This window comes from Paenibacillus sp. FSL K6-1122, assembly GCF_037977015.1.
GTDB lineage: Bacteria > Bacillota > Bacilli > Paenibacillales > Paenibacillaceae > Paenibacillus > Paenibacillus amylolyticus.
The window spans coordinates 3,913,022-4,028,364 of sequence record NZ_CP150272.1; the positions used below are offsets into that span (position 1 = coordinate 3,913,022).

At 43.3% G+C, this 115,343-nt stretch carries 97 protein-coding genes and 1 pseudogene (1 of these 98 cut by a window edge); 64 read left to right on the forward strand and 34 right to left on the reverse strand.

Annotated elements, in window-relative coordinates; translation table 11 throughout:
- Positions 1 to 505: 505 nt before the first annotated feature.
- The 4 genes from NSQ20_RS17675 (at position 506) to NSQ20_RS17690 (ending at position 3,621) form a co-directional block, all read left to right on the forward strand.
- Entirely contained in the window at positions 506 to 751 is a 246-nt protein-coding gene (locus tag NSQ20_RS17675) for a hypothetical protein (protein WP_340030439.1), read from the forward strand.
- Between the two features lie 384 nt (positions 752 to 1,135).
- Positions 1,136 to 1,699 carry a GNAT family N-acetyltransferase gene (locus NSQ20_RS17680; RefSeq protein WP_101313857.1) on the forward strand — a complete coding sequence of 188 codons (564 nt, stop codon included), beginning with the start codon at positions 1,136 to 1,138 and terminating at the stop codon, positions 1,697 to 1,699.
- 96 nt (positions 1,700 to 1,795) lie between these two features.
- On the forward strand, positions 1,796 to 2,371 hold the full coding sequence (locus NSQ20_RS17685; RefSeq protein WP_036673614.1) for a TetR/AcrR family transcriptional regulator: 576 nt from the start codon (positions 1,796 to 1,798) through the stop codon (positions 2,369 to 2,371).
- A gap of 209 nt (positions 2,372 to 2,580) precedes the next feature.
- Positions 2,581 to 3,621: an NADH:flavin oxidoreductase gene (locus NSQ20_RS17690; protein ID WP_340030440.1), complete on the forward strand. Its 1,041-nt coding sequence runs from the start codon at positions 2,581 to 2,583 to the stop codon at positions 3,619 to 3,621.
- Positions 3,622 to 3,942: 321 nt separating this feature from the next.
- Here NSQ20_RS17690 and NSQ20_RS17695 read toward each other — a convergent pair whose 3' ends face one another.
- Positions 3,943 to 4,962 carry an alpha/beta fold hydrolase gene (locus tag NSQ20_RS17695; RefSeq protein ID WP_340030441.1) on the reverse strand — a complete coding sequence of 340 codons (1,020 nt, stop codon included), beginning with the start codon at positions 4,960 to 4,962 and terminating at the stop codon, positions 3,943 to 3,945.
- 145 nt (positions 4,963 to 5,107) lie between these two features.
- On the opposite strand from NSQ20_RS17695, the gene NSQ20_RS17700 reads away from it, so the two are divergent.
- The 12 genes from NSQ20_RS17700 to NSQ20_RS17755 all read left to right on the forward strand — a co-directional run bounded on the left by NSQ20_RS17700 (position 5,108) and on the right by NSQ20_RS17755 (position 18,366).
- On the forward strand, positions 5,108 to 6,016 hold the full coding sequence (locus NSQ20_RS17700; RefSeq protein ID WP_340030442.1) for a LysR family transcriptional regulator: 909 nt from the start codon (positions 5,108 to 5,110) through the stop codon (positions 6,014 to 6,016).
- A 66-nt stretch (positions 6,017 to 6,082) separates the two neighbouring features.
- Positions 6,083 to 6,799, forward strand: coding sequence for a class I SAM-dependent methyltransferase (locus NSQ20_RS17705; RefSeq protein ID WP_047843204.1), 717 nt, complete (start codon positions 6,083 to 6,085; stop codon positions 6,797 to 6,799).
- A 255-nt stretch (positions 6,800 to 7,054) separates the two neighbouring features.
- A complete protein-coding gene (locus NSQ20_RS17710; protein ID WP_340030443.1) occupies positions 7,055 to 8,986 on the forward strand; it encodes a fructose-1,6-bisphosphatase in 1,932 nt (643 codons plus the stop codon).
- 191 nt (positions 8,987 to 9,177) lie between these two features.
- On the forward strand, positions 9,178 to 10,065 hold the full coding sequence (locus NSQ20_RS17715; RefSeq protein WP_340030444.1) for a chromosome condensation regulator: 888 nt from the start codon (positions 9,178 to 9,180) through the stop codon (positions 10,063 to 10,065).
- Positions 10,066 to 10,368: 303 nt separating this feature from the next.
- Positions 10,369 to 11,208: a PRD domain-containing protein gene (locus NSQ20_RS17720; RefSeq protein WP_340030445.1), complete on the forward strand. Its 840-nt coding sequence runs from the start codon at positions 10,369 to 10,371 to the stop codon at positions 11,206 to 11,208.
- Between the two features lie 146 nt (positions 11,209 to 11,354).
- A complete protein-coding gene (locus NSQ20_RS17725) occupies positions 11,355 to 13,220 on the forward strand; it encodes a beta-glucoside-specific PTS transporter subunit IIABC (RefSeq protein ID WP_340030446.1) in 1,866 nt (621 codons plus the stop codon).
- A gap of 13 nt (positions 13,221 to 13,233) precedes the next feature.
- A complete protein-coding gene (locus tag NSQ20_RS17730; RefSeq protein WP_340030447.1) occupies positions 13,234 to 14,694 on the forward strand; it encodes a glycoside hydrolase family 1 protein in 1,461 nt (486 codons plus the stop codon).
- 286 nt (positions 14,695 to 14,980) lie between these two features.
- Positions 14,981 to 16,219 carry a DNA polymerase IV gene (locus tag NSQ20_RS17735; RefSeq protein ID WP_340030448.1) on the forward strand — a complete coding sequence of 413 codons (1,239 nt, stop codon included), beginning with the start codon at positions 14,981 to 14,983 and terminating at the stop codon, positions 16,217 to 16,219.
- A complete protein-coding gene (locus NSQ20_RS17740; protein ID WP_036673624.1) occupies positions 16,216 to 16,563 on the forward strand; it encodes a YolD-like family protein in 348 nt (115 codons plus the stop codon). The genes NSQ20_RS17735 and NSQ20_RS17740 overlap by 4 nt, the downstream gene beginning before the upstream one ends.
- A 1-nt stretch (position 16,564) precedes the next feature.
- The gene (locus NSQ20_RS17745) at positions 16,565 to 16,933 is read left to right on the forward strand and encodes a hypothetical protein (protein ID WP_340017548.1); all 369 of its coding nucleotides are present in this window, start codon (positions 16,565 to 16,567) and stop codon (positions 16,931 to 16,933) included.
- Between the two features lie 110 nt (positions 16,934 to 17,043).
- Positions 17,044 to 17,436: a hypothetical protein gene (locus NSQ20_RS17750; protein ID WP_340017549.1), complete on the forward strand. Its 393-nt coding sequence runs from the start codon at positions 17,044 to 17,046 to the stop codon at positions 17,434 to 17,436.
- Positions 17,437 to 17,532: 96 nt separating this feature from the next.
- Complete coding sequence (locus NSQ20_RS17755) at positions 17,533 to 18,366, forward strand: radical SAM protein (protein WP_340030450.1); 834 nt, start codon at positions 17,533 to 17,535, stop codon at positions 18,364 to 18,366.
- Positions 18,367 to 18,562: 196 nt separating this feature from the next.
- On the opposite strand, the gene NSQ20_RS17760 is transcribed toward NSQ20_RS17755, so the two are convergent.
- Positions 18,563 to 18,919 carry a helix-turn-helix domain-containing protein gene (locus NSQ20_RS17760; protein ID WP_036673628.1) on the reverse strand — a complete coding sequence of 119 codons (357 nt, stop codon included), beginning with the start codon at positions 18,917 to 18,919 and terminating at the stop codon, positions 18,563 to 18,565.
- A 137-nt stretch (positions 18,920 to 19,056) separates the two neighbouring features.
- On the opposite strand from NSQ20_RS17760, the gene NSQ20_RS17765 reads away from it, so the two are divergent.
- The 6 genes from NSQ20_RS17765 to NSQ20_RS17790 all read left to right on the forward strand — a co-directional run bounded on the left by NSQ20_RS17765 (position 19,057) and on the right by NSQ20_RS17790 (position 23,583).
- On the forward strand, positions 19,057 to 19,713 hold the full coding sequence (locus NSQ20_RS17765) for an ABC transporter permease (RefSeq protein WP_340030451.1): 657 nt from the start codon (positions 19,057 to 19,059) through the stop codon (positions 19,711 to 19,713).
- A gap of 11 nt (positions 19,714 to 19,724) precedes the next feature.
- Positions 19,725 to 20,630: a glycine betaine ABC transporter substrate-binding protein gene (locus NSQ20_RS17770; RefSeq protein ID WP_340030453.1), complete on the forward strand. Its 906-nt coding sequence runs from the start codon at positions 19,725 to 19,727 to the stop codon at positions 20,628 to 20,630.
- 13 nt (positions 20,631 to 20,643) lie between these two features.
- Positions 20,644 to 21,414 carry an ABC transporter ATP-binding protein gene (locus tag NSQ20_RS17775; RefSeq protein WP_340030454.1) on the forward strand — a complete coding sequence of 257 codons (771 nt, stop codon included), beginning with the start codon at positions 20,644 to 20,646 and terminating at the stop codon, positions 21,412 to 21,414.
- Positions 21,411 to 22,037, forward strand: a complete 627-nt coding sequence (locus NSQ20_RS17780; RefSeq protein ID WP_036673634.1) for an ABC transporter permease — start codon at positions 21,411 to 21,413, stop codon at positions 22,035 to 22,037. Before NSQ20_RS17775 ends, NSQ20_RS17780 begins: the two co-directional genes overlap by 4 nt.
- 3 nt (positions 22,038 to 22,040) lie before the next feature.
- Positions 22,041 to 23,039: a zinc-binding alcohol dehydrogenase family protein gene (locus NSQ20_RS17785; protein ID WP_340030455.1), complete on the forward strand. Its 999-nt coding sequence runs from the start codon at positions 22,041 to 22,043 to the stop codon at positions 23,037 to 23,039.
- Positions 23,040 to 23,163: 124 nt separating this feature from the next.
- Positions 23,164 to 23,583, forward strand: a complete 420-nt coding sequence (locus NSQ20_RS17790; protein ID WP_338587014.1) for an ester cyclase — start codon at positions 23,164 to 23,166, stop codon at positions 23,581 to 23,583.
- 82 nt (positions 23,584 to 23,665) lie between these two features.
- Here NSQ20_RS17790 and NSQ20_RS17795 read toward each other — a convergent pair whose 3' ends face one another.
- Entirely contained in the window at positions 23,666 to 24,976 is a 1,311-nt protein-coding gene (locus tag NSQ20_RS17795) for an amidohydrolase family protein (RefSeq protein WP_340033038.1), read from the reverse strand.
- A gap of 166 nt (positions 24,977 to 25,142) precedes the next feature.
- Between NSQ20_RS17795 and NSQ20_RS17800 the strand changes: the two genes are divergently transcribed.
- The 3 genes from NSQ20_RS17800 (at position 25,143) to NSQ20_RS17810 (ending at position 27,394) form a co-directional block, all read left to right on the forward strand.
- Positions 25,143 to 25,571, forward strand: a complete 429-nt coding sequence (locus NSQ20_RS17800; protein ID WP_340030456.1) for a MarR family transcriptional regulator — start codon at positions 25,143 to 25,145, stop codon at positions 25,569 to 25,571.
- Positions 25,572 to 25,734: 163 nt separating this feature from the next.
- The gene (locus NSQ20_RS17805) at positions 25,735 to 26,181 is read left to right on the forward strand and encodes a GNAT family N-acetyltransferase (RefSeq protein ID WP_127549270.1); all 447 of its coding nucleotides are present in this window, start codon (positions 25,735 to 25,737) and stop codon (positions 26,179 to 26,181) included.
- 421 nt (positions 26,182 to 26,602) lie between these two features.
- Entirely contained in the window at positions 26,603 to 27,394 is a 792-nt protein-coding gene (locus tag NSQ20_RS17810; RefSeq protein WP_338706165.1) for an SDR family oxidoreductase, read from the forward strand.
- Positions 27,395 to 27,554: 160 nt separating this feature from the next.
- Here NSQ20_RS17810 and NSQ20_RS17815 read toward each other — a convergent pair whose 3' ends face one another.
- Entirely contained in the window at positions 27,555 to 27,812 is a 258-nt protein-coding gene (locus NSQ20_RS17815; RefSeq protein WP_036613911.1) for a GlsB/YeaQ/YmgE family stress response membrane protein, read from the reverse strand.
- 199 nt (positions 27,813 to 28,011) lie between these two features.
- Here NSQ20_RS17815 and NSQ20_RS17820 point away from each other — a divergent pair, with 199 nt between their 5' ends.
- The 9 genes from NSQ20_RS17820 (at position 28,012) to NSQ20_RS17860 (ending at position 38,286) form a co-directional block, all read left to right on the forward strand.
- Positions 28,012 to 29,667, forward strand: coding sequence for an extracellular solute-binding protein (locus NSQ20_RS17820; RefSeq protein WP_340033039.1), 1,656 nt, complete (start codon positions 28,012 to 28,014; stop codon positions 29,665 to 29,667).
- A 73-nt stretch (positions 29,668 to 29,740) separates the two neighbouring features.
- The gene (locus tag NSQ20_RS17825; protein WP_340030458.1) at positions 29,741 to 31,579 is read left to right on the forward strand and encodes a histidine kinase; all 1,839 of its coding nucleotides are present in this window, start codon (positions 29,741 to 29,743) and stop codon (positions 31,577 to 31,579) included.
- A 3-nt stretch (positions 31,580 to 31,582) separates the two neighbouring features.
- The gene (locus tag NSQ20_RS17830) at positions 31,583 to 33,124 is read left to right on the forward strand and encodes a response regulator (protein WP_340030459.1); all 1,542 of its coding nucleotides are present in this window, start codon (positions 31,583 to 31,585) and stop codon (positions 33,122 to 33,124) included.
- 153 nt (positions 33,125 to 33,277) lie between these two features.
- Complete coding sequence (locus NSQ20_RS17835) at positions 33,278 to 35,326, forward strand: glycoside hydrolase family 16 protein (RefSeq protein WP_340030460.1); 2,049 nt, start codon at positions 33,278 to 33,280, stop codon at positions 35,324 to 35,326.
- A gap of 202 nt (positions 35,327 to 35,528) precedes the next feature.
- On the forward strand, positions 35,529 to 35,903 hold the full coding sequence (locus tag NSQ20_RS17840; protein ID WP_076250519.1) for a DUF2750 domain-containing protein: 375 nt from the start codon (positions 35,529 to 35,531) through the stop codon (positions 35,901 to 35,903).
- Between the two features lie 32 nt (positions 35,904 to 35,935).
- Complete coding sequence (locus NSQ20_RS17845) at positions 35,936 to 36,373, forward strand: Imm26 family immunity protein (protein WP_340030461.1); 438 nt, start codon at positions 35,936 to 35,938, stop codon at positions 36,371 to 36,373.
- 323 nt (positions 36,374 to 36,696) lie between these two features.
- The gene (locus NSQ20_RS17850; RefSeq protein WP_036613900.1) at positions 36,697 to 36,903 is read left to right on the forward strand and encodes a helix-turn-helix transcriptional regulator; all 207 of its coding nucleotides are present in this window, start codon (positions 36,697 to 36,699) and stop codon (positions 36,901 to 36,903) included.
- Positions 36,904 to 37,344, forward strand: a complete 441-nt coding sequence (locus NSQ20_RS17855; RefSeq protein WP_340030462.1) for a hypothetical protein — start codon at positions 36,904 to 36,906, stop codon at positions 37,342 to 37,344.
- Positions 37,345 to 37,527: 183 nt separating this feature from the next.
- On the forward strand, positions 37,528 to 38,286 hold the full coding sequence (locus NSQ20_RS17860; RefSeq protein ID WP_340033040.1) for an AAA family ATPase: 759 nt from the start codon (positions 37,528 to 37,530) through the stop codon (positions 38,284 to 38,286).
- A gap of 673 nt (positions 38,287 to 38,959) precedes the next feature.
- On the opposite strand, the gene NSQ20_RS17865 is transcribed toward NSQ20_RS17860, so the two are convergent.
- Entirely contained in the window at positions 38,960 to 39,160 is a 201-nt protein-coding gene (locus tag NSQ20_RS17865) for a hypothetical protein (RefSeq protein WP_340030463.1), read from the reverse strand.
- Between the two features lie 302 nt (positions 39,161 to 39,462).
- Between NSQ20_RS17865 and NSQ20_RS17870 the strand changes: the two genes are divergently transcribed.
- Together NSQ20_RS17870 and NSQ20_RS17875 are read left to right on the forward strand one after the other, a co-directional pair.
- Positions 39,463 to 40,653 (forward strand): glycine C-acetyltransferase, encoded by a 1,191-nt coding sequence (locus NSQ20_RS17870; RefSeq protein WP_340030465.1) that lies wholly within the window; start codon positions 39,463 to 39,465, stop codon positions 40,651 to 40,653.
- A gap of 36 nt (positions 40,654 to 40,689) precedes the next feature.
- Positions 40,690 to 41,649: an L-threonine 3-dehydrogenase gene (locus tag NSQ20_RS17875; RefSeq protein WP_076250511.1), complete on the forward strand. Its 960-nt coding sequence runs from the start codon at positions 40,690 to 40,692 to the stop codon at positions 41,647 to 41,649.
- A 668-nt stretch (positions 41,650 to 42,317) separates the two neighbouring features.
- Here NSQ20_RS17875 and NSQ20_RS17880 read toward each other — a convergent pair.
- Entirely contained in the window at positions 42,318 to 42,902 is a 585-nt protein-coding gene (locus NSQ20_RS17880; protein ID WP_051447337.1) for a TetR/AcrR family transcriptional regulator, read from the reverse strand.
- 157 nt (positions 42,903 to 43,059) lie between these two features.
- Between NSQ20_RS17880 and NSQ20_RS17885 the strand changes: the two genes are divergently transcribed.
- From NSQ20_RS17885 to NSQ20_RS17905, 5 genes are all read left to right on the forward strand, one after another.
- Entirely contained in the window at positions 43,060 to 43,749 is a 690-nt protein-coding gene (locus tag NSQ20_RS17885) for an SDR family NAD(P)-dependent oxidoreductase (protein ID WP_036673652.1), read from the forward strand.
- A 275-nt stretch (positions 43,750 to 44,024) separates the two neighbouring features.
- Positions 44,025 to 44,498 carry an IS200/IS605 family transposase gene (gene tnpA, locus NSQ20_RS17890; RefSeq protein ID WP_100529447.1) on the forward strand — a complete coding sequence of 158 codons (474 nt, stop codon included), beginning with the start codon at positions 44,025 to 44,027 and terminating at the stop codon, positions 44,496 to 44,498.
- Positions 44,499 to 44,931: 433 nt separating this feature from the next.
- Entirely contained in the window at positions 44,932 to 45,927 is a 996-nt protein-coding gene (locus tag NSQ20_RS17895; protein WP_076250504.1) for a glycoside hydrolase family 43 protein, read from the forward strand.
- Between the two features lie 629 nt (positions 45,928 to 46,556).
- Positions 46,557 to 46,664: a paeninodin family lasso peptide gene (locus tag NSQ20_RS17900; RefSeq protein WP_340033041.1), complete on the forward strand. Its 108-nt coding sequence runs from the start codon at positions 46,557 to 46,559 to the stop codon at positions 46,662 to 46,664.
- 462 nt (positions 46,665 to 47,126) lie between these two features.
- Positions 47,127 to 47,963, forward strand: a complete 837-nt coding sequence (locus NSQ20_RS17905) for a class I SAM-dependent methyltransferase (RefSeq protein ID WP_340030466.1) — start codon at positions 47,127 to 47,129, stop codon at positions 47,961 to 47,963.
- 187 nt (positions 47,964 to 48,150) lie between these two features.
- On the opposite strand, the gene NSQ20_RS17910 is transcribed toward NSQ20_RS17905, so the two are convergent.
- Positions 48,151 to 49,215, reverse strand: a complete 1,065-nt coding sequence (locus NSQ20_RS17910; RefSeq protein WP_017688249.1) for a GntR family transcriptional regulator — start codon at positions 49,213 to 49,215, stop codon at positions 48,151 to 48,153.
- Positions 49,216 to 49,476: 261 nt separating this feature from the next.
- Between NSQ20_RS17910 and NSQ20_RS17915 the strand changes: the two genes are divergently transcribed.
- From NSQ20_RS17915 to ilvD, 11 genes are all read left to right on the forward strand, one after another.
- Positions 49,477 to 50,814 carry an extracellular solute-binding protein gene (locus NSQ20_RS17915; RefSeq protein ID WP_340030467.1) on the forward strand — a complete coding sequence of 446 codons (1,338 nt, stop codon included), beginning with the start codon at positions 49,477 to 49,479 and terminating at the stop codon, positions 50,812 to 50,814.
- Positions 50,815 to 50,898: 84 nt separating this feature from the next.
- Complete coding sequence (locus NSQ20_RS17920; protein ID WP_105408707.1) at positions 50,899 to 51,795, forward strand: sugar ABC transporter permease; 897 nt, start codon at positions 50,899 to 50,901, stop codon at positions 51,793 to 51,795.
- A gap of 1 nt (position 51,796) precedes the next feature.
- Positions 51,797 to 52,645 carry a carbohydrate ABC transporter permease gene (locus NSQ20_RS17925; protein WP_036613886.1) on the forward strand — a complete coding sequence of 283 codons (849 nt, stop codon included), beginning with the start codon at positions 51,797 to 51,799 and terminating at the stop codon, positions 52,643 to 52,645.
- A gap of 28 nt (positions 52,646 to 52,673) precedes the next feature.
- Positions 52,674 to 53,657 carry a family 43 glycosylhydrolase gene (locus NSQ20_RS17930; RefSeq protein ID WP_340030468.1) on the forward strand — a complete coding sequence of 328 codons (984 nt, stop codon included), beginning with the start codon at positions 52,674 to 52,676 and terminating at the stop codon, positions 53,655 to 53,657.
- 936 nt (positions 53,658 to 54,593) lie between these two features.
- Positions 54,594 to 54,794 carry a hypothetical protein gene (locus tag NSQ20_RS17935; RefSeq protein WP_105408717.1) on the forward strand — a complete coding sequence of 67 codons (201 nt, stop codon included), beginning with the start codon at positions 54,594 to 54,596 and terminating at the stop codon, positions 54,792 to 54,794.
- Positions 54,795 to 55,446: 652 nt separating this feature from the next.
- Positions 55,447 to 55,743: an AbrB/MazE/SpoVT family DNA-binding domain-containing protein gene (locus NSQ20_RS17940; RefSeq protein WP_340030469.1), complete on the forward strand. Its 297-nt coding sequence runs from the start codon at positions 55,447 to 55,449 to the stop codon at positions 55,741 to 55,743.
- Positions 55,744 to 56,038: 295 nt separating this feature from the next.
- Positions 56,039 to 56,653 (forward strand): DUF2239 family protein, encoded by a 615-nt coding sequence (locus NSQ20_RS17945; RefSeq protein ID WP_340030470.1) that lies wholly within the window; start codon positions 56,039 to 56,041, stop codon positions 56,651 to 56,653.
- 141 nt (positions 56,654 to 56,794) lie between these two features.
- On the forward strand, positions 56,795 to 57,688 hold the full coding sequence (locus NSQ20_RS17950; protein WP_340030471.1) for an alpha/beta hydrolase: 894 nt from the start codon (positions 56,795 to 56,797) through the stop codon (positions 57,686 to 57,688).
- A 244-nt stretch (positions 57,689 to 57,932) separates the two neighbouring features.
- The gene (locus NSQ20_RS17955) at positions 57,933 to 59,909 is read left to right on the forward strand and encodes a sigma-70 family RNA polymerase sigma factor (protein WP_340030472.1); all 1,977 of its coding nucleotides are present in this window, start codon (positions 57,933 to 57,935) and stop codon (positions 59,907 to 59,909) included.
- A 636-nt stretch (positions 59,910 to 60,545) separates the two neighbouring features.
- Complete coding sequence (locus NSQ20_RS17960) at positions 60,546 to 61,211, forward strand: GntR family transcriptional regulator (RefSeq protein WP_100527506.1); 666 nt, start codon at positions 60,546 to 60,548, stop codon at positions 61,209 to 61,211.
- A 15-nt stretch (positions 61,212 to 61,226) separates the two neighbouring features.
- A complete protein-coding gene (gene ilvD / locus NSQ20_RS17965; protein ID WP_340030473.1) occupies positions 61,227 to 62,918 on the forward strand; it encodes a dihydroxy-acid dehydratase in 1,692 nt (563 codons plus the stop codon).
- A 1,543-nt stretch (positions 62,919 to 64,461) separates the two neighbouring features.
- Here ilvD and NSQ20_RS17970 read toward each other — a convergent pair.
- A complete protein-coding gene (locus tag NSQ20_RS17970; RefSeq protein ID WP_340030474.1) occupies positions 64,462 to 65,370 on the reverse strand; it encodes a DMT family transporter in 909 nt (302 codons plus the stop codon).
- 668 nt (positions 65,371 to 66,038) lie between these two features.
- Between NSQ20_RS17970 and NSQ20_RS17975 the strand changes: the two genes are divergently transcribed.
- The 4 genes and pseudogenes from NSQ20_RS17975 to NSQ20_RS17990 all read left to right on the forward strand — a co-directional run bounded on the left by NSQ20_RS17975 (position 66,039) and on the right by NSQ20_RS17990 (position 71,351).
- The gene (locus NSQ20_RS17975) at positions 66,039 to 67,979 is read left to right on the forward strand and encodes a beta-glucoside-specific PTS transporter subunit IIABC (RefSeq protein ID WP_340030475.1); all 1,941 of its coding nucleotides are present in this window, start codon (positions 66,039 to 66,041) and stop codon (positions 67,977 to 67,979) included.
- Positions 67,980 to 67,993: 14 nt separating this feature from the next.
- Complete coding sequence (locus tag NSQ20_RS17980) at positions 67,994 to 69,442, forward strand: 6-phospho-beta-glucosidase (RefSeq protein ID WP_340030476.1); 1,449 nt, start codon at positions 67,994 to 67,996, stop codon at positions 69,440 to 69,442.
- 877 nt (positions 69,443 to 70,319) lie between these two features.
- A pseudogene (locus tag NSQ20_RS17985) lies at positions 70,320 to 70,896 on the forward strand (helix-turn-helix transcriptional regulator); the annotation flags it as partial.
- A gap of 185 nt (positions 70,897 to 71,081) precedes the next feature.
- Complete coding sequence (locus NSQ20_RS17990; RefSeq protein ID WP_340030477.1) at positions 71,082 to 71,351, forward strand: hypothetical protein; 270 nt, start codon at positions 71,082 to 71,084, stop codon at positions 71,349 to 71,351.
- 93 nt (positions 71,352 to 71,444) lie between these two features.
- Here the strand turns inward: NSQ20_RS17990 and NSQ20_RS17995 are convergent, their stop codons facing one another.
- Positions 71,445 to 71,738: a hypothetical protein gene (locus NSQ20_RS17995; RefSeq protein ID WP_162158985.1), complete on the reverse strand. Its 294-nt coding sequence runs from the start codon at positions 71,736 to 71,738 to the stop codon at positions 71,445 to 71,447.
- A gap of 94 nt (positions 71,739 to 71,832) precedes the next feature.
- Here NSQ20_RS17995 and NSQ20_RS18000 point away from each other — a divergent pair, with 94 nt between their 5' ends.
- Positions 71,833 to 73,041, forward strand: coding sequence for a hypothetical protein (locus tag NSQ20_RS18000; protein ID WP_340017583.1), 1,209 nt, complete (start codon positions 71,833 to 71,835; stop codon positions 73,039 to 73,041).
- 352 nt (positions 73,042 to 73,393) lie between these two features.
- Here NSQ20_RS18000 and NSQ20_RS18005 read toward each other — a convergent pair whose 3' ends face one another.
- The 4 genes from NSQ20_RS18005 to NSQ20_RS18020 all read right to left on the reverse strand — a co-directional run bounded on the left by NSQ20_RS18005 (position 73,394) and on the right by NSQ20_RS18020 (position 79,298).
- On the reverse strand, positions 73,394 to 73,792 hold the full coding sequence (locus NSQ20_RS18005; RefSeq protein ID WP_081746009.1) for an RDD family protein: 399 nt from the start codon (positions 73,790 to 73,792) through the stop codon (positions 73,394 to 73,396).
- Between the two features lie 916 nt (positions 73,793 to 74,708).
- Positions 74,709 to 75,671, reverse strand: a complete 963-nt coding sequence (locus NSQ20_RS18010) for an ABC transporter substrate-binding protein (RefSeq protein ID WP_340030479.1) — start codon at positions 75,669 to 75,671, stop codon at positions 74,709 to 74,711.
- A gap of 82 nt (positions 75,672 to 75,753) precedes the next feature.
- Positions 75,754 to 77,502, reverse strand: a complete 1,749-nt coding sequence (locus tag NSQ20_RS18015; protein ID WP_340030480.1) for an ABC transporter ATP-binding protein — start codon at positions 77,500 to 77,502, stop codon at positions 75,754 to 75,756.
- Positions 77,499 to 79,298, reverse strand: a complete 1,800-nt coding sequence (locus tag NSQ20_RS18020; protein WP_340030481.1) for an ABC transporter ATP-binding protein — start codon at positions 79,296 to 79,298, stop codon at positions 77,499 to 77,501. Before NSQ20_RS18020 ends, NSQ20_RS18015 begins: the two co-directional genes overlap by 4 nt.
- Before the next feature lie 431 nt (positions 79,299 to 79,729).
- Here NSQ20_RS18020 and NSQ20_RS18025 point away from each other — a divergent pair, with 431 nt between their 5' ends.
- A complete protein-coding gene (locus NSQ20_RS18025) occupies positions 79,730 to 80,287 on the forward strand; it encodes an XRE family transcriptional regulator (protein WP_036673696.1) in 558 nt (185 codons plus the stop codon).
- Positions 80,288 to 80,341: 54 nt separating this feature from the next.
- Positions 80,342 to 80,815 carry a YbaK/EbsC family protein gene (locus NSQ20_RS18030; RefSeq protein ID WP_036673697.1) on the forward strand — a complete coding sequence of 158 codons (474 nt, stop codon included), beginning with the start codon at positions 80,342 to 80,344 and terminating at the stop codon, positions 80,813 to 80,815.
- Between the two features lie 154 nt (positions 80,816 to 80,969).
- Here NSQ20_RS18030 and NSQ20_RS18035 read toward each other — a convergent pair whose 3' ends face one another.
- From NSQ20_RS18035 to NSQ20_RS18080, 10 genes are all read right to left on the reverse strand, one after another.
- Entirely contained in the window at positions 80,970 to 83,477 is a 2,508-nt protein-coding gene (locus NSQ20_RS18035; RefSeq protein ID WP_340030482.1) for a WG repeat-containing protein, read from the reverse strand.
- 174 nt (positions 83,478 to 83,651) lie between these two features.
- Complete coding sequence (locus NSQ20_RS18040) at positions 83,652 to 85,067, reverse strand: hypothetical protein (protein WP_340030483.1); 1,416 nt, start codon at positions 85,065 to 85,067, stop codon at positions 83,652 to 83,654.
- 13 nt (positions 85,068 to 85,080) lie between these two features.
- Complete coding sequence (locus NSQ20_RS18045; RefSeq protein WP_211083611.1) at positions 85,081 to 85,623, reverse strand: sigma-70 family RNA polymerase sigma factor; 543 nt, start codon at positions 85,621 to 85,623, stop codon at positions 85,081 to 85,083.
- A gap of 236 nt (positions 85,624 to 85,859) precedes the next feature.
- Entirely contained in the window at positions 85,860 to 86,138 is a 279-nt protein-coding gene (locus NSQ20_RS18050; protein ID WP_100527492.1) for a hypothetical protein, read from the reverse strand.
- Positions 86,125 to 87,957, reverse strand: coding sequence for a hypothetical protein (locus tag NSQ20_RS18055; RefSeq protein ID WP_340030484.1), 1,833 nt, complete (start codon positions 87,955 to 87,957; stop codon positions 86,125 to 86,127). The genes NSQ20_RS18050 and NSQ20_RS18055 overlap by 14 nt, the downstream gene beginning before the upstream one ends.
- A gap of 4 nt (positions 87,958 to 87,961) precedes the next feature.
- Positions 87,962 to 91,519: a DUF4132 domain-containing protein gene (locus tag NSQ20_RS18060; protein WP_340030485.1), complete on the reverse strand. Its 3,558-nt coding sequence runs from the start codon at positions 91,517 to 91,519 to the stop codon at positions 87,962 to 87,964.
- 19 nt (positions 91,520 to 91,538) lie between these two features.
- Positions 91,539 to 92,762 carry a VWA domain-containing protein gene (locus NSQ20_RS18065; protein ID WP_340030486.1) on the reverse strand — a complete coding sequence of 408 codons (1,224 nt, stop codon included), beginning with the start codon at positions 92,760 to 92,762 and terminating at the stop codon, positions 91,539 to 91,541.
- Positions 92,747 to 95,215, reverse strand: a complete 2,469-nt coding sequence (locus tag NSQ20_RS18070) for a DUF5682 family protein (protein WP_340030487.1) — start codon at positions 95,213 to 95,215, stop codon at positions 92,747 to 92,749. The genes NSQ20_RS18065 and NSQ20_RS18070 overlap by 16 nt, the downstream gene beginning before the upstream one ends.
- Positions 95,203 to 96,303 (reverse strand): AAA family ATPase, encoded by a 1,101-nt coding sequence (locus tag NSQ20_RS18075; RefSeq protein ID WP_340030489.1) that lies wholly within the window; start codon positions 96,301 to 96,303, stop codon positions 95,203 to 95,205. Before NSQ20_RS18075 ends, NSQ20_RS18070 begins: the two co-directional genes overlap by 13 nt.
- Before the next feature lie 421 nt (positions 96,304 to 96,724).
- Complete coding sequence (locus NSQ20_RS18080) at positions 96,725 to 97,702, reverse strand: aldo/keto reductase (RefSeq protein WP_340030490.1); 978 nt, start codon at positions 97,700 to 97,702, stop codon at positions 96,725 to 96,727.
- 189 nt (positions 97,703 to 97,891) lie between these two features.
- Between NSQ20_RS18080 and NSQ20_RS18085 the strand changes: the two genes are divergently transcribed.
- The 4 genes from NSQ20_RS18085 (at position 97,892) to NSQ20_RS18100 (ending at position 101,342) form a co-directional block, all read left to right on the forward strand.
- Positions 97,892 to 99,091 carry a cytochrome P450 gene (locus tag NSQ20_RS18085; RefSeq protein ID WP_340030491.1) on the forward strand — a complete coding sequence of 400 codons (1,200 nt, stop codon included), beginning with the start codon at positions 97,892 to 97,894 and terminating at the stop codon, positions 99,089 to 99,091.
- Positions 99,092 to 99,131: 40 nt separating this feature from the next.
- Entirely contained in the window at positions 99,132 to 99,473 is a 342-nt protein-coding gene (locus NSQ20_RS18090; RefSeq protein ID WP_036673706.1) for a ribosomal protein L7/L12, read from the forward strand.
- A gap of 170 nt (positions 99,474 to 99,643) precedes the next feature.
- On the forward strand, positions 99,644 to 99,928 hold the full coding sequence (locus NSQ20_RS18095; RefSeq protein WP_340030492.1) for a metalloregulator ArsR/SmtB family transcription factor: 285 nt from the start codon (positions 99,644 to 99,646) through the stop codon (positions 99,926 to 99,928).
- 229 nt (positions 99,929 to 100,157) lie between these two features.
- Entirely contained in the window at positions 100,158 to 101,342 is a 1,185-nt protein-coding gene (locus NSQ20_RS18100; protein WP_340030494.1) for an MFS transporter, read from the forward strand.
- A 109-nt stretch (positions 101,343 to 101,451) separates the two neighbouring features.
- Here the strand turns inward: NSQ20_RS18100 and NSQ20_RS18105 are convergent, their stop codons facing one another.
- The 9 genes from NSQ20_RS18105 to NSQ20_RS18145 all read right to left on the reverse strand — a co-directional run bounded on the left by NSQ20_RS18105 (position 101,452) and on the right by NSQ20_RS18145 (position 112,484).
- The gene (locus NSQ20_RS18105) at positions 101,452 to 102,207 is read right to left on the reverse strand and encodes a glucose 1-dehydrogenase (RefSeq protein WP_076250445.1); all 756 of its coding nucleotides are present in this window, start codon (positions 102,205 to 102,207) and stop codon (positions 101,452 to 101,454) included.
- Positions 102,208 to 102,530: 323 nt separating this feature from the next.
- Positions 102,531 to 104,258: a ubiquinone-dependent pyruvate dehydrogenase gene (gene poxB / locus NSQ20_RS18110; RefSeq protein ID WP_036673710.1), complete on the reverse strand. Its 1,728-nt coding sequence runs from the start codon at positions 104,256 to 104,258 to the stop codon at positions 102,531 to 102,533.
- A gap of 257 nt (positions 104,259 to 104,515) precedes the next feature.
- Positions 104,516 to 105,277, reverse strand: a complete 762-nt coding sequence (locus NSQ20_RS18115; RefSeq protein WP_076328612.1) for an SDR family oxidoreductase — start codon at positions 105,275 to 105,277, stop codon at positions 104,516 to 104,518.
- A 152-nt stretch (positions 105,278 to 105,429) separates the two neighbouring features.
- Positions 105,430 to 105,735 carry a Dabb family protein gene (locus NSQ20_RS18120; RefSeq protein ID WP_076317704.1) on the reverse strand — a complete coding sequence of 102 codons (306 nt, stop codon included), beginning with the start codon at positions 105,733 to 105,735 and terminating at the stop codon, positions 105,430 to 105,432.
- Positions 105,736 to 106,174: 439 nt separating this feature from the next.
- On the reverse strand, positions 106,175 to 106,426 hold the full coding sequence (locus NSQ20_RS18125; protein ID WP_036613829.1) for a type B 50S ribosomal protein L31: 252 nt from the start codon (positions 106,424 to 106,426) through the stop codon (positions 106,175 to 106,177).
- Between the two features lie 144 nt (positions 106,427 to 106,570).
- Positions 106,571 to 106,837, reverse strand: a complete 267-nt coding sequence (locus NSQ20_RS18130) for an HPr family phosphocarrier protein (RefSeq protein WP_026081056.1) — start codon at positions 106,835 to 106,837, stop codon at positions 106,571 to 106,573.
- Between the two features lie 164 nt (positions 106,838 to 107,001).
- Positions 107,002 to 108,069: an NAD(P)-dependent alcohol dehydrogenase gene (locus tag NSQ20_RS18135; RefSeq protein ID WP_340030495.1), complete on the reverse strand. Its 1,068-nt coding sequence runs from the start codon at positions 108,067 to 108,069 to the stop codon at positions 107,002 to 107,004.
- Between the two features lie 81 nt (positions 108,070 to 108,150).
- A complete protein-coding gene (locus tag NSQ20_RS18140; protein WP_340030496.1) occupies positions 108,151 to 110,298 on the reverse strand; it encodes an alpha-glucuronidase family glycosyl hydrolase in 2,148 nt (715 codons plus the stop codon).
- Positions 110,295 to 112,484, reverse strand: coding sequence for a glycoside hydrolase family 52 protein (locus NSQ20_RS18145; protein WP_339193593.1), 2,190 nt, complete (start codon positions 112,482 to 112,484; stop codon positions 110,295 to 110,297). Before NSQ20_RS18145 ends, NSQ20_RS18140 begins: the two co-directional genes overlap by 4 nt.
- A gap of 219 nt (positions 112,485 to 112,703) precedes the next feature.
- On the opposite strand from NSQ20_RS18145, the gene NSQ20_RS18150 reads away from it, so the two are divergent.
- Positions 112,704 to 113,615, forward strand: a complete 912-nt coding sequence (locus NSQ20_RS18150) for an AraC family transcriptional regulator (protein ID WP_339193594.1) — start codon at positions 112,704 to 112,706, stop codon at positions 113,613 to 113,615.
- A 34-nt stretch (positions 113,616 to 113,649) separates the two neighbouring features.
- Here the strand turns inward: NSQ20_RS18150 and NSQ20_RS18155 are convergent, their stop codons facing one another.
- Both NSQ20_RS18155 and NSQ20_RS18160 read right to left on the reverse strand, forming a co-directional pair.
- Positions 113,650 to 115,053, reverse strand: coding sequence for an aldehyde dehydrogenase (locus tag NSQ20_RS18155; RefSeq protein ID WP_340030497.1), 1,404 nt, complete (start codon positions 115,051 to 115,053; stop codon positions 113,650 to 113,652).
- 90 nt (positions 115,054 to 115,143) lie between these two features.
- Positions 115,144 to 115,343, reverse strand: the 3' portion of a protein-coding gene (locus tag NSQ20_RS18160; protein ID WP_017688208.1) for a metalloregulator ArsR/SmtB family transcription factor. It continues 103 nt past the right edge of the window; only the last 200 of its 303 coding nucleotides appear in the window; its start codon lies beyond the right edge, outside the window; its stop codon occupies positions 115,144 to 115,146.

Here is a 115,343-nt window from a genome sequence, read left to right on the forward strand (position 1 = left end):
CTGACCCAAGTGATCAGCTGCTTTCTTTGTTTTATAATTCATAACTCATTAACCCAATAATAGTAGGTCCAACTGCACCAAAGCTTGATGTGATGGGATTAAGTTCACAGCGAATGAAGTCAAGCTTATCGACGGTTTCCGCATACATTTATATACCGGTTGAGACGAGTACTAACCTCCAAGCCTTGTTACACCACAACTAACAATTCTCAAATTTGCATCTTTCATCTGATAATAGGAAAGTATTTATTTCATCGTATAGCAAAGTAAATCAACTGGAAGAGAATTATGTCGAGTTATTAGAAGAATTTTTTATTTGGTCGATATGAACAACAATCCTTAGCGGCAAATTTTCCATCAGTTATTGAAAACTATTTTAGGAAATATCTTAAAGGAGAAAAATTTTTGTTAAACTAAGGAGTAGGTTAGTGTAATTTCCCGTTTTAGATAACGTTATAATATAAACAGAGTTCAAGACATGAATACAATAAATGGAGGGGTAGGATTGAACAAGTATGTGTTACATATAGTTGCAAGTGTAATTTGCATATTGTTACCTGCTATTGGTCTCTTATATGTTTTGTGGGATAGCCACCAACCCAAAATAGGACCTGTAGGAGACGGAAAACCGAATTATCCTTCAATATCTCAATGGATATCTATTGGCTCTTCTTTTATTCTTGGAGTAGTTAATTTACCTCTTTCCATAATTCGATATAGACAAACGGCTAAAGAAGATATAAAAACTTAATGCTTTATTGCGCTAACGTAGAAATTATAATTGAATATACAACGAAAATGAAGCTGCCTGTGTTAGCCGGTGCAGCCTTCATTACGTTAACGGGCAGGATAGATGAATTTTGCGAATGTACGCCAGGTATGCGAACGATAAAAACATAAGTTTAACTTTTAAGATTAAAGTAATGCTACAGTCTTCAGAATTCGCAGAATTCGTCAAAGGAAGTACGATCGAAGAATAAAGAGGTCGAACCCGTCCGAATTTTATGGCTATCAGCCCTTCGATGGTGAAGTGCCTTCATGCACAAGATACGATCATAATCCATTAAACCGGAAGGAATATCTCTTACATGTCTTGAATCACGATAAATCTGAATTAAAGCTGGAGGCGAATGAGATGTTGGAATTAGAGTTTACGACTATAGAGGAGTGGGATGAAGCATTGTGGGCGCGGATGGAGCGAATCTATCATGAGGCTTTTCAAAGCGGCGCTAAGACAAAAGCGATTCTGCGCAGTATGCTGGACCGGAAGATTGGTTATTTACACACGGGCGTGCATCATGGAGAAGTGGTTGCGATGGCTGTTACTGGACTGGAGGGGAAGGTTGCGGACCGCATCCTGATCATCGATTACCTCGCGGTTGAACAGAAGTTGCGTGGGTGGGGCATAGGGACCTGGATGCTAGAGCAACTCAGAGCCTGGGCCTTAAGGGAACACCGGATCAAAGGTATGATTATCGAGGCGGAGTTCGGGACAACGGAGGCTCATCAGGAACGCATTCAGTTCTGGCAACGCAACGGGTTCATCCTAACCTCCTATGTCCATCAATATAGAATGGTGCCAGAGCCATATCAGGCAATGATGCTGCCACTGGATACAAGTACGCATGTGCCTGATGATGGTGAAGCACTGTTTCGTTATATCAATGCTTTTCACAAGGTTGCTTACCGGAAGAGTTAGACCGCATTCAATGGACCTGCAGGAAAATACCGTAGAGATTAGGATGTAAAATGATCGGTTCTTGACTGCGTGGTCAATAACTGATACATTAATCCCATGAGCAGACCAAGAGAATTTGATGTCGATCGTGTATTACACCAGTCTATGGAAGTGTTCTGGAATCAAGGCTTCAAAGCAACTTCTTATGAGGACCTTACGCGTACTACAGGAGTCAAAAAGCAAAGTTTGTACTGTGTTTTTAAAGACAAGCGATCGTTGTTTCTGAAGGCGCTGGCAATTTACCGTGAACAGGTTATAGCGAAACTGAAAGAGATTGAAGCCCTGGATTCGTCTCCCGTTGATAAACTGGATACCTTACGATATTCCCTTTTAGACGATGAAACTAGCTGCCAAGGGTGTCTAATTGTGAATGCATCACTCGAATTCGGAACAGATGACGAGCAGGTCACACGCGAAGCTGAGCTCATGGCAGAAGAGATTCAACTGGTATTAGAGAAGATCATAAGTAGTGGCCAGAAACAACAGTTAATTTCCAACCGGTATACGAGTATAGAGCTTGCATCTTATCTAAATAACACCATTCTTGGTGTGAGAGTTATGGAGAAATCAGGTTCATCCCGTGAACAGATCGAGACGGTTCTGCGTACTTCATTTGGCATGATCATGTCTTGATCTTTTTTTTGTGAAATTCTTGACTACGAAGTCAAAAATAATTGAAGGCGGATTAATACACCACGAAAGCTTGAAGGAGGTGGGGCTTTTCGAGAAAAATCGTGTATTGATTCATTTGGAAATAACGTCTAGCTGTTAACCAGGCTGATTGCTGTTTAACATCTCCTAGGTCAATCTATATAAAAAAAATGAAATATGTGGAGGTTATTATGAATTATTCTCAATCCGTAGAAGCATTGTTCCAACCTATAGAGTTAGGTCACTTGAAGTTATCCAATCGGATCGTGATGGCGCCGATGACGCGTCAATTTTCTCCGGACGGTATCCCGGGTTCGAATGTTGCGGGCTATTATCGCCGCAGAGCAGAGAACGCAGTGGGGCTTATTGTGACGGAAGGGACAATAATTAATCATCCGGATGCATCCAATCAAGCCAATGTGCCGCACTTTTATGGCGAAGCTGCAATGAATGGTTGGGCACATGTTGTATCCGAAGTACATGAAGCTGGCGGTCGTATTATTCCACAGATCTGGCATATGGGAGCCAAAGGTCATGTTAATGATTATTCGGAAGCTGAGATTGCTACAATCGTTCAGGAATTCGCACAAGCAGCTGCAGAAGCGAAACGCGTTGGGTTCGATGGTGTTGAAATCCATGGAGCACACGGCTATCTGATCGACCAATTCCTGTATGAGAAAACCAACTCTCGTACGGATCGTTACGGTGGAGATATGATGGCTCGCACACGTTTTGCAGTTGAAGTGATAGAGGCTTGCCGTGAAGTAGTGGGACCGGAATTCACGATTGTACTGCGTTTATCTCAGTGGAAGACAGATGATTATCAGGCTAAATTGGCTGAAACACCGGAATTACTGGAGCAGCTTCTCGCACCGTTGGTTCAAGCTGGAGTCGATATCTTCCACTGTTCCACACGCCGTTTCTGGGAGCCGGAATTCGAAGGGTCTGATCTGAATTTTGCTGGTTGGACCAAAAAACTGACTGGTAAACCGACAATCACTGTTGGATCGATTGGTCTTGATGGTGACTTTACAAGTCTGTTCACAGAAGGTAAAGGCGCAGGTAACGTCGGTATCGAGGGATTGGTACAACGACTTCAGAATGATGAGTTTGATCTGGTTGCTGTAGGCCGTGCTCTTCTAGTCGACCCTGAATGGGTTAAGAAAATTCAAGAAGGACGTACTGATGATCTGGTTCCATTCACAAGAGAGGCGATGACTGTACTTACTTAATTGTAGTTATAATCATTAGGAATATGTAGTAATCAAACACACCTTCAAGAGAATGAAACCTTGTCGTAAGATAGGGAGATCATCTTGGAGGTGTGTTTGTAATGCCAACCAGAGTGAGTTATCCGGTGGAATTAAAGATGAAAGACATAGAGATGAGACTGGCAGAGGATGCAAAAGAAACATCGGAATAAGGTTCTCAACTTCATTATTGCTGGTTCCTTAATTTCTACATCATCACTCAACAACACCACTGCTTGGGGGGAGCTCTCCCTCCGAAAGATCAACGCTTCTCTTCACTGAATTCCCAATGCAAGTGACGATCTATTCATTAGTGCTAAGTGACAACAAGTGTTTTAAATTCTCATCAATAAATTGATTATCGGCACTGTTGATTCCACGACCGGCAAAATGGCCCCAGATCGATTGGATCGGTTTCAAGACAGCATTAGGTATACGCTTAGCTTCGTATTCATTATCTTCCGCTGTGCAGAAGAGATCCGTGCTTCCCGGCATGATACAGGCATAAGCTTTTATGCTCTGAAGTGCTTTATCAAAGTCTCCGTTATAGGAGGGGTTTGCACTGATATCTGCATGTTGACCTGTCCATAACATGGCCAGAACATTATGCGGATCCATATTCATAAAGCTATTTTCCCAGACACCAGCTACAAAATCCTCCAATGTGTCAAATCCCATCTCACGGTATAGCTCTTCTCTATAAAACGCATGTGATAGTCCCCATCCCGCATACACCCGACCAACGGCACGCATGTCTGTAGAACTTAGTTGGTTTAATTTACTTGAGTCGAAGCCGACTGCGGATAGCAGTGAAGCTTTCACGCCTTCCAGGACCACAAATGTGTGAGGCCAAGGTTTGGCGATGCCTCCGAAAGGTGCGATTCGTTCAACCATCTCCGGGTAACTTGCCCCCCATTGAAATGCCTGAATGCCGCCCATCGACCACCCGACGACGAGAGCAATCTTTTGAATACCGAATTTTTCGGTCAGCAGTTGGTGCTGGAAACGTACGTTATCATAGATGGTTACCTGTGGAAAGTTAGCCCGATCGAATGGAGGAGGCGTGTTACTGGGAGAGGAAGAGAGTCCATTGCCCATCAAATTCGGAACGATAATAAAATATTTCTCTGGATCCAGTGCCATCCCGCTGCCAATGAGCCATTCATTCTGAATATGCTGATCACCAAAAGCCGTTGGATAGACAATAACATTATCTTTCTGTTCATTTAATTTTCCGTAAGTTTGATAAGCGAGATAAGCGTTTGGTAACGTCACTCCTGATTGTAAGAGTACATCACCCAAATTAAAAATTTCATAATCCATCGTATAATTGCTCCCTTCAAAATGAAAAACCACATGTTCACTGTGATCTCTTGTACTCAGTATAGAGCTGTGATACTCTCAATAAAAGTGAATAGAATTCAAGATAGTATTCAATAAAATTGAAAGATGAAGGAGGGATCATCGGATGGAATTGCGTCAACTGAATACGTTTTGTACGGTTGCAAAAACATTGAATTTCACGCGGGCAGCAGAAGTGCTGAGCTACGTTCCTTCCAACGTCACGATGCAAATTAAAGCATTGGAAGATGAGCTAGGTGTTCGCCTCTTTGATCGGTTGGGCAAGCAACTCGCGCTCACAACTACGGGTAAACGCTTTTTAACACACGCCCAAGGCGTTCTCGAAAAAATGGACGAAGCTCGTAGTGCTGTCCATGATAATGAAAAACTAAGTGGAACCTTAACGATAAGTGCGAATGAGGTTATTTGCTCCTATCGGCTTCCACCTGTCTTCCAACGGTTTCGTTCGCAGCATCCGGGAGTTCGCTTAATTTTCCGCTCAGTTCCGAATCAAGAGCTCAAGCAAACGCTCTTTGAGGGGACCACGGATATTGTTTATATGTTGGATGAACCTATTCGCTCGAGTGGACTTTCCGTGGAACCTTTGCTGGAAGAACATTTCCGATTGTTAGCTGCTCCAGATCACCCACTCGCCAAACGAACTGTGCTGCAATTGGAAGATTTTCATGATGAAGTGTTCCTGACAAATGAGAAGGGTTGTCCCTATCGGACGATGTTTGATCGGTCATTTGAGAAAGAGGGCATTGATAGCATTACATATTTAGAGTTTCAAAGTGCTGAAGCCATTAAACAATGTGCAATTTCAGGAATCGGTATTGCCTTTCTTCCTGAGATCGTCGCGGAATCTGAAGTTGAACGCGGAGAACTTGTTGTCCTCCCATGGCAAATTCCGGACTTGCAGGTATATACACAGATGTTGTGGCATAAAGACAAGTGGCTTTCACCAATCATGTTATCTTTTATAGAAGCAACTAGGGTAGTTTTTGGTTCACAGAGTGAAAATAAAACCGTATAGCTTATGTACGAGACATCAAACTCTTGAGCACAGTAAAATGCTGTTGAAAGTGGGGAGACATTATTTATGATTCCATTAGTATATGACCAGATTAACCATTGGGGAAAAGACGATGAATTTTTCCTTTCATTGTTAAAGAGATTACAAGTAGAATCTATAGCTGATCTGGGCTGTGGAACAGGAAGATGGACTACTCATCTTGTTCAGTGCGGTTATAAAATTACCGCTATAGATCCCAATGAAGAAGCGATTGAAATAGCGCGAAGTAAAGATAATTCTGAAAGTGTGGAATGGATTATAGGTGATAGTGCGGATTTACAAACCAATACCTATGATGCGGTAATTATGACAGCGAATGTTGCACAGGTATTTCTTACAGATGACAGCTGGAAACGAGTAATCTCAGACGTATTCCGATCCCTAAAAATCGGGGGTCACTTTATTTTTGATACAAGAAACCCTTTGGTAAAAGTATGGGAAGAATGGGAGAAGGACAAAACTCCTGACTTAGCTAAAGATAGACTAAGCGGAGATCCTTTAGAAATTTATACAGAATATGAAGGGTTTGAGGGAGATATTTACACTTTCTATGAAATAGTAAAAAATACTAAAACAGACAAAGTGTTAGTTCATGAAAAAATGCAGCTGAGGTTTCGAAATCAAGAAGAATTCAATGAGTCGCTGAAACAAATCGGTTTTTCAAAAATTAAAACATATGGTGATTGGGAATTCAAACAAGCAAATTCTGAGAATAGATCGTTTATTTTTCATTGTGTAAAATAGCAGTTAGTAAAAAAATGTCGAGGGACCAGAACAGATTGAACACAGTTCTTATTCCTAAATAACTACAAACATTGTTTCATTCAAATCCATTCAATGAAATTTGTTCATATATGATGAACTGGAGTATGATTGGGGAAGGCGTTGCTGATAACTATCATATAATCAATGCCATGTACAGAGTGTAATTTGATATCGGTCTAAAGCTTTTGGACCCGGCTATACAACACCATACTTCCTTGAAGGGGGACATCTGTTTTGGATGAGCAGTTTCTAGATTTATTGGCCGAGAAATATGATACGGAAGAAAAAATCATAACAGAGATCATCAACCTTGAAGCGATCTCCAATCTCCCGAAGGGAACCGAGCATTTTGTCAGTGATTTGCATGGGGAGTTTCAGGCTTTTCAGCATGTACTACGAAACGGTTCGGGTACCGTCAAAGAGAAAATCAAAGAATTATTCAGGGAGGTTTGGACGGATCAAGAAATCAATGATTTTGCGGCGTTGGTTTATTACCCGGAAGAAAAAATACAGCTGGTTATAGGGGAACTGAGCAATAAACAGGCTTTGAACCAGTGGTATAGACTAACCATTGAACACATGCTTAAGCTTATTTCTTATGCCTCTTCCAAGTATACACGCTCAAAATTACGTAAAGCTCTGCCAGAGCAATATGTATATATTGTAGAAGAGCTTTTATACAAGACGGATTCGACCAACAATAAGGATCCTTATTACGAGGAAATATATCGGCAAATTATTTCTTTGGGCCAGGCGGACAATCTCATTATCGGCCTTGCTTATACGACACAGCGCCTGGTGGTTGACCATCTTCATGTGGTTGGAGATATCTATGACCGGGGGCCGTACCCCGATAAAATCATGGATACGCTGATCAACTACCATTCTGTAGACATACAGTGGGGGAACCATGATGTCCTCTGGATCGGAGCCTACGCAGGTTCTCTGGTCTGCCTTGCGAATATTATTCGGATCTGCGCCAGATACGATAATCTGGACATCATTGAAGATGTATACGGAATCAATCTGCGCCCACTGCTAAACCTGGCGGAGAAATATTACGAAGACAATCCGTCCTTCAGACCTAAGTTACAGGCTGGACATAATGTATCGGAGCAGGAAATTCTGCAGATCACCAAAATTCACCAAGCCATTGCCATGATTCAGTTTAAACTTGAAAGCCCGATTATCAAGAGACGCCCATACTTTAATATGTCTGAAAGACTTTTGCTGGAGCAGATTGATTACGACAACAATGAAATCAACATCTGCGGTAAAACGTACCACCTGGAAAACACCTGTTTCGCAACCGTAAATCCGCAGAAGCCCGAACAATTGCTTGAGGAAGAACGCCAGGTGATGGAAAAGCTGTTGTTTTCCGTTCAGCATTCCGAAAAGATGGCCAGACATATGAATTTTCTCATGAAAAAGGGCAGCCTTTATTTGAAATACAACGGGAATTTGTTAATCCACGGCTGTATTCCTTTGGATGAAGAAGGAAATATGGAGGAAATGCAGATTGAAGACAAGACATATGCGGGCCGTCAATTGCTTGATGTTTTTGAAGACTATTTACGTTACGCCTTTGCGCATCCGGAAGAGACAGAAGATCTGGCGACGGATATGGTATGGTACATCTGGACAGGAGAATGTTCCTCGCTCTTTGGAAAGAGAGAAATGACCACTTTTGAGCGGTATTTCATCCAAGATAAAGAAGCACATAAGGAGAGAAAGAATCCGTACTACCATTTACGTGAAAATGAAGAGATCTGTCGAATAATCTTGCAGGAGTTTGATTTGAATCCAGATCATGGACATGTCATTAACGGGCACACGCCAGTCAAAGAAATTAGTGGAGAGAGCCCTGTTAAAGCAAACGGAAAAATGATCGTGATTGACGGCGGTTTTTCCAAAGCCTATCAATCCACAACGGGCATTGCCGGATATACCTTGTTGTACAATTCCTTTGGCATGCAGCTCGTCGCCCACAAGAAATTTAATTCAAAAGAAGATGTGTTATGTAACGGAACGGACGTGTTATCTCTAAAAAGATTGGTGGACAAAGAACTGGCGCGGAAGCTGGTGAGGGAAACCAATGTCGGAGAAAAGCTGTTGCAGAAAATTTCAAATTTGAAGGATCTATTAGACTATCGCCACATGAAATGAAACGATTGCTAAAAGTACACATTCGGATCAACCGTTTGAGTGCAATATGACATAGACGCTCGTATTGGGCAGGGAAGTAATAATACCCTGCCTGTGCGAGCCTTTCTTTTGTAACATGCGATTTAACAACAAACTTTATGACTTACAGTTGAACTAAACGAGGATTTTCAATTGGTGGAGAGGAGGAAGATATGGACTACAATTCACGGAAGGAAGCGGTTTTTGAGACGAAACGGTTCCGTAACTGTACCATAGCGGCAGGTCGCCGTCATACCGTTGCTCTTAAATCTGACGGAACAGTAATAGCTGTGGGTGATAATAAATATGGTCAATGTAAGGTAAGCGATTGGTGCCATATCGTCGCAGTTGCAGCGGGTAATGTTCATATGGCTACGAACACCGGTAATGCACATACCGTTGGTCTTAAATCTGATGGTACGGTAACTGCTATAGGTTGGAATAAGCATGACCAATGCAATGTAAGCGAATGGCGCGATATTGTAACCGTTTCGGCAGGTTGGTGCCGTACGGTTGGGGTTAAATCAGATGGCACCGTGGTTGCAGTGGGGCGAAATAATGAAGGCGAATGCAACGTGAGCAGCTGGCGCGATATTGTATCGGTCACGACGGGTGACTGGCATACAGTTGGTCTAAAATCAGACGGAACGGCAACAGCAGTTGGTAACAATAAATATAACCAATGTAGCGTAAACGACTGGGGCGACATATTGGCTGTTTCGGCGGGGTATCTTCATACAGTTGGGCTCAAATCGGATGGTACGGTACTGGCTGTGGGAAGAAATAATGAAGGTGAATGCGACGTAAGCGGATGGCGCGATATTGTAGCAGTTGCAGCGGGGAGTTATCATACTGTTGGTCTTAAGTCCGACGCTACAATGGTTGCTGTGGGTTCGAATAAACATAACCAATGTGATGTACGTGGCTGGCACGGAATTAGAGCTGTTTCGGCGGGGTGTGCCCATACGATTGGACTGAAATCGGATGATACGATGGTTGCTGTGGGTAATAATGATTATGGACAATGTGATGTAAGCGGATGGAGTAACATCCAACAATAAAATGTCGAGGGATAAGGACATATTCCTATGGAAGTCGCTATTTTAGCGGCACGCTTAACGTATAATTTTAATTGATCGTTTTAAGTTATAGAAAGTACTCCAAATGACTATATTGACAAATTTAACGCCTTCCACTAAGATAATCGTACAAGTAAATAATGAATATAATCAGGATTGTTACTGATCAGCAGGCAAGACCGATTAATATGCAAACATGTAGAGTATAATTACCATGTGTGCACTATTAATGGTCTTTTTTATTTGCTAAATTCTGTTAACGTTTCATTTTAAAAGGAGATTCGTATGAAAATCACGCGAATTATTAATAATAATGTCGTCTGCGCTGTAAATGAAAGACGCCAGGAGATGATGCTTCTAGGAAGTGGCATTGGTTTTCAGAAGAAAAAGGGCGACGATGTGGACACAGAGAAGATTGAGAAAGAATTTTTCCTGAAGTCCAAAAATGTAACTGGCAAATTATATGCCCTGCTCGCGCAGATTCCGATGGAGTACATCCGTGTGTCCGATAGTATTATTCAATATGCCAAGGAGTCCTTGGATAAAGAGCTGAATGAAAATATATATTTGACGCTAACAGACCATATTAACTTCGCCGTATCACGCTATAAACAGGGAATGAATTTCAACAATGCGTTATTGTCTGAAATTAAAGCATTCTACGCCAATGAGTATCGAGTGGCTTTGAAGGCTTTGGATATGATTAATCAAGAATTCAACATTACGTTGCCTGAAGATGAGGCCGGATTTATTGCGCTTCATATTGTCAATGCAGAGCTCGGATCTGAAATGGAAGATACCATGAAGATGACACAATTGATTCAAAAGGTTTTAAATATTATTCGTTATCAGTTCAAAATTCACTTTAACGAAAGCTCCCTTCACTACTCCAGACTGATCACGCATCTAAAGTTTTTTGCCTATCGTCTGTTTAACAATACGGTGATGAAAAGTAATGATAACGATTTCCTCAATATTATTAAAGAAAAATATAAGCTAGAGTACCAATGTAGTCTAAGAATTGCGCAGTTGATTCGGGTAGACTATGGGAAAGAATTAACCGAAGACGAATTGGTGTATTTAACTGTTCATATCAAAAGGGTGACTGATGAAGAAAGGGATTGACCCATCATCGCTCCATAATGACTATACTAGGATTGTTACTGGTGATGCAGGCAAGACCTAGAGTTCCATCGTGTATAGAGCATATCTATATTCGATAGAACTCTAGGTCTTTTTTTGTAAAATAATACATTGAAGGGGGAACAAAAATGAAACATGAACAAACGGCTACCGACATTCTAAAACTTGTTGGTGGTGAAAAAAACATTGAAAGTGTTACACACTGTGCTACCAGGCTTCGCTTTAACTTAAAAGACGAGTCGATTGCAAACAACGAAGCACTGAAAAACGTACAAGGAGTTGTGGGCGTTGCCAGCAGTGGAGGTCAGTATCAAGTCATTATCGGTAATGAGGTCAACAACGTCTATAAAGCCCTTGCGCAGCTAGGGAACTTTACAAGCAAGAATGATGCTCCAACTGTGAAAAAAGGAAAAGTCTCTACGGTTCTGGACACGATTGCCGGAATCTTCACACCAATTCTACCCGCAATGATCGGTTGCGCCATGATTAAGGCAGTTCTTCTCATTTTGAAAACCTTTAATCTGGTTGACCTTGACGGTCAATTTAATACGATTATGACTTTCGTCGGGGATGCGGCTTATTACTTCTTGCCAATGCTACTCGCCTGGAGTGCTGCTGTTAAACTTAAAGCTAATGTAGGCTTTGCGTTAACCATTGCGGGTATCTTGTTACATCCTAGCTTTTCGGCGTTGATGTCTGCGGGTGAGCCTGTTACGTTCTTTGGTCTGCCTGTCACACAAGCAACGTATTCTTCTTCCGTTATTCCAATTATTCTAGCTGTATGGATCCTGTCATATGTGGAGCGATTTGCTGAAAAGTATTCTCCTTCCGTGATCAAATCCATTTTGAAACCGTTAGTTGTAATCCTTGTTATGGCACCTCTAACATTAATTGTTCTAGGCCCATTGGGTGCAATTGCCGGTAACTACCTTGCTTCTGCTGTATCCTATGTCAATACACACGCAGGATGGTTAGTGTCTGGTATTATCGGCGGGGCATTCCCATTCCTGATTCTGACGGGAATGCACTATAGTTTGGGACCCGTTGTCCTCACAGCTTATGCACAAACAAAAACCGATGGCATTGTTGGCCCAGGTATGCTCGTACACAATATTGCTCAAGGTGCAGCTGCGCTCGCGGTCGCATTAAGAACCAAAAATAAGGCATTTAAACAAGTTGCATACTCTACAAGTGTAACTGCGCTGTTAGGAATTAGCGAACCTGCATTGTTTGGTGTAAATCTCCGGTTGAAAAAACCACTGATCGCTGTTGTCATTGGTGGTATTGTAGGCGGAATATACGTTGGCTTGTTCGGAGTAGCTCGATCTGCTCTAGGCATTGCCGGCTTGGCTACGTTGCCAGCATTTATCACTGATAATCCATGGAACCTAATCCATGCAGCAATTGGTCTGGTCATTGGCTTTGTTGTTACCTTCTTGATGACGCTTATTTTAGGATTTGAAGATGTGCCTGAGGATGGAGAGGATCAACAAACACCAGCCAATTCATCTTCAACAAACCGTGTGCCTGTTGTTAGTGTTTCTGAACATGTGCTCATAGCACCAATGACTGGTCGAGTTCTAGAGTTATCAACAATAAAGGACGAAGCTTTTGCAACTGGAGCTATGGGAAAAGGGATCGCCATTGAACCTACAATTGGAAAGCTTGTTTCACCAGCCGATGGTGTCATATCCGCGGTATTCCCTACCTTCCACGCAATCGGTATTAGCTCGAATAATGGCGCTGAACTCCTCGTTCATATCGGCATGAACACGGTGAAGCTGAAAGGTGAACATTTCAAGGTGCATGTACAAGAAGGTGATGAAGTAAAAGCTGGGGATTTACTTATCGAATTCGATACAGATGCAATAGCCGCCAAAGGTTATGATCTGACTACACCTATTATTGTTACGAATTCAGATGACTTTACAGATGTAATTGGTATAGACAAACCATCGATTACGATCGGGGAAAAACTAATTAAGATCATATAAGGAGGAATTTCCAATGAAGAACACAACCGTATTCCCAGACTCTTTTATGTGGGGCGGCGCAACAGCGGCGAATCAATACGAGGGTGCCTGGAACATTGATGGTAAAAAGGCAAGTACAGCAGATATGATGACGGGTGGAACGCATACTACTCCAAGACGGATCACTAAACACATTGAGGAGGGCGTAAACTATCCTTCCCATGAGGCAGTAGACTTTTATCATCATTACAAAGAAGATATCCGTCTGTTTGCAGAGATGGGCTTTCGAAGCTTCAGAATGTCCATTGCTTGGTCCAGAATATTCCCCAACGGGGACGATGTAACGCCAAATGAAGCAGGACTTCAATTTTACGACAAGGTGTTCAGTGAACTGAAAAAGTATAATATTGAACCTATCGTTACGATCTCACATTACGAAGCTCCGTTTGCGCTAACTGAGAAATTCAATGCTTGGGCTTCCAGAGAGATGATCGACTGCTACGTACGGTATTGTGAGACCATTTTCACCCGTTACACGGATGTCGTGAAGTACTGGATTACATTTAATGAGATCAATAGTTTAATTGTTCCAGCAGGTGCATATATAGCAGGGGCATTATTAGTTGATGATAGTGGTGTATTTAACAATACGGTTGTGGATAGTACGCAATTAAGATTCCAGGCTTTACATCATCAATTTATAGCAAGTGCAAAAGCGGTCAAACTTGCTCATGAGATTAATCCGGCGTTCCAAATCGGTTGTATGATTAATTATAGTCATGGTTACGGAAGTACATGTAAACCGGAAGATATGTTGAAGGCTCTGAGAATGGATCAGATTAACAATATGCTGAGCAGCGACGTGCAAGTTAGAGGGGAATACCCTGACTTTGCCAAGAGATATTTTAATGAGAACAATATTCAGATTGAGATGGCAGAAGAGGACGTAGAAGTGCTAAAACAAGGCTGTGTTGATTTCTATAGCTTCAGCTACTACAAGTCTCATGTAGTGGGTACCCGCCCAGAAGGTGATGAGACCCAGGGGAATGTCTTTGGTGGATTCAAAAATCCTTATTTGAAGGCAAATGATTGGGGATGGCAAATCGATCCAGTTGGACTTCGTTACGTACTCAATCATGTGTACGATCGGTATAGAATCCCTGTAATGATCGTTGAAAATGGTCTGGGAGCGGTTGATGTCATCGAAGAGGATGGCTCTATCCATGATACGTACAGGATCAATTTCCTGCGAGATCATATCGAACAAATGAGAGAAGCTATCCTCGATGGCGTTAATCTTATCGGCTACACGGCTTGGGGTTGCATCGACATCGTTAGTGCCTCAACTGGCGAAATGGAGAAACGCTACGGATTCATTTATGTAGATAAGGATAACAAGGGCAGAGGTACCCTGAAAAGAAGTAAAAAGGACAGTTTCCACTGGTATAAAAAGGTGATTGAATCCAACGGGGAAAGATTGGATTTGGAAATATAATTTGCAATCGAACGAAAGATGATTCAATCTTTAAATTCCATCAAATAGACCAAGTACTTATCACTTTGTGAGACAAGTACTTGGTTTTTTGTGCATCAATAATAAAACTAAAAATTAATTATTTTGATGGCTAAAGTGGCTGACAATATCCAGTCTACAGTTCATTATGGTGTCCAAGGGTTTTCAAAAGCTAATTATAAATATTTACCTCTTGCATAAAGAACGTGTGTTCGGTCTATAATATATACAAACATACGTTCTCAAAAGTACAGGAGTGATTACAGTGTTGACTAAGCAACGAACCATTATGCTCATTGATATGCAGAGCTTTTATGCTTCAGTCGAAAAGGCAAAAATGCCTCAATACAAAAATAGACCATTAGCTGTTGCGGGAGACCCCGCAAGACGCTCTGGAATTATCCTTGCCGCTTGTCCACTAGCCAAAGCGAAGGGTGTGTCTACCGCGGAACCACTCTGGCAGTCTCTTCAGAAGTGCCCTGAACTGATCATTGTGAGACCACACATGCAAGAATACATCGAAGTATCCACTCAAATCATGTCCATTATTGAGGAGTTTACCGATCTGGTCGAACCGTACAGTATAGACGAATTATTCGCTGATTTTACAGGGTCTATGCATCTATTCGGTAATGATCCAATCGATTTGGCCAAGCAAATTCAAGACAAAATCTATAATGAAACAGGCGTTTACGCGAGAGCTGGCATTGGTGAAAACAAAATCATCAGTAAATTATGCTGCGATATGATCGCTAAAAAAGCAGAGGGGGGCATTTTCCACTTAAAAAAAGAGGAGTTACACCTCCATATTGGAGATAAGCCCATCCGCGATATGTGGGGGATAGGCTCCAGAATGGAAAAACATCTGTGGAAGATGGGCATCCGAACCATTAGAGACCTGGCAAATACACCTCTTTCTAAACTAAGAAATAAGTGGGGGGTTAATGGAGAAGTCATCTGGCGAGTCGCAAATGGACTCGACAATTCGCCGGTAACCGTCAACACGCACAGTACACAAAAAGATATTGGAAACGGAATGACCCTGCCTAGAGATTTCACAGAGGCTTGGGAGATCGAAGTGGTTATTCTCGATATCTGCACTGAAGTATGCAGAAGAGCCCGCAAAAAGGGACTGATGAGTAGTGTCGTATCTGTGAGTGTGTCTGGAGCGGATTTTGACCACCCCACTGGTTTTCACAGGCAGGTTAAACTGTCTGATCCTACAAACATAACCGTTGATGTATGCAAGATAGCCAAACGCATATTCCATCAACACTGGGATGGGCAACCTGTGCGCCGTGTAGGCGTATCCCTATCTCAATTATCCAACGCGGATACATATCAACTATCTTTTTTTGATGATCAAGAGCAGAAACGGGCCATTGATCAGGTGATGGACGACATTAAGGATCGATTTGGCGACATTGCCATTCTACGAGCGAGCTCCATTACGGCTGCGGGTCAAGCGATCGATCGAGCATCTAAAATTGGGGGGCATTATAAATGAGCAAAAAACTGGAGGCCAATGGATTATGGGAATCGAGCCGCATGATGCTTCCTCAACATAAAGAACGAATTATACAGCATCGTACTCAAGTTCATTATCTAACGAAACCGCTGATCCATGAAGATGAGTGGGAGATTATTACACAAAATATAGATATGTCGCTCAATTATACATTGCAAGCCACCTTTGCAATATTTACTGAGTCAGGCAATCGGTATATACACGGGATCGTCACTTCAGTCAGTACCTTTGGAAAGAAAATCAAAATTGAAATGGAGAATGGATTTGAATGGGTCGATTTTGATCAATTGGTCGCTGTGAAACTTGAAGAAGGAGGCGTATAAAGTGCGACAGACTTGCGAGGAACTTTCACTCGTGAAGAGGGTGGTAGAGCTCCCTTATCTTTTAGGTGCTCTGGAGGTAGATAAGCATAAAATATACGCTTCAAACTTCAAAATGAAATCTGTGTATGTTGACTACTTGGACGGTACCCAAAAGAAAATTGCTTTAGAAATGTACAAATCAAAACAAAGGCTAAAGGAACATCATATTAAAATCATAGATGAAGTGAGATCTGAGCTGAGTTTAACGGTAGATTATTCGGTGAGAGGTTACATTCATAAAATGACATTATTATGGAGCAAAGTGAAAGTGGATGTAACCTTAATGCTTACCGAACATATGAACGTTGATATTACTGATTTGCTCAAATGAACATAGAAAATAAGAATCTAACTCATGGATGCAACAAGTACGAGCAGATCTTTTGGCAAACCGGGAATCACAAAAAAGATAAATAAAAAGGCAGAGTAAACTATGTTTGGATGTCAAAGATAAAAAAACTCCATTATTATAAATCTGCCCCTGTATTCAGTAAGGACATTCAAAAGAAAAGCCGCGAAGGGGGAGGAATAGCAGAAGGTTTAAGACAGTCTAAAAATCAGCAGGATGCCCAATTTCCGGGTTCGCTTGCGGGACGTAATTATCAAGTCATCATTGTAGGGAAACAATTGCTTCAATGTAAGGATTGGTTTAAAGTACTTGATGTCATGTTCCGCGATCCTCGCAATACGATTACCGACCGCATCATTGCTTTTGACGGTCCTATTGCGGATATTTTCAATTTTCAAGCCAAAGATAAGCCGCCGTTACCTTTATTTATAAAAACGGTTGTTTTGTTGTTAACACCCAATAGTTACATTCTGGTTCCTATCTAATAAAAATGTGCCTACTTTTCAAGTAGCATGAGAAATTTTAAGATAAAACGCAAGAGGAGAAGTGGGCATAAAAGTAATTGAGGGGATGGTAACGTCATGCCAATTGAAATCAAAGACATTGTGTCTAAGAAAATATTAAGTGAAGTAAAAGGTTATCTAGATATTGGTTTTACTCATTCACTAAATCCCTATACGGGTTGTGCATTTGCTTGCGAATACTGTTACGTCAGAGAAATGCCAATTCAAAAGTTTAAGGATATTCCTTGGGGATCGTGGGTGGATGTCAAGAAAAATGCAGCAGAAAACTATCTAAAGGAAGTCTCTCTTCTAAAACGTAAAAATAAACCCATAAGTATATTCATGTCATCAGCCACAGATCCTTATCAACCTGTAGAGCAGAAGGCAAACATTACAAGAAGCCTATTGGAAGAAATGGATAAAAACCCACCAGATTCACTTCAAATTCAAACTAGAAGCCCCCTGGTTGCCAGAGACCTTGATATACTGCTGAAATTAAAGGAAAAATGTCGAATTCTGGTTTCAATGACAATCGAGACAGATCGCGAAGATGTGAAACGAATTTTTTCGCCCTATGCTCCTGGAATAGATTTAAGAGTTAAAGCCTTGAAAAAGATAAATGATGCAGGGATACATACACAAGTATCTATCTCCCCTGTGCTACCTTTTTCACCTAATTTCGCTAACATGTTACAAGGCATAACTGATCGAATTTGGATTGATACGCTATTGATTGGTGATGGTCAAATGGGGATGAGATCTAAGCGGTTAGGGATGCCACAATTATTTGAGGCGAACGGCTGGGACAATTGGTACGAGAAAAATATTCATCTGAAAGTGGAAAAATATTTTAAGGCAAGGTTTCCATCTGAAATAATTCATGTATCTAAAAACAGCGCATATCCATTTTGATTTTAACTAGCCATTCATTTTATGAGGATCTTGTCCGTTCTTTCTTCATGCAATAGAAATATTGCAGAAACTGGTGTTCGAAGATCAACTTTCTCTTACGAATCAATGGAGGACGCATGAGTCCTCCATTGATTTAACTTGAAGATGTAGAGGAATTCATTCTATTTTGAAATGACCGTGGAGTAACAATTTGACATCATTCACTCTGATGAATATCGTTTGGAAGTTCATCATTGAGTTTCTGGTACCCGAGCCCCCATGTTTCCATAGAGAATATAATTGGCTTCAGTGAATTTCCTAAATCACTTAAGCTGTATTCAACTCTCGGAGGGACTTCTGCAAAAACAGTACGAATGACAATTCCATCCTCTTCCATTGAACGTAAATTTTCAGTGAGAACCTTTTGACTGATCTCCGGGATACTTTTACGAAGTTCTCCAAATCGTTGAGTTCCCTTCAAAAGATCCCTCATAACCAATAACTTCCACTTGTTACCTATCAAGCCAACTGTCGTTGCCACGGGACACAACGGCAAATCTTTTTTTGGAATCACTACATTATCGCCTCCAATAGTTACTATTAGGTTCCTATACAACAAAAAGGTGCCTACTTTCAAAACCACTACATTGCTTATATTATAGTTCTGTCGATAAAAAAAGCAAATGAAAATGAATGAAAGGAGGAGGGGTTTTGCAAGAAAGTTTATGGATGCAACTGGGTGACTATTTTTCGAATCATATGTTAACGTTCTTGAATTCTTGGAGACAGCATTTAGAGATCAGTTTATTGGCATTGATGGGTTCTACACTTATCGGAATTACATTAGGTACCTTATCAACTAAATACGGTCGTTCCGAAAAATGGATCCTTTCGTTATTTCAAACATTACGAATCGTTCCCAGCCTAGCGATCTTACTTCTGTTGCTTCCTATCATGGGTACTGGAATTAGGCCGGCCCTTGTCGCTCTCATTATTTTAGGAATCCCTCCTATCTTAATGAATACAGTATCCGGGTTACAAAGTGTGTCCATGTCTTTACTTGAATCTGCACAAGGTGTAGGGATGTCTGAACGACAAATTAGATGGAAAATCCAATTTCCAGTGGCTGGACCATTGATTTTGACAGGGATTAAAACCGCTGCGATTGAAATTATCGCCAGCGCTACTTTGGCTGCCAAAATTGGAGCTGGCGGATTAGGAGAGATCATTTTTACCGGTTTAGGGCTCAATCGAACGGATTTACTTTTAATTGGTGGTATTTCAATAGCGATTCTGGCTATTGGTATAGGGTTTATTTTAGATCTGTCTGAACGTGTATTGTTTAGATATAAATTCTTGCAAAGGTAGGGTCCACACAAATGAAAAAGAACATAAAGAAAAAATTAGTTTTAGCCATTTCAATCACGCTTGTTTTGTCCATAATTTTGAGTTCATGTGGTAATAAAACGAATAATAATGGATCGACAATACGAATTGGTTCAAAAGACTTCACTGAGAATTTAATTGTCGGGGAGCTATATGCGTTGGCTTTGGAGAGCGCGGGGTATCAAGTTGAGCGGTTTCCCAATATTGCGGGTTCCATCATTCATTCATCGATTGTTAATAACGATATCGATATGTACCCAGAGTACACAGGTACGGGTTTGTTGGCCGTTTTGAAGATGGATTTGATGACAGATCCGGATGAAGTGTATACAACAGTCAAAGAAGAGTACAAAAAGCAATTTAATATCTCATGGCTCGATTATTCAAAAGCAAATGATGGAGCAGGTCTCGTTATTCGAACGGAAGTATCACAAAAATTAGGGATCAAGACCATTACTGACTTGCAAAAACATGCCGGTGAGATTCGATTTGCTTCCCAAGGAGAGGTTGACCAGCGCGCTGACGGTATTCCAGCATTAGAGAAAGTGTATGGCAAGCTCAAATGGAAATCATCCAAAGTATATGATAACAGTTTGAAATATGAAGTGCTTAGAAACAACGAGGCTGATGTCGCGCCCGCATATACCACTGAAGGTCAGTTGGTGAACAAAGACGAGTTCACCCTATTGGAAGATGACAAACAAGTATGGCCACCTTATAACTTGGCGCCTGTTATCCGTGATAATGTGCTCTCAACGGACCCCGGCATCGCTGAAGTGATCAACAAGGTTAGTTCGGTATTGGATACAGACACCGTAACCGCACTAAACGCAAAAGTGGACGTAGACAAAGAAGAATATGAAGATGTAGCAAAAGAATTTTATGATTCCATTAAATAAGGATGGCGTTAACATGAATCCAACAGCAATCGAATTCCATGATGTGAGCAAAAAATATTCAGATTCCAATGAATTTGCAGTTGATCATGTGAACTTGTCGATAAGTGAAGGAGAGTTTATTACAATCCTCGGCTCCTCTGGATCAGGAAAAACAACTTTATTGAAGATGGTGAATCGGCTTAATGATCCTTCCCACGGGATTATTAAAATATTTGGGGAGGATATCGCTGGAGTTGATCCTGTAAAACTTAGAAGGAAAATTGGCTATGTTATTCAGCAAGTAGGCTTGTTCCCCCACATCAATATTGAACAAAATATATCTACTGTTCCTCGTCTTTTGAAATGGGACAAAAAGAAAATCGAAGAACGGGTACAAGAATTGTTAGCTTTGGTTGGGTTAGATTCAGAGAACTTCAAACGACGTTATCCTTCACAATTGTCCGGAGGACAGCAACAGAGAATTGGTCTTGCGCGAGCATTAGCAACCGATCCCAATATTATGCTGCTGGATGAACCCTTTGGGGCCTTGGATGCCATTACGCGCTTAAATCTCCAGGATGAACTCTTGAAAATTCATGGTGGAATGAAAAAAACCTTTTTGTTCGTGACTCATGATATTAATGAAGCATTCAAGATGGGAACCAGGGTTATGATTATGAATCAGGGGAAGGTTTGCCAGTTCGATACCCCGAGAGAAATTGTAACTCATCCTGCAGATGATTTTGTGCACTCACTCATTCAATCTTCGAAGGAGCAAGAACGCTTCTGGGGGAACTTAAAATGATCGACTATGCCATTAAACATCCGGATAAGTTGGTACAAGCATTATTGGAGCATGTGGAGATCCTCATTCTGACCATGCTGCTCTCTGTGATCATTGCAATCGTTTTAACCATCTTAGCTCTGGCCTCTGATAAGGTATCTAGATCACTCATTTACATGTTTTCAATCTTGTATTCTATTCCGAGCTTGGCTTTGTTTGCAATAATGATCCCTGTGACCGGATTGGGGAAAACGACAGCCATTACCGTGCTCATTGCCTATAACCAATATATCCTTCTACGTCAGTTCATTGCAGCTTTGAATCATGTTGAACCATCTGTTATTGAAGCTGCTACAGGGGTCGGTATGAGCCGATTTCAGATCTTACTTCAGGTCCAGGTACCCTTGGCAATCAAGCCTCTGTTTACAGGCCTTCGACTTGCTTCGGTAACAACCATTGGCATGGCAACCATCGCTGCCTTCATTAATGCAGGAGGGCTAGGTACGATATTAAATGATGGATTACGGACCATGAATATCGATAAAATTTTGTGGGGGGGCTTATTGTCAGCAGGACTTGCCATTGTGACGAACGCAATATTCATGCTGTTTGAGAAACAAATACATTTGAGATCGGGGAGATAAATTATGAAGGCAGTTATATTGGAAAGGGTCTGTACCCCACAAGAACTACAGATAACAGAAGTACCTATTCCTACAGTCAAACCTGGGTGGGTACTTGTAAAAATCAGGGCGTTTGGAATAAATCGCTCCGAAATGTTTACTAGACAGGGGCATTCACCATCCGTTCAATTCCCGCGTATTATTGGGATCGAATGCGTAGGGGAGATTGAAGACCCTTCAGATAGCACATTTATAAAGGGAACTACCGTCGCTTCATTAATGGGAGGGTTAGGCCGTGCATTTGACGGAAGTTATGCTGAATATGCACTTATACCTTCGGACCAAGTGTATCCTATTCCTAGCGATATGAAATGGACTGAACTTGCAGCGATACCGGAAATGTATTATACCGCGTATGCATCCTTATTTGAATGTCTTCAATTGACTTCAAGAGAGATGCTGCTTATTCGTGGTGGGACAAGTTCCGTAGGCTTAGCAGCACTTCAGCTAGCTAAGAGTGTAGGAGCAACAGTTATATCAACGACTCGAGACAAAGAGAAATTTGCACTTCTCCAACAAGCTGGAGCAGACTATGCACTGCTCGATAATGAGCATTTGAGAGAACAGGTGTATGCTATTGCTCCAAATGGGGTAAACAAGGTTCTAGAGTTGGTTGGTACAACGACTGTAAAGGAGTCCTTGCAATTCATCTCAGAACGAGGGATATGTTGCATGTCAGGAATATTAGGAAATGAATGGACTCTTGATGCCTTTGAACCTTTAGTGGATATACCCACAGGTGTGTATTTTACAGCGTTCACCAGTGAAGTTATCAAAGAAAGTACACTGATCTCTTTATTTGAGCATATTCAAAAACATGGTATAGTCCCACCTATTGCTCGAGTCTTTACACTCGAGGAGATTGGAAAGGCACATCTTTTAATGGAAAGTAACACCGCAAACGGTAAGATCGTTATATCCAATGACATTGTAGAGACGAATGATAACTTCTCTGCAACCTAGAGATAAAATAATAGTTACAAAAAGGTTCCTATATAACAAAAAGGTGCCTACTTACCAATTATCTAAAGTAGCGATAAAATTTAAGTGAAGGCATATGCTCACGAAAATAGAAAGGGGTTTAAATATGACGATTACAGAAAACAAACAATTAATGCACCGTTTCACGAACTTCATTAATACGGCAAGCAAGGAACTTGCTGAAGAATTGATTTCTCCAGATGCTGTTTTTTATGTACCTATGCAAAAAGAACCAATGAATGGTCCAAGTGGTTATCTCTCCATAATTCATATGATGAGATCTGGTTTTTCCGATATACAATGGACTGTTAAGGAGCTGGTAGCAGAAGAGGATCTAATAGCAGCTCATTTTGTCATGAAGGGCACACAAGACGGAGAGTTTCTCGGGTTTCCACCAACGAGCAAAAAAATCGAAGTAAATGCAATGAATTTTTATCGGATCTCCAATGGCCAAATTATTGAAGAGTATGGTCAACCCGATATGCTTGGCTTGCTTCAACAAATAGGGGCAATTCCAAAAGCATAATTAGATTAAAGTAGAAGAGGGACTGCATTTTGCACTCCCTCTTCTTAGTGATTTTACAATTAGGAAATATAATCAACTAATTTTAGCCTAGTTTTTGCGAACCATTGGACCACACGGATTGGATTGACAAGGTATCTGAAATATTAGTGATCGGATCACCGTTTATAAGAATAAGATCAGCACGTGCACCTTTGGTAATCCGGCCACGATCATGTAGACCAAAGCAACGGGCCGGTTTGGAAGTAGCCGACTGAAGAGCTTCAATCGGAGTGAACCCAGCCTTCACCAGCAGCTGCATTTCGTGGTGAACACTGGCCCCATGAGCAAGGCCACCAAGGTTCGGAATGGGAACCGGCGCGACATCCGTCCCTACAAGAATATCAACTCCGGCACGGTGAAGATCCATCACATTTTTAAAGCTGTTCTCCATGTTACCTTGTGGGAATGTATTGAAGCTTGAGTTCAAGATATCGATCCAATCCGGACTTAATTTGGAATGAACTCGTGGATCATTAGCCAATTCTGATGCCGGATTACCTATAATCGATGAATTCAACACCAAGCACGGTGTAACAAAAACTCCAGAATCAGCTATGGATTTAACCAATTCGGACGTGTACTCGGGTCTGTCGATAAACAAGTGGCCCAAACCGTCGACTCCAAAATCGATGGCTGCTTTCGATGAAAGAGCCGTCAAAACGTGGGCAATGACCAACTTATCGAACTTGTGGGCTTCAGTAACGGCTGTTTTTAGAATCTCATCACTTAGAACAGGCAGACCGGGTGCACCCATAACCGTTCCCTCTTCAATCATGATCTTAATATAGTCGGATCCATTCTCCACTTGGGTATGCACATGTTTGATCGCTTCTTCAACCGACGTCACTTGAGGTATTTCGTCGTGATCGTGAGCGTAGGCGGCCAGCATTGCTTCCCGGTCTTCCTCCGATAACTTCTCTAGTTCCTTTAATACGAATTCAGGTATTTCATCTCCATCAGGTAGTAATTCATCTGGGTGCCCACCAGGAGCGGTAATCGCTGTACCAGCAGATCGGACGTCTGCGATGTCATCGACATTTTTTAGCTGAATTTCGCGCCCTCTTTTCGTAAAATCGCCGTTCATTTCGAGTTCTGTTGTAACACCGAATTTTAAGGCATCTCGTAATCCGCCAATGGAGGTATGGACATGTGCATCAATCAGACCAGGTATTAATGTCGCATTTTCTCCATCGATAATTGTTGCATCACTTGGGATGTCTCCGCCCACTGAGATAATGGACACCCCTTTAATGACAATATGTCTGGGAACAATAATTTGATATCCATCAAAGATTCGTACATTTGTAATCGCCGTAATTTCTTCTGACCCAGCATTCTGATTTAATTTCTCCATCATAACTCCTCCTAATGTGTTTTTAACTGAACACTTCGCAGTATAACTGTTAGATATCTAACAGTCAATATTCTAACTGTTGTTTGACAAGCCTACTGGGATCACTGTATATTTTAGCTACTTACAATTAGATTCCTAACAATTACAGAGGGGAAGATGAACGGTCATGCATTCCCGAGAAGATACGCCTTATATGGATTTGTTTCAAATTATCGGTCTTAAGTTAAAGAAAAGAGCGGATGAGAGTATAAAAGAGCTAGGATTAAGTTCTCAACAAGGAAAAGTAATCGATTATATTTATGAGAATCAAGATAATCATATTATTCAAAAGGATCTTGCAGATCGGTTTCATCTGCGTGGGGCAAGCGTTACAAGCATGCTTCAAGGTCTAGAGCAAAAAGGTTTCATCGAACGTAAAATCCCGGTCAATAATGAACGGCAAAAAAATATTTACGTATTACCAAAAGCGGTTGACTTGATTGAAGACTTCAATAACTCATTTCAAAAAGTGGAGGCTGAAATCGTTCAAGCCCTTAATGACGAGGAGAAGCAAATCTTAAAGAAATTACTGATCAGAATTAATGAACGCATATAATAGACTGGACAGGAGAGGTAAATGGTGGCCATAGAACACTGATGACATTGATTTCTCATCAGGAATTATTACTTACAATGGAACGGAAATCTTGGATCAAGAAGATATTTTTCAAGTCAATACTGCATCGTTTGAAAATCTTTCTATTTAAGGCGGTATATTAATGAACAAACTTGAAATTAAAGTATCTAACTATAATCCCAAGTATGCTGAACATACAGTGAAAATGTGGAGAGATAGTAAGGAACGGGCAATTGGTCAGGCTGAAACCCATAGCTTCGAAAACCATCTATATTTTTTAAATCATATACTATCTAAACAGTATCAAATAGATTTAGCGTTAATTGATGAAAAAGTAGTTGGAATGATTGCCTATAGTGAAACTGAGATAAGCCAACTTTATATTCATATTGATTATCAAGGGAATGGAATAGGGCGAACCTTGCTTAATAAAGCAAAAGCACAAGCAAATGGAAAATTAACTTTATATACATTTGAAGTGAATAAAGATGCCCAAAAATTTTATGAGAATAATGGGTTTGAAATTACTGGTAGAGGACAAGAAAATGAAGAGAATTTACCTGATATACGATATGAATTGAAGTTGTAAGAATTGAAGTTGTAAAAATCGAACATAAAGTTACATTCAAAAAAGTGAACAGTCTGCAGGTTAGCAGGATGCTTGACCACCCAACCATTTTCACTGGAAATGTAATCCCATGTATTTGTCTTGACAGTAATTGAGTCTGACTCGTAATATTTGAAGTGGAGATGTAGGAAAGGGGACTCGCCGGACCATGTGGACTTCCTTGTAATGATTATCTAAACTGGATCGCTCGACTTGGTGTTTTGGTTATAACCACACGCCTGGTTTGTGATGCCGATCCGCAATCATTCAAGGGACGCGAGGAACCGTTTGAATCAAACCCGGGCGCGGATACTTGATGTATCCGCTTTTTGTTATACCTAGGATAATTCCATCTCCAATGAAAAATGGTTTTCTCCCTCCCTTATTAAACGGAGGTAATAAAATGACCAAACTATACGGAAAAACCGCTATTGTGACAGGCACAAGCCGCCCCGGAGGTATTGGAACCGCTGTCTGCCGCACGTTGGCACAAGAAGGCGCTAATGTGTTCTATACCCATCTGTACGATTACGATAAAACAGAGAATCCGGGGGATGCCGACAAAAACTGGCCGGATCTCTTTGCCGAAGAACTTCGCTCCTATGGCGTTAAGGCAGCGCATATGGAGGTCGATCTTACCGATCCCAATTCTCCAGCGCAACTGCTTGATGCATGCCGATCGGCTCTCGGTCTGCCGACCATTCTCGTCAACAACGCTACCTACAGTGTAGCAGCTGATTTCCGTCAATTAAATGCATCATTGATCGATGCGCACTGTGCCATGAACATTCGAGGTACATTCATGCTATCGGCCGAATTTGCGCGTATGCTGGAGGTTGAACTGGCCGTCCATCAGGACCTTTGCGGCGGCCGGATCATCAACCTCACGTCCGGTCAAGGTAAGGGGCCGATGCCTGGCAATCTCGCTTATGCCGCAACAAAAGGCGCTGTCTCCACCTTTACCGAATGTCTATCTGCTGAACTGGCTCCGTTTCACATTACTGTGAATGCGGTTGATCCCGGTCCTACCGATACGGGTTGGATGTCGGAAGAAGTGAAAAAATCTTTGCTACCGGGATTTCCGATGGGCAGGATCGGTCTTCCTGAAGATGTATCCCGTCTGATTGCTTTTCTGGCAAGCGACGATTCCCAATGGATCACCGGACAAATCATTCATTCTAGAGGTGGATTCTAATTTCCATAAAACCAAAGGAGGCCGCCGATCAACAGGATCGGCGGCTTTATTCGACTACCGGGTGGAAACTACGCTTTGTGAAGAAGATGATGCAACGGTGGCGAAAGAAGCTTTACGTCAATACCCAATCAATTGGGTAAAAACTTGTCGTCTCCGCCTGTTAACGTCTTCGGAACGCTCCAGCGCGCGCCAGAGCATAGAAAATCAAGAGAGCAATGATTGACCCGACGATCGCGGGTATGATATGAAATCCACCCACCACCGGCCCCCTCGGCCCCAACAGTTCATACCCTAACCACGATCCAACAAAACCAGCAATGATATTTCCAAGTACGCCTCCCGGCACGTCCCGTCCAATCAGATTTCCACTTAACCAGCCAATTAGCCCACCGACAATAAGTATCCAGATTAAATACACGAATTGGTCTCCCTTCCATTGATTTATTACAAGTTATGTTTCGTTAGGGGGAATGTTGCGGATCATCTGCGAATCGACCACTAAACCATTTCCATTTTAATCCAAGGGTAGTAAAATCGGTTGTACCACCACTAGTATGAATGCTGATGCAGATGGGGATTGGAGATCGCCAGTATAGGAAGGAGGCACTTAGGTGTTCATGTTTCGAAGTCCTTTTATTATAGCCTTATTGATGATGTGTCTGATGTCAGGCTTAACTGCTTGTTCTGAGTCAGAGCAATCGGAAGATAGGGGTGCTTCGACAAAGGTTGACTTCACGGAGCAGATACAGAGCCTTAATCTGAATCAGGAAGAACCGTCATGGAAGCTGGATACCACCCCCGTGAATCTAACGTGGTTCGTTGGAGCCGAATGGTACGGGCACACTTGGGGTGAGAGCCTGACTTCCAAATATGTCACCCAAAAAACAGGGGTCAATATCGAATTTGAAGTATCCACTGGTGAACCAAGCGAGATGTTATCACGGATGTTGACGACCGGTAGTCTGCCGGATCTGATAACCATCGGCTCTTGGGAGAGTGCGGTTAACAAACTTCGGGAGAGTAATCTCATCTATGCCCTGGATGAGCTAGCCAACCAGTATGATCCTTACTTTTACAAGGTAGCAGGTGACGGTGCTCTACAATGGTATCGGCAAGAAGACGGCCATACCTATGTCATCCCCAATGATGCGTACAGTCCCGAACAGATGCGTTCAACCGGCTTGACGGGAGCGAACCAAACCTTTCTCGTACGTAAAGATCTGTATGAGTCGATGGACAAACCGGACCTTACCACACCGAAAGGTTTTTTAAATGCATTGCAACTGCTGAAGAATCAATATTCTGTTTATAAAGGTCAGCTGATCAGTCCGTTTTGGGCACAGGGGAATGCATCCTATGGGATGACCGAATATTTGCAAAATCTGCTTGCGATCCCCCATGAACAGAACGGTAAAGTATACGACCGAATGACAGATCCGGATTATATTGAGTGGCTGAAAACATTTCGTACCGCTTACGAGCAGGGCCTGATTAATGTTGATTTTCTGGTCGACTCCAGTGCACAGGTGCAGGAAAAAACCAACCATGCCCAATATTTTATGATGATTCGGGAATGGACAGACATATCGGACCTCAATTCGAAATTGGAAGTCCTTACGAATCAGAGTTCATACTATATTGCTGTAGATGGACCCCGGAGCAGCAGGGGAGAGTCCGCCAAACTGTTCCCCGGCAGCATGGATGGCTGGATGGTTACGATGATTAGCAGATCCACGAAAAATCCTGAACGAGCCATCCGATTTTTGACCTATCTGGCCAGCGAAGAAGGCCAAAGGGATTTATTTTTGGGCAATGAAGGTGAAACCTGGGCGATGAAAAACGGCAAACCGCAGTTGACTGCGGCGATGGTTCAGTTGCATGACACGGATAGGGAGCGGCTGGAAAAGGAATATGGCATTATGGATACCTACTGGATGCTGCGAAACCCTGCTTTCGTTAACAAGTGGAGACCAGAGAATGCACCATCCATTAAGCAAATGGAGGAGTTCGCCAACCAACAGGCCGACCTGGAAAGCGGCATCTATAAGGGACTAGATCCTATAGGGGATTCCGATATCGCGTTAGCCTGGTCACGTATTTCTCAGAATTGGGAAGAAGTGCTGCCAGAACTACTGCTTACAGCGAAGGATGAAGCTGCCTTTGACAAAATTTTTGAAAATTTTCTGATACGTCGTGTGAACTATGGCTTTAACCAGGTGATGGAATATCGCCAAGCTGAACTGGAACTGCGGAAAGCCAAGATAGCCAGATAACCATTCCTACTACATTGTTAATTATCAGCTAACTAGTAATATATGGTATAACAAAGGTGGTGAATACATCAGAATGAAATACCTACTAACGAGATTGAGGAAGCTTTATCGCAATTCCAGTATATCCCAAAAGCTGTTTCTGGCATTTAGCCTGATGATTGCCATACCTGTTATTTTGATATCCTTTGTGTATATCCGCATGCAAGAAACCCAGCTATATAAGGATGCTATGGCAACGGGAAACAGCCACGTTTCATGGCTGAATGAACAATTGCGCAGAAGAATGGACATGATTGAGAACGCTTCCAATACAGCCCTTACTCAAAAGTCATTTGTGGATTTTATTCATTCCAATATGCTTGTGGATGGACTGCGTCTGGTGAAGTTTAAGCAAAACCAGTTTGAGCAAATGCTTAATATCATTCAAAGCAATGCGATGATCAGTGAGCTTAGCTTTTACGTTGATAACCCAAACTTGTATGAAATCTGGCCTGAAATCTATCATTATAAGAAATTTTGGCCGCAGGATTATTGGATAAAGCTACGGGACGAAGGTGGTGCGGCTTACCGTTTATTTTCTTTTAGGGATGGTGAACACACTTTATCCTACTATCGTCTGGTTCGCCTTCAAGGGCAGGAACAAAAGCGCCCTAGTATTATGGAAGTGCGAGTCCCGCACAGCATGTTTTTCAGCGACCTGCTCCAGGAGAGCAAGGGGGACTTCTTTTCGGTATTGATGAACGCAAGTGATCCTCCCCAGTATGTTTACAATCCCCAGCATGAGTTTTCTGAGAAGTACGGGCAGGGGATGGAGGAGATCCTTGGCAGTATTTATCACCAGCTGGATATATTGCCGCAGGAAAGCCCGCTTCAGGTTAAGGTGGGAGATCAGAGCTTCTACGCATTGTATCGATACATCGCTCCGTTGAACACTTATGTGGTCGAGATTGCTTCCCATCAGGCATTGATGAAGGGGCCGCGCAGTTGGTATGCATTTGTGGTAACGATTACATTATGTGTATTGCTGCTGATTATGTTACTCGTATCCCAAACGACGCGGCGTATTTTCCGGCGGTTGGACAGCGTACTGGTATCCATGCGTCAGGTAGGGAAAGGCGAGCTGGATGCAATGATTGATACAGGCCTTGATGAGAACGAAAGAGGGGATGAAATCGATGAGGTGGCGGTGAATTACAATAAAATGTTATATGAGGTCAAACGTCTAATGACACAGGTCGTGGATAAGCAGTTAATTGCCAAAAACGCACAGTTGCACTCGCTACATTCGCAGATTAATTCTCATTTTTTATATAACGCCCTGGAATCGATCCGTATGGAGGCAGAGGTACAGAGGCAGCCTGCTATAGCCAATTCATTGGTGTCGTTGGGCTCCCAGCTACGTTACAGCATGCAGTGGCGCAGCGATACCGTTGCTTTTCGTGAGGAGCTTGCCAATATCCAAAGTTATATTGAATTTATCAACTTTATGGAAGGCGGAAGTATCGTTATGACGGCAGATCTTCCTCAGGAGATACTTCGCTACGCCATTCCCAAGATGTGTATGCAGCCCATCGTTGAAAATGCAGTTCATCACGGGGCACCTTCAGGCGGCAGGGTAACTATAGAGATTACCTTTTCTGTGGAGAATGACAGTCTGCTTTTCATTAACATAAGAGATGACGGAAAGGGGTTAGAGCCTGAGATGTTACACCGTCTTCAGGCATTACTGCGGAGCGAATCGGATACGCCGATGGTTACTAGCAGGAGCGGACTTGGTTTGGAAAACGTGAATAAGCGATTACAGCTTCATTATGGCAAGAATTGCGGTCTTTGGATTGATAGTGTTCAAGGTGCATATACCTGCGTAACGATACGTTTGCCTTGGGAAAATGTAAATCTTGGAGGGTGGTAGAGCATGATTAATATCCTGATTGTGGACGATCAAAAACACATTCGTGACGGCCTGCAGGCCATGCTGCATCAATTTCCTCTGGAGCTGAACAACATATACTGTGCCGCGAGTGGGATTGAGGCGCTGTCCCTATTGCGGCAGCATTGCATTCACATCGTTATTACCGATATTATGATGCCAGATATGGATGGGTTGGCACTCATGGCTCAAACCAAAGAGGAATACATGGATGTGGAGTACCTCATTATCAGCGGTTATCGTGATTTTACATATGCCCAAAAAGCGATCGGGCTTGGGGCAAAGGGCTACTTGCTAAAACCTTTGAAGCGAGAGGATCTGCAACATTCCCTGGAGCATGTATGGCAAGAAATCCAGACACGGCAGGCACTTACGCATAATATGCAGCGTGTATCCCGTCTCGCCCAAGAGACCGATCGTAAAGAATTAAGAATGTTTATGCAAGGTGCGTTAAGTGATGACGCATGGATTCTTCAGATTGAGGAACAAAATGTTGCGTTATGGCGTAATTATCGCCTAACCCTGCTGCGGGAAGAAGTTTGCATTAACCAGCCCGGGGCCAGCAGCGCCCATAGCATGGAAGCCATTGCTTATCGTGTGTTTGGCAGACAAGGTTATATTTGCCTGCAACATCGCCCATACCTGATCCTTGCGGTGGATGCGTCCATAGATCCAAGTGTTTTGCCTGCAGCGCTCAAGGAAGGAAAGATCGATGCCATAACAGCCATGACTAACCCGATTCAGGGGTTAAAAGAACTACCCGACAGCTATACCCAAGTGCTTGAGCTCTATCGCCACAGTTACCTGTTTCCTGATCAGTACAGTATCTTCCCAGCACATATTGAGCATATGGAACAGCAATGGCAACTTCCCTATGAAAACTTATATGAACTGTTCCAGTCGGTTGGAACAGATAACAGCGGAACAATCACTCAGGGTATTTCTGCAATATTTCACAAAAAGGTGCTGCAACGCTATCCTATTCGCTATACTCAACAGCTCTGCGCCGCCACCGTTCAGATGATGGAGGAATACCAACGAGTTATCCACCCTTATATGGGGGAAGAAGTGCTGGACCTTGAATCATTGCGTAATCTCTTTGATTATCAAGGGATGCGTGATTATATACAAGCACTGCAACAGCAGCTGCTTCGGCTGAATCAGTTATATTATGACTATAAGTGCAGCTATCGCCATTCGCAGGATCTAAATGAAGCCATTCGTTTTATACACGAAAGTTACCACAAACCGCTGGACCTCGCGATGGTATCCAATCATGTATCGCTTAATTATGCTTATTTTTCAAATCTGTTTAAGAAGAATATTGGTAAAGGTTTTGCTGAATACCTACGAGATGTGCGTCTGGATAAAGCGCGGCGGCTTCTCGCCGAAACCGATCATAAAATTGTGGAGGTGGCTGCTATGGTTGGCTATGAAAGCTACAAAAGCTTTACACGCGCGTTCCGACTTGTGATGCAGATCCAACCCACAGAGTACCGACAAATGATGCGGCAGAAGGCAGATTGAATCAAAAGCCAAAAAAATGGGATACCACAAAAACAATTGTACCTTTTCAGCGAATTAACCTATTCGATAGAATAAAGATATCCCTTCATGTAAGCGATTTCCTTAATGCACATGGATTGGGAAAAGCTATTATTCTATTAAAGGAGGACAATTATGAAACCATCTCACTTTACGGCGAAACGGTTTATGAAAAAGGGACTCGGTATGTTCCTTGTGGTTGTGATGCTGGCTAGTATTGGCATACTGCCAGCTTCAAAGGTTCAGGCAGCGGGAACTACCGTAACCTCAATGGAGTACTTCTCATCAGCAGACGGGCCTGTTATTTCAAAATCAGGGGTTGGCAAGGCCAGCTACGGATTTGTTATGCCTAAATTCAATGGAGGCTCCGCGACATGGAATGATGTTCACAGTGATGTAGGCGTTAATGTAAAAGTGGGCAACAACTGGGTTGATATCGACCAGGCAGGCGGTTATATCTATAACCAAAACTGGGGGCACTGGAGCGATGGCGGCTTCAATGGTTATTGGTTCACCCTCTCCGCAACAACCGAGATTCAACTGTACTCCAAAGCGAATGGTGTTAAGCTGGAGTATCAACTTGTATTCCAAAACATCAACAAAACAACCATCACAGCGATGAATGCGACACAAGGTCCACAAATCACGGCAAGTTTCACAGGCGGTGCAGGCTTTACATATCCAACGTTCAACAATAATCCTGCGGTCACTTATGAAGCTGTTGCGGATGATTTGAAGGTATATGTCAAACCTGTAAACAGCAACACTTGGATTGATATTGACAATAACGCAGCCAGCGGATGGATCTACGATCACAATTTTGGCCAATTCACGGATGGCGGCGGTGGGTACTGGTTTAACGTAACGGAGTCGATCAATGTCAAATTGGAATCAAAGACTTCTTCAACTAACCTTGTTTATACCATTACGTTTAATGAACCTACAAGAAATTCATATGTCATTACGCCATACGAAGGAACAACCTTCACAGCAGATGCGAATGGTTCCATAGGGGTTCCGCTTCCCAAAATTGATGGAGGCGCGCCAATCGCCAAGGAACTGGGCAATTTTGTATACCAAATTAACATGAATGGGCAATGGGTTGATTTGAGTAACTCCAGCCAGAGCAAATTTGCATACTCCGCTAATGGGTATAACAATATGTCCGATGCCAATCAGTGGGGTTACTGGTCCGATTATATCTATGGTCTTTGGTTCCAGCCAATCCAAGAAAATATGCAGATCCGTATTGGATATCCACTGAACGGACAGGCGGGTGGAAATATTGGCAACAACTTCGTCAACTATACCTTCATCGGCAATCCAAACGCCCCGCGTCCGGATGTATCCGATCAAGAGGATATCTCAATCGGAACGCCAACCGACCCGGCAATCGCGGGCATGAACCTCATTTGGCAGGATGAATTCAACGGAACTACGCTGGATACAAGTAAATGGAACTATGAAACAGGATATTATCTCAATAACGATCCCGGTACTTGGGGATGGGGAAATGCAGAACTGCAGCACTACACAAACAGCACTCAAAATGTTTATGTACAGGACGGGAAGCTGAATATCAAAGCCATGAATGATATTAAATCTTTCCCGCAGGATCCAAATCGGTATGCACAGTATTCTTCGGGAAAGATTAACACCAAGGATAAGCTGTCCTTGAAATACGGCAGAGTCGATTTTCGTGCCAAGCTTCCTACAGGTGATGGTGTATGGCCAGCACTGTGGATGCTTCCAAAAGATTCAGTATACGGCACTTGGGCTGCATCAGGTGAAATTGATGTTATGGAAGCGAGAGGCCGTCTGCCTGGATCAGTAAGCGGTACCATACACTTTGGTGGACAATGGCCCGGGAACCAGTATTCCGGCGGCGATTATCACTTCCCGGCGGGGCAAACTTTTGCCAATGATTATCATGTATACTCGGTAGTCTGGGAAGAGGACAATATTAAATGGTATGTAGACGGCAAGTTTTTCTATAAAGTCACTAACGAGCAGTGGTATTCCGCAGCTGCACCGAATAATCCGAATGCACCTTTCGATGAGCCGTTCTACCTCATTATGAACTTGGCAGTCGGCGGAAACTTTGACGGCGGCCGTACCCCGAACGCCTCCGATATCCCGGCGACGATGCAAGTGGATTATGTACGCGTGTATAAAGAACAGTAATTTGCGATTTCGGATAGAGCGAATGAAGATCAGATGGAACAGATACTGGCCAAACCGAAGAACCTGAAATCTTATACTCTAAAATAGGCTTACGACCGATTCCCAATATTTCTACCTGGGAATCGGTCGTTTAAATTTAGACTTGATACTGTAGTTCATCGGCTGCAACTCTTGTCGAAGGACAACATCATTAGGAGGAAATATGAATCAGAAAGAATTTGAATCAGTCATCAATCTCCCTGCAAATATTCGTTATGAATACTTCATCAAAAAAGTAGTGGATTCAGAAGAAGTGTGGGGGCTTTATGAGAATGGTTGGTCAGTTACTGAAGATGATAAAGGTAATAAATTACTTCCATTTTGGCCTAAGAAAGAATTCGCGGAATACTGTGCAACTGATGGTTGGGAAATTTACTCAAGTAAAAGTATGGATTTGTACGAGTTCATAGACGATTTTCTACCCAATTTAAAAAAAGAGGGTTTTAAACCTTCAATATTCTTAAATAATGCTGATTCTGCTGTATTAGAAGTCGATATACTAATTGAGGATTTAAAGACAGAACTTGAAAAATACTAACTTAAAACCTCAACGAAGGAGTTTGGAAAACCGTGAAAAATACGAGACGTAAACGAATAAAATTGGGTGATATCTACGCTATACCTCTGCCTAACGGTAAGTTTGCCTTTGGGAGAAGGCTTAAAGATGCCAGCATTGCAATCTATAATGTGATAAGTGACACGATAGAAGAGATACCTCAAGAAGAGGAATACCAATTTATCGGGGGTGTATATGATGATGTACTGAAATCAGGTGATTGGCCGGTCGTTGAGAATCGTCCGTTCCCGAATGAAGAAGAGGCGTGGCCCCCACCTGCCTGTATCATTGATAAGATATCAGGAGAATATTTGATTTATCATATGGGAGAGATTAGACCTTCTAATAGCGAAGAAAGCGAAGGATTAGAGATTGCGGCTGTTTGGGAAGCCCATCATATTGTTGATAGAATAATGGGAGATGATAAGTGGCACCGAGACCCGAATAAATAGTGTACGAGTATACCATCTATGGTTCCAGAAATCAGGTGTAGCGGTTTGAACCGCTTTTTCACTTTCCAATACTAACATTAAGTCACGGCCTACATACGTTTCTATAGGGGTAACACCAAGCGCTTCAACCATTTTCTCTGTTTAAGTAAACTCTTCTGGCATCTTATATAATGAAAATCAACCAAGCCAAGCCCTCCTTTTACAAAGAGGGGCTTGGCTTGTTTTGCATTCAGATATAAGTAATAATGCAAAGTGAACTTGACACATAATGCAAAGTGAACTATGCTAAAAATGCAAAGCAAACATTGCAAGGACGTGATCACTTGAAGACAAGAATTGCAGAACTGCGTAAGCAGCATAAGCTTTCACAGGAAGAGCTGGGACGAATTGTTGGTGTTACCCGGCAAACCATTACCTCTCTTGAAAGGGGAAAGTATACGGCTTCCCTTATTCTTGCTTACAAAATTGCCAATTTTTTTGGACTCGCCATTGAAGATGTTTTTGATTTCAGCGAAGTGGAGGAAATGTAAATGGACAAGTACAAGATTAAAGTAAAAACTCGCAAAAACGTACTGTCACTGGTAGCCGCTGCTACCCTATTGATCTATGTAGGACTTATATTTTACCGAGGTGGACTACCCGATTTACCTAGTTTTATAAAGGGATTTCATACAGGCGCTTTTATCGGGGTTGAAGTGGCCGTCGCTTTTTTCCTGGTCAGGTATATAAAAGCCAGTAATAATGAAGCCGAGCTGAAGAAGCAGTATATTGAGGAGAATGACGAGCGGAGTGTAATGATACTCCAGAGAGCCGGCACACTCAGCACAGCAATCATTCTCATTGGTATGGGCATTGCCTCCGTGATCGCCGGTTTCTTTAATCCCTTGATATTCTATACCTTACTAACTTGCTTATTATTTGTTTTAATCGTATTTTTTGCACTGTGGATGTATTATGCGAGAGAAATTTAAGGTTTAGATCAAAGCAGTGGAGAGAGGTGAATGTTTACCGGATATCGATTTACGGACAGGTTATTTTCGGTATATGGTATTATTTGTTTGATGGAGTAAACTAAAGCTTGAGACAAACATCAGTCAGTGTTTTCCAAAAAAAGGTAAGCATAACGATCAAAGTTTTAAAAGGGAGTGAACTATATTAATATACAGCATCCCTATTTACGACAAATTCAGCTTAAGCGGCAACAAGTACCCACCTATAATCGTTACCCCTTTGATTTGGCGGTCATTCGAAACCTAAATACTCTTGATTTTCACCCCAAGGTAACCTATATCGTAGGTGAAAATGGGATGGGCAAATCAACACTGATGGAGTCCATTGCTGTCGCATGGGGATTTAACCCGGAGGGTGGGACGATCAACTTTTCCTTTTCAACCCAGGCTACTCACTCGAGCTTATATGAATATATACAATTGATCAGAGGTCCGCGACGCCCGAGGGATGGCTTCTTCTTCCGGGCAGAGAGTTATTATAATTTAGCCACAACGATCGATGAGTTGGACAGTCAACCTTCATTCGGTCGCCCTATTCGCCCTATTAAAGATTCGTACGGTGGCAAATCCTTGCATGAGCAATCGCACGGAGAGTCGTTCTTTTCTACTTTCATTCATCGGTTCGGAGAGAATGGATTATATATACTGGATGAGCCTGAGGCTGCACTGTCTCCCCTTCGCCAAATGGCGATGCTGACACGAATCCATGAACTTGTTTTGCAAAACTCTCAATTTATAATTGCGACCCATTCCCCAATCCTTATGGCATATCCAGATTCGATTATTTACAATCTAAAGCCAGATGGTATCGAAGTCCAAGTATTGGAAGAAACCGACCATTATATGATTATGAAAGAGTTTGTGAATAACAAGGATAGGATGCTCAGAGAGTTATTCGAGTAAGCTAAAGATTAATTCCCTAGCTATTCTATAGAATCTAAAATCTTAAGAGAGATTGTTATAAAGAAAGCGATCTATTGTCGAGATTAACTAACGGGAAACGTTAGCTTAATCAAACTTAATAAGGCATCAAATTGATCATCTGCTGATTTCAACTAGCGGACTGACAACAGGGATCGTTGCAAAAATGCTAACGATCCTTTTTTGTTCATGTTTACGTATGAGTATTCAAATCACGAAAAAGGGCTCCTCCGTAGTCTAGGACGCCCCAAGTGCAGGTCAGCGATCACGTACCTGGATATAAAGGGAAAACAGTGGGTGTTGCCCGGCAAAGTGACGTTTTTATTTTTCACAGTCCGATCGATAATTTTGGTGATGCTGAGTATCTTACATGCTGTAAGCTTAGTAGAAGTGACTTTGTAGAACCATTCAAACGCTCTACACAGAGAAACAACGGATCGAACAGGAAGAACGGTACAACTATATTGGACTTTTATGGAAAAATAAGGTATATAAAGCCACTGCTTCTATATATTTTAAAACAGAAGATTCTATTTTCTGGCATGGGTGCTTGTAGGGGGGAATGCATGTTTCATTATTTTCTGAAGATAAGCAGAAACATTGTTAGGATTGCAACTGTGAAGCATTCGTCCTAAATCGAGGAAGTATAAATATACTACTCACTATTTTCATCATCTAATCGCCGACGAAATATCAAAGCAGAAACAGCAAATATAATAAAAGATAATGTTGAAGCAGCAGTAACCATCTTCAACACACTTCCTATTGGGGGGTTAAACAACAGAGCAATTGAGACGATTAAAACAGCACCTGTTAAACCCATTCCCAAAATCGAGATCGCTAAAATCTTGTTCATCAAATCACCTCACAGGTTGAAATAGAGTTTCTCATTGCATAATAATAGTTTAATACATGATGAATTAGTATAGAATGTAACAAAAAGTATAGCAAAGATTTAGTAGCGATTGCTTCCGGGAATGGGGGAAGCAATCGCTATGTTTTTTTTGCGGATATTTTTATTTTTTTGTCCGCCACATGTGTACAAAAAAATAAAAAGATGATACATTAAAATCAATCTAACCCTTTTTATAACAGGTTTTTCCCGGAGAATTATGTGTCTCCTGTACGAGGACATTCGTATATCGAGGAGGGAATGGAATGTCAAGTCAAGCATTGGACCAATTTTTAAGTTCGAACATCGAAGATCTAAAGACTAAAGGTCTATATAACGTCATCGATACGCTGCAGGGTGCAAATGGTCCTGTTATTCGTATCGACGGAAAGTCCTTAATCAATTTGTCTTCCAATAACTATTTGGGACTGGCAACAGATCACCGCCTGATTGATGCTTCAGTTAAGGCGTCGCAGACATACGGGGCAGGCGCAGGGGCTGTGAGAACAATTAATGGTACGATGGATCTTCATATTGAGCTTGAAGAAAAACTGGCCCGTTTCAAAAAAACGGAAGCCGTTATCGTGTATCAATCGGGATTTAACTGCAATATGGCTGCTATATCCGCGGTAATGGACCAGCATGATGCGATTTTATCAGATGAGCTGAACCACGCTTCGATTATTGATGGCTGCCGCCTGTCGAGAGCCAAGGTGATTCGCTTTAAGCATTCGGATATGAATGATTTAAGACAGCAGGCGAAAGATGCCAAGGAATCCGGTCAGTACCATAAAATTATGGTCATCACCGACGGGGTTTTCTCCATGGATGGTGATATAGCAAAGCTGCCTGAAATCGTGAAAATAGCAGAAGAATTCGATCTGATTACTTATGTGGATGATGCCCACGGTTCGGGCGTTCTCGGAGCAGGTGCGGGAACCGTGAAGCATTTTGGATTGTCCGACCACATTGACTTTCAAATTGGTACTCTTTCCAAGGCGATCGGCGTTGTCGGCGGTTATGTGGCGGGTAAAAAACAACTGATCGAATGGTTGAAGCTGAGAAGCCGTCCGTTTCTGTTCTCGACATCGCTACCTCCGGCTGCAATCGCTTCTTGCAGCGCTTCTGTCGACATTTTGATGAATGACAAAGAGCTGATCGAGAAGCTGTGGGAGAACGGCAATGATTTGAAAAATGGCTTGAGCCGGCTTGGATATGATGTAGGCCAAAGCGAAACGCCGATCACACCTTGTATCATTGGCGATGAAGTAACCACCCAAAAATTCAGCAAACGGCTTTATGAAGAAGGCGTTTACGCCAAGGCAATCCTGTTTCCGACGGTTCCGAAAGGAACCGGAAGAATACGCAACATGCCGACAGCTGCCCATACCAAGGAGATGCTCGACCAGGTGATCTCCGTTTATGAGAAAGTTGGCAAGGAAATGAAGCTGATTTAGCTCATTCGCGGGAGTACATTTCGGGAGGAATGTCTTATGAACAAGATTTTGGTGACCGGAGCACTGGGCCAAATCGGTTCTGAGTTAGTTGTTAAATTACGTGAAATTTATGGTGCGGATCACGTCATTGCTACGGATCTCAGGTCATCAGCCCACGAAATTACCCGATCGGGGCCATTCGAGCTGCTGGACGTGACGAATGATAAGGCGATGTTCGAAATCGCCAAGCGGTACGAAGTTGATACCGTCATCCATTTGGCTGCGCTGCTGTCGGCTACCGCAGAGGAGAAACCGCTGCTTGCCTGGAATTTGAATATGGGTGGATTGATGAATGCACTTGAAATATCCAGGGAGCTCGGCTGCCAATTTTTCACTCCAAGCTCCATTGGATCTTTTGGTCCTTTGACTCCGAAAGACAATACCCCTCAGGATACGATCCAGAGGCCCAATACGATGTACGGCGTGAACAAAGTGTCCGGCGAACTGCTTTGTGATTATTATTTTCACAAATACGGCCTGGATACTAGGGGACTGCGATTCCCGGGTTTGATATCTTATATGACGCCTCCCGGCGGAGGAACGACGGATTACGCCGTGGAAATTTATTACGCAGCCGTGACGGCTGGCCGGTATACATCTTATATCGCCAAGGACTCAAACATGGACATGATGTATATGCCGGATGCCCTGAACGCAATCATCGATTTGATGGAAGCGGATTCTTCCCGGTTGATGCACCGAAATTCATTTAATGTCACCGCAATGAGCGTGGATCCAGAGGCGATCGCTGCAGCGATTCGGGATGAGCTTCCCGGCTTTATCCTCGATTATGACGTTGATCCGAAGAGACAGGCGATTGCCGATAGCTGGCCGCATTCCATTGATGCGACGGCAGCGAAAACAGAATGGGGATTTCATGCTCGCTACGACCTGAAGGCCATGACGAAGGATATGCTTTCACATCTAAGCGAGAGACAAATGCTTCGCAAGGCTTAAAGTTATTATGAATTCGATCGAAGAGTGACATCACTAAAAAAAGCAAGAAAGGGGAATTTATAAAAAAACTGTCGAGGGACAAGAACATTGTGTCATTACGGATTAGGTATCTATCTAAATAGCATCATGATGAAGATCATGTGGCAAGAAAAAAGCACATGAATTTAAGAATTCGCGTGGAATAACGTTTTTTTTAAAAATAAGTTTTTTTCTGGTAAAGGCCAATCAATCTGCGCCAACATCGGGACGCGAATATGTGCTTAGGGGTTCCACCTAAGATCGTGAATGCAAATTTCATAGGTACAAAAAGACACTTGCTGCATTCAAGCTCAACATCATAAAGGAAGCAACCGATTATTTGCTATTTTGGATTAAGATTAATTTTACAAAATATGGATTATAAATAATCTTCGGTTTAATGAAATCAATTGTATGTAAGTGAGAATTTATACTTAACGGGGATATTCTGCTTTGTAGTGGTGGTAATTACCCATTAAGCAAGTTGATTCAAAGTATGGTGAAACAGGCGGGCCATCCTACCAACCTGAACTCTCTCGGCTACAAACATTATTCTATGCCTGCCTAGTTCTGACAGATCTAAGCAGGGAGTCGAGCCAGATCAGATTCGGCAAGAATAGCCTTTCTGTTCAGATCATACTAGTTTATTATCAAGTATCCTTCAGCAAGTCAACCATGTTAGAATAGTGAATTTCACTCAGTTGCTCGATAAAGTTATCTACCCTGTAGTTCTCCGGTTCAACTATCCAGAGACAAATTACTCCTACCAATCCAGATATCATGTATTCGATGCCAATTTTTATCTTCTCATCGTGGCGATGATCGCCGATTCCCGAAAAAATGATCGTTTTAAAAGCCTCTTTCAAGTAAACGGAGAAGTTTGGATAAATATTTTGAGTGATCATTGTCTTAAAAAATATCATATTGGCTTCAATATCGTCGAAAATCGTTTTTAACATGGTAGCAAACATATCTTTATCCATCTCATGAATTGAACTCACTTCCAGGCTTAAGCAAGCATTTAAACTCTCCACGTTTTCCTGAAATAACTTCTCCATGAATTGAGGTTTATCTACATAGTGCAAATAAAATGTGTTGCGATTTATCATCGCTTCTTTGGCAATGTCCTGCACAGTAATTCGTTCATAGCCTTTGGTTTGTACTAATCTCAGAAACGCTTCTTTAATGGCTTTCCGCGTTTTGAGAATGCGCAGATCCACTTTATCTTTACCCAATTCGTGCTTCCCCTCCATAAATAATAGTCAGATTTATCAAAAATGATGTTTATTTAACACATTGAATTATATCGACCATTGAGTCTTTTAATTGTACGTTTTACAATTACAACTGTCAATTGAACTCACTAACTCATTCATAAAAGGAGAATCATAAATGAAAACACTGGCGATTGTTGGTGCAGGTAAGGGATTAGGATTATCTATTGCGAAGAGCTTTGGCAAGCGCGGCTTCCAAGTGGCATTAGTTGCAAGAAATGCTGCAAAACTGCAAGATATGGTGGAGGAACTGAAAGCGGATGGTATCGAGGCATCTTATTTCGTAGCAGATATTTTTAACAAGGAACAGATTGAACAGGCTATGACCAACATGAAAGAAAAGTATGGTCAGATTGATGTGTTGGAATTCAGTCCAACAGCAGGCAATTATCCTCCCACTTCTGTATTGGAGTTAACGGCGGAGAACGCCAGGGATGCATTTGAGGCGAATGTGGTTAGTGCCATCCATGTCGTCAATGCTGTTCTCCCTGATATGCTCGCTAGGAAAGAGGGAGCCTTGCTCTTTACCTCAGGATTATCCGCCATGTACCCTGTGTCCATGATGGGGAATATCGGTATTGCTCTTGCAGGGTTACGCAATTATGTTGCTAATCTTCATACTTCATTGTCTGCTCAAGGGATTTTTGTGGGCCACCGCTCATTAGGTTTATTGATCAAGGAGTCAGGTACCGGCGCAATTAATGATCCGGATGTAATTGCAGAGATGTGGTACCAGGCCTATGTAGAGAAAAACGTATGGGAAGAAGAGTATCCTGAGGGGGTTACCCCCGATACCATTCTGTTTTAACATTGGTGATGATTTCAGCAGGTCATAACATACAGTTGTAACCAAGTAGATGAGCTTGAGAACTAGGCATATATTTTGTGCTAAGAAACGCTTGAAAGAGATGAAGAAGCCGCTAATTTAGCGGCTTTTTTGTTATGGCTTTAGCCAGTTGAGTGCGTGAAACGCGCGAAACAAAAAACCACCCGCTATGCGGGTGGAGGGATCGAGGGTTTGACCACCAAGACCATTCCGATAAAATTGAGATGTTCAGGCTCAAAAGAAAGGAATGGTCTTAGATGGCAAACAAGAGCTATAGCCTAGCTCACACAAAGTGGATGTGCAAATACCACATTGTATTCACCCCGAAGTATAGACGGAAAGAAATCTATAATCAAGTGAGAAAAGATTTAATCGAAATTTTCAAACGTCTGTGTAAGTACAAGGGAGTAGAAATTATAGAAGGTCACATGATGCCCGATCATGTTCACATGTTGGTAGCGATTCCACCGAAAATGGCAGTCTCCACGTTCATGGGATATCTAAAGGGGAAAAGTTCACTAATGATATTCGAGAAGCATGCCCAGCTCAAGTATAAATATGGCAATCGAAAGTTTTGGGCAGAAGGGTACTATGTGAGTACAGTGGGTCTAAATGAAGCAACGGTAAGAAAGTATATTCGTGAACAAGAAGCACATGATCAAGCGTTAGATAAGCTGAGTGTAAAAGAATACGAAGATCCATTCAGCAGTAATCGGAGCAAAAAGAAGTAAAACCAGTTTAACTGGTGAGTGAAAGTGACAAATAACACTGAGCCTGAACAGCCCTGCTGTCAGGCTAGCGTCTTTAGGCGCAGTTTGGCAACAGGGGGTTATACCCCAAGAGCAAACCACCCGTTGGACGGGTGGTCCTGATTTTTCGGTACAAGTTCTTGTCCCGAGCCAAAGACAAGAACTTGTACCGATGACAAGACAACGCAAAAAAGATCACTTCATTGTAGAATATAAGAATTATGAGATGGGCGGGAATTGTACATTTTTTCGGGGGAAGTTCTTTATTATGTGTACTAGGAAAGAATAAGCGGGGCTTATACAATAACATTAGAGGTTGTAAACGCTTGCTTTTAATTCTGAGGATGCAATCAATGAATTACCGTAATCCCGTACATGAAGTATTTTATTATTCCAATACCAAAGGAGATGCCTTATGAATCAACAACAACTACCTAAGCCCCACCAACCGCTCGTAACCCACATCTTCACTGCTGACCCGTCCGTCCATGTCTACGAGGGAAAAATCTACATCTATCCTTCCCATGACCTCGATCATGACGAGCCGAGCAACGATAACGGCGACCAGTATAAAATGGAAGACTATCATGTCCTCTCGATGAACAACTTCGATTCCCCGGTGGTTGATCACGGCGAAGCATTGCATCTGAGAGATATTCCATGGGCCTCCAAGCAGCTCTGGGCACCAGATGCCGCTTATAAGAACAATACCTATTACCTGTTTTTCCCGGCACGGGATCATGACGACATCTTCCGTCTGGGTGTGGCAACATCAGAGTCTCCGGCAGGCCCATTCATGCCGCAACCGAATTATATGGAAGGCAGCTTCAGTATCGATCCGGCCGTATTGGTGGATGACGACAATCAGTCATACATCTATTTCGGCGGACTCTGGGGTGGCCAGTTGGAGAAATGGCAGACCGGCAGCTTCGTGCCAGATGCAGAAGGACCTGCTCCTGACCAGCCGGCGCTTGGACCGCAAGTTGCACTGCTTAGCGACGACATGCTGTCCTTCCAAGGCAAGCCTGCCGAGATATCGATTGTCGATGAAGACGGGAATCCGATTCTGGCTGGGGATGAGGAACGGAGATATTTTGAAGGCCCATGGGTGCATAAATATAACGGCTATTACTACCTGTCCTACTCTACAGGAACCACGCATAAGCTCGTATATGCGATCGGCAAGAACCCGATGGGACCATTCACGTTCAAGGGCGAGATTCTCTCTCCGGTTATCGGCTGGACAACCCATCACTCCATTGTGCAAGTTGAAGACAAGTGGTATCTGTTCTATCACGACAGCTCCCTGTCGGAAGGCGTCAACCACAAGCGCTGCGTTAAATATTCGGAGCTGAACTACAACGAAGATGGAACGATCCAGAAGATCAATCCTTATCCGGGTGCGGAGTAAGTTAGCTGGTTAGCGGAAACAGATAAGATTACAATATAAGGCATAATACATGAGGCAGCTCCTGACGGGGCTGCTTTTTTGATAGGAGGAGGATCAGTTGTTTCACTCAAACTTGGAGAAAATCTCTGCTGAACAAAGAATACTTCAGCAGTATACTGATTGAATTAATAAATTTATCTTAATTAAACATAAAGCCTTCTTTCCTTCGGAGAGAAGGCTTTATGTTTAATTAGAATTTTGTTGACACACATATATCCTAATGGCTTTATCCAGTTGAGTGCGTGAAGCGCGTGTCGACGAGTTTTAGTAGGGAACTTCTTTTCCTGTCGAGGGACAAGAAAATAGTCCGATTAACGATTAGATGAGTATCAAAATAAAAAAGCTATATAGAGGAGAGTGGGCTTTAACTTGGGTCAGTAGCGCTACAGGGAAATACTTAACCCATAGAAAGGGATGAAATAGTTGTTTACTTAGATACGTATTGTGTCTTATAATTTTCACAAAGATACATATCGTATCTTAAAAAAGTTTGTATCGCACAAGTAATGTAAGGGTGCTCGCATCTTGGTTCCAGTTTTTGTAGAAAGAGGGGACGACCGATGGAAACGAAAAAAACACCTTGACAGGCACTGGAATTAGAGGTGCTGGATGTGCAGCAAACGATGGCTGGCTATGGATTCAGGCAAATTGATTGGATCGAAGAACATGATGCAGACCTATATGATCCATCGTCCTGATGATCATACTTCAAATTGAAAATCGTATTCTTGCTCAAAAGGTCGCCTGTGGGCGGCTTTTTCGATGCTCAGACGCGGGACAAGAACATTGTACCATTCCAAACCAAGACGACTATGATTGATATTGAGCAGCAGCTAAATAAGGCGTAGCCAGCCTCCTGTTGATGTAACATTCGTTCGAATACGTTGCGAAATTCGTTACGCCGCTCGACAAACATTGTCCAATTGAGGCCTCCACGAAAAAATGATTTCTCCAAAAACGGCTTATACAGACAGTTCATAATATATAACGGAACCTGTTCTTTCAAATCCAGTGGTTGAAACACATGTGATGCATCATCGTAAACGGCTCTTCTTTTGTCAGCTTCAAATGGACGGGGGTGAAGGAGTCAAAAAATACTCGTTTATTATGTTAAAGAGGTTCTACACCATTTATAGCGTTGTGAGAGGGGAGTGATCATTTTGAATACTTCTAAACAAATGATGTCTCATAATTCCAATGATCGTTTTAGTAAACTTGGAATTTATAGCGTCCAAAGTGTCTTTATTATTCTGTTCTTGCTGTTAACCCCTGTCTACTATTTGAACAAATGGGACTTTAAACGTCACAAAAAGCGGAATCCTTTCTACACCAGTAAATTGGTTCGATTGCAAGAGCGTTATCCGATTTTCTACGAATTGGCCATGTACGTTCAAAATTTTCCTATTCCTCGTAATGTTTACAAAGTTTTACCCCCTTTAAAGGGCGATGTTCTTCAGGTGGGCTGTGGTACAGGTTTATTGAACAAGTATCTTCGCAAGCAGAATGATGTTTGTTTTCTCAACATGGATCCGAATATAAATGCTCTAAAACTTGGAAAGAAGTGGGGAAGGTTTAATTCTTATATCCATGCTTTCATTGATAAACCGACTTCTTTACCTGATCATAGCTGCGATATGATTTTGTTTGCAAGAAGCTTTCATCACATTCGCTATCACAAAAAAGCCTTCATAGAGAGCTGCAGACTGTTACGTGACGGTGGATCTATCATTATTGCGGACCCGGTTGTTCTCAAGTCTCTTTCAGGTTCTGTAACGGACGGTGGTTATATGGCGAACTCTTCGATTGATGGTGTAATTTGGAGATTTACCAAAGAAACATTAATTACTCACATAGAGCGCTGTCTTCCTCCTGAATTAAAGATAGAATCAGTAACCGAAACGAGACAAGTGCATGTAACGAATTATAATTTATTTGTACCTCAGACAGATATCGTAGTGGTACTGCGAAAAAGGGAGGCTGTAAACAATGACAACTAAATTTATTTATGGTGTTTGAAATCTGCAGCATTATTCAATGTTTATCCGTTGCTCAGCCAGAAACATGTCTTGCGGATAATATAGGTAAAGGTATCTCTCCACAGAGGTGCCTTTTTTTGTTTTTAGGAACCAAGTCTTGTCCCAAGCTGAAGACAAGATCATTGTGTAGGCTGCAACGTTTGTCGTGTCAAGGGAAGATGAGTTGCACGGGAATAACGGCGTTCTTAGGAGAATAGATATCATCCATTTGTTCACGTAACAGCTTTACGGCTGTTCGTGCCATTTCCTGTTCATCCTGCTGCACATAAGCTACGCCTGAAAGATGTGGATTATCAAAAGATAGCAAGTCGATATTTGAGTGAACGTTCAGAAGACTGATAGCGGCGGATGTAAGGCGTGCTGTTTCTTCAGTCAAGGAAAAGGCTGCCGAAATTCCACTGTGGTTCTGCAAGAAGTTGCTTACATAGTCCAATGCTTGCTCGCTGCGTAGAATGTCGAGAGGGATGTGACACCACAAGCTCTTGTCAATCGAGATGCCTTGATCTGTGTACGCCTGCTCAAAGCCGAGCGTACGATCCTCGACGGCTGTATTGGCATTTTCAGGTGAGATGAGCGCAATCTGCTGATGACTCTTGGATAACAAATGGGATACAGCTTTATACGCACCGCCGTAATTGTCGGATGTAATGGTGTACGTCTCAATGTTGCGCAGATAGCGGTCGATGAACACACACGGGAATTTATCGAGCGACAGACGCAGTAATGATTCGTTATACTTCTCATCTTCTGTTGGAAAAACGATCAACCCCTTCACACCGAGCTCCGTTAGTGTGCGAATGACGTTTGATTCGATAGAGGAGGACTCGCGCGTGATGCTTAGTACCATGCTGAGGCAGGCTTCTTGTAGGAAGTGTTCCGTGTAGTCAACGAGCTTCTGAATGACACGGGTTCTCATCGTCGGAATGATGAAGCCGATGAGCGGCATGGAGCACGCGCTGCTTGGGGATGGCGAGAAATTGATGCTAGAAACAACAAGACTAGAAGAGACGAATGAGCCTTTGCCTTGTACGCGTATAATTAATCCTTCGTCAGCTAGTAGGGTTAGGGCGTTCCTGACGGTTATTTTACTTACTCTGAATTCGTCCATTAGTTCTTGTTCAGAAGGAATGCGGTCCGTTGGCCGAAGCTGCCCTGATTTAATTTTCTGTATAATATTTTCTCGAATTTGTTTGTAGAGCGCCAGCTTTTTCAAAGAGTAGCATCTCCCCATAAACTTTATGATTTTATAATCAATTGGTTATATAAAGCTTATTTCATATATATTATAATACGGCTTGTAAAGCGCTTACAATATGGAATCTGAGAAATTGTTGCGAAGGGGTCTTTTCTTTGAAAGGTTAGAATTATGTTAAGGATGGTGGTGCCAAGATGGATTGTAACCGCTTAAATTAACAGAACTAACCAGTCAGCCGACTTTTCAAATGCATAACAAAAAAGAGAGGATGACGAACAAATGAAAAAACGCAGTGCTTTAATCTCCATCGTTACACTCCTTATTATGTCACTTGTTTTTACTGCATGTGGTAATCCTTCTGGTTCAAAAACGGAAACACAGCAATTAGGCGCTAATGCCGGTGAGAATGCAACAGAATTATCATTTTGGACATTCGCAGATTTGCACGGCAAGCATTTGGATAAAATGCTGGGGTTATGGAACCAACAGAACCCAGACAAACAGATTAAGTTGAATGTAACGGTTATGCCTTACGATGATATGCACAACAAGCTCTTATTGGCAGTTACAAGCGGAAAAGGTGCTCCTGATATCGCGGATATTGAGCTTGGTCAATTCCCTAAATTCTTGGAAGGTGACAACGTTCCCCTGGAATCTTTGAATGATGTATTTGCACCATACAAAGACGTTGTTGTTTCTTCACGTGTCGAGATTTACTCCAAAGCTGATCAGGTTTATGGCTTTGATTATCACGTAGGTGCTACGCTTGCTTTCTACAACACTGAAATTCTCGAACAAGCAGGTGTTGACTACAAGACAATCAAAACGTGGGAAGATTACAAACAAGCAGGTATCAAGGTTTACGAAAAGACTGGCAAGTACTTAGGTACTGCTGATACATCAGCTTCGTGGCAAGCATCGCTGCTACTAGCTCAGCAAAATGCCGATTTTACAGATGAAAATGGTAATCCAAAAGTGAACTCGCCTGAAATGATTAAAGCGTATGAAATGTTAGTCGATCTGCAGAAGAACAATGTTATTCATACGATCCCTGGCGGACAACCCGACACAGAAGAAGCAAAAGGTGAATATAACAAAGGCAACTACGCAAGTGCATTGATGCCTGAGTGGTACATGTCCCGCTTTGTAAACGAAATGAAAGACCTTAAAGGTAAGTATGCAATAGCTCCATTGCCTGTATTCGAAGAAGGTAATCCTCGTTCCGTTGGCTTAGGCGGTACTGGCACAGTTGTTACTAAGAATGGTAAAGACGTTCAGTTGGCAAAAGAATTTGTAGCCTTTGCTAAGCTTTCGAAAGAAGCTACTACAGAAATCTGGAATACACTTGGATTTGACCCAATCAACATGGAAGTATGGAAAGATGATGAAGTTACGAAAAACCCTGAAAATGAATACGTCCAATACTTTAAAACAAATGCATTTGATACTTTGAATGAAATCAAAGACGAAATTAGAGCGATTAAGTCCGTTAAAGCTTCACCAACCATCGGCAATATATTCAATACGGTTACTTTGAATGCTATCTTTGAAGATGGCCAAGACGTGAAGGAAGCGTTGGATGAAGCACAAGCAGCAATTGAACAAGAATTGAAATAAATATAATAAGTAAATGATTTGATTAAACCTGTCGGCAGGTACAGTGGTCGGCAGGTTTAACCATAGTCAAGGGAGATTGAGAATATGATAAAGAAATTTGTATACTCTCAAAAAGTTGCACCTTATGTTTTTGTATTGCCATTTATACTCATATTTTTAATATTCTGGTTTTTTCCGCTTGTAAATTCATTCGTAATGAGCTTTCAAGATAGGATGCTGGGACAGGATCCTAAATGGATTGGTGAAGCAAATTATTCGAAATTACTCACTGATAAAGTGTTTTTGACATCTATTAAAAATAGCATTGTGTACATGTTAGGAACCTTAGTGCTGTTGATTCCTTTTCCCATGTTATTCGCCGTTATGATCAACAGTAAGTTAATGATGGGAAGAGAGTTTTTTAAATCTTCTTTCTTTCTCCCTGCATTGACATCTGTCGCAGTTGCGGGTACCATTTTCCGCCTTACATTCGGTGAGATGGAAGGTTCATTAATGAACAGTTTCCTAGGTCTATTTGGTGTGGAGCCTATCAAATTTTTGAAAGACGGAAATTGGAGTATGGCAGCACTGTTAATCCTCGCATGTTGGAGATGGACAGGCGTTAATATGCTTTACTATCTATCGGGTTTGAAAAGCATTGACAATGAATATTATGAGGCTGCTTCAATTGACGGTGCATCTGCTTGGCAGAAGTTTAGAACGATCACAATGCCATTATTGAAGCCGACCACGGTATATGTTACCACAATTAGTGTTTATGCAGGTTTAGCAATGTTTACCGAGAGCCTGATGATGTTCAACGGTAACAAATCACCCCAAAATATTGGCTTAACCATTGTTGGATATCTGTATAGACAAGGGATTGAGCAGAATAAGCTGGGTTACGCAGCTGCAGTTGGTATCGTTCTGTTAGTCATTGCTATGGTTATCAATTTAACGCAGTTGAAATTTAGTGGAATGTTCAAAAAGGAGGAGGATTAAAGTGGGCAGAAGTCAGACGAGGAGTGATTTCATCTCTAGAATAGTAATTATTTGTTTATTCATTATACTATTCGTTATAATTATGATCCCATTCTACGCAGTGGCCCTATCTTCCTTTAAACCAGGTGAATCATTAGTTAGATATGGTCTTAACCTAAGTTTGGATTTTGAAATCATGAGTTTTGATAATTTCATCTTTCTGTTTACTGGAGAACATGATTATTTTGTGTGGTTTTGGAACAGTATGATTTTAACAATCGTTCAAGTGGTTTTAACACTTTTTGTAAGCGCATTTGTTGCATATGGTTTTGCAGCATATCATTTTAAAGGTAAGAACTTCCTCTTTATATGTGTTTTGCTCATTATGATGGTGCCTTTCGAAATACTGCTGGTTCCTTTGTACAGCCTAATTAATGATTTGGGAATGGTGAATAGCTATACGGCAATCATTCTGCCCGGTATAGCCAATGCCGCGACAATATTTTTCTTCAGGCAATATCTACGAAGCATACCCAAAGAGATTATTCAATCTGGGCGGGTTGATGGCGCAAACGAGTATGCGATTTATTTCAGACTAATTATGCCGATTATGAAGCCATCGTTTGCAGCAATGGCCATATTGAATGGTATGAATAGCTGGAATAATTTATTGTGGCCATTCATGGTGCTCGGAGATCAGAGTAAATATACACTTCCAATCGGTTTGAAAACGTTGTTAACTCCTTATGGCAATAACTATGACTTATTGATCGTGGGCTCCTTCTTCTCCATCATTCCAATTTTCATACTATTCATTGCTTTTCAGAAATATTTCATAGACGGTATGACTGCAGGCGCTGTTAAAGGGTAATCTATATTATGATGAAACAGGTGATAAGATGGAAATCCAACAACGAGCGTCACACGACATTCAACCATTAATTGAACAGAGAGCTGATCCTTTTATTTACAGACATTCGGATGGTTATTATTACTTCGTAGCATCCGTTCCGGAGTATGATCGGATTGAAATCCGTAGAGCCCAGAACCTTGAGAAGCTTGTTACATCAACTCCTGTAGTGATCTGGAGAAAGCGCGAGACTGGTATCCTTAGTGCTAATATTTGGGCACCAGAACTGCATTTTATTGATAACAAATGGTACGTGTATTTCGCTGCCGCACACACGACGGAAACGAATGAAGGCTTGTTCGACCATCGGATGTACGTGCTAGAGAATGAAAATGCCAATCCGCTCGAAGGCATTTGGACGGAAAGAGGGCAGGTTCGTACCGAGTGGGAAAGCTTCGCCCTCGATGCCACTACCTTTGAGCATAATGGAAGCCGTTATTACGTATGGGCACAAAAGGATCCGAATATTGAAGGTAACTCTAATCTGTATATATCTAAAATGAGCAATCCGTGGACGTTGACTGGGTCGCAAACGATGATTTCGATGCCGGAATATGACTGGGAGATCATTGGTTATAAAGTGAACGAAGGCGCGGTATTTCTTCGCAAGGGTAATCGGGTATTCCTCTCTTACTCGGCTAGCGCCACCGATTTCAATTATTGCATGGGCTTACTTGAAGCCGATGCGGATGCTGATTTGCTCGATGCCACCTCATGGCGCAAGTCGCAAACAGCGGTTCTCTCGACAGATGAGAGTATCTCAATGTATGGTCCCGGTCATAATTCCTTCACGGTGTCAGAGGACGACGAAGAGACGCTATTTGTGTTTCACGCAAGAACGTACAAGAACATTATAGGAGATCCGCTGTACGATCCGAATCGCCATACATTTGTGACGGAGCTTTTGTGGACGGCTGACGGCAGACCCGATTTCCGCGGTTCTGTTGCAGCACTTGCACGTTCTTTACAATGAACGAGTGTCCCAACAAGGTTGGTTGATGGATTTGAGTTCGTTTATCCAACTTGCCAAAGAGAGACAGTTAGAACATCGAAGGCACCCTACTGGGTGCCTTCGATTTCGCTCTACAGATAATACTTCGAACCGTATCATAAGGGCAGGATAGTTTAACAAATAAGTCGAAGAGTTGAGTGGGACTAACCTTGCTTAAAGAGGAAAGAGATAACGTTAAATTATAAAAATGTTGTTCACACTTAAATTAACCATGAATTAACCAAAAGTGAGGAAAAAATACTTGTGATAATTTTGGGTTTTATCGAACAAATAGCTTTAAGTAATGATGTTGATGTTCGAAATGTTGTAAGTGTATCAGTTATGACTCGGTTAGGCGACGATACAACAGTTCGGACTAACGACTTGAAATATCTAGGGGAACAAACAAATGTATTGTCTAAAGAAATTGAGGCGAGTTATGGAAGAAGTTGCAATCTAAAGATTCGGGAAACGATAGCTCAATAAAACCGAGGATAGGGCAGGTTATAATCAAACTGCTTAGCGACTTTTTTTATTGTCGAGGGACAAGAAAATTGTGTCATTTCGGATTAGGTAGATATCTAAATAGCATCATGATGGAACTTTCATGGCGAGATAAACACAACTCGAGAGCCTGTGTTATATTTATTAATAAGCATACCAAATAACCTTCCAATCCGAGCTCAATTGGAAGGTTATACCATTATTTCATTATACCGAACGGAACGATTTCTTACTTTTCAAAATGGCATACAACCAATGAACTAGCTTGTTGCGGTCGCGTGTGGGGGTTCGTGTGCAGTACCGACACCAGTGACTGCTCCGATATGTGCTGCATGTATTGGTGCATATGCACTTCTTGGTGGTGGTGCTATCGCTGGGGCAGTAGCTTGTTTCAATTACCTGTGAGGTGATTTGATGAACAAGATTTTAGCGATCTCGGTTTTGGGGATGGGTTTAACTGGTGCTGTTTTAATCATCTCAGTTGCTCTGTTGTTTAACTCTCCAATAGGCAATGTGTTGAAGATGGTTACCGCTGCTTCAGCAGCATCGTTTATTGTATTTGCTGTCTCGGCTTTGGTATTTCGTCGGCGATTAGATGCTGAAAAAAGAGAGTAATATATTTATACTTCCTCACTTTAGGACGAATGATTCCCAGTAGCAATCCTAACAAATGTTTCTACTCAAGAAAAAAAGCATCTCCTCCAGGAGATGTTTTTTTCTGCTTATCTTCAGAAAATAATGAAATATATCTCCTCCAACATGCATTCTCCCCTACAAACACCCATGCCAGAAAATAGAATCTTCTGTTTTATAATATATAGAGTTTATTTCTATTGAGCTGTGTCCAGCCCTACCTCAAATTTTCAGCAGCCCTCACCGGCAAGCCGGTTAACTTTACCCTTGCTTTCGGATCTACTCCTGTAAGTGTTTGTGGTCCAGCCTTTTTTGTGACAAGGGTTTGGGAGAGCGGCGGCGAGACGTTTGACAGTATAAGTCTCTGTTAGCCGGGGAAGCAGCAGCTATTGGAGAACTGTTAAGACGGGATCGGAATCTTTTTGATCCAAGCGAATTACATAGACATTTAGGATGGGAACTGTAATGTTCAGTTTTTAAGACACTTTAGACTCATGGCCAGCTCCTGCATCTGGCCTTTTTTTCTTCAAAACCCGAATGTTTAAAGCGTGGCCAATTGAAAAAAACGACTCTGAGCCGAATAAAGGGGAATATCCCATATAGGATAATAAGGAAAAAAGAAGAGGGAGTTGTTATGAGGAAAGATAGAAATACCGGAATGTTACGTAACGTGGATGCCTTGGGGCGTATTGTATTACCGATGGAATTGCGGCGTACACTTGGGATTGATATTGGCAATCCTTTTGAATACTTTGTAGAAGAAGATGAACGTCTGATATTGAGGAAATATCGAACCCAGGAATGTATGTTTTGCTCTTCCACGGAAGGGCTGTCCTATTTCAAAGAATATTTCATGCTTTTTATTTTATTGTCGCGGGACACAAACATTGTTCCTTTCAAAGTCGCTATTATAGCGGTTTTTTTGTTTTAAGGAACCAAGTTCTTGTGGACAAGAACTTGGTTCCATTGCCGAAAAGGACAAGAACATTGTGTCATTCCCGATTAGATTATTATCTAAATAGTATCACGAAGGAGATCATGTGACTAGATAAAAGCATACGAATATCAGTTGTGGTAAATAGCGTTGACCGACGCAATACTCACCCCCGCGACGGCCGTGGTCGTTCTTTTTGTCTATCTACGGGAATGAAAACTCCCCGTAATATTGATTTTTTATTTTTACCCGGGTAATATTATTGATAAGGGAACGAAAGAGGAGGAATTACATGCAGGTTTCACCTAATAATTCAATAAGCTGCACTGCCTTTGTAGAAAGAGATTGTTTCGCCAAAGGTACATTACAGCATGTTGTTATCACCGTTAAAGAGAATTTAGAGGACAGTAAATTTGTACAATTGCTTATTTTTAATGATTTGACGGGTAAACCACTAGATATTGATTTCCGTGGAAACACAGCTGAGGTGCTTGAGCGGTTAAACAGCCAAGCTGGACATATACCGGATACGAAAGAACATGAACAACCTGCTCGCAGGGTTGGCCGTCCCAAGCTAGGAGTGGTGTCTGGTGAAGTTACTTTGCTTCCTGGACATTGGGACTGGCTTAAAGCTCAACCCGGAGGAGCCTCCGTAACGCTGCGAAGATTGATAGATGAAGCTCGCCGCTCGGGGGAAAACGAAAGTAAAGTTCGCACAGCACAGGAAGCAAGTTATCATTTTATGACTGCAATGGCGGGCGATTTCCCTCAATATGAGGAGGTTTTGAGAGCACTGTATGCCGGGAATAAAGATCACTTTTACGGATTAATAGATGATTGGACAACCGATATCAGAGACTATATTAAGACTTTAGCCAAGTGTGCATTCATACAGGAAGAGAGTTAATAGCCACGTAAACGATGTGCACAACTTCAAATCATGTATCTTACTTGGAAGGGACTGGACATCGAACTGCCGCCGTTGAAGAATCTCGACTATTGCACATAACAGAGTTACCATAAAATTAAGTTTAAGGAGAACATAACAATGAATCTGTTAAAAGTTAACGGCATAGAACTCGCCTATGACAGTTATGGCAGCGAAACGGATGAAACCATGCTGTTGATCGCGGGGCTCGGTACCCAGATGATCCGTTGGACCGTTCCATTTTGTGAAATACTCGCGGCTCGGGGATATAGAGTTATTCGTTTTGACAATCGGGACACAGGTCTATCCACACACTTTAACCATCACGACACATTGGATTTTGAAGCACTTGCTAAAGCACTCATGTCGGGACAACTCCCGGTTATTCCATACACACTTGATGACATGTCTGATGATACAATTGGATTGCTAGATGCCCTGGGGATAAAAAATGCACATGTCGTTGGACGTTCGATGGGCGGCATGATTGCCCAGCTTGTTGCCAGCCGATATCCGGAGCGTGTTCTCTCTCTTACTTCCATCATGTCAACAACAGGAAATCCCGAACTTCCACCAACATCGCCTGATGTAATGGCGTTAATGACTCGGCCAGCACCGAACCCAATGGAGGATGAAGCAGGATACTTAGCTCATAGTGTAGCTTTTGCCAGACGTATTGCCGGTACAGGTTATCCATTTGAAGAGAACGAATATCATTTAATTATTCGAGAAGAGGTTCAGCGAGCTTATGATCCGGGGAGTATTGGGCGGCAAATTGCAGCTATTGCAGTTTCTGGAGACCGTCGTCCACAACTGGAAAAAGTGAAGGTTCCATTCTTAGTAATCCACGGGGTGGAAGACCCTATGTTTGTGCCAGCATGCGGACAAGATACGGCTCAATCCATCTCTGGTGCAGAATTCATGTTACTTGAAGGCATGGGACATGATCTGCCGGCACAGTTGTTTGAAACTGTTGTTGATGGAATCGTACGGACAGCCCGACGCAAAGGATAGCATGGTGAAATGTCCAGGGACAAGAACATATTCCCATTGAAGCCGCTATTTTAGCGGCTTTTTTGTTTTATCGGTACAAGTTCGTGTCCCGAGCCAAGGACAAGAACTTGTACCGATTGCCGATTAGGTGTATATCTAAATAATCAGCATATGCACTTATTTGGGAGCACCTATAAGAATAATGTTACATTAATTAAATCCAAACCCCCGAGTTAGCTGTCTATATAACAGGAGGTGAACGACAATGATCGATGCACAGCAACAAATCAACGCCGCACAAAACGGAGATCACGATGCCTTCGTATCTCTTATAAAGGATCGAACGGATAAGCTGCACCGAGTGGCTCGCCATTATGTACGGGAGTCCAAAGATGCGGAGGATATCGTTCAGGATGCCCTGGTTAAGGCTTATGAGTCACTGCAAACTCTGCAGCAAGCCGAAGCGTTTGAGAGCTGGCTTACCAGAATTGTGGTGAACCGAGCGCTCAATCATTTGAAGAAATCCAAGCGTGTTCACCTGAGCGAAGACCCGCAGGCGCAAGAGCCAGTGGTCGTTAATGATATCGATCAAACCCTGGATCTGGAGCGTGCATTGGCCAGTCTGAATCCGAAGCTGCGTCAGCTCCTGTTCTTAAAATATAAGAAGGACCTGACCCAGCAGCAAATCGCCCATCTCCTGGATATGCCATTAGGTACTGTAAAAACACAATTACGGAAGGGGCTGGAACATTTGCGCAACGAAATGGCTCAAGATTTTCTCGAACGAGACCTGGATACATTACGCCTGCAGTTAAGACAACAGGCAGAGCACCAGTTTGCCGTTTCACCGGATTATGATCTGATCGTCAATGACTATCAAGAGAACACCGGGAGGGGAACAGGGAAGGGAGAAGCGGGATTCTTATGGGTTAAAACGGGGAGTGATGACGCCGTTTCTGCCACGCTCTCCAGGAACGGCAACTTGCTAGACTATGCCATTTCCTGGGCCTCATTGGACAACGAGACACGGATATCTGAGGAGGAGCTCAAACAGCAGACAGAGCAATTCCTGGAAGATCATTATCCCGGCGCACTGCGTGATTTTCCGTATTGTGAGATGGAGTGGATGGAAGGGATGTTTGTGTACACACGACAGCAGAAGGCGATGGGGCTGCCACTTCCTGAGACGGGATGCCTGATTATGGTTCATCCCAGCGGTCGCGTGGTCGGATTTAGGTACTATGGAACCGTTCCAGGGCCAGCACTCCCAACCATGATCACACCAGAAGAGGAACAGATGGCGTGTATGAAGGCGAATTTTTTGCTACATGTGGAATATTGCGTATTGGACAAAGCCGTGTACACGGATGGTGACGATCAGGTCCATCTTGTTTACGCCCCCCGAAGTAGAGGGCTAATCTATACTGCATCATCACAGGAGGAAGTTCCGACAGCCTATAGGGCAGAAGCTGTCCCCTCTGACCCAAGAACTCTGGACGAGTGGCCAGGTGAGTTCCCGCCCGCACGAAGCCTAGAAGAGTGGATTGGCGTAGACAACGACCAATTTCAGTTAGTACAAGACGACAATATTGGCTCGAACACCAAGTTGATGGTGTGGAAGCAACAGAATGAAGAGCGTCCAGCCAAGAATGACCGGTCTTGGAAGGCCTATTGGGCTGATCAGATGGAGGGAGCGGTCAAGGCGCGAGTAGACAGCCAAACCGGACAACTGATTGACTTTGTTTCGCATGGTAAGCCAGATCAACTAGCTCCACTAACCTGGGATCGAGACGCATGTATAGAAGTCGCTATGGAATATGTCCGAGGACTAGCAGCCGAAATGTTGCCGTATCTCAAGCTTCTATCTGAAGAGACCGACGACGAAGATCGTTTGGAAATCATTCGCTTTGGTGTATATGTTCAAGACGTATCTGTCAGGGATGAATGCTATCAACTAGCTGTTGACCGCTCTAATGGGAGGGTCAAAAGTTTGATGTCCCCCTCCATAAGGCCAGAACAGTTAAAGAAGCTGGAGACCGTGCCTTCATTTGATTACCAGACAGCTATCCTCCGATGGACGGCACAGGCCAAGCTGCGTCTGCAATGGGAACGGATGCACAATGCTAGGGCGGAAGAGGCCCCGTACGAACTAGTGTATCGAATGATTGGTAGCGAGCACGAGCGGACGCCCGAAGTGCTTGATGCGCATACGGGGAAGTTATACGAAAATACTTTTTACTGACAAACAAAAACATCTAGCCCGAAACTAAGGGCTGGAAGGCATTCAAAAGCCTGCGGACGTAGAACAGCATTTTAAAAATAGACGTTTAACACAACGTTCTATAGAAAAACTTGTTGAGAAATATGCAACAGCCTTTGGAAAGCCGGCTTTGAGAGTCGATCAAACCGGCATATTAATTGTGTCCATTGAATTTTAAAAACGCCGAACTCGGAATATGAGTTCGGCGTTTTAGCTAGATTATACGACGGAGGGGTGGGAGTTAAAACTACAAACTCATGTCGAGGGACAAGAACATGTACCGATTACCGTAATGGACAAGAACATGTACCGATTACCGTAATGGACAAGAACATCGTCCGATTGCCGATTAGATGTGTACTTAAGTAAAAAGTACATAAGCCCTCATTAGTACCAAATATTTTATATAAGAACATTCACATTAAAATATATTACTTATGTAACATTTCTCAAAGAAAGACTCTTAAATTATAGTTCTCTTTTTTGTCTCAGACTCTCAATAAAAACAGGTAGTTATCTGGATAAAATTAATTGAGCGAGTAAATGAAATAATAATTGCTTCTCGATCGTGTATGCGATATATTGCATATAAGAATAATTGTAATGAGGATGAAAACAATGCCAATACCTAAAGATTTTTCCTTACCAGTCCGTATGTCCGCAAAAGAAAGAGCCTTTTCTCAGATTCAACGATGGATTATTGATGGAACACTGCAACCAGGTGAAAAGCTTATTGATGCGGAAATGGCTGAATCGCTTGGAGTCAGCCGGACACCGATTCGGGAGGCATTTCAGTTACTCGAAGTTCAAGGCCTCGTGTCCATGCATCCAGGAAAAGAAACAAAAGTAACGAATATTGAGAAAAACGATATTTTTAAGATGTATTCAACGATGGCTGCTCTTCAGGCCTTAGCTGCTGAAATCACCGCCCAAACTATTGTTCCAGAACAGATCGAGAAACTAAGATCCATAAATTTGGAATTCGCAAGTTCTATTAAAAATGGACAAGTTTATCAGGCTATGGAGGTGGATGAGCAATTTCATAATTATATTGTGGAGCTCTCAGATAATCCTTATGTAGCTACATTTAATACATCTCTTCAGATTCACATTAGGCGGTTTAAATACGTATTTTTAAAACAACCTATTACGGCTACACTAGCTTCAGTTGAAGAACATGATCAGATTATTAAAGCTTTTGAAGGCAAAAATAGCAACGATGCCCATAATTTAATGAAACAAAATTTTATTCGACCGATGCAGGAACTGAACGAAATACTTTGAAATGAGGGAAGAAACATGGAAAATAAAAAAGATCTTCGCATTCGAAGCAAGGTAATCAGTGAAGGTGCTAACCGGGTACCGAACAGAGCGATGCTGCGTGCTGTTGGATTTCAAGATGAGGATTTTAAAAAGCCAATGATCGGAATAGCAAGTACGTGGAGTGAAGTAACACCGTGTAATATGCACATCAATGATTTAGCGGTGCAAGCTAAGCGGGGCGCACGTAATAACGGCGGTGCTCCACTAATTTTTAATACGATTACCGTTTCTGATGGGATCTCGATGGGGCATGGCGGGATGTTGTTCTCGCTACCAAGTCGGGAAGCTATAGCTGATTCGATTGAAATTGTGACCGGAGCCGAGCGTTTTGACGGCGTTGTTGCAATCGGTGGGTGTGACAAGAATACGCCTGCATGTTTGATGGCTATTGGACGGATGAATATTCCTTCTGTTTATGTATATGGAGGAACCATTCAACCTGGTAATCTCGACGGTAAAAAAGTGGATATCGTTTCAGCTTTTGAAGCCGTTGGGCAATATCAAGATGGAAAAATAACAGATGAACAATTGCATAAGGTCGAATGCAGTGTTTGTCCAGGTCCAGGGGCTTGTGGGGGGATGTATACCGCTAATACGATGGCCGCAGCTGCAGAAGCAATGGGTATGTGTTTGCCTGGTTCTTCTTCGACATCAGCTATCTCAGCGGATAAAGCATTGGAATGCGAAGCAGCCGGTAAGCAGGTCATCTCACTTCTTGAACAGGAAATCTACCCAAGAGACATTATGACGAAGAAAGCATTTGAGAATGCGATCACCGTTGTTATGGCTCTAGGGGGATCAACCAACGCATTTCTCCATCTGCTAGCTATTGCGCACTCCGTAGAAGTGGATTTAACCTTGGATGATTTTGAACGAATTCGCTTGCGTGTTCCTCATTTGGCAGATCTGAAGCCAAGTGGTCAGTATGTCATGCAGGATTTGAATGATATTGGTGGTGTTTCCGGGGTAATGAAGCTATTGCTCGCTGAGGGATTACTTTATGGGGATTGCCTCACCGTAACTGGTAAAACGTTGGCGGAGAATTTAGCGGAAGCTGCTCCACTACAGAATGATCAAGAGATTATACGTCCACTCAATAATCCGCTTAAACCAAATGGACCACTGGTTGTGCTTCGAGGAAACCTAGCTCCTGAAGGCGCTGTTGCCAAAATGTCAGGCATGAAGATACAACAGTTTTCCGGGCCGACAAAGGTGTACGATAGCGAAGATGAAGCGACAGAAGCGATCATGAATGATGAAATTCAAGAAGGGGACGTATTGGTCATACGCTATTGTGGACCGAAGGGTGGACCAGGTATGCCTGAGATGCTTTCCGTTACAGCACTCATTGTAGGAAGAGGTCTCGGGGGAAAAGTTGCTCTCATAACAGATGGTAGGTTCTCGGGTGGCTCGCATGGATTTGTAGTCGGCCATGTATCCCCTGAGGCACAAGTAGGTGGACCGATCTCTTTGCTCCAAAATGGAGATATTATCACCATTGATAGCGACATTCAGGAAATTAAGGTTGAAGTGCCAGAAGAAGAGTTGGCCGCTCGAGCGCAAGCTTGGGTACAACCGCCACTGAAAGTGAAATCCGGTGTACTTGCCAAATATGCTAAATTAGTTTCCTCTGCTTCAAGAGGTGCAGTAACAGATTTGATGGAATAGACAATTAAACATTGATGCTACATATAAAATGGGAGGGGAGAAGCTACTACAACGAATGCATGAAGCGCGCTAAACAAAAAAAACGCCAGCTTTAGAGATCAAGAATGTCGCAAGAAAAAGATGAAGAATTTAGTTTCATCATTTGAAAATGAAGTGCACCCCCTAGAATAGACATTGGAAAAACCCCTGAGTTTAGCCGATGAAATTCTGGGGGGTGTATTTTTGCTTGTACCGTTTCTCGACTTTCATTAATTGGGGGTTGGCTACGAATAGCAGGCAGGTTCCGGCTAGTGTTTGGATGGTCTAAATCTCGAATGAGTAAATATTGCCAATGCAAGTCGCTAGCCCGTTAGGCAATCCAAACTAGCTGCTTTCAATATTAAATTAAACTCTCGAAGAAAGGGAAACAGAAAAATGTCGAGGGACAAGAACATAGTCCGATTACTGATTAGATGAATATCTAAATAGTATCATGACAGAACTTATGGCGAGACAAAAGCACAATTCGCTTTCTGAAACCAAGAACTCAGTTCCATTGCTGAAAAAAATGACGCTGTCAAAGGTGAGTATAGTTATAAAGTTCTTGTCAAAAGAAACTTGGAGCCATGAAATTTATAAGGGTTACGGGTATACGAGCTCCTAAAACGAAACCCTTTTACTTATGTTCAAAATCTAATCTGAAATAACCCTGTATTCTGGTCCCAAAATGGAACAAGAGTTGTCGAGGGATAAGAATATGGCACGATTAGGAAAATAGCTAATCGGTTTTCCCTAGCTAATTCATGCATCTATCGCTCAGGATAGTGTAACTATGGCGATACGAAAAACTGGAACCGCAATCAATATATATTCGCAGATAAGGTTTCTTTTAAAACATCTTCAAATATAAAAAGAAAGTTATCTATTCTAAATAAGAATTAGTACTTTTTTGCAAACAATTTAATGACCATTCTTTATAAAGAATGATGCAAACATCAGTGATTGTTGGACAAGATTCAAATTTTTTTCTTCTATTATAGATCTACTCTCATTTGTTCGTTAGTGCAGTTCAACATGTAGTGTTTTGATTCGGTCAGATAACAGGTACAGGAACATCAATTTGTACATTGCGATTGATCTCCTTAATGTACAAATTGTAGATAGGCGCTGGGGCACGTTTAATCTGTCAGCCATTAAACTATTTGAGCAGAAGAACTCGCATATACAAAACAAACATGAGGAGTTGCAACCGGGCAAAGTTCCTTAGAAGTATATACAATGCTAGTGCGCGCTCCTCTGGTATCCTATACTTAGCAGCTATCATAACAAATTCTCGATGTTGGGTAGGATCACCCCCAGAAACAAGAATAAATTATTCTTCCACATATTACCTTGTTGATCGCTAGAAGGGAACCACAAACGGTTCATCTTCGTTTACTAGTTCAACTGCGCAAGTTCCAAACAGCCCTTGGAAATGCTCCAAGTCTTGTTCGGAAATTTTTGGATTATTGCTATATGTGTAACGATAGAATTCACAAATAGCTTTCTCCTTACATCTCTAAGTCTAAAGAGATGTATATTCTTTCATAGAAGATTGTGGTCTTAATCCTCTTTGTCTTATGCTGCTAAATGAGATACCGCATAAAATAATAATCACTCCAAGCCATTGAGACCAACCTACTAATTCTCCTAGTACAAGTGAAGACATTATAACGGCCATGGGTAATTCAGATGCGGTCATAATTGTACCCATTCCTGAACCGATATGGGGCATACCTATGGAGTACAGAAGTGGAGGCAATACAACGCCAAAAACTCCGAGAACTAATCCATATGGACTCAATCCTGCCAGCACATCCAAGTTGAATAAGAAGGTTGGATGGAAAACCACAAAGACAGTAATAACAGCTCCAGTTGAAAGAAGGGCGCTTTTCAATACGGGCGAAGTATCTTTCGCAACAGAACCACTGAGGAAAATAAATAAAGCGAAAGTTGAAGCAGCCAGTAGTCCCCAAATTGTTCCTTTCCACGATAACGAGAGATTTCCTTGAGAAAAGACGTTAGCCGCTAGTAGGGAACCGAAAAGCAGTACACCAATCGAGATTAGTTTGCCCCCGGTAGGTTTTTTCTTCTGAAGGACCCATTCATATAATGTCCCAATCCAAACAAACTGAAATAGTAAGACAATAGCTAGAGAAGCATTTATGCTCTGTAGTGATTGATAATAAAACATACCTGTCAGTCCAAAGGGGATTCCGGATAATAGAAGTTTTGTAATTTGCTTGAGAGTAAGGCTTCTCTTTTTGACAAAGATCACAAATATCCAACTTAAAACTGCACCAAAGAAATATTGTGCGCCAGTGACTTCTGGTGTTGAAAAGCCAGCGTTATAAGCCAGTTTAACAAATGTGGAAAGGATGCCGTAACAACAACCTCCCAAAAATACAATAAGTGCATAATGCCATAATTTCATAAATATTCCTCCTTTTTTGCATACAAAAAAACCACACAAATGCGCATAGGCATTCGTGTGGCGAAAATAGAGATCACTCTCTAGAAAAATCCACATCCATCGGGTTTTAGTATTTCGTTCATTTCGGTATCAGTATAAAAGCAAAGGTTTGTTCTTGTCAATAACCTGTGACAGAGAATGAGGATAAAAGTCAAAAGGAAACCTACACCTTCAGTAACAGTTGAGTACATAGTAATGTGCTTGTATAGCAAATATTCTAAAATTCATATGGAATATGTGAACTAAATTTTCTTTCATATATGAAATGTAAGTATGGTCATGTGAATACCTTTTTATAAGTCAAGTCCTAGTAAAAAAACACTTGCATTTTTTGAAAAAAGTGTTTTATTATTGTCCGCAAAGAGAGCTTGTACATCAACTGGGTTGTGACTGTTCAATCAGGCAATACCATTTCTGGCCAGAAAAGACGTACTTTTTGCTAACTTTTCACAAAATTTGAAGGCTGTTGACAAATTTGAAATTACTAAAATAGCCTTGCAGAATTGAGCGTCGTTGTGCAAAAAAACAGAACGCTGAACTTCAGCATGGAAATGATGTTTAGAGTCTATCCACTGGACAGCCATACAGTTTTTTTGATGCAAAGTCACAGCCAGAGAGGAAGAGCACTCATGAATTATGATCAGTTGGCCAAGGAGATTTTGTCTCGAGTTGGCGGTGTTGAAAACGTTAACAGCGTTGTTCATTGTATAACACGATTGCGATTTCAATTAAGGGACGAAGGAATGGCCCAAACAGAAGAATTAAAGAAAGTGTCTGGGGTCATTACGGTCATGCAAAGTGGCGGTCAATACCAAGTTGTGATAGGGAATGAAGTTCCGGATGTATATAAGGCCATCACTAAACTTGGAAATTGGTCTGTAGAGGGTGAAGAGACTTTAAGTTCCGATGAAAATAAAACAGCCAAAGGAAATATCTTCAATCGTTTTATTGATATGATTTCAGGTGTTTTTCAGCCATTACTTGGTTTGTTGGCTGCGACAGGAATGATTAAAGGGTTCAACGAATTGTTTTTGTCTTGTGGATGGATTTCGGAAATATCTGGAACGTATCAATTGCTAAAAGCAACTGGAGATTGCCTATTTTACTTCTTCCCCGTATTTTTAGGGTACACTGCAATGAAAAAATTTGGTGGGTCGTCCTTTATAGGAATGGCTATAGGGGCATCACTCGTTTACCCAACGTTATCGAATTTAAGTGAAGGGGACCCTCAATACATTTTGTTTGGAGGGACAATTTTTGAATCTCCAATTCATATTACGTTTTTGGGTCTGCCTGTTATTTTAATGACGTATTCCTCCTCAGTCATACCCATCATTTTAGCTTCGTTCTCTGCATCAAAATTAGAAAAAGTTCTAAAAAGAGTTACACCACAAGTGGTACGAACGTTCTTGGTTCCCTTTTTTACGATGCTTATCATTGTCCCTGCTACTTTTTTGGTAATAGGGCCCATATCTACATGGGCAGGAAATTTAATTGGAGCGGGCGCTACTGAAATTTACGGATTTAGCCCTATTTTAACGGGTATAATAATAGGCTCCATGTGGCAGGTTTTGGTTATTTTTGGACTTCATTGGGGAATCATCCCCATCGCGTTGCTGAATATTGGAACACTTGGATCAGATCCAATTATGGCGCTTTCTTTTGGAGCTTCATTTGCGCAAATCGGTGTGGTTCTAGCGGTTCTGATCAAAACTAAAAATCAAAAAATAAAAGCATTGAGTGTACCAGCATTCATTTCTGGGATTTTTGGCGTCACGGAGCCTGCTATATATGGTTTAACTTTACCCTTAAGAAGACCATTCATTATGAGTTGTATTGCCGGAGGTATCGGTGGAGGTCTTTTGGGGTATGCTGGGTCAAAATTTTACATTCTTGGAGGCCTCGGTGTGTTCGGCTATCCTAACTTTGTAAATAAGGTAGCCGGTATTGATTTCAGTTTTTATATGTCACTCATTGCAACTGCCGTCGCCTTTATTTTTGGGTTTGTCTTAACCTACTTTATTGGTTTTAAAGATCCAACAGAGACGATATCAACCAATATTGCTGAAAAACAAGAATTCGTTCCTAATACAAGTCTATTAAATGACCAACCCTTTGAAATCGTTAGTCCGATGACAGGTACTGTAGTTAGACTCCAAGATATTAAGGACGAAACTTTCGCAGGAGAGTATATGGGCAAAGGGATAGCCATCCTCCCTACAACGGGACGTGTTGTATCTCCAATAAACGGCATTGTACAAACGATTTACCGTACGAAACATGCTATTGGCCTTATCAGTGATGATGGAGTAGAAATACTCATTCATATTGGACAAGATACCGTTCAGTTAAAAGGTCAGCACTTCAATTCATTCGTGAAAGATGGGGATCGGGTTAAGGTTGGGGATGTCATTGTAGAGTTCGACTTGCTGGCGATCCAGGATGCAGGTTATGAAATGGTAACCCCCATTGTTATTACAAATACGTCCATGTATCACGACATTGTAGGAATTGCAAATGACAGGGTAGATGAAAAAGAACCGTTACTCAAAGTATATGCACAAAAATAGGGAGGTAATTGGATATGTTTAATAAAATCAATAAATTTCCGGATGGTTTTCTGTGGGGTGGTGCTACGGCTGCCAATCAAATTGAGGGGGCATACCTAGCTAATGGTAAGGGACTAACGACCATTGATCTGATGCCGAAGGGGCCTAAACGTGATCAGGTTTCGATGGGTAACTTAAATTCGTTTGAACCCGAGGAAGGCGAGATTTATCCTTCACACGAAGCTATCGATTTTTATCATCGTTATAAAGAGGATATCGCTCTTTTTGCGGAAATGGGCTTCAAATCGTTTCGAATGTCGATTTCATGGGCTCGCATCTTTCCCAATGGTGGCGATGTAACCCCGAATGAAGCAGGATTGCAATTCTATGATGACGTGTTTGATGAACTTCTGAAGTATAATATTGAGCCTGTCGTTACTATATGTCATTTTGATTTACCTGTGAACTTGGCGAAAACGTATGGCGGTTGGAAAAACCGAATTATGATTGAGCTATTTGAAAAATACTCCAAAACATTGTTTGAACGCTATAAAACCAAAGTGAAATACTGGATGACATTTAACGAGATTAATATGTTATTGCATCTGCCTTATACAGGAGCTGGCATTATTTTTGAAGAAGGAGAGAATAAACAACAAGTTCTGTATCAAGCAGCGCATCATGAACTGGTTGCAAGTGCTCTGGCGGTTAAGGCTTGTCATGAAATTATTCCTAACGCCATGATCGGATGTATGTTGGCAGCTGGAAATGTGTATCCATACAGTAGTAATCCAGAAGATTACTGGGAAGTTATGGAGATGGAACGAGAGTCCTACCTCTTGATTGATGTACAATCTAAAGGGGAGTATCCCGGATATGCAAAACGCTTTTTCATCGAGAATGGAATTCAACTTCAGTTTGAGCCTGGAGATTTGGAAATTTTGAAGAAATATACAGTGGATTACATTGGTTTTAGCTATTATTCGAGCCGTTGTACCAGCGCTGATCCTGAAATACTGAAGAATTACACAGATGGGAATGTATTTGGTTCTGTAATCAACCCTTATTTGGAAACCTCAGAATGGGGATGGACAATTGATCCAAAGGGCATGCGGATTACTTGTAACCAGTTGCATGAGAGGTACAATAAACCATTATTTATCGTAGAGAACGGACTTGGTGCGCAAGATACTCTTCTGGATAATGATACCGTTGAAGATGATTACCGCATTAAGTATTTAGATCTTCACTTTGCAGAGATTGCTGAAGCAATAAAAGACGGAGTTGATATTATAGGGTATACAAGTTGGGGACCGATCGATCTTGTGAGTAACGGTACCGGCGAGATGAAAAAACGGTATGGGTTCATTTATGTCGACAAAAACAACGATGGCTCTGGCACGCTTCGAAGAATCAGAAAGAAAAGTTTTCATTGGTACAAAGACATTATTGCTAATAATGGGGCAGGGTATTTCCTTGATTAATTGATCGGTAGTATTCGCGTGTTAATTTAATGAAGCAGTATGACAAAAACATTTCAAGTATGTGTGCTAAATAAATACTTGAGGGGAAACAAGGCAGGCCACATAAGAGAATCTCTATATGTGGTCTTCTTTTAACTCCAAAAGACTTTGAGATGTATAATTCAATGTCCTCAGATCAATGTCGGAGGACAAAAACATTGTTCCATTCAAAGTCGCTATTATAGCAGCTTTTTTGATTTAAGGAACCCAAGTTCTTGTTCCAAGCTGAGGAAATGAGCATTGTGTCATTTTGGATTAGACAGTCACCTAAATAGTATTATGATGGATCTTCTATTGCGAGATAAAAGCCACATTAATATAAGACCTCGCTTGATTAACTATTTGTATCCGGAACTCATCAAGTTCCATCGAATATCACTATTTAGAAAATGAAGAAGTGTTGGCTGACAAATACGTTTGCCCATATTAACATGAAAGCCCAAACGTAATATTTTATACACCTCAATCTGTTGCGATGCTGATCAGAAGAAGCATCCAGGATGATTAAAAGAAAGTATTACAAAAATCAGTTGAAGCATATGTGAAGAGATTAAATTTACAGAGCCGTTAATCAGTGCAATGATGATTAACGGCTCTTGGTTGTGGCAAAAAGATAAGAAGAGGAAGGCAATGGAACATTGTTCTTGTCCCGAGCCAAGGACAAGAACTTGTACCGATTGCCGTATTGGACAAGAACATGTTCTTAGGAGAAATTAATTAGACAAGATTTGTTGGGATTGGTCTTCAGGGGATGCGAACGATGCTGACAATTTGGTGCAGGAAATGCAAGGAAAGTTTTTTATTTACGATAGTATTTAACTCGAAGGGAGGGAGAACGATGGATTGGTTGGAGAGGATGAAAAGTTCAATCGATAATATCGAAACAAATTTGGAGAACAATATCTCATATGATGAAATAGCGCAGATAGCTTGTTGCTCTACCTATCATTTTCAACGAATGTTCCCTTTCATTAAAGGAATCACGTTATCCGAGCACATCCGACGTCGTCGTTTGACATTAGCGGCTTTTGAACTGCAGGCAAACGATGCGAGGGTAATCGATGTTGCTATGAAATATGGATACCAATCGCCGGAAGCGTTCGCACCGGCGTTTAAGAATCTCCTTGGGACTATGCCGATATCTGCGCGCGATAAAGGCGTTTCCTTAAAAGCCTATCCTCGAATGTCCTTTCATATCTCAATAAGAGGAGATGTCGAGATAAATTACTGGATAGAACAAAGAGGAGCTTTCGAGATGTTCGGCGTTTTGTCTTGTGAGTCAGGATTTACAAATGTCATTTACTGATGTTCCTCAGTTCCGTAAGAAATGTGATGAGGACGGCAGTATGGATCTAATGAACGAGTTACTATGGCGGTTTGGTAATACCGTGCTGCATGCTGCCTTATATGACCATATGTTAAACGTTAACGGTATTGATCTTGCTTATGACAGTTATAGCGATGAAAAGCATGGAACCATTCTGCTGATTGCCGGGCTGGGAACACAAATGATCCGATGGACTGTTCCATAAAGCGTACGTATGCCCAATCTATGGATATCAACGGTCCGGTTTCTTTACTCAAAGGAATATTCAAAACGATGTTACAGGCCCACGATCAAAGACATGTAGATGAACATACGGAAGAACGAACGATGTTTATTCCTACTGGAAAAGTAACAACGACGAAGTTCAATTTGACGGAAGAAGACCAGCGTTTCTTACTGCAATCAGGACATGTTACAGCAACGAAATTTCTGGAAAGTTGGAATTTTGAAACGTACAAGAATAAATTCAGACAAAATCATGCAATCACACCGATGGAACTTTACTTTGCAGAACAGCAGGAGGGACATAAAATTTACCAATAACTATGATTTTCCCATGATGTATAACATAAAGAAACCATCATGACCACTCGGTGAACGGGTGGTCATGATGACTTAACATTGCCTATATCCTGCCTATTTAGAATAACGGATAGGGGGGTCATCCAATATCATAGATCCCTTTTTGCTTAACCAACAGCCTTCTTTATTACCCAGTGTACATTGATCCCCTTTAGTTTGCTTCGCAATAACTGTACTAGCTAGACCCTCTTCAAGTTCCTCTATATTCATCGTCGCGCCTAATGAAATAAACTCATTTCCATCACGGAGAAGAAGTGTCGGGTAGCTGTTTACTCCAAGGCGGTGTACTTGGGCAAACTCTGCGTGTGCCTCGGCAATTGCCGCTGGATCATTCAGTATTTTCATCACTTCATCAGCATCAAGGTTTTGCTACAGCGCAATTTTAAAGTAGTCTGTGGATTGCTAAGGCTTAAGCCATCTTTGAGGAAAGGAAGCATTTTATATGGTTCTTGCTAGCTTTGATCCGCCAGGTAATTTGGATGACTATAACAATATTTTAAATCAGCTTGAGGCATGGAGTGAATACATCAATGAAGTATTCACTTCTGCTGTTCAAGAAAATGAAGATGTACTTAGCCAAGGCAAAAGTCAGTTCTATAATCCTTTGGGGGCAAGTATGTTTGATGCGTCAGAAGATGCGACCATTGCATGGCCAGCTTTCCCCAAAATCCTATCTGAAGATTCAATGTTAACATGGAGGCAGGCAATGGCAACTGCCGACAAACGTCCTGCACCAGGAGAGTCTCGAATTCATGACGAGTATTTGGAATGGTTTGTGGAATACGACGAAGAAAGTAATAAAATTAAAAGAGTGACATTTACGTGCGAGGGTCCAGAATATTGGCAGGCAATGGCGCATGGACACCCATTTTCATCTATGAATTGGAGAATTAACGCTCTTGGTGATAAACAGAAAGTTCTTGAATTATACCGCCAATATGTTTCTCCTAATGTACAGCACGATGATCTGTTCCCAGAAGGCCAATATGATCCTTTGAATAAATGGAATACGAGTCATGGAGCAATGACGCACCCTGCTAATACATTAAGTGCTGAGATTAACTTGGCAGCTGATGCGACCAAACTTCGGAAAAATGGTGAAGGAGCGATAATTGGCGATCAGAATGAACTAATACGTTGTGCTAAATATGGAATTGAGAAGCGGGCAAGTGACCCCCTGATCGGTGGCGAAGTTAATGCACTGGCACGACAGGGTGCACTGATTACTCTGAAGAATCCTGTCGGGCTCTACATGTCTGAGCCGAACACAAGTGGTTGGACTTCACCTGACAACAGCGATCCACTAGATTATTGGAAGGTAGTGCGTGGTGGTCCAGGGTTTGCGGTAAGAGCTGTGTATGAGGTGCCTTTGAACAAAGAGTTCCTTGTTGGTGATATTGAGATTGGAGGCAGACCTATTGAATTCGGTGGGCAAATTGCTGAGCACCTTTTTGTCAGATTGATCGGCTCATATTCCCGCCTGGGTGGAGAAGCCAGTGAGGCCCAAACGTGTACTAATCAGGGTATGACTTCCCAAATGATAGCTGAGTCGGATATGGGAGATGAAACACTAGGAATACTGAGAAACCGTAGGAGGGAGGTTGGTATAAATGGTAGACGGGCTGGAAGAACCATTACTGGATATCAATGAGATAACAAGGTAATTCGGTACCTGGTTTTAATAAGGACTACCAGAGATTTCTATTCTTCGATATTTTTGAACCCGTATTGGCAAAGCGGTGGCTTAGTTATTGGACCCCATATGTCTCGACGGCACAAGGAGTAATTCAGTTCAACCGGCTTTATCAATTAATGCGGGAAAGACGTGGCGAAGAGCCTGACGGGATCATGGCAACGTGGTTGAAAAAAAGTAAAACTACTTATATATAAGAAAGGCCTATATACATATGTACAAAATACGAGTTTTGTGAAACAGTACTAATGATTTAAAAGCTGCACAGTGATTTTTACCCCTGTACAGCGAATTCTTTATATTTTTCGAATTAGTCCCAAACTACTTCTGTTCCTGCTACAAAGTCATGAATCGCACGTCGATCCTCACGCAGACCGACCATAAAAGCACTCACAATAACTCCGATACCCAAAGTTAATACGTACACAAGTCCAGCTACAACAACTCGCATCAGCATCGTACCAATTTTTGGCGGTTCGTGTGTATCGTATTGGCGGATTCGAATTCCACATATGCGTTTGCCTATGGTTCGACCATACCAGTAAACTGGTAATAAAATTGAGTATAACGCACTAAGTAGCTTGGCAATCGGCTCATCCGTATCAAAGTTACCCGTCAGCACACCTGCAATAATCACTAACGGAATTGAAATAATAAGACTATCCAATACACCTGCTCCTAATCTAATCCAAAAACCTGCTTTATACAAAATGCTTTCCTCCAAACTACAATTTTAAACTAAATGGCTAATTTACTTCATGAACTCCCTTCATTAAAATATCTAACTTTATGTACACAACCCAAATAGTATAACAGAAAATTTTACCTTTTTACGATAAAACTCCTAACTCATTTTAATTGCATCCTTTGTGAATTTTATAACAAACTATCGAATTAACTTAACCGCTGTTCATGTTCACTAACTACTTACTCTTACATAATCCTTTCTAACTGAGCCCCTAATGAAAACACCATAATAATTATGTAAACCAAGAAAGCTACTCAACATTTGTTAAGTAGCCTTCTGTTCGTTCTGCATCTGCCCTCTTCGCCAAATCTTATTCTCCACAATGGCATAAACTAAACCGGCGATGGCAAATATCCATATCGATGTCATTCGGTTCAGATGGTATCCATTCACGAAATATGGATTGTACATGAGATCAAAAACCCACAGCCCGCCCCATCCAAACCCAATCATATAGATGAAAGTTCTCACCATAGGAAAGCATACATATTTCCGCAACAACCATGAGATCGGGCTAATAATAACAACATAAAAAGCGACTAAATAGTGACCGAATCCCAGGATAAGCGAAAGAATATATATTAATCCCCCTGCATTGCGTAAGCCGTAATACTCTGTCGTTGTAATATGGTACCCTTCAACCCTTTCAAGAACGAGATATGCAGTCAAGCTTATCCCTATAAATATAAGTCCTAATACCATGTACCGTTGAACCGCGTTCACCAACATCAGATCACCCCAATGTCTAAACGCAGCCAGAACCGCTCAAGTTACATGATTTCGAACAAATTCCACAATTCCACAATTAACATAGGCGTTGTTAGGTTCTGTTAAAAGTTAAATTTAATCTATCGTTTCAATTGCTCTAATCCAACGACTACTTCTGTCCTTCCAGAATCATCGTACCCAAACGGTCCATAAGCTCCATTCTCCCCATCGCTGTGTACGAATAATTGTAATTATCGACATTGGAGATTTTATAGATCTTTTCATTTTTCACTGCGTTCATGTTATTCCAAACCTTGCTGTCTACCATCTTATTCTCGCTATTCTCCATTAATAACAGACGATCCGGATTAACGGTAGCCAAAGCCTCCAGTGCGATCTGTTTACCGCCCCAGCCCTCTGGATCAGGGATCCCCTCTGTGCGCTTGAGGCCCCATTCACCGTATAACATCTCAGCTGCCCCTTTATTGGAATAGATGACTAGGTTGTTTGGATATGTCTCAATTACGGCAAAGGATTCACCATGTACAGCCGCCTCCAGCTTTTGTTTCCACTCTGCAGATTTCGCATCATACTTGGCCAGATATTCATCTTTCTTGCTTTCTTCTCCAAACGTATCTGCCAAGAATGTCAGGCGTTCTCTCCAATCATAGTAAGAGTAAGGCAATGCAATTGTAGGTGCAATTTTAGATAAAGTTTCATATTGATCCGTGTTGAAATCCTTCCCCAAGATGATCAGATCCGGATTGGCTCCTGCTATTGCTTCAATGCTAAACGGTGAACCATACCAGCCCAGATTAACGATATCTGCACTCAGATGATCCTTAATGGTTGGTGTGATTTCCTCCGGGTTACCGTAATCCGCGCTCATCGTGGCCACAGGTGTTTTCCCAATGATCAGTAGCTCTTCTGTAGAGCCGGATAGATCAACAATGCGCTCTGGATTCAAAGGGATCGTAATCTCTTCTCCATTTGGGTTAGTAATCATTTTGGTCGTTGCTTGTGCAGTCCCCTCTGAGGAGCTCGCCACTTCATTGGTCGTCTGGGTCGTTCCACAGGCCGCCAACGTGAGCATACAGCATAGTGCAATCCATACAGGAATTCGTTTAAACATCGTTGTCATTCTCCTTTTATGTCAGTTCATTAGCCACATGAGGCTTATTTGCTTCAGTTTATCTATCTCATCGAACTCATTATTATCCGTTCACTTTTACCTGCCAGCCTTCTGCATCCTGTTGTAATTGCCACAACCGAGCGTAGATGCCTGAGTGATCTAACAAATGCGCATGAGTTCCTTGCTCTACGAGCTGACCATGGTCCAATACAAGGATCTGATCGGCATTCTGAATGGTCTTTAATCGGTGTGCAATCAAAATAACCGTCTTGTCCGCGACTAACTCATTAATCGCTTGCTGCACTGCGGCTTCGTTCTCCGGATCAAGTGAAGCGGTGGCTTCGTCGAGCAAGACGATCGATGCATTTTTCAACAAAGCACGTGCAATGGAGATCCATTGCTTCTCCCCACCAGATAACGTCGATCCACCCTCGCCAACGAGCGTATCGTACCCTTGAGGCAGACTGGAGATAAACTCATGACAACAAGCTCTCCGTGCTGCCTCCTCAATCTCGAATTGCGAAGCATCTTTCTTTCCTACACGAATGTTGTTGCCGATCGTATCCTGGAACAGATACACGTCTTGGAAGACCACAGAGATATCCTGCAACAGCTTCTCGGGGTCCATCTGATTAACGGGTCTGCCACCAATGCGAATGGTGCCTTGCTGTACATCCCAGAAGCGGGCAATGAGACGTGTGACTGTACTCTTACCACTACCGGATGGGCCAACCAAGGCAGTAATGGTATGCGGCTCAATCGTAAAGGACAAGTCTTTCAAGACCGGCTGCCGGTCATCATATCCAAAGGTCACCTGGTCGAATGAAATCGCCTGATTGGGCTGTACATCTCCCGTTCCTGCCATCTGGGCCTCCTGCTGCACATCCATAATGCGTCTTGCACTATATGCTGAGTACCGCATCTCCCCATAACTCATCAGTACAACCGTTAACGGTTCGAATACCTTTGTACCTACCAGCAAAAATAACAGAAATACCGGTAAGGACAACTCACCACCTGCAAGCAAATAACTGCCCACCAGAATCATCCACGTCATCCCCGATCGTGCGAGCAACATCGCGCCCATGATCATCGGTCCCATGATACCTTCCAACCGAATGGAAGCTGATTTCAATTCGTCAAAAGAACGACGCAGCCGTTCAAAACGTTTGCCCCCCATATTGTGGGCCTTAATCTCACGAATACCGCTCAGATACTCCTGCAGTCGACTGGCGGCTTCGTTTTTGGCTCGAACATGGTTCTCACTCAGTCGTGCCTGAATGGAATCCGTAAGCCATAACAGAGCCACACCTAAGGGAACCGCAACAAACATGGCTACGGCCATTCTCCAATCCACCAACAGAAGTCCGCCAAAAGCAAGTACCGGAAGCACAATCGCGCTGATCAGCTGCGACAGATTGTGAGAGATCGTATGCTCGACCTGACCATAATCACTCAGGATCAGATTTGTCAGATCCCCAGGATCACGTTTTCCGAAGAATCCTAACGACAGATGGCGAATATGTTCGGCCAGCTTTAACCTTCCTGAGGCCGCGAGGCTGTATGCTGCCCGATAGGTCTTGTCATAGAGCGAAGCATAAGCCACATACTCCACCAGAAGCCAGGCAAACAGGATGCAGCATACAACCCACATTCGGTTGATATCCAGTCCTTTGTCTGGTCCAGCGAAAGACTTATAGATCGTATTGAATATATCCACAAGCAGCGCCGCAGGAACAATCTTTGCAATCCCGTCCAGAATCGCTGCAATTACCGAAGGTAGCAGACTACGCGGGTTACCCCCAGATATATTGTATAAATAATTCTTCATCGTCCTGCACCTCCAAGCTTCCAGGAAGTTGCACTGATATGGGCCTGCCACATGTGCTCATATACTCCTCCTAATGCACGCAATTGATCATGTGTCCCACGCTCGGCAATCATTCCCTTTCGGATCACGAGTATTTGCTCGGCTGCACGAATCGTTGTTAGACGATGAGCAATAATCAGTACCGTTTTGCCTTGAACCAATTGGGCCAGACCTTGCTGGATCTTGTGTTCATTCTCTGCATCCGCATAGGCCGTCGCTTCATCCAGGACCAGAATGGGAGCATTTTTGAGCAACGCCCGTGCAATTGCAATTCGCTGTGCTTCACCGCCAGATAGGTACGTACCGCCTTCTCCGATTTTGGTGTCATATCCGGCATCCAGTTTCTCAATGAATTCATGACAGCAAGCAGTTTGAGCCGCAGCTATAACGTCCTGTCGTGAAGCTGATGTATTGCCCATCCGAATATTTTCTTCTATTGTATCGTAGAACAGATGTACATCCTGAAATACAAAGGACACGGTATCCATCAGTTTCTCCGTACCCATCTCCTGAATCGGAATTCCACCAATCGTAATCTCACCTTCCTGCACATCCCAGAAACGAAGTAATAGATTCGCAATGGTTGACTTCCCCCCACCAGAAGGTCCGACAAGTGCAGTCATCTCTCCTGCTTTGGCTACAAAATCAATCTGTTCAAGTACAGGTTTATATGCTTCGCTCTCCTTACGTTCATAAGCAAAAGATACCTGCCGAAAGGCAACCTCATATGTATCTGGAACTTTGGGAAACACAGGTTCTTGTACAACCGGCTCGGCAAACACCGATTCAATCCGTTTCTGTCCTTCCACAATCTCTCGCATCCCACTACCCAGATACATTAACTTCAATAACGGTGCAGATAGACTCGGGGTAATGATCAGAAACAGAATAAACGTGATCGCAAACGACTGATTCCCCGCATTTCCACTCGAAAGCAGAATACCCACCGGAACGATGAAGGTAAATAACGAGATCATGATTACAAAAAACAGCCCGTAGGATGTTTTACACAAATCAGTTATTTTCAACGAAATATCCCGGTACCGCGTCACCGCCTGTTTAAACGTCAGAAACGAATCAGCTGTAATGCCAAATACTTTCACCGCTGGCATACCTCTCACGTATTCAACACCCGTCGCATTCATCTCTTCGATGGCAAGTTGAAAATCACGATAAGCCTGACGGCCTTTTTCGCTGCGGAAAAGGCGACTTTGGAGCCAGAACCCTATTCCAATCGGAACCAAAAGCGTCAGCGCCATGCGATAATCGAGCCAGAACAGATATCCCAAGAGCATCAGTGGAATAACGATCGCACTTACCAGGTCCGGCAACTGATGGGCGATAAATTTCTCGATTTTCTCCACACTGACTTCGATGATCTTCTTGAGCTCACCGGTTGCTGTCCGGGTGTGATACCCCATGGGTACTTTGGCAACATGTTCCGCAAGCCTTACTCTGAGCTGGTACAAAATGTTGAACGCAGCGATGTGTGAGCACATCCCCCCGATATAGAGCGCAATAAGCCCTGCAATCAGGGCTACGAATGCGACGATCCCCCAATAGATCAACAGATCTCTGTCCATGGCAGATGGTTGGCCCGCATGAGTTAGCAGTTCCTCGACGATCTTGTACACTCCGATAAAAGGAACAATCTGCAACAGACTCGATAGGGTCGAGAAGATACTTGCTGTAATCAGCAGACCTTTGCGCTCCTTCGTTACTTGCATTAGTCCCGACACTTCAGATGTGTTGTTCATCTCATCCCTCCTGATATTAATAATCATTCTCAATATAGCGCAGTGCTATATACGCACATTAATATCTCATAGAGCCCTGAATGATCACTACCTCTTCACGGAGCAATAATACCTCATCACGGATTATTGTTGTCTCACAGCATCTTATAAGCCCTATTGGACATATGACCTCGTCGCGTAACTTGAGAATGACTGGTGAAGTATTTACATTCTCGCCAAGCAAAGAAAATTGTTGTTGGAGAAAGTTTTCGTTTTTGATTGTATAGATAAATATGACTTCTTTGATCTGTAACTCCCGTAATATTTTCCATTTCGTATGGATAAATATGTGAAGTAGTTACTTACATCATTTAACTGCCGCCTATTGAACTCAACTATAAGTATGTTATATTAAATTTTATAATGCTATAACATACAAAAGGAGTGATGCAATGCAATCGCCAGTATTAACTATTGGAGAACGGTTAAAAGAAATACGAGCAACGAGAAATCTTACACTTGAAGATGTTTCTAAACTTACTGATGTAAGTAAGCCTATGCTTGGACAGATTGAAAGAGGACAGTCTTCACCAACGATTACAACTCTTTGGAAAATCGCAGTGGGCTTAAAAGTTCCTTTATCTTTATTATTGGAAGAGCTAGAAGATGAGTGCAATGTGGTTGATACACGGTCCAAAGACGCTATCATTGAAAATGATGGAAAAATGAGAGCATTTCCTGTTTTTCCTTTTGACCCTACCCGTAACGTTGAAATATTTTATATCGAATTTGATCCTGGATGTCACCATCCATCTGAAAGGCACCTTGATGGTGTGGAAGAATATGTTTTTGTGGTACAAGGTATGTTAGAGCTGGTAGTCAACACAAAAAAAATTGTTCTAAAAGAAAATCAAGCACTCCGCTTTCGTGCTAATGTTTTTCATTCCTATAATAATCCCTATCAAGAACCATGTGTCATTTACAACATGATTTTTTACCCAAGAACATAGGCAAGTTTCATCTATAATCTTCTAGAAAATATTTAAAAATGAGGTGTGATGATTATGGCAATTGAAAAAGTAAAAGATTTTTTTAAACAATATGGTATGGATTCTGAAATTATCGAATTTGAAGTATCTAGTGCAACCGTGGATTTGGCTGCAACTGCATTAGGTTGTGAGCCAGAGAGAATCGCAAAAACACTTTCTTTTATGGTGAATGGACAAGCTGTTTTAGTAGTTGCTGCCGGGGATGCAAAAGTGGATAACAAAAAATTCAAAGAGTATTTCAAAACAAAAGCAAAAATGCTTTCTCCTGATGAAGCCATTGATATGGTTGGTCATGCCATTGGAGGTGTTTGTCCATTTGCTATTAAAAATGATGTTTCTGTTTATCTAGACATATCTCTAAAACGTTTTGAGACAATCTATCCAGCTTGCGGGAGTAGCAATAGTGCTATTGAACTTACAATAGAACAATTAGAAAAATACTCTAGTTATTCAGAGTGGATTGATGTATGTAAAGGATGGAATGATTGATTTATAGTAGTTCTATATGGGGTAGCGCCAACATTTTGACTGTTATATAAGCTAAGCATCAGCGGACATTTGCTTAAAGCAGGAAAAATCCGCTGTCTTTGTGCCTTAACGTCCCTAGCGTATATTTTCGTTAAAATGTTGGCTGTACCCTCAATCACTCATGGAAAGCTTTCCAGAACGAACCTTCTGTATTAATGATATCCTTGATCTGGACAAAAGGAATCGTAAACGTTGGAAACCCTGCCGCATAGGGTGCGATATCATACGGGTTGAAGTAGAGATGAAGAGCATCCGCTGTGACAAAAAACGGCTGCTCCCCACTAATCCCCGTATAGGTGTCCGGAAACACATACGAGTATTGAGGATCATTTTTGATCTGATCCCCCACAATCTGGCTCAACACTTTTACATAGTCACTATTCGGTTTAAATAAATCCTTTAGCTCATACAACTGACCATTTGTCAGATTAATGATCGCATAGATCATCGTAGGCATACCATGCGCTGCACCCGCCGGGTAGTTATAACCTGTGAGTTGCAGTTGCAGCAATTGTTGCTGATAAAACGTAACATCAAAATCACCTGTATACGTATAATCCAGCTGCTGATCGGCAGGGATCGGTTTAACCTGAGAGAGTTGCTTCAACTTGGCATTCAGCGCAATTTGCTCCGCTTGGTTCGTTAATCCCTCCACCTGCGGATAATATACGAGGTAGTCCCTGTTTGGTTTGTACTTCTCTTCGCGTACACGGTACGGTGGATGAAGTGGAACGATTGTATTTTGCCGCCAGATGATCTGTCCTGCCCGATTCACATACGATAAACGCTGGTCTACATAGGCCTTAATCAGATCTGGTGCCACGACCTCCAGCGTACCCGAACCTTCTACATGTGGATACCCAGCGGCAGGTCTTCCACTCAGATCCAGCAGATAGGTTTGTCTGCCATCCGATGCGGAAGCAAGACCGTTTTTGTAATTGCCTACTTCGCGATATAGGAACTCCGTAAGTCTTCTGCCATTGGTATCTGCAATCGCGTATACAGAGCCAATATACGGCTGCTCCGGATTAATTGCTTGCCCTAGCGCATAACGATGCTCGCCTAGTTCGCGGATATCATTATAGGCGGGTTGAATGATAAACGATCCCTCCGTATTAATAACACCGTAGATCGATTTGTAGTCCTCTGCTGTGTTAACAATCGCTTGCCCATCGTTAAAAGGAAATGCCGATGAAAATTTGGGCTGAATACGAATATTACCCCGTTCGTCGATGTACCCATATTTGCCAGAGGCCTCTTTTTGAAAAGCGAGCAGTCCATCCCCTAGTGGTCCCACATAGGCATATGGATACGTTGCGAGCCGATGTCCATTGCGATTAATGAGCGCATATTCATTGTCCTTGATCTGCACAACCGCTTTGCCATCTTGAAAATCGTTCGCCGAAGCGAACTGTGCCGGTATCACCTCATTGCCCAACGCATCCAAATAACCATACCGACTCACCGATCCATCTACCTGACCAGGATTAGAATCGTAAAATAACGCTCGACCGTCATTCATATTTGAAATATACGGGTATGCCCGTTTGGTCAGGACTGTACCTTGTTCATTAATCATCTTAAATCCTTGAGAATCAATTGTTATCGCCCGTTCTTCGGAAAAGGAATTGATGGAATCGTATACAGGTTGAACGACATACTGGCCCTGAAGATTAATAACGCCGGCACGACCATCCTTCACAACCACAGCCAACCCATTGGGCTGAAACTCTTGCGCGTCATCCAGTACCGGCTCAAGCCGAATGTGGCCTTGTGCATCCATGTACCCCCAACGCGTCCCACTCGTGGTTCGAACGGAGACTGGATATAACCATGTCGCTACCCGGGCATGACTTATAGGGACCATTGCCTGCTTAATTTTCTTTTCCAGCTCCAGCAGCGCCTCTCTGGAAGGGTACGCTTCCGGGAAGCTGAGTGCCTTCTGAACTGAAGCGAGAGCTGCCGGATACTGGCCCGCGTGGTACTGAGCATCCGCAAGGTAATACCAGTAAAAGATATAATCAGGATATTGCTGGGTTAGTTGCTCGTAATATTGCACCACTTTGGGATAATAGGTTGCATATACGTCCGGTGCAGGAACCCATTTCCCATTCTGCCATCGGATAATCTCCACACGATAGGCTTCACCTGTGTCATGTATCCAGAGTGCAATCTCCACTTTCCCATCTCGGCCATGCGGACCAGGCATATCTATAATCTCTGCATAGCTATAGTATAGATCGTCAGGCGCCAGATCTTTGAGCCCTGATTCCGTCCACTCATATACGGCAAGCTTAGACCAGATAGAACCAATCCGCCAACCGATAATGAGATTGTTCCTTGCCGTTGAAGTTACAGGGGCTGCAGTCATTAAAGTCACCCCATACCCCAATCCCTTAATTAGTGCCATCTTGATCCAATGTCCTTGAACAAATTTCAGAATGAGCAAATACAGCTCACCATTCAACTGATAGACTGCAGCAATCTCCGGCATACCGTCACCGGTAAGATCTGCCGCATAGATCGCTGGATGTTGAACAGGTTTATCAATAGTGACGACCGTTGCACCAGCCGGAATATGTTGATTCACAATTTGCGTTAACAGCGGTTCGCTCATGGACATCTCAATTTCCTCCCTTATGACCGCATTCGCCTAATGGTATGCGTCATAAATCAGGATATGACATGTAATTCATTTTATATAAGTTGAACTAAAGAATATTCTCACTTACCACTCCGATAACAGAACAGCCTTCTGATTGCACTTATTCCCCGATTCTTTGATTCACTTTTTATATTATTTATCTTGCAAAGTTACTTTCTCTCCATTGATTAGCAGGTAGCTCACATCATTCACCGGAATGGTCTTAGGGGATATCCACTTAATGAAATCCTGATCCAGCTGGAGGAAACCGGATTCGCCAGTCAACTTTGTACCATCCTTCAGGTGCACTTCAATACTCAGATCCTCCATCCGAATCATACTCAGTGCCTCACCTGTAAGTGTGACACCCACCGGGGAAAGAGTAACATTTGCCAGTGAGGCTCCATTTGCATCAAGCTGAATGTTTCCTGTTTTACTCAAAGCATTTTGACTCAAGTTAAAGGTCGTTTTCCAATTTCCCTGCACAACTTCACTTATGCTCGTAAAGCTGCCTTGAATTCTCAGCTTATCTAAATTGTCAACAGCAGACAGATCATACACATACTCAATGTAATCCCCACCAATGTCTACTCCATTTTTCATGTATCTCCCGTAGCTAATGGAATATTGGGGAATATCGAGCTTTTGACCTTGCTCATCCGTGAAGTAGAAATATCCATGATTATACTCGCCTATCTCATTATTCGGATTAATCTGAATGTGTAACTTGCCCTCCACAAAACCTATATTGGAAATATGCATCCAATCAATACCGGAAACGGGGATATTCGTTACATCCTGATGCAGTACCGGAATAGGATCAGTTTCCAATTGAATATCGGTTGTACCTCCCAAGCCACTTATACGATCTCGCTCCAGGATTTGATAACTATTGTTTTGCTTTTCTTGTAACAACTGCTTCCAGTCCACTTGTACGTTGTAACCATCTTGTCGAGAGGTACCCGACATCAGCGTATTGATCTGAACGGTAATGCGATTTTTGCTGACTTTTCCTTGAATGAGGAATCGGACAATAGCCGTTTTATTCGTATCATCATAATGAATAATCTGAGCGTTGTTTGCATTACCTCCAGTGACACTGTAATCATACACATCCAACGTATCGTCAATGCGATGCCCAGTCAGATCCGATAATGAAACATAGATTTCCGTTGTATCTCCGTCCCTGACAGCGCCTATAACCTCCATTCGAATCCCTTGATCTTCACTCACCTGGTGAACAGGCTGAAGAATGCCAATCCGATCTGCACCTATAAAATGAAGAACAGTAGACAGATCAATGATCCCAACTGATGCAGCTGCCCCTGTAACCAGACATAACGATAACGCAGCGGTTACAGGAATATAGATGGCTTTGCGATACTTTTTTCTTTTATTCATGGACTTCTTTGTCTGTGCGGATGGATCGGATGGATATAATACAGGTGGATAAAATGATGTATCTGATCTTGTAATGTTTGTTGGTTCATTCATCGCCAATTTATCATAGAACAACTTTTTAATGTTAAAGAGGTTCTGCTCAGTGAATTCTTTTTCGGATTCTCCCATATGATCGCCTCCTTTATTTCCTGTTCATCCACCATGTCCTCAATCGTTGCCTGGAGCGATAAAGCTTGTTATGGACTTGCCTAACGTGTAGGGACAATGCTTCCGATATCTCATGGGGTCTCTGTCCTTCATAAAACCGACGTTTCATAATCTCCCGTTCCGGTTCTGGAAAAGATTCAATCATTTGATTAAGTTCCGTATATGTCTCTTTACTGATCATCTGAACCAACAAATCATCCGTTTGCACCGAATGAATCTCCTCTTCATATGTAAGCTCAGTTCTTCGATTAAGTTTCCGGTAGCGATCAATCGCTTTATGTTTTGTGATTGTTGCAAGGTAATTTTTCAGGCTACTTCGCCCAGACTGGAATGCATCCGGATTCTGCCAAAAAGCAAAAAATGTATCTGCTACGCATTCTTCAATCTCTTCTGTCGATGCATGATGTAGGATGGAATGAGCAATCTTCCATAACAAACCTGCGTAGTGGTTCATCACCCATTCCATGGCTTCAGGATCACGATTCGCTACTGCCTTCCGTATCTGTTCTTCTTCCACGATTAGATGTCCCCTCCCTTCCATGCTCATATGATCACGAGTGCTCGTGTTGATCCGTGCTTCCTACCTATATTCGTTTGGCAAATGACTTTTACTTACTCCACGATAAAAAAAGATTTGCAGTGACCTTGTGGTCTTCTACAAATCTTTTTTTATCCTATAATACATCTTGTAATACATCTTGTTTATTACATCATATCGCTCTCATGGGTCTTCGCTTAGAATACTAACCAATATTACGCCTCTTCTTGCACACTCAATTGTACATATTGGGTGAGACGACAATACTGAAATAACAGCAACTCTTCATTACCTTGTCCAAGAGCCACGCTACGCCCTTCCTTGATGAGGTGATTCAACAACTCATGCAGGAAACTCATCTGCAACCGCAAGGATTCCGCTGCGAGCTGCTCAAGTACCTCAATATCTCGGATCGTAAACTGAGATAACCCGCGCAGCAGCAACTCTTCTGACCAGCCGTTAATTTTCTGCATGAACTGATTATATTCTTCCAAGTCTGCCCATCCTCCCATTACCGATATCCATTTTCAGACTGAGCACCGTTTTGCCCTTCAGGAAACTGATTGGGCTAATCCGTTTTGGTTCCACACGCACAAAGGCATAGAAGTGTTCAAGCGATTGGGAACCATATCCTGACTCCAGTCTTTGGATCATCGCCTGCCAGTCAGATGAATACGGGAGAGTGAGTGCCAGTCTTTCCCCTTCGGTATTCTCAACCGTCAGGACAAGATCCTGCGTTTGTTTGACAAAGTTATGGTCCACGATTCGAGCAACTTTGATCACTGCCAATCGTTCTTTGGGAGCAGCAAACAAGTCGAACGATCGCGATTCCTCTTGAAGTACTGACGTTACGTCTTGCATGGTTTTGCCCATATTCAACGTTTCCACACCCGTTCGTGGCAAAATCGCAAGCTTGGCACCTTCCCCGGAAGAGATCCGGCGTTCTTCATTCACTTTTACTGAATGGAATTGAACTTCTTCACCCACAAACTGGCGAAAAGTCAGATTAGGCAGCCATGGTGTGAATGCACCATAATGCTCTGTATATGAGAACTGCTGATCATCATAATATACAGCACGTACATCGCTATAGGTGTAGATTTCCTCATCATCGAAACAATAGAAATAATAAGTGATTCCACGGAAACCGGATCGTGTCTCCCACGCGTCAGCTCCCAGTCCATACAGGTGAAGTGAAGGAACCGTAAAGTATTTACTTCGAAAACTGCCAATGAGCTGACTCTGCTGAATGACAGACACCTTTTCTTCTTCAAGAACCTGGAGTGCAAGATATAGCTTGCTTACCCGATCCAACATGGATTGCATGGAGAAACGTATATGTCTGTTGAAAAACAACTGTAGTTCTCCTTGAATCCCTCGTAAACTGCGTTCTATGTCAGGCAGGTTGCCACTATGAGCTGCAATTGCCAAAGTCTCCAGTTGTGCCATATAGGACTGAGGAAGGCGGGCCAGTCCCGTCTTCAACAATCCTGCCAGCATAACCCGACATTCCTGCACTGTCTGAAGAGAGAACTTGGCCTCGTACACCCGTCCACTTAATGCATCCGTATCATCCAGACCTTTAAAGTTCCGGTACCGTAACAAAGCTTCAAGCTTGGCCATTTTCCCGGCTGTCTGTTGCACCTTACATAGTGCTTTCGCAAGGTTCGGTTCCTCCGTAAAAGACACCTCGATATTCTGGGTGGTCAGATGAACCGTAAGAAGTGAATCTTCAAAGATCTTAATTTCCTCTGGGTATCTCAGTCGGAAAACAACTTCCTCAATCATGGAAGAACTATACGATTTAATTAACACGGGAAGGTCAGACTCCGTCATCCAGCGGAAGCGAGACTCGATCTCACGTGACACCGTATGCGGAATTTCGCTTGGATCGTCCACATTTGATACTAAGTTTGATGCTGATTCTGTTACTGATACGTTTTTTGGTACGTCCAACGGATCATTATCCGATATCCCTGAGTCCTTATCCAGCGCATGCTTATCGTCTAAATTCATTGAATCCTCTGCCGTATATTCCCTTTGATCATACAGAATTGCAATCAGCACATGCTTGCAGATATGATCGGCCGGGCAGGAGCATTCCCAATGATCCAGCGTATTTTCAAGCGTACATTGTGTCCCGTCACTGAGCTGACAACTCACTGATGCTTCATTCCATGTGTATGTTACAATTACACCGTTGTCCAACTCTTTCAAAGACCTTTTGTACAACCCCTTGTTGGCATACCGAATCAAATAATCCTCCGTACACAGCTTCGAAAAAATCCGGAATTTTTCCTTGAATCCACTCACGTCATCAACGCCCCGTTGCTCTCAGAATGTCGTAGATCGTTTCACTGAACACGCGACCTGGAACGTTGCCTAGAGCAATGGGTTTGTTGTCACCGTAGTAATAATATTGCTTGTTATTCGGTTTGAAGAAATGTAGGGATTCCAGGGTAATGTCATCCAAACCCTCGTAATACGTGATGCTCGTACCACTGAATTGCAATTCTGCAACAAGATCTCCGTACTCTTTATAAAATTCATGATACCAGCCGCCGTCCTGTGCCGGTCCTTTGATCCAACCGTATTTCTCCAGTGCTTTGGGGAAAGCCGTTGGTGAAAAATCAGACTCCGGCAGATGATCGTATTCATTCTTCGTTTTATCCTCATCTTCTGGCTGGTGAATCTCACGATTCAATTGCTCGAATGGCTGCTTGATCTCGTAATCCTCCAACTGCGTTGTCCAACCTTCAAGCGTTGCCTGATCCAGTTCCAGCGGGTGTATAAGTCCCACCTGCGCACCTGAAGGCAGATCAACCTCATCTTCATCCACAGAATTGAAGGTGCCGTCCTCCATATAACGGAAGGTGCTGATCAGAGCGCCATCCTCATATGTTCCCCAGATCAGACCAACAGCAAATTTTTGCATGATTACATTTTGTACAAACAATGCTTTCCACTCATCGGCAGACCACAGACGTTGCTTGGACAATGACTCTTCCAGACGCTGCGCCTGAATGTTAACCATGGATTTGAGATCTTTTTTCAGCTGTGTGAAACGTGCCTTGGACTGCGCTGCCAATTCAGGATCATCTTTCTGTGCAGGAGCAGGCAGACTTTTCACGGATTTGCCCGTTTCTTCATTTAAGACAACGACTTGTAAGTCTCCATTGACCTTAACCAGGAAGGAACGCTCTCCGTAACTCAGCTGCATAGTTCCTTTTTCATCAAAACCAAGTGTGGTGACCAGCCGATCCTCCAGTTGTTCCGAGGTAAGTCCCATATTATCGGCTGCAAGTTGCAATGCTTCTTCTGCTGCACCTTTCACCTGACGGTTCTTCACGCCACGTTTGATCTTGTCAATCGCCATAAGAGCGGATGGATCTTTCAGATAAGCGAGCACTTTTACAGCATCTGCTGCAATCGCGCCACGACTGTTTTCTGTCCATTCCTTAATTTGCGGAGCCAGAATATTCACAATGTGAATATCGCCAAAGAGTGCTGATACATACATCACCCATTTCTCTTTTGCAGGAGCACCTTCCTGAATCCAGACCTGGAGCAGTTCACTTGCAAAACGAGCGAGCGATGCCTCACTTACGTAATCTCGTAATTCATTCAACCGTTCATTAGGACCGGATGTATGATCCAATGATTGGACCAAAGCATACTGTTTAATCCGCTCATCTAACGGCTGATTGTCTTCAATACGTATCAGTGAAGGGAGATCTTTCAAGGACAACCAACTCAGTCTCGACAACTTTTTGGCATCTGCCTGATCAGCGAGTGCAGCATGGGCATACGCTGGACTTAGATCTGCGGTATCCAGCAGAATTTGGATCAAGCTCTTCCAATCGTCGGACTTCTCTTTCTTCAAAAGCTCACCGTACAGTTCCTTGCTGTTTTCCAGACTGCGGATTGCGGTCAGAGCCATTTCTTTGATCGCTACTTTTTTCTCCGAGAGGTATACGAGCGTATACAAGTCCTGATCAGGAATTCGGTTGAATTCCGCTAACGCCACGCCGTTAGCCTTTTTGGAAGAATCCTGCAATCCGGCACGAATCGCTTCGGCCAATATTTTCTTCGATAACTCATCACGCTGTTCAAAGGTAATCTCCAGAATTAAAATGCGTGTATCTGTTGGCAGTTTCTTGTACTGTGTCAGTGCATAGTCCAGATTGTGCTGAATGATTCGGCGGTATTCGTCATGCGGCATCGATTTGTATCTGTAGTCGGTCATGCCATTAAGTGAGATCAGGCTGGTTAGCAATTTCTCACGTTGCACCTCAGGGTCTTGCCCGTAACGTTGAAGCAGCTGCTCTCCACTAAAAGCGTATGAATTGTACATGTCCGAGATAATATCCAGTGTCCAATCGGGATGAGTAGTCAGGATTGCAAACCTGCGCATCGCCTCCGAATCCAAGGGCAGAAAACTAATACTAATGAGGTTGTGAACACGCTTCTTATCCCGATTCAGTTGATTAAACAATCCGCGACTATTTGGGTCCTCCCAATATTCCTCCAGGGTGTTTTCCCCACTTAAGTATCTTGCAATCGCAAGTCCTTGACGTCCCCCGTCCAAAGGATGCCGAAGAGCGTTAAATACCGCTTGCTCCAGTGACCCCTCCGCATTAGGCAATGTCAATCCTTGATCCTCCATGAATTTCTGAATGCAGAGTTTGAGGAATGGCGGTTTCATAATCTCGTATGCTCGAATCGCTTGTTCAGGACGATTCGCGATCGCGGATTGTAACATGTTCCAAGATACCGTGTACGAATTAAGCTCGTCCCGCAACATTTCAACCAACTGATAAGGTTCATCCAGAGGCACAAGTCCAGCAAGCAAATCATTTGGACTCTTGGCTCTAGGGTCCATACTCAGCAAGTAACGGCGAACTTCAAGTGGATAAATCTCATGTAATTGATGTACTGTGTGAAGCAAAACATGCCCAATCTCACTATTTGTATCAAGGAACCGTTGTTTACCTCCACTAATGTTAATCAGGTACAACAAGGCACCACTCACAAGTACCATAGTTTGATGGAATACTGTGTTTGAACATTGCTCTTTTGAAGAGAAAGACGTATTGGGATACAGTTCAGCTATGAGCTGACTACGCTTCTCCTTGAGGAATTCATCCTTCAATTCTTGGGAAGATCCGTTATGTTTTCCTTGAATATTACTGACCACTACAGGTTCAATCAACGTATGTAGCTCGTCTCGCAACTTATCTGCATCATTAGCCATCACATGTTGAAACAACACTGGTAACGATTGAACAGAAGATTGAACCTCTGCAAGATGAGAAGCCGTGTCACTGAGTCTTGAATATAGTTGCAGCAGCATTAATGCATTAATTACATCCCGGTAATCCCCTTGACTGTCCGCTTTTTTGGAATCAAAAAGCCACTGGGCACGCTTTAATTTACTCTTTAATTCAGTCAGAATTTCGTTCTCGCCTGCAAACTGTTTGATCTTCTCCAACCGGGACAACAATCCATCCATACGATCAGCACTTTTGCTCTTCCCGCTTAATCCGTAGGCTTCGGAGTCATTTCCCATACAGACAGTAAAGGCATCCGTTCTCCATGAATTTCTTTTGGAATAATTGGATTCCAGATATATCACAATAGCCCCGGCACGGTAAAAGATATCTCCATCGTCTTTTTTGGCAAGCTTCATGAGCAGATCAATCGTTTGATACACATAATGACTCGAATTTCCCATCATATCCGGGAACTTTTCTGTCGTTCCCAAGACGTAATCGATAATTTCGGAGCTGCGATCTGTTTTTAATGAGTACTCGTTTGAACAAGTTACTGCGAATTTCTCCACCAAAGTTTCAACTGCGCGGTCTACGGTAAGCATTACACATTCCTCCTTGAATTTAAGTGATGATCTCGCCAATCCAATCCGCGAGTTCGTTAGGCGTAATTGCTGCTACATGTGCCCCCATATTGGTTAATGTCTGTGCGGCATGTTTGTTATAGACTGAATCCCCGTTGAAATCGAGTGCAGTGAGAACCAGTAGCTTGCATCCTGCATCGATGATATCTTTACAGGCTTTGTACATTTGCGCGATCGGGTACCCTTCCTCCAGATCACTGACCAGAATAAAGATGGTTTTGCCTGGATTATCGATTAACGTCTCGCCATAACGCAACGCTTTGGTAATATGTGTGCCCCCGCCGAGCTGTACATTCATGAGCACGTCTACGGGGTCTTCTAACCTGTCGCTCAGATCAACAACCTGCGTATCAAATATGAATAATTGGGTGCGCAGCGCATTCAAGCGGTAGAAGATGCTGGCCATCACCGAACTGTAGATGACTGAATCCAGCATACTGCCACTCTCGTCCACACCAATGATGATGTTCCACTTGTTATGGGGCTGGATATTCCCGTCGAAATACAGACGATCAATTACAAACCTGCGCTTGTTTTTATCGTAATTCTTCAAATTCTTGGTAATAGTTCGCTTGAAATTCAGATTGCGCAAAGATCGTACTGAACTCGAGGTATAGCGACTGCGCTTGCCCATGATACTCGCTCGGGTCTGAGATTCCAGCTTACTACGCAGCTCTTCAACCACAGTTCGCACGATATCCTTGGCGCTCTTTAACACCTCACCTTTCATCCGTCCTTTGAACTGCATAATATTCTTGAGCAGATTCATGTTGGGTTCAAGGGATTCAAGCAGCTTTTTGTCCGTTAACAATTCTGTCAGCCCATAACGATCAAGCGCCTGTTTTTCCAAAATTTCTACCGTTGGTTTGGGGAATAGATCCCTGACCTTGTGCAGCCATTTTGGTACAGTCAGGTTAGACGCACCGCGTCCTCCCTCTTTTCGGTAACCTTGTTCTTCACCGTATTCACGGTTATACAGATACCCCAGAATCTCATCGATTTCCGTATATTGAAATTCAGCAGAAGTGTATTGGTCTGTATTACACAACCCTTCTTCCGCCGATTCACCGAGAATCAGACGCCATCGATTTAAGGTTTCAGCAGAATGTTGATCCCCTCGTTTGCTTCCATCCGGATTGGAACTTTCATTGATTTCTCCGGTTTCGTCCGTTGTCCGATTCGCTTCATTCATATTAGCTTCCATGCGGCAAACTCCTTTCGAAGCGCTTCGTCCCATGCTTTGGACTGAATCAGCATCTGCTCATCGACCGCAGGCCTCAACATTTCCTCTGGCTCAACCTGATGCAGACTCGCCACCCGCTCGGCAATCAAGCCCGTCTCCATTGGTGTAAAGTAGGTGAATGCCAACCGCAATTCCGGTACCATACTGATGAAGTCGTCGTAGGATAACTGTTCAATCAAATAATTCAACTCGGACAACAGCTGATCTTCATATAAAAAAGCGTCACGTGCTACAGTGAATACTCCCTGCAAAAAAAGTGCCGTTTGACGGGTCTGATCCGGTGTACCATGGATATACCCGCGAGCACGATCAACAATCTCATCCCTGGGCCTGTCACCTAGCCCTGAGGAAATAGCCACACACACACCCTCCAGCTGAGCGGGAAGCTGGTGATCCGACAGAAGCTCATTCAGATGTATTCGGAATGTCTCATCCTGAAAAGACCCCTCTGATGACTCGGCGAGCATAGCTAGCAACTTCAATCCCTGAATAATGGCTTCATGTTCATCCGGATTGGCTCTGGAGAGCTGTAACAACTTGTCCACGGCGTTTCTATAAGCTTCGGATACCAGATCAGGGAGATGTTGCTCGTCAGATAATCCCAGCAACCTGCGGTGTTGATGAATTCGGTTCAAGATATGCAGACTGTTACATAAGGATAGAAAATTCCCGTCGGTTCTCAGCGCCGAGCGCACCTGTTCATAGAGTTTCATCGCTGTGTCTTGAAGCCCCATGAGCAACGCTTGAAGCATGAGTCGGGCAAGTTCACCGCTATGATGATCCGGTATTTCTTGCATCTGTTCTTCCATTTTGCGTGTAGCGGCCCCGGCAAGTGTTCCACCATAGAGAGAGTTCTCTATCAATCTGGCTTCAATGCGAGATGAGTACATATAAACCCAGGTTTCGCGAACAAGATTCATATCACGCTCTGCGATCCAGTCCGGCCCCGATTGCCGTTTCGCGAATTCCGGAACCAGATAGGTGATGCATTGAATCAATTGGCTTATCTGACGATGCTCCGGTTTCGCATACAGATCCAGCACTTTCTTGTGTTGACCTGTTGTACGAATCTGCAGTTTGTACTCTGTACAACGAGCCTTGAAGTCCTCCACGATGGGAATACTGAATGAATTGGGAGCCACGCTTCCAATGACGTCTCCTGTCAATAACTGCTGCAGCTCTTGCAGCGGTTTATCGGTAGCCAAGGTAAGCTCCCCCTTCACAAAGGAAGAGAGTGCTGCATCCATCAACTCATAGACGCCGCCTTCCCTTTTACCCCGAAGCCCGGCAAGACCTTGAATCATACTGTATGCCTCAATTGCATCACTGGTTGATACATGCTCGTGTCCGTCCCGTAATTGGCGCATCAACCGGGATAACAAGTCCAGAGCCGTTAGATTATACGGTGTACTCTTTTTGCGAAGCAGCTGGTTCCAGATCTGATCGTAATAATTTACATAAGGCATGCCGCTCGCATATCCATTGAGCCGATCCGCCTCAGCAAAGGTATAGACCATCGGGTACATTTGTTGGTGAACCGTATCTGGATTAACCGCACTTTGTTGAGACGTTCCTGGTTTACCTTGTCCATCCAAACGTTGGTCTGTATGCCGTTTATCCATTTCTGGCTGTTCCAATTGGGATTCATGTTGCTCTGACATCAACAGTCCATACGTATGAAATCCACCTGTAATGACAAGCACACGGTCATGCTCCTGCACCGCTTGATTAATACGTTGTCTCATATGTGCTTCTCTTGCCAGATCACCTGAAGACTGTAATCGTTCCGTGGAATAGCACATTCGGGATAAAGTACAATACGTGAATACATCCTGCACGAATGCCCGAGTGGATTTTTCCAGACCACCAATTTCAAACACCTTTTCCCACAATTCATCAAAACTGCGACAGTTTGTTTTTTGGCATAATCGGTTAATGAAATCAGACCCCGCAAGCAAGGTTTCGTCCTGAATGGAGATCCCCTTTTGTTCTGTCTGGTCAGATTTGGATGCACGAGTGGAGAAGTGTTGATAGTCCAGGTCAATAAACTCCGCCGGAATATCCAGCCGTTTTGCTTCTTTCAAAGCTACATATTCAGGCGAATAACGAAGCATCGGATAATAGCAGGCTTCTCTCTCCAATTCACTCTCGTAGGTATAGTACAGACTGACAGGAGGTATCGTTGCCTCATCACTCAGCACCGAAATTAATGGATTACCGCTCTCCGGTCCTTCGATCAGAATAATATCCGGTTTGTAGTCCCCGATTAATCGTAACAAGTGATATGAACATGCAGGGCTATGGTGTCGTATTGGATAATAGACCGTATGATTACTCAGGTCATATACCTGGGACTCGAACAAGGATTGTAACTGATCAACATCAGGGTCCAGTACTGCTCTTAACCGATCCATTTTCTCTCCTCATAATAGTCCTTCCACATTCCCTCTTCTCTGGAACGCTCTTTTACGACCTTGGAGAAATAGGTTTTGAGAATGGACAGATCCTTGTCGTTTTCCTTTGCAATGGTCCCCAGCATGTTCTGCACCAACCGATCCAGCCCAATAGCTTTATCTTCGTAATAATAGGAAGTCATCGCACTCTGGACATAGACAGACACCGCTTCCGCCGTACTCATGGATGCTTGAGGGGTGTCAAGCTTGTACCCTTCCCGTGTCATGCCGGTGCGCAGTTCCATAAATGTTGTAGCCAGTAATTCAACCACGTCCGGGTTAATATCAATATCAATTCCACTATGTAATAACAGGCTTCGTGCCTGGGATTCAATGATTTTGGCTTCCATTTTTACGTTATGAATGGGCTTGATCGTTTCAAAATTGAAGCGACGTTTCAATGCACCACTCATTTCGTTAACACCTTTATCACGAATATTAGCTGTAGCAATGACGTTAAATCCGGGTTGGGCAAACAGTACACCGCCATCCAATTCAGGAATGCTCATGACCTTGTCACTGAGAATACTGATCAGACTATCCTGTGCTTCAGCCGGACAACGTGTAATCTCTTCAAAACGGGTAAGAATGCCTTTCTTCATTCCGTTATATAACGGTGATGGCACAAGCGCCGCTTCCGAAGGGCCTTTATCAAGCAACATGGCGTAATTCCAGGAATACTTAATCATATCTTCCGTCGTACCTGCTGTACCTTGAATCGTGTTCAGACTGGTTCCGGAGATTGCTGCGGTCAACAGTTCGCTCAGCATAGTTTTGGCTGTGCCGGGTTCTCCCACGAGCATTAATCCTCGATTGCCTGCGAGTGTAACCACTGCACGTTCAATTAACACGTCATTGCCATAGAATTTGCGGGTAATCGTGATCTCTTCTCCATTCAATAACACAGGCTTATCCCTGCCTATAATAAAATCGCGCACATAGGCGGGAGATAACAGCCAGTTCGGGGGACGTTTCCCCTGATCTTCCTCTCGCAGCGCGCGTAATTCAACCTCGTATAATTTCTCGGCGGGTGGTTTAAGCATCTCCATCGTCAAGGTGTCTCCTCTCACATAAACAGATCGTATGTTCTTATTCCTATCATTTTATCACAGCACTCCAGCAACTACCCTGTAAAACGATAAAAATGGTTGAAACGTCCTTCTTATCAGCACTTCTTCTAAGTCCATGGACATAGCCTCTAGCGCAAATATGAAGGTGAAATATCCTTACAGCCGTGCCAACACACTGGTTTCGGATCCGAATCAGCATGTTTATTACCCATGCAAACGCATTGTAGGCCATATGACCTTAGGAATCATTACACTTTCCATCATGTGTTTCAACCAAATGAAGCCGATTATTACTAAGAAGACACAGGCCATCAGCAGCCTGTGTCTTCTTATATGTTCAAATTTCACCCAACATCTATAAATTTTAATCGAAACTAACCAATCTCTCAGAAGTCTCTACTTACATTCTACGCCCACACGAAGACGAATACAGCTCGTACCAATCATAACGGGTAAGTTCAATATTTGTTGCATCACGACAGGCCAGAATCCGCTCTGGTCGAATTGAACCAATGACAGGTTGTATACCTGCTGGATGCTTCATTAACCAAGCCAATACAATAGACTCCGGTGTAACTCCACGCTCCTTGGCCATTCGATCAACCAATTGAGCCGTATGCTCAATCTCCGCTCGCTGTCCCTCGACTATCCTGCCACTAAATCGTCCTTGAGCAAGTGGACCCCAAGCCTGCAGTTGAATATGCTCTGCCTGGCAATATTCCATCGTGCCATAGGGAAATACGTTGTCCCTCGCTTGCGGCCGATTAACTGTCACACCGGCTTCTACGAAGCCGATTTTATCCAGACTCATCTCCAGCTGGTTCACAATCAGAGGTACTTTACTATGAAGCTGAAGAAGACGAATCTGTTCAGAACCCATGTTGGACACTCCAAAATGGCGCACTTTACCGGAATGATGCAGCTCAGCCAGTGCTTCTCCAATCTCTTGCGGATGGGCAAGTGGATCAGGACGATGTAACAGCAAAATATCCAGATAATCGATTCCGAGCCGTTCCAGGATACCGTCCACACTCGCCAGGATATGTGCACCTGAGGTGTCATAACGCTGCGGTCCTTCATCATCACCCACAAGACGTATACCACACTTCGACTGTATAATAATCTGTTCACGCAAGCCGGGAGTTTCGGATAAAACCCGTCCCAAGACATGCTCTGCCTTACCACGCGTGTAAATATCCGCCAGATCAAAGTGATTAATGCCTATTTCGAGAGCTGCTTCTACCGCTCGATGACCTTCCACAACAAGATCTGAAGTAATGGGGAGCCCATCCCATTCACCCCCAAACCGCATACAGCCAAGAACCATTCGACTTGCCGGAATCTGGTGGTGATGCAAAGGAAGTTGTGCGTAAGACATGTCAGCGTTCACCTCATTTTCATTTTTACCAAGCATAATAACCGATTCTCTCTACCATGTCTTCTTCCATCTTCCTCTATTTTCCTGCTCTATCATCCATATGAAGAAAAAACAAGGTTTCAAAAGCTTGTATATTGAATATATAGAGGGTGCAGGTATTATGCAGGAATATGAGAGGAGATTTTGCATTTGAACCCAAATGAACCAAACGAATCCTCAAGGCCAGCGTTTTTTACCAAAGAATTCACGCATAACCCTTACCCGGTATATGAAAAGTTAAGAAAAGAGGAGCCTTTTTTCAGACTCATGTTTCCTCACGGGGAATTCGGCTGGATTATTACGCGATACGAGGATGCAGTTCATATCCTGAAAGATCCTCGCTTCAGCAAAGATATGGTCCTACGTTACGGCGCTGACAATCAAAGCATCTTCTCCAATAATATGTTGTTCTCCGATCCGCCGGATCATAAACGTCTTCGGGGACTTGTGCAGAAAGCATTCACACCCAAACTGGTCGCAGACATGCGGAGCCATATTCAGGACATTGCTGATGAACTGCTGGACAACCTCCCGTCACAGGAAAAAATGAATCTGATCGATGACTTTGCCTTCCCACTGCCCATCATTGTCATTAGTGAAATTCTGGGAGTCCCTCTTGACGATCGTGACAAATTCCGCATCTGGTCCAATACGATAATTGATGCTTCCATAGCCGAGAGCGCCGAGCTGTTTGAGCAGCATGCCAGGGAGTTTACGGATTACCTGATGGCCTGGTTTGCGAAAGTTCGCCAAGATCCCGGCACTGATCTGATCAGCCAGCTCGTCATTGCGGAAGAATCCGGGCAGCAGTTAACTGAACAAGAACTGCTTGGCGTTGTCTCCTTATTAATTATTGCCGGTCATGAAACAACCGTGAATCTGATTGGAAATGGGATTCTCGCCCTGCTGGAGCATCCGGAGCAACGCGAACTGCTCATCAACCAGCCCGAGCTTATTCACAATGCCATTGAAGAGATGCTTCGCTATAACGGACCGGTGGAGTTCAGCACATCCCGCTGGGCTTTGGAAGATATTGAATTCCGTGGACAACGTATCGCTCAAGGTGATCTTGTCATTGTTGCGCTTGATTCCGCCAACCGGGACGAACAGCAGTTTAAGGATGCTGATATTTTCGATATCACACGCGAGAAGAGTTCGCATCTGGCTTTTGGCAAAGGCATTCATCTCTGCTTGGGAGCACCGCTTGCTCGTCTGGAAGGTGAGATTGCAGTCAGCACACTTCTGAATCGTTTTCCAAATATACAACTTCAGGCAGATGTGAATGAACTGGAATGGAGACCTGGTATGAATGTTCGTGGTGTCAAGGAAATCCCGGTTCAACTAAAATAATGGCTAAATATGAATAAATGAAAGTGAGGCACATGACATCATGGAAATGAACACCTTGGTATGGATCGTTTTGCTGCTTCTGATCTTTGTGTTACTGGTCAGAGTCACCAGCCTGCAACGCCAATTAAATGAATTGAAAAGAGATGTCGAGCGTCTGGAGAACGGTTCAACCGACAGCGTCCGATCCGACTTCAATTACACCTTGTCGCCGAAAGAAGCATCTCTTTCCCACACAAGCCAACCAGCCCAAACGGATCTGGATCAGGAACTGCTTACACTGATACAACAAGGGAAAAAAATTATGGCGATCAAACGACTGCGTGAAGCCCGAGGTCTTTCGTTGAAGGAAGCCAAAGACTATGTTGATTCCCTAGATCGGTAATATACAACTCACATAACTCTCGGGGGAAGTCACTCCAGACTTTCGGCTGTTAACACAGACGCAGTAGAAAGTATGGAATCTTCGTCCGAGAGTTTACTTTTCAAACAACATATGCTACTGTATTTCTATATTACTAGAAATAAGAAATAAAGACGAAAGGACAGATCATTATGCAATCAAACTCAAATGAGATTGAACAAGTCGTCAAAATTCATAAAGCGCTGGGCGAACAAACACGCTACAAAATCATTCAGATTTTATCGGGCGAAAGCAACCTGTGTCCTGCCGATCTGGAGAGCCGCCTTGTTACGGTTGCCCTATCGACTCTGTCTCATCACCTGAAACAGCTGTCCGATTGTGGTCTGCTTACATCGCAAAAGAAAGGTACGTATATCTACTACAGCCTGAACATGGAGACCGCACAAAAGTTTGTTCCCTATCTGCTAAATAAATAAAAAAATTTGAGTCATATTTCTATATAATTAGAAATATTGAAACAACGCACATTATTTATTAGTAAAACTAGGTCACCTAAGTTTACGCTTATTCCAATATTCATTATCTAGGTTGTAACATTACCATTCGCGCAGATGGGTTGTATTCAGAGCATTCATGTCTTGTTCTATCGTCTTTATTTCTATATTTCTAAAAATATAATAATAATCAGAAAGAGGTTATGTTTCCATGTCTTCTACGCTCAAAATCTATGTTCTTGCCTTGGTCAGTTTCCTTGTAGGAACGTCCGAATATGTCATTGCCGGCATTTTGGATCGCATTGCAGATACGATGAATATCTCTTTAATCGCTGCCGGACAGCTCATTACGATTTTTTCACTCGTATATGCGCTCGGTACACCTGTCATTATTGCACTGACTTCGCGCTTGGACCGTCGCAAGCTGTTGCTATACTTCCTCGGTCTATTCGTTGTGGCTAATGTTCTTGCTTACCTGTTGCCGGGTTATGGACTGTTCGTCGCAGCACGAGTGTTGATGGCTTTAGGCGCAGGCGTTGTTGTTGTCACGGCATTAACGGTTGCTTCTCAAATAGCGGCTGAGGGCAAACAAGCTAGTGCAATCGCCACAGTAATCACTGGATTTACGGCTTCTTTGATCGTTGGCGTTCCGCTCGGAAGGCTTGTAGCTGCATCTTGGGATTGGAAGCTTGTTTTTGCCGGTATCGCCGTTCTTGGCGTTCTCGCCATGCTGGTAATCGCGGCCGCCATTCCGCCTTCCAAAGCAGAAGCGCCTGTTCCGCTGAAGAAACAACTGTCTTTGCTCAAACAGCAACGAATTGTTTTGGCACTGCTGGTGACATTTTTCTGGTTAGGTGGTTATTCCATTGCCTACACGTACATTTCACCTTACCTTGTATCCGTTTCAGGAATGAGCGAAGCACTACTCAGTTCAGCTTTACTTGCATTTGGCATAGCAAGTCTGATCGGTTCGAAAGTTGGAGGGTTCAGTGCTGACCGACTGGGTGTCAAACGAACGCTGATCACAGGCATGACATTGCATATCGTAAGTCTGGTCCTGCTGAATATAACGGCAAGCTCTCATCTGGCTATCTTCCTTGTTCTGATTTTGTGGTCTTTTGCCGCGTGGTCCTCAGGTCCAACTCAGCAATATAACCTGGTCACCATGGCTCCGGAATCCTCTGGCATTATGATAAGTCTCAACAGTTCGGTGATGCAACTTGCGATGGCTGCCGGAGCAGGTATTGGCGGAATCGCGGTCAGCAGCGTTTCATTATCATCCATTACCTGGATTGGCGCTGTCGGGGTTGCTGTTGCCGTCATCATCGTTATAGGCTCGTATCGTTCAGCACCTCTCAAAAGTACACAAACCAATACATCGCACAACGTTGCCTGATATGATTTCGTAGTATAAAAGACAAACCAAAAAGAGAGGCACTGTATGCATACAGTGGCCTCTCTTTAACCATTTTAACGGCTATTCTATTACCGATAAACAGAACTCTTTATTGGGCCGTAACTGCACCATCGATCGGATATACTGCACCATTGATATAAGGCGCTTCATCTCCAAGCAGGAAGGAAACCAAGTTCGCGATCTCTTCCGGTCTGCCCAGACGTCCGGATGGAATGCTGTCAACAGTTGCCTTGAACACTTCAGGGTTGTCTTTACCGAACTGAATGACCATTGGCGTCTCAATTGTACCTGGGGCAATCGCATTTACACGAATGTTGTCCTTGCCATATTCAATCGCAGCTGTGCGGGTCAAGCCCACTACGCCATGTTTGGTTGCTGCGTATGGTGCAACTGCGGGTACACCAACAATACCGGCCGTAGAGGCCGTGTTCAGAATGGAACCTCCACCTGTTTTGAGCATTTCAGTAATTACATACTTCAACCCGTAGAATACACTTCTCAGGTTAATATCAATAATCTGGTCAAACTGCTCAATCGTATGTTCAATCAGCTTGATCCCAGGACCTGCAATACCTGCATTATTAAAGAACATGTCGATTCGTCCGAACTCTTCGACTGTTTTTTTCACATAATTCTCAACTTCAGGTGCTTTACTTACATCTGCTTGTACAAAAATAGCTTTACTTCCCAGCTTCTCAATCTGCTTAACCGTTTCAAGACCTGTCTCTTCGACAAGATCCACAACGACAATGGATGCACCCTTCTCAGCCAGCTTCAATGCTGCTGCTTGGCCCAATCCACTTCCTGCTCCAGTAATAATGGCTACTTTTCCTGCGTGACTCATGTTGATCTCCTCCATGTGTGTGTGTCATCTTGTGATTGGATCGATGAATACGATATGAAACGTACTTACATGCAATGATGCAATATGTAGGTCAAAAATGGCATAAAACCTTCCTGACTTTACCTATTCTAATAGACTTTCGACATAAAAACAAATCATATAATATGTATTCATACTATATCACCTGTCACATTTTCAGCATTTTTATTGAAGGAGCACACAACTATTACGTCTTGTTGCATGCTCCTCTTTTACATATACAATACTTTTTAAGTCGGTATCTCTACAACTTCAAACGGTGCATATCCGCTTATCAAAACACTTTAACGCAGCAAATTCGTTTTTGCCAATTCAATAATTTCGTCACCGCGTCCATTGAGCACGGCTTTCATCATCCATAAGGTGAATCCTTCCGCCTGTTTGATATCAATCTTCGGAGGTAAGGACAATTCCTGACGATTCACCACCACGTCAATCAACACAGGACCATCATGCTGAAGCGCACGCTGCACAGCTCCTTCCAGATCATCCGGATCCTCAACCCGAATACCTTCCATGCCCATGGCCTGAGCAACCATCGCAAAGTTGGGATTGACAAGCTCTGTCCCGGACTCCAGGAATCCGGCAGCTTTCATCTCCAGCTCAACAAAACCGAGTGCTCCATTATTAAACACCACAACTTTAATCGGCAGATTATGCTGTTTCAATGTCAACAGATCACCCATCAGCATCGTAATACCACCATCACCCGACAACGAGATGACTTGTCTGCCCGGATCAGCGACCTGAGCGCCAATGGCCTGTGGCAAAGCGTTTGCCATCGTACCATGACTGAATGAACCGAGTAGTCTGCGATTACGAGACATCTCGATATAACGGGCCGCCCATACTGTCGGAGTACCGACATCACAGGTGAAGATGGCATTTTCAGCTGCGGCATCACTAATGACCTTGGTCAGGTACTGCGGATGAATGGGCTTTTTACCCGGTTTTCCAACGGCCAGCTCGTCCAGATCTTTGCGTACTTTCACATAACGATCCACACTTTTACGCAGATGTTTGTCACTGTGTTCTTCTGTCAGATAAGGAAGCAAAGTTTCAATGGTCGCTTTCACATCCCCACATACGCCGTAATCCAGCTTCGTGCGCCGACCCAGATGAGAAGATTGAATGTCGACCTGAAGGACTTTCGCATTTTCGGGATAGAATTGACGATATGGGAAATCCGTTCCGAGCATCAATAGTACATCACAGTCCATCATGGCATGATAACCGGATGAATACCCGATTAGGCCGGTAAGGCCGACGGAATAGGGGTTGTCATACTCCAAATATTCCTTGCCTCGTAGCGCAATAACCATCGGGGATTTCAAACGATCACAGAGCTGCATAAGGGGTTCCCGAGCGCCCGCGCAGCCTGCACCGCACAACAACGTAATTTTTTTGCCTTGATTCAGATACTCCGCCAGTTTAACGAGTTCTGGCTCAGAAGGATGTACCACTGGATTGGTTGCATGATACACATGCTCAGGCACAGGCAGATCCGCTGCTTCAAGTCCTGCTACATCCCCCGGCAATACAACGACGGACACACCTGACCGTGCGACCGCTGTCTGAATGGCCATCGTCAGAGAACGCGGCATCTGTTTTGCTGTTGTAATGACTTCACAATAATCGCTACATTCCTGGAACAGATACTCCGGATGGGTCGCCTGAAAATATTCACTGCCAATCTCGTCACTTGGGATATGTGCAGCGATGGCGAGTACAGGAACACGATTGCGGTGACAATCGTACAGACCATTGATCAGATGCATATTACCAGGACCACTACTACCTGCGCAGACAGCGATACTTCCACTGACCTGAGCGTCCGCCCCAGCAGCAAATGCAGCTACTTCTTCATGACGTACATGAATCCATTCGATCTTGCCCGAACGACGGATGGAGTCGAGTACCGCATTCAAGGAGTCTCCAACAATGCCATATATGCGTTTGATACCAGCGTTCAATAAGGATTCAACCAGAACGTCCGCGACTGTTTTTTTCATAAGTGATGGGTCTCCTTTAATTGCTCATTTTGATTATGTTTCCACTCGGTTAATATACCTATTCTTATACCCCAATCTTCTGAAACCCGAACCAACTCAATATGTATGTCTGGATATATGAAACAAAAAACACCCCCTTGAACCGTTATTTCATTGTTAGCAAAATGCCAAAAAATCCGCTTGTCGAATGACAAACGGATTACGGTTAAACTACGTTTATTGTTATTTCATGTGAATTCCCAAATCCAAATCAGACACTAGATAGCAGGCATCACATTGCCACCACTTACCGGGATATAGGCACCTGTGATAAATGAGGACAGATCCGAAGCGAGAAAAGCTACCGCATTGGCGATTTCCTGATCTTCACCCCTGCGCTTCAGCGGCACGGTTCGCGTATATGCCTCATCATGTCCAGGCTCACTGGACCGATCACGTTCACTAATTGTCCATCCAGGTGCAACCTGGTTTACGGTAATCTGATACTCGCCAACCTCCTTGGCAAGCACGCGATATACACCATCCATTCCACGCTTACCAGCGGTGTAGGCCGATTGATGAGCGAAATTTTGCATCGCACATTCCGTATTGATACCAATGAACCGACCGGCTCTGATATCTTGCATATGTGGAATGAAAGCTTTGGCAAGATACACACTCTGCATGACACAGGATTCAAACTGGCTCAAGTAATCTTCAGGCGACTGCTCCAACACCGTTGTCCATTCATATTGAATGACTGCATTGGCAACAACGATATCCACTCCGCCGAGGACAGACTGAATCTCATCACGCATCCGAAATGCTGTATCCTGCTTTGTAATATCTCCCTGTACAATAACAGCCTGACGACCGAGTGCTTCAATCTCACCTTGAAGCTCCCGAGCCTTGGTATCATTATTTATGTAATGTAGAGCCAGATTGGCGCCACAGGCTGCCAACGTGCGGGCGATGACTCTCCCCAGCTGTCCGGTTGCTCCTGTAACCAGAGCCGTTTTTCCTGAGAGATCCAATTGCATAACAGCGAAAACCTCCTTGAATTCGTTTGTCCGAAAACGATTTCGTAAATATGTTATTTTTGTTCATTAATTACGCGTTATTCAGAGAGATATACAGCATTGTTCAATGCTGTATATGGTAGTTCAACTTTTTTTCCTATATGTGGAGACTATTAATTATGATGTTGAATGAGATCAATTTCCTGGAAGCGACTGACTTCCTTTTCCCAACGCTCTTCTACATATTGACGGTGAACCGGGTGATTGTTGTATGCATCATACGCAGCCTGATCTGCAAAGACCATCGAGAAACTGTAGTCAAACTCATTCTTCTCACTTACCTGTTTCAGAACCTGAAATTGCTCTACGCCAGGAATGACAGCCAGTGCATCCGAACTTTCCTTCAAAAAGGCTTCGGCCTCCGGTGTATCTTTACCCGCGTAAAGTGTAAACGTTACCATATGTGTGATGCTACTCATCTCTATTTCCTCCTCCAATATGTTCGTACTCGTTTCCTAGTGTACATCCGAATGTGTTGTAAGCGCAATAATTGGTTGAATTAATTTTTATGAATTGATATTTCTATATAAATTGAACTAAGGAATATTTACACTGGTCACTTCGATGACAGAACAACCTTCCGATCGCTGTTATCCCCAGATTTTTTTGATTCCTTCTATAAAGGTTAAATCCGGGGATAAAGGCGAGTTTATGCTTACGAAGTAGCTTTCCATAGAAAGCTTTTAGCTCCGCTTCTTCAGGTTCTTTCTGTCCTCTCCGTTTTGTGTAAATGTATATCTCAATTTATATAGTTACAAATATTAATTTCAAGTAAAATTCACTAGCCTTTACCCTGAATATGTACACAAAAAAACCTCAGGACAAATCCCGAGGTTTTTTTGTAATGTATGGACAAACTTATTTGGTGATGTTGTATTTACGGTTAAATTTATCAACACGGCCACCGATATCCACGTTTCTTTGTTTACCAGTGAAGAATGGGTGGGATGCGGAACTAGTGTCCACACGGATTACTGGGTAAGAGTTACCGTCTTCCCATTCCATAGTTTCGTTAGAGAACTTCGTGGAAGAACTCAGGAATTTGAAATCAGCACTTGCATCGTAAAAAATTACGAGTTGTGTCTTTGGATGGATGTCAACTTTTGGCATAATCTATTTACACTCCTTTAATATGGGTACTTCTTTAGAATCAAACTACATTTTATTATACTCTTTTTTTGGACAAAGTACCAGCAGGTTTTGAGGAATAGCTAAAAAAAATATGATATCTGTGATTTTGCACCTAATCAGGTGTCAAGCCGTCCCTTTCTCCAGTACATTCAACATGTACTCCAAAGCCTCCAGTTCATCCCTGCCTCTTGTCTGTAATCTGACAACACTACCATATCGAATGGGTAGTAACGCCATTCCAAGCAGGCTTTTGACATCTACACGATGCTCATGCTCAGACTCCATATACGACAAAATAATATCCGAGGAAAAACGCGACGCTTGAGAAGATACCGACATCAGATCATCCCGATGAAAATCAGCGTGTATCATAAATTCATGTACTCTCACAACCTTCAGTTCCTTTCGCTAAGTACTTATTCACCAATATGGTGTGTATCCATTTATATATTAAAATCTTCATGAATTATACCATGTTATGGGAGCTTGACCCATACTTTTTTTGCAAAAAACAAAAAAAGAGTCCTTAACCGCAGGACTCTTCCAGGTTGTTCTTACATACCATTCGGATATACCATGACCTTCAGACTGCCGCTTTTATTGTGTAATGCACGCTCCATCGCTTGCTGTGTCTCTTCGAGTGAATAACGATCTGTAATCAGAGACATCACGTCATGCTGGCCGGAGCTCAGGAACTCAATTCCTGCCGGATACGTATTGGCATAACGGAATATGCCATAGATATCAACTTCATTGTCCGCAATAAATGGAACATTAAGTGCGATCTCATCCTGTGCAGGCAGGCCCACAATCGCAAGTTTTCCTCCACGTCGAAGTGAATACAGAGCAGATTGTAGCGCCTTCGGATTCCCCGCTGTTTCCCATGCGGTATCCACACCCACACCATTTGTTAACTCGCGAATCACAGCCAGCGCATCTTCATTCCGCACATTAATGGTATGAGTGGCACCCATGCGGCGAGCTGCTTCCAGCCTAACTTCCTCCAGATCCGTTACAATGATCTTCTCTACACCGAAAGATTTGGCAGCAGCCACAGCCATGAGTCCAACGGGACCCATACCCATAATCGCCAGGGTTGTACCCGGAGCCAACTTGCTGCGGCGTGCAGCGTGAATACCAACAGAGAATGGCTCGTTCATAGCTGCTTCCTCATAAGACAGATGATCCGGGATCGGGAATACCATATCTTCACGTATCACCATGTACTGTACAAATGCCCCATCCACCGGAGGGGTCGCTAGAAATTGTACATCCGGACACAGGTTATAACGACCTTCCTTGCATGCCGAGCAACGTCCGCAAGTCACCCCAGGCTCAATAGCAACTCGATCCCCTGTTTTCAGACGGGATACGTTCGAGCCAACAGCAGCAATGATCCCCGCACACTCATGACCCAGAATGATCGGTTTCTCCACCACAAATCTGCCAATGCGTCCATGTTCAAAATAATGCACATCCGAGCCACACACCCCGACGGCCATTACCTGGATTAACACCTCATCCGCTGCCGGTTGCGGGACGGGTTGTTCCTCAATAATAATGTGTCCTGGCTCTGTCATGATAGCAGCTTTCATGGTCTCGGGCAGTTGATATTGTCCCATACGGTTCTCCTCCTCATGTATGTCCATGCTGTCTATTGTACATCAAAGAAAACAAGGTATCTTCTTTCTTCACATCACCAATCAATAGATAGTTCGACCCTGTTCATCCGCAATGCCGCTCTTGCGATAGAAGTACGTATTGATCATGTCCCGCCATTCCTTGGCATGTTCGGCCTGGTTGTCCTGTAATGAAGCAACTTTACTGAAAATAACCGGGTCGATTTTGCCCTCCAGCCCTCTCCATGTCTCGGCTAACGCCTGCGCCTGCGCAACACCTTCAAAGTGTGTATCATAAATATGCTGAATGACCGTTTTACCCGAATGCAGAACATGGGTGTACGGCACGTGATGGAAAAATAAGATCAGCTCATCCGGACAGGTGTCTACAGACTCATAGCGATCAGCATTCTCAGGGTGATACTGTGAAGTGTATCCTGTACCGCTGTTCACGGTTCGATCTACACCAATGCCATGACAATCGGCAAAGTGATACGTTCCCCATTTGGAATACTCGTATCCATCTACATTCGGCCCGTAATGATGTTCCGGATTAACCATCCAACCCACACCGAGAGGCGCAGTATAATTCTCATAGATATCTAGTGAATTCAAAAGCATGCCCGTAACCTGCCGCACAACTTCGTCTTCATGTCCAAATGTGAGTCTCACCCACTCATCAGCAATCTCTTCCGCGGACAGCTCCGGGTTCCACGCAAGTCTTCCATATCCATATAGATTCGCCTGCGCGAGTGGATGTCCTGTCCAACAGGCATCTGCACCAATATTGGATACTGCGGCGAAGCCACTGTATGGTCGTTTATACAGAGAACCGTCCGCGATTCGCTTGATCTCTGAACCTTCGCCTTTGGCGTATGTGTCAAAGTCCAATACTTCTTTCCACTGGGGAACCAGATAACAGAGATGACGTTGTTGCCCGGTATACTCCTGTGTAATCTGAAATTCAATCACCTGATTTGTATTTTCCATGGCGCCGAACAGCGGGGATACCGCCTCTCTCACCTGAAAGTCCATCGGCCCGTTTTTGATCTGCAAAATGACATTTTCGGCAAAACGCCCGTCCAGCGGCGTAAAGTGGTCATAGGCTGCCCGCGCACGGTCTGTGGAACGATCCCGCCAGTCCTGCTTGCAGTTATAGACGAAGCAACGCCAGATGACCAATCCACCGAATGGCCGAAGGGCTTCAGCCAACATGTTCGCACCATCGGCATGATCACGGTTATACGTGAACGGTCCCGGACGATTCTCGGAGTCTGCCTTGATCAGGTAACCGCCAAAATCGGGAATCGCTGCGTACACCTTGGCCGTTTGAATGTTCCACCATTCCCGTACTTGCGCATCCAGCGGATCAGCTGTACGCAATCCACCAATCTCAATTGGACTTGCGTAGTTGGCGCACAGGAACAATCGAATACCATACGCTCTGAATTCAGCGGCAACCTTCGCCACATCACTAAGATAACGTTCCGTCAGAAACAGGCTCTCACGGCGGTGTACATTGACGTTGTTGATCGATATGGCATTGATTCCCGTGGAAGCGAGCAAACGTGCGTAATCCCGGATGCGTACCAAGTCCAGCGTAAATTCCCCGTTATCATAGAAAATGGAGTCTCCTGCGTAACCACGCTCAATGCTGCCGTCCACGTTATCCCACTGATTAATCATCCGTAGCGCATTGGTTGGCTGTTCTGTAATGAAGCTCCACTTATTCACAGCGTCATCCGCCTCATGTGCACTTCCTTGATCCATTGTCAGCTCTCGAAGCAGATGAAATGCACCATACAGCACACCTTGGGGAGTCTCTGACCCAATGACGAGTACACCCTCGGTCTCGTTCTCACGAATGATGTACCCTTCCCCTTGAACAGTTGAACGCTCTGTCTCGCTGAACAACCCAGCCACGGAATCGCTCCCTGTCCAAGTGCCGATTCGTATTGCGGGAGCGGAAGCGAGATTGTCCCGTTCATTTTCCTGAGCATCAGACAGATGACTGACCGACGGTTTCACGCCATATAACCTCTCCAGTCCCCGTGAAAGTTCGGTCAGAGCTGTTGTGATCACTCCATGGTTCTCTTCCGCCAGTATAAGTTTGCTCCATGCAGGAGCCGTCTTTTTGGTAAACTCATTCGCTCTTGGCAATTCAGAGTGATACCCCAGCCACGCATCGTACTGTGGACCCGACAAAGCAGATTGAACGACGGATTGGCTCATTGTACCGCCTCCTTGCTGGCATAGATCTGCCCAAGGTGATTCCCTTTTCCTTCGAGTAGCCATAGGATCGACGTTACACCACGCGGATAGTACTTGCTGCCAACCGCCACACCAGACAGGATCTGATCACTCCAGCACCAGTAGGATTCCTCCGGATGCAGCAGCCAGTTGACATGAGCCGCGTCTGCAGCCTTGCCTGTCTCATTCCATTCCACACCCAGCAGCTCTCTAGCGATAAACTGGGACAAATAGATTTTGCTCAGCCACGAGTTATTGCTTGTTGAGGACAGTTTCCAGCCTCCATCTTCGAACAGACATGTTCCCGGTACAAGAACCGTCTTCAGATGAGTTTGGAGTGCTTTCAGATAAGGTCCAAAACGACCATTGACATCCAGTGCTGCTTCACAGCCTGTAAAGTACGGGAACACCAAACCTTCAATCGCCGGAATGATTCGAGAATCATTATTTTCTGCAATCACAGCCGGTATGTAGCCGCCATCAGTCAACTGTGCAGCAATACTGGCAGCGCAGCGATCCGCTTGAAGTCCAGCTTGATGGGACAGATCGGCCAACTTCTCAGTTGCGAACAGCTTCTCCAATGCAACATAGACCGCCCAACATTTACCCGCCAGATAGATATTATTGCGAGACTGTCCAAGTGACACATCCAGGCTGTCGTAGGTTGTAATCTCCGCTCCACCTTGGGTACGGCTGCTATCCAGACCCATCAGACCGTTACGCTGCTCTGCGTCGGGATGGTCACGATTAAGCATACTTTCGAAGCAATCCTGGATAACAGGCAACATGTTTTTCACAAAAGCTTGATCCTGTGTCTGTTCAATGTATACTGTCGCGCAGCAGAGCCAGTTCACCAGCTCCTCGTGGCTCATCTGTGAGAAACAGTCGTCAATGCCAACCAGCTCATATGCCGAGTGTCCAGGGCGTGAGAACACATTGGCAACACCAATATCATGGGTAAAGGTAATTCCGCCCGGATATAACTTCTCTTCCCCCGGGAAACGAACCTGATCCGTATAACTGTATCGTTTCACAAACCACTCCAGCTCATTACGCACCGTCCATGGATTCAAGGCAAGCTCGAAGTACAACTGATCAGCCGTCAGATCAAGTGTGTTCATCATCCGATACTCCCCTTCGTTCACCACCCATAGCGGCTCGCCATCGGCATCCAGCAGTTGAGTACTGGCATAATAGCTGTGAATGGAATGAGCAAGCATGAATGATTGATCTTCGGTCAAAGCAGCCGATCCAAGGCGTTGTTCAACCTCTCCACAGGATGCAGTCAACTCACTGAAGCGTTGAAGTGCATACTCTCCTGCTGCCTGAATATCGGAGAAGTACCGCGTATACCAATACGTTGTGTCCATTCCTGTCGTCACAATGCCCCCGCGATAGAAACATACTGCGAATTGATACGTACGTTTCTCTCCAGCCGGCACCTCCATCAGTAGTGCAGCGGTTGAGCCAAGTCCAAATGCCAGATTCTCCCGATGTTTCTCCTGCAACAGTTTCTCCAGCGTAAATCCGCGTGCGGGCCACAGTCCATCATCTGCTGACATAATCGCTGTAAGTCGACCTTGTCCCACACCTGTGATGGAGCCACCTTCCGGTCCCCCAATCAGACGCATCGCAGAGTACGGATCATTGCCCTGATAACCAAAGTAGGCTTTGCGGGGTTGTTGACCTGCCGTATTGTCAATCCTCATCTCAACCAATACGGCAGGTACGAGTGCATCCATTAATTCTTCACGATCCCCATTCGTTGGATCAGGTACTGGACGTACAGGAGAGTAGATACGGAACGTCAGATCTCCAGCGGTCCACGTATCCGTACCTGAGGTAAATTCACGGGTAATATCTTCATCGCGAAAAGCCGTAATAAGAGGTTTTGGAACTTTGGACGCTGTTGTCGACGCCGTTTCCCCGTTATCCAACTTCTCTACATCATAGCGGCTGCTCTCATCCTCGGAAGCTTCATAAAAAGGAAGCGCCTGATAATTGTCGCCATCGCGAGATTGTAATCCAATATATACATTCTGGTCTGCCGGCTTGCCGAGTTCAAGACCCAGCCCGCCTTTGGCTCCTTTGTAACCCAGTGTAAAACTCGCAAAAGCACCAATCGGTGCGTGATGTGCATTATAAAAGATGGATTTGGACGTATTCATGAATCATAACCCCTCTCAGAATGGTTGCATACGTTTTCATTAGCCCCATCCTAACACGTGGTTCCACCTCCGACCATGATCAAATCAATCGGATATTTACCCAAATCAAGCTCATAGACTATAATAGATTAAAGCGGTTACACAAAAACATTCCATTAGATATACGTGCGTAATCAAAATCACATTTTTTGAACAACCTCATATGAAGGGGGATCTTCCATGTCTTCAACGTATTTGCCTCCTACTTTGGGAGAAAGTGTCCATGAAGTTTTTTATCCAGATGTGCAAACAACGGTTAATCTGTTTGCCATTCATTTACGAAGTGTGGGTATGGACTGGGATTATCCGGCACATGAGCACCCTCAATATGAATTGAATTATGTCACGGAAGGCGAGCAACGCATGATGGTGAATGGTACCCTATACATTCAAAAGGCTGGCGAACTGCTCCTGATTCCTCCGGGAAGCATTCATTCCAGCCAGAGCCATAACGGCAAGGGATTCACGTATTTTTGCATGCATTTTGACATTGATGATCAGTTGTTCCTATCGTTGCTGGCACGTATCAAACAAGTGCGATTCAGTGCGGATAGTCCGGTTACACAGCAGATTGAGCCGGTTTTGCGCAAATTAATGTCATCTGCGGATGATGAAACAGCAAATACGATGGTACAGCGTATGCAGCTTCAATCTGCGGTATTTGAACTATTTGGCCATCTGTGGGAGGCGGTCTCGAAAGAGGCAGCACAATGGTTTACCGACGGACACGAGAAGATCGAACTCGCCCACCAGATTCGTAATCGATTGCAAGGCCTGATGAGTCAGCAATTCAAACAGGGACACGAGTCCAACGGTCACTATGGCATTGATGATATTGCAGCAGAGCTGGGCATCAGTTCTTCTCACTGTAATCGCGTGTTCAAGCAGGTGTTTGGTCAGTCTCCACGTGCTGTATTATCCCAGTTGGTTTTGCATGAAGCGAAGCTTCTTCTGGGCAATCCGAAGCTGTCCGTTCAAAATATTGCCGTCATGCTTGGTTATAAGGATATTGCCCATTTCAGTCGTCAATTCAAGCGCTGGTCCGGCATGTCACCCTCCCGTTACCGACAGGAACAGCCTGCTCTGGAATGAAGTCCAGTAGCAGGCTGTTTGTCTTTCTTATTTTTCATTTCAACAAACGCTTAATCAACTTCAGCTTGTTATCATAAGGTGGATACAGAATCGGCAGATTCAACTTGGTGCTTTTTTTCAGTACACTTTTGAGATGAGAGAAGGTTTCGAAGCTGTACTGCCCATGATACGAGCCAACACCAGAATGACCAACACCGCCAAACGGCAGACGTGGATTCGCTACATGCGTGATGGTATCGTTAATGCAGCCGCCTCCAAAAGAAACTTCGCGCAGCACTTTGTCCTGAACCCGGGTGTCGGAAGTAAACAGATACAAGGCGAGCGGTTTCGGCCGCTTTACGATTTCTACAATGGCTTCATCCAAGTTACGATAACTAATGATTGGCAGAATCGGTCCAAAAATCTCATCTTCCATCGTTGCTGCATCCCATGACTCCGCATCAATCAGTGTAGGTTCAATGAAGCGATCTTCCTCATCCGAAGCTCCCCCATATATCACTTTGGCCTGATCCCGCTCAATCAAAGTCGTCAGACGTTTAAAATGTCCCTTGTTCACGATTCGCCCATAATCCTTATTGTGCTGAATATCCGATCCGAAGAAGGACACGATCGCTGCTTTCATCTCCATAATTAACGGTTCCTTCACGCGCTCATGCACAAGTAAATAATCGGGTGCGATACAGGTCTGTCCTGTATTGAGCAGTTTGCCCCATATAATGCGCTCAGCTGCTACTTTGATATCCGCCTGTTCATCCACGATGACAGGGCTCTTGCCTCCAAGTTCTAAAGTAACGGGAACGAGATTTTTGGCAGCTGCCTCCATCACAATCTTGCCTACCGGTACACTGCCTGTAAAAAAGATATAGTCGAATGGCGCGTTAATCAGCGCTGTTGTTGTATCTTTTGCACCATCAAGCACTTGTACGTATGCTGGTTCGAACACACTCGCAATCATTTCACGTACAACAGCGGACACCGCAGGTGTATTCTCTGACGCTTTGAGCACGGCTGTGTTACCTGCTGCAATAGCACCAACCAATGGTTCGATTAAGAGTTGAAAAGGATAATTAAACGGTCCGATAATCAGAACCGCCCCGTAGGGTTCGGGTATGATATAACTTTTCGAACCCAGGAGCGCCATTTGCGTTTTCACTTTAACGGGTTTCACCCATTTATTAACTTTACGAATGGTGTGTGTGATGCTGTCCATCATAAATCCGATCTCGGTTGTGTAGGATTCGAACTCACTTTTGCCCAAATCCTGATAGAGAGCTTCTGTCAGTCTGGATTCGTACTTTTGAATGGCCTGCTTCAGTTGGGTCAGACGGGCAATTCGAGCTTCTGCCGATCGTGTTGCCCCGGAACGAAAGAATTGTCGTTGCTGCTCCAAAATCTGTTCAACTTCCTGACTGGTTACTTCCTGTATAGTCGTTGTCATATATACATACTCCTCTATTCATTATTGATCAAGCGTTTAAACTTACGAACCTATAAGACACATGCAAAAGCATGTTTGATCACTATTACTCTACAGACACTCTTCTTCCAAAGCAGCTACCAGTTCCTTCAGCAGTTCCACCGATGCATTCAATGAAGCCGAATAATAACGCTGTGTGCCCTTCTGCTCCACAGATATAAGTCCCTTCTCTAACAACAGCTTGAGATGATGAGATATGGCTGGCCGGGATAGGCTGGATTGTTCGGTAATTTCATTCACTGTCATTCTGC

What these genes read in the sequence shown, in the direction of transcription:
- NSQ20_RS18060 (WP_340030485.1), bottom strand. Translation starts at nt 91,519, where the DNA reads ATGCTTACCGTAGACCGCGCAGTTGAAACTTTGGTGGAGAAATTCGCA.
- tnpA (WP_100529447.1), top strand. Translation starts at nt 44,025, where the DNA reads ATGGCAAACAAGAGCTATAGCCTAGCTCACACAAAGTGGATGTGCAAA.
- NSQ20_RS17825 (WP_340030458.1), top strand. Translation starts at nt 29,741, where the DNA reads ATGAAATACCTACTAACGAGATTGAGGAAGCTTTATCGCAATTCCAGT.
- NSQ20_RS17945 (WP_340030470.1), top strand. Translation starts at nt 56,039, where the DNA reads ATGCAGGTTTCACCTAATAATTCAATAAGCTGCACTGCCTTTGTAGAA.
- NSQ20_RS17795 (WP_340033038.1), bottom strand. Translation starts at nt 24,976, where the DNA reads ATGGAGAAATTAAATCAGAATGCTGGGTCAGAAGAAATTACGGCGATT.
- NSQ20_RS18090 (WP_036673706.1), top strand. Translation starts at nt 99,132, where the DNA reads ATGGAAATGAACACCTTGGTATGGATCGTTTTGCTGCTTCTGATCTTT.
- NSQ20_RS17730 (WP_340030447.1), top strand. Translation starts at nt 13,234, where the DNA reads ATGAAGAACACAACCGTATTCCCAGACTCTTTTATGTGGGGCGGCGCA.
- NSQ20_RS17740 (WP_036673624.1), top strand. Translation starts at nt 16,216, where the DNA reads ATGAGCAAAAAACTGGAGGCCAATGGATTATGGGAATCGAGCCGCATG.
- NSQ20_RS17775 (WP_340030454.1), top strand. Translation starts at nt 20,644, where the DNA reads ATGAATCCAACAGCAATCGAATTCCATGATGTGAGCAAAAAATATTCA.
- NSQ20_RS17720 (WP_340030445.1), top strand. Translation starts at nt 10,369, where the DNA reads ATGAAAATCACGCGAATTATTAATAATAATGTCGTCTGCGCTGTAAAT.
- NSQ20_RS17835 (WP_340030460.1), top strand. Translation starts at nt 33,278, where the DNA reads ATGAAACCATCTCACTTTACGGCGAAACGGTTTATGAAAAAGGGACTC.
- NSQ20_RS17875 (WP_076250511.1), top strand. Translation starts at nt 40,690, where the DNA reads ATGAACAAGATTTTGGTGACCGGAGCACTGGGCCAAATCGGTTCTGAG.
- NSQ20_RS17680 (WP_101313857.1), top strand. Translation starts at nt 1,136, where the DNA reads ATGTTGGAATTAGAGTTTACGACTATAGAGGAGTGGGATGAAGCATTG.
- NSQ20_RS17830 (WP_340030459.1), top strand. Translation starts at nt 31,583, where the DNA reads ATGATTAATATCCTGATTGTGGACGATCAAAAACACATTCGTGACGGC.
- NSQ20_RS17955 (WP_340030472.1), top strand. Translation starts at nt 57,933, where the DNA reads ATGATCGATGCACAGCAACAAATCAACGCCGCACAAAACGGAGATCAC.
- NSQ20_RS17840 (WP_076250519.1), top strand. Translation starts at nt 35,529, where the DNA reads ATGAATCAGAAAGAATTTGAATCAGTCATCAATCTCCCTGCAAATATT.
- NSQ20_RS18140 (WP_340030496.1), bottom strand. Translation starts at nt 110,298, where the DNA reads ATGAGCCAATCCGTCGTTCAATCTGCTTTGTCGGGTCCACAGTACGAT.
- NSQ20_RS17685 (WP_036673614.1), top strand. Translation starts at nt 1,796, where the DNA reads ATGAGCAGACCAAGAGAATTTGATGTCGATCGTGTATTACACCAGTCT.
- NSQ20_RS17805 (WP_127549270.1), top strand. Translation starts at nt 25,735, where the DNA reads ATGAACAAACTTGAAATTAAAGTATCTAACTATAATCCCAAGTATGCT.
- NSQ20_RS18080 (WP_340030490.1), bottom strand. Translation starts at nt 97,702, where the DNA reads ATGTCTTACGCACAACTTCCTTTGCATCACCACCAGATTCCGGCAAGT.
- NSQ20_RS18070 (WP_340030487.1), bottom strand. Translation starts at nt 95,215, where the DNA reads ATGGATCGGTTAAGAGCAGTACTGGACCCTGATGTTGATCAGTTACAA.
- NSQ20_RS17935 (WP_105408717.1), top strand. Translation starts at nt 54,594, where the DNA reads ATGAACAAGATTTTAGCGATCTCGGTTTTGGGGATGGGTTTAACTGGT.
- poxB (WP_036673710.1), bottom strand. Translation starts at nt 104,258, where the DNA reads ATGAAAAAAACAGTCGCGGACGTTCTGGTTGAATCCTTATTGAACGCT.
- NSQ20_RS17770 (WP_340030453.1), top strand. Translation starts at nt 19,725, where the DNA reads ATGAAAAAGAACATAAAGAAAAAATTAGTTTTAGCCATTTCAATCACG.
- NSQ20_RS17725 (WP_340030446.1), top strand. Translation starts at nt 11,355, where the DNA reads ATGAAACATGAACAAACGGCTACCGACATTCTAAAACTTGTTGGTGGT.
- NSQ20_RS17870 (WP_340030465.1), top strand. Translation starts at nt 39,463, where the DNA reads ATGTCAAGTCAAGCATTGGACCAATTTTTAAGTTCGAACATCGAAGAT.
- NSQ20_RS17695 (WP_340030441.1), bottom strand. Translation starts at nt 4,962, where the DNA reads ATGGATTATGAAATTTTTAATTTGGGTGATGTACTCTTACAATCAGGA.
- NSQ20_RS17960 (WP_100527506.1), top strand. Translation starts at nt 60,546, where the DNA reads ATGCCAATACCTAAAGATTTTTCCTTACCAGTCCGTATGTCCGCAAAA.
- NSQ20_RS18075 (WP_340030489.1), bottom strand. Translation starts at nt 96,303, where the DNA reads ATGGAGATGCTTAAACCACCCGCCGAGAAATTATACGAGGTTGAATTA.
- NSQ20_RS17820 (WP_340033039.1), top strand. Translation starts at nt 28,012, where the DNA reads ATGTTTCGAAGTCCTTTTATTATAGCCTTATTGATGATGTGTCTGATG.
- NSQ20_RS18000 (WP_340017583.1), top strand. Translation starts at nt 71,833, where the DNA reads ATGGTTCTTGCTAGCTTTGATCCGCCAGGTAATTTGGATGACTATAAC.
- NSQ20_RS18035 (WP_340030482.1), bottom strand. Translation starts at nt 83,477, where the DNA reads ATGTCCATGAGCGAACCGCTGTTAACGCAAATTGTGAATCAACATATT.
- NSQ20_RS17705 (WP_047843204.1), top strand. Translation starts at nt 6,083, where the DNA reads ATGATTCCATTAGTATATGACCAGATTAACCATTGGGGAAAAGACGAT.
- NSQ20_RS17750 (WP_340017549.1), top strand. Translation starts at nt 17,044, where the DNA reads ATGTCAAAGATAAAAAAACTCCATTATTATAAATCTGCCCCTGTATTC.
- NSQ20_RS17690 (WP_340030440.1), top strand. Translation starts at nt 2,581, where the DNA reads ATGAATTATTCTCAATCCGTAGAAGCATTGTTCCAACCTATAGAGTTA.
- NSQ20_RS18125 (WP_036613829.1), bottom strand. Translation starts at nt 106,426, where the DNA reads ATGCCAAAAGTTGACATCCATCCAAAGACACAACTCGTAATTTTTTAC.
- NSQ20_RS17865 (WP_340030463.1), bottom strand. Translation starts at nt 39,160, where the DNA reads ATGAACAAGATTTTAGCGATCTCGATTTTGGGAATGGGTTTAACAGGT.
- NSQ20_RS18145 (WP_339193593.1), bottom strand. Translation starts at nt 112,484, where the DNA reads ATGAATACGTCCAAATCCATCTTTTATAATGCACATCACGCACCGATT.
- NSQ20_RS18025 (WP_036673696.1), top strand. Translation starts at nt 79,730, where the DNA reads ATGCAATCGCCAGTATTAACTATTGGAGAACGGTTAAAAGAAATACGA.
- NSQ20_RS17990 (WP_340030477.1), top strand. Translation starts at nt 71,082, where the DNA reads ATGTTACAGGCCCACGATCAAAGACATGTAGATGAACATACGGAAGAA.
- NSQ20_RS17790 (WP_338587014.1), top strand. Translation starts at nt 23,164, where the DNA reads ATGACGATTACAGAAAACAAACAATTAATGCACCGTTTCACGAACTTC.
- NSQ20_RS17950 (WP_340030471.1), top strand. Translation starts at nt 56,795, where the DNA reads ATGAATCTGTTAAAAGTTAACGGCATAGAACTCGCCTATGACAGTTAT.
- NSQ20_RS17785 (WP_340030455.1), top strand. Translation starts at nt 22,041, where the DNA reads ATGAAGGCAGTTATATTGGAAAGGGTCTGTACCCCACAAGAACTACAG.
- NSQ20_RS18155 (WP_340030497.1), bottom strand. Translation starts at nt 115,053, where the DNA reads ATGACAACGACTATACAGGAAGTAACCAGTCAGGAAGTTGAACAGATT.
- NSQ20_RS17700 (WP_340030442.1), top strand. Translation starts at nt 5,108, where the DNA reads ATGGAATTGCGTCAACTGAATACGTTTTGTACGGTTGCAAAAACATTG.
- NSQ20_RS17895 (WP_076250504.1), top strand. Translation starts at nt 44,932, where the DNA reads ATGAATCAACAACAACTACCTAAGCCCCACCAACCGCTCGTAACCCAC.
- NSQ20_RS17800 (WP_340030456.1), top strand. Translation starts at nt 25,143, where the DNA reads ATGCATTCCCGAGAAGATACGCCTTATATGGATTTGTTTCAAATTATC.
- NSQ20_RS17715 (WP_340030444.1), top strand. Translation starts at nt 9,178, where the DNA reads ATGGACTACAATTCACGGAAGGAAGCGGTTTTTGAGACGAAACGGTTC.
- NSQ20_RS17975 (WP_340030475.1), top strand. Translation starts at nt 66,039, where the DNA reads ATGAATTATGATCAGTTGGCCAAGGAGATTTTGTCTCGAGTTGGCGGT.
- NSQ20_RS18015 (WP_340030480.1), bottom strand. Translation starts at nt 77,502, where the DNA reads ATGAAGAATTATTTATACAATATATCTGGGGGTAACCCGCGTAGTCTG.
- NSQ20_RS17885 (WP_036673652.1), top strand. Translation starts at nt 43,060, where the DNA reads ATGAAAACACTGGCGATTGTTGGTGCAGGTAAGGGATTAGGATTATCT.
- NSQ20_RS18065 (WP_340030486.1), bottom strand. Translation starts at nt 92,762, where the DNA reads ATGGAAGCTAATATGAATGAAGCGAATCGGACAACGGACGAAACCGGA.
- NSQ20_RS17970 (WP_340030474.1), bottom strand. Translation starts at nt 65,370, where the DNA reads ATGAAATTATGGCATTATGCACTTATTGTATTTTTGGGAGGTTGTTGT.
- NSQ20_RS17940 (WP_340030469.1), top strand. Translation starts at nt 55,447, where the DNA reads ATGAGGAAAGATAGAAATACCGGAATGTTACGTAACGTGGATGCCTTG.
- NSQ20_RS18040 (WP_340030483.1), bottom strand. Translation starts at nt 85,067, where the DNA reads ATGGGAGAATCCGAAAAAGAATTCACTGAGCAGAACCTCTTTAACATT.
- NSQ20_RS18105 (WP_076250445.1), bottom strand. Translation starts at nt 102,207, where the DNA reads ATGAGTCACGCAGGAAAAGTAGCCATTATTACTGGAGCAGGAAGTGGA.
- NSQ20_RS18010 (WP_340030479.1), bottom strand. Translation starts at nt 75,671, where the DNA reads ATGTTTAAACGAATTCCTGTATGGATTGCACTATGCTGTATGCTCACG.
- NSQ20_RS17755 (WP_340030450.1), top strand. Translation starts at nt 17,533, where the DNA reads ATGCCAATTGAAATCAAAGACATTGTGTCTAAGAAAATATTAAGTGAA.
- NSQ20_RS18030 (WP_036673697.1), top strand. Translation starts at nt 80,342, where the DNA reads ATGGCAATTGAAAAAGTAAAAGATTTTTTTAAACAATATGGTATGGAT.
- NSQ20_RS18095 (WP_340030492.1), top strand. Translation starts at nt 99,644, where the DNA reads ATGCAATCAAACTCAAATGAGATTGAACAAGTCGTCAAAATTCATAAA.
- NSQ20_RS17810 (WP_338706165.1), top strand. Translation starts at nt 26,603, where the DNA reads ATGACCAAACTATACGGAAAAACCGCTATTGTGACAGGCACAAGCCGC.
- NSQ20_RS17780 (WP_036673634.1), top strand. Translation starts at nt 21,411, where the DNA reads ATGATCGACTATGCCATTAAACATCCGGATAAGTTGGTACAAGCATTA.
- NSQ20_RS18120 (WP_076317704.1), bottom strand. Translation starts at nt 105,735, where the DNA reads ATGAGTAGCATCACACATATGGTAACGTTTACACTTTACGCGGGTAAA.
- ilvD (WP_340030473.1), top strand. Translation starts at nt 61,227, where the DNA reads ATGGAAAATAAAAAAGATCTTCGCATTCGAAGCAAGGTAATCAGTGAA.
- NSQ20_RS17980 (WP_340030476.1), top strand. Translation starts at nt 67,994, where the DNA reads ATGTTTAATAAAATCAATAAATTTCCGGATGGTTTTCTGTGGGGTGGT.
- NSQ20_RS18150 (WP_339193594.1), top strand. Translation starts at nt 112,704, where the DNA reads ATGTCTTCAACGTATTTGCCTCCTACTTTGGGAGAAAGTGTCCATGAA.
- NSQ20_RS17915 (WP_340030467.1), top strand. Translation starts at nt 49,477, where the DNA reads ATGAAAAAACGCAGTGCTTTAATCTCCATCGTTACACTCCTTATTATG.
- NSQ20_RS18100 (WP_340030494.1), top strand. Translation starts at nt 100,158, where the DNA reads ATGTCTTCTACGCTCAAAATCTATGTTCTTGCCTTGGTCAGTTTCCTT.
- NSQ20_RS17920 (WP_105408707.1), top strand. Translation starts at nt 50,899, where the DNA reads ATGATAAAGAAATTTGTATACTCTCAAAAAGTTGCACCTTATGTTTTT.
- NSQ20_RS18115 (WP_076328612.1), bottom strand. Translation starts at nt 105,277, where the DNA reads ATGCAATTGGATCTCTCAGGAAAAACGGCTCTGGTTACAGGAGCAACC.
- NSQ20_RS17930 (WP_340030468.1), top strand. Translation starts at nt 52,674, where the DNA reads ATGGAAATCCAACAACGAGCGTCACACGACATTCAACCATTAATTGAA.
- NSQ20_RS18135 (WP_340030495.1), bottom strand. Translation starts at nt 108,069, where the DNA reads ATGGGACAATATCAACTGCCCGAGACCATGAAAGCTGCTATCATGACA.
- NSQ20_RS17855 (WP_340030462.1), top strand. Translation starts at nt 36,904, where the DNA reads ATGGACAAGTACAAGATTAAAGTAAAAACTCGCAAAAACGTACTGTCA.
- NSQ20_RS18020 (WP_340030481.1), bottom strand. Translation starts at nt 79,298, where the DNA reads ATGAACAACACATCTGAAGTGTCGGGACTAATGCAAGTAACGAAGGAG.